This is a genomic window from Mesorhizobium sp. ES1-6, assembly GCF_020164775.1.
In the GTDB taxonomy this organism is placed as follows: Bacteria; Pseudomonadota; Alphaproteobacteria; order Rhizobiales; family Rhizobiaceae; genus Mesorhizobium.
Genome location: NZ_JAIUGU010000002.1, coordinates 1 through 115,343, shown reverse-complemented (window position 1 = coordinate 115,343; position 115,343 = coordinate 1). Strand labels below are relative to the sequence as shown.

The 115,343-nt window shown below is 60.4% G+C and carries 92 protein-coding genes and 1 pseudogene (1 of these 93 running past the window's edge); 73 read left to right on the top strand and 20 right to left on the bottom strand.

The features are described 5' to 3' along the window. The 3 genes from LB564_RS05320 to LB564_RS05310 all read left to right on the top strand — a co-directional run. Positions 1 to 631: the 3' portion of an ABC transporter permease gene (locus tag LB564_RS05320; RefSeq protein ID WP_224535624.1), read on the top strand. It extends 152 nt beyond the left edge of the window; the window shows 631 of its 783 coding nt (coding positions 153-783); its start codon lies beyond the left edge, outside the window; the stop codon is at positions 629 to 631. Positions 632 to 658: 27 nt separating this feature from the next. Continuing rightward, positions 659 to 2,161: a PLP-dependent aminotransferase family protein gene (locus LB564_RS05315; RefSeq protein ID WP_224535622.1), complete on the top strand. Its 1,503-nt coding sequence runs from the start codon at positions 659 to 661 to the stop codon at positions 2,159 to 2,161. Between the two features lie 156 nt (positions 2,162 to 2,317). Beyond that, positions 2,318 to 3,211 (top strand): alpha/beta hydrolase family protein, encoded by an 894-nt coding sequence (locus LB564_RS05310; RefSeq protein WP_224535620.1) that lies wholly within the window; start codon positions 2,318 to 2,320, stop codon positions 3,209 to 3,211. A 113-nt stretch (positions 3,212 to 3,324) separates the two neighbouring features. Here the strand turns inward: LB564_RS05310 and LB564_RS05305 are convergent, their stop codons facing one another. Beyond that, a complete protein-coding gene (locus LB564_RS05305) occupies positions 3,325 to 3,507 on the bottom strand; it encodes a hypothetical protein (RefSeq protein ID WP_224535619.1) in 183 nt (60 codons plus the stop codon). Positions 3,508 to 3,510: 3 nt separating this feature from the next. Between LB564_RS05305 and LB564_RS05300 the strand changes: the two genes are divergently transcribed. The 8 genes from LB564_RS05300 (at position 3,511) to LB564_RS05265 (ending at position 13,084) form a co-directional block, all read left to right on the top strand. After that, the gene (locus LB564_RS05300; protein WP_224535617.1) at positions 3,511 to 4,821 is read left to right on the top strand and encodes an ABC transporter substrate-binding protein; all 1,311 of its coding nucleotides are present in this window, start codon (positions 3,511 to 3,513) and stop codon (positions 4,819 to 4,821) included. 68 nt (positions 4,822 to 4,889) lie between these two features. Beyond that, a complete protein-coding gene (locus LB564_RS05295) occupies positions 4,890 to 5,756 on the top strand; it encodes a carbohydrate ABC transporter permease (RefSeq protein ID WP_224535615.1) in 867 nt (288 codons plus the stop codon). 13 nt (positions 5,757 to 5,769) lie between these two features. Further along, positions 5,770 to 6,651 (top strand): carbohydrate ABC transporter permease, encoded by an 882-nt coding sequence (locus LB564_RS05290; protein WP_224535613.1) that lies wholly within the window; start codon positions 5,770 to 5,772, stop codon positions 6,649 to 6,651. A 62-nt stretch (positions 6,652 to 6,713) separates the two neighbouring features. Then, positions 6,714 to 7,796 carry an ABC transporter ATP-binding protein gene (locus LB564_RS05285; RefSeq protein ID WP_224535611.1) on the top strand — a complete coding sequence of 361 codons (1,083 nt, stop codon included), beginning with the start codon at positions 6,714 to 6,716 and terminating at the stop codon, positions 7,794 to 7,796. Between the two features lie 67 nt (positions 7,797 to 7,863). Beyond that, entirely contained in the window at positions 7,864 to 9,225 is a 1,362-nt protein-coding gene (locus LB564_RS05280) for a hypothetical protein (protein WP_224535609.1), read from the top strand. A 33-nt stretch (positions 9,226 to 9,258) separates the two neighbouring features. Beyond that, positions 9,259 to 10,596, top strand: coding sequence for a DegT/DnrJ/EryC1/StrS family aminotransferase (locus LB564_RS05275; RefSeq protein ID WP_224535607.1), 1,338 nt, complete (start codon positions 9,259 to 9,261; stop codon positions 10,594 to 10,596). Positions 10,597 to 11,067: 471 nt separating this feature from the next. After that, positions 11,068 to 11,949, top strand: a complete 882-nt coding sequence (locus LB564_RS05270) for an SDR family oxidoreductase (protein WP_224535605.1) — start codon at positions 11,068 to 11,070, stop codon at positions 11,947 to 11,949. A gap of 103 nt (positions 11,950 to 12,052) precedes the next feature. Continuing rightward, positions 12,053 to 13,084, top strand: coding sequence for a Gfo/Idh/MocA family protein (locus LB564_RS05265; RefSeq protein ID WP_224535604.1), 1,032 nt, complete (start codon positions 12,053 to 12,055; stop codon positions 13,082 to 13,084). A gap of 80 nt (positions 13,085 to 13,164) precedes the next feature. Here the strand turns inward: LB564_RS05265 and LB564_RS05260 are convergent, their stop codons facing one another. Continuing rightward, positions 13,165 to 14,196: a LacI family DNA-binding transcriptional regulator gene (locus tag LB564_RS05260; RefSeq protein WP_224535602.1), complete on the bottom strand. Its 1,032-nt coding sequence runs from the start codon at positions 14,194 to 14,196 to the stop codon at positions 13,165 to 13,167. Between the two features lie 182 nt (positions 14,197 to 14,378). Here LB564_RS05260 and LB564_RS05255 point away from each other — a divergent pair, with 182 nt between their 5' ends. The 14 genes from LB564_RS05255 to LB564_RS05190 all read left to right on the top strand — a co-directional run bounded on the left by LB564_RS05255 (position 14,379) and on the right by LB564_RS05190 (position 29,455). After that, positions 14,379 to 15,599, top strand: a complete 1,221-nt coding sequence (locus LB564_RS05255; protein WP_224535601.1) for a CaiB/BaiF CoA transferase family protein — start codon at positions 14,379 to 14,381, stop codon at positions 15,597 to 15,599. Then, positions 15,599 to 16,429 carry a 3-ketoacyl-ACP reductase gene (locus LB564_RS05250; protein WP_224536654.1) on the top strand — a complete coding sequence of 277 codons (831 nt, stop codon included), beginning with the start codon at positions 15,599 to 15,601 and terminating at the stop codon, positions 16,427 to 16,429. The genes LB564_RS05255 and LB564_RS05250 overlap by 1 nt, the downstream gene beginning before the upstream one ends. Before the next feature lie 48 nt (positions 16,430 to 16,477). Next, positions 16,478 to 17,968, top strand: coding sequence for a sugar ABC transporter ATP-binding protein (locus LB564_RS05245; RefSeq protein WP_224535599.1), 1,491 nt, complete (start codon positions 16,478 to 16,480; stop codon positions 17,966 to 17,968). Positions 17,969 to 17,978: 10 nt separating this feature from the next. Further along, positions 17,979 to 19,448, top strand: coding sequence for an aldehyde dehydrogenase family protein (locus LB564_RS05240; RefSeq protein ID WP_224535597.1), 1,470 nt, complete (start codon positions 17,979 to 17,981; stop codon positions 19,446 to 19,448). A 9-nt stretch (positions 19,449 to 19,457) separates the two neighbouring features. After that, complete coding sequence (locus LB564_RS05235; protein ID WP_224535595.1) at positions 19,458 to 20,279, top strand: HAD family hydrolase; 822 nt, start codon at positions 19,458 to 19,460, stop codon at positions 20,277 to 20,279. 16 nt (positions 20,280 to 20,295) lie between these two features. Next, positions 20,296 to 21,288: an ABC transporter permease gene (locus tag LB564_RS05230; protein WP_224535593.1), complete on the top strand. Its 993-nt coding sequence runs from the start codon at positions 20,296 to 20,298 to the stop codon at positions 21,286 to 21,288. A gap of 69 nt (positions 21,289 to 21,357) precedes the next feature. Next, a complete protein-coding gene (locus LB564_RS05225; protein WP_224535591.1) occupies positions 21,358 to 22,311 on the top strand; it encodes a substrate-binding domain-containing protein in 954 nt (317 codons plus the stop codon). A gap of 61 nt (positions 22,312 to 22,372) precedes the next feature. After that, positions 22,373 to 23,335: a dihydrodipicolinate synthase family protein gene (locus tag LB564_RS05220; protein ID WP_224535589.1), complete on the top strand. Its 963-nt coding sequence runs from the start codon at positions 22,373 to 22,375 to the stop codon at positions 23,333 to 23,335. Beyond that, on the top strand, positions 23,332 to 23,769 hold the full coding sequence (locus LB564_RS05215) for a MaoC family dehydratase (protein WP_224535587.1): 438 nt from the start codon (positions 23,332 to 23,334) through the stop codon (positions 23,767 to 23,769). The genes LB564_RS05220 and LB564_RS05215 overlap by 4 nt, the downstream gene beginning before the upstream one ends. Further along, the gene (locus LB564_RS05210; protein ID WP_224535585.1) at positions 23,766 to 25,415 is read left to right on the top strand and encodes a GMC family oxidoreductase; all 1,650 of its coding nucleotides are present in this window, start codon (positions 23,766 to 23,768) and stop codon (positions 25,413 to 25,415) included. Before LB564_RS05215 ends, LB564_RS05210 begins: the two co-directional genes overlap by 4 nt. Continuing rightward, a complete protein-coding gene (locus tag LB564_RS05205) occupies positions 25,402 to 26,184 on the top strand; it encodes an enoyl-CoA hydratase/isomerase family protein (protein ID WP_224535583.1) in 783 nt (260 codons plus the stop codon). Before LB564_RS05210 ends, LB564_RS05205 begins: the two co-directional genes overlap by 14 nt. A gap of 95 nt (positions 26,185 to 26,279) precedes the next feature. Further along, complete coding sequence (locus LB564_RS05200; protein WP_224535580.1) at positions 26,280 to 27,896, top strand: GMC family oxidoreductase; 1,617 nt, start codon at positions 26,280 to 26,282, stop codon at positions 27,894 to 27,896. A gap of 108 nt (positions 27,897 to 28,004) precedes the next feature. Then, a complete protein-coding gene (locus LB564_RS05195) occupies positions 28,005 to 28,793 on the top strand; it encodes a helix-turn-helix transcriptional regulator (protein WP_224535578.1) in 789 nt (262 codons plus the stop codon). Between the two features lie 80 nt (positions 28,794 to 28,873). Then, positions 28,874 to 29,455, top strand: coding sequence for an acyl-homoserine-lactone synthase (locus tag LB564_RS05190; RefSeq protein WP_224535576.1), 582 nt, complete (start codon positions 28,874 to 28,876; stop codon positions 29,453 to 29,455). A gap of 65 nt (positions 29,456 to 29,520) precedes the next feature. On the opposite strand, the gene LB564_RS05185 is transcribed toward LB564_RS05190, so the two are convergent. Then, positions 29,521 to 30,525, bottom strand: coding sequence for a LacI family DNA-binding transcriptional regulator (locus LB564_RS05185; protein ID WP_224535575.1), 1,005 nt, complete (start codon positions 30,523 to 30,525; stop codon positions 29,521 to 29,523). A 162-nt stretch (positions 30,526 to 30,687) separates the two neighbouring features. Here LB564_RS05185 and LB564_RS05180 point away from each other — a divergent pair, with 162 nt between their 5' ends. The 7 genes from LB564_RS05180 (at position 30,688) to iolG (LB564_RS05150) (ending at position 38,461) form a co-directional block, all read left to right on the top strand. Then, the gene (locus tag LB564_RS05180) at positions 30,688 to 31,527 is read left to right on the top strand and encodes an SDR family oxidoreductase (protein WP_224535572.1); all 840 of its coding nucleotides are present in this window, start codon (positions 30,688 to 30,690) and stop codon (positions 31,525 to 31,527) included. Further along, entirely contained in the window at positions 31,502 to 33,028 is a 1,527-nt protein-coding gene (locus tag LB564_RS05175) for a sugar ABC transporter ATP-binding protein (protein ID WP_224535570.1), read from the top strand. Before LB564_RS05180 ends, LB564_RS05175 begins: the two co-directional genes overlap by 26 nt. After that, positions 33,018 to 34,034, top strand: a complete 1,017-nt coding sequence (locus LB564_RS05170) for an ABC transporter permease (protein ID WP_224535568.1) — start codon at positions 33,018 to 33,020, stop codon at positions 34,032 to 34,034. Before LB564_RS05175 ends, LB564_RS05170 begins: the two co-directional genes overlap by 11 nt. Next, positions 34,031 to 35,002 (top strand): ABC transporter permease, encoded by a 972-nt coding sequence (locus tag LB564_RS05165; protein WP_224535566.1) that lies wholly within the window; start codon positions 34,031 to 34,033, stop codon positions 35,000 to 35,002. The genes LB564_RS05170 and LB564_RS05165 overlap by 4 nt, the downstream gene beginning before the upstream one ends. 169 nt (positions 35,003 to 35,171) lie before the next feature. Then, positions 35,172 to 36,203, top strand: a complete 1,032-nt coding sequence (locus tag LB564_RS05160) for a substrate-binding domain-containing protein (protein ID WP_224535564.1) — start codon at positions 35,172 to 35,174, stop codon at positions 36,201 to 36,203. 71 nt (positions 36,204 to 36,274) lie between these two features. Continuing rightward, a complete protein-coding gene (locus LB564_RS05155) occupies positions 36,275 to 37,447 on the top strand; it encodes a Gfo/Idh/MocA family protein (protein ID WP_224536652.1) in 1,173 nt (390 codons plus the stop codon). Between the two features lie 15 nt (positions 37,448 to 37,462). Beyond that, positions 37,463 to 38,461 (top strand): inositol 2-dehydrogenase, encoded by a 999-nt coding sequence (gene iolG / locus LB564_RS05150; protein WP_224535562.1) that lies wholly within the window; start codon positions 37,463 to 37,465, stop codon positions 38,459 to 38,461. Positions 38,462 to 38,610: 149 nt separating this feature from the next. Here the strand turns inward: iolG (LB564_RS05150) and LB564_RS05145 are convergent, their stop codons facing one another. After that, positions 38,611 to 39,408 carry an IclR family transcriptional regulator C-terminal domain-containing protein gene (locus LB564_RS05145; RefSeq protein WP_224535560.1) on the bottom strand — a complete coding sequence of 266 codons (798 nt, stop codon included), beginning with the start codon at positions 39,406 to 39,408 and terminating at the stop codon, positions 38,611 to 38,613. A gap of 191 nt (positions 39,409 to 39,599) precedes the next feature. On the opposite strand from LB564_RS05145, the gene iolD reads away from it, so the two are divergent. The 13 genes from iolD to LB564_RS05080 all read left to right on the top strand — a co-directional run bounded on the left by iolD (position 39,600) and on the right by LB564_RS05080 (position 53,807). Continuing rightward, a complete protein-coding gene (iolD, locus tag LB564_RS05140; protein ID WP_318012767.1) occupies positions 39,600 to 41,447 on the top strand; it encodes a 3D-(3,5/4)-trihydroxycyclohexane-1,2-dione acylhydrolase (decyclizing) in 1,848 nt (615 codons plus the stop codon). Continuing rightward, entirely contained in the window at positions 41,447 to 42,283 is an 837-nt protein-coding gene (locus LB564_RS05135; RefSeq protein ID WP_224535556.1) for an NAD-dependent epimerase/dehydratase family protein, read from the top strand. The genes iolD and LB564_RS05135 overlap by 1 nt, the downstream gene beginning before the upstream one ends. A gap of 11 nt (positions 42,284 to 42,294) precedes the next feature. Then, entirely contained in the window at positions 42,295 to 43,272 is a 978-nt protein-coding gene (locus LB564_RS05130; RefSeq protein WP_224535554.1) for a hydroxyacid dehydrogenase, read from the top strand. After that, positions 43,262 to 44,032 carry an HpcH/HpaI aldolase family protein gene (locus LB564_RS05125; protein ID WP_224535553.1) on the top strand — a complete coding sequence of 257 codons (771 nt, stop codon included), beginning with the start codon at positions 43,262 to 43,264 and terminating at the stop codon, positions 44,030 to 44,032. Before LB564_RS05130 ends, LB564_RS05125 begins: the two co-directional genes overlap by 11 nt. Positions 44,033 to 44,063: 31 nt before the next feature. Next, on the top strand, positions 44,064 to 45,227 hold the full coding sequence (locus LB564_RS05120) for a Gfo/Idh/MocA family protein (RefSeq protein ID WP_224535551.1): 1,164 nt from the start codon (positions 44,064 to 44,066) through the stop codon (positions 45,225 to 45,227). Beyond that, the gene (locus tag LB564_RS05115) at positions 45,224 to 46,144 is read left to right on the top strand and encodes a TIM barrel protein (protein ID WP_224535549.1); all 921 of its coding nucleotides are present in this window, start codon (positions 45,224 to 45,226) and stop codon (positions 46,142 to 46,144) included. Before LB564_RS05120 ends, LB564_RS05115 begins: the two co-directional genes overlap by 4 nt. After that, entirely contained in the window at positions 46,141 to 47,010 is an 870-nt protein-coding gene (locus LB564_RS05110) for an SMP-30/gluconolactonase/LRE family protein (RefSeq protein ID WP_224535547.1), read from the top strand. Before LB564_RS05115 ends, LB564_RS05110 begins: the two co-directional genes overlap by 4 nt. 78 nt (positions 47,011 to 47,088) lie before the next feature. After that, entirely contained in the window at positions 47,089 to 48,399 is a 1,311-nt protein-coding gene (gene hisD / locus LB564_RS05105) for a histidinol dehydrogenase (RefSeq protein WP_224535545.1), read from the top strand. A 40-nt stretch (positions 48,400 to 48,439) separates the two neighbouring features. Then, on the top strand, positions 48,440 to 49,204 hold the full coding sequence (locus tag LB564_RS05100; RefSeq protein WP_224536650.1) for an SDR family NAD(P)-dependent oxidoreductase: 765 nt from the start codon (positions 48,440 to 48,442) through the stop codon (positions 49,202 to 49,204). A 78-nt stretch (positions 49,205 to 49,282) separates the two neighbouring features. Continuing rightward, the gene (iolG, locus tag LB564_RS05095; protein ID WP_224535544.1) at positions 49,283 to 50,278 is read left to right on the top strand and encodes an inositol 2-dehydrogenase; all 996 of its coding nucleotides are present in this window, start codon (positions 49,283 to 49,285) and stop codon (positions 50,276 to 50,278) included. Between the two features lie 583 nt (positions 50,279 to 50,861). Then, entirely contained in the window at positions 50,862 to 51,806 is a 945-nt protein-coding gene (locus LB564_RS05090; protein ID WP_224535542.1) for a substrate-binding domain-containing protein, read from the top strand. 90 nt (positions 51,807 to 51,896) lie between these two features. Continuing rightward, positions 51,897 to 52,970, top strand: coding sequence for an ABC transporter permease (locus tag LB564_RS05085; RefSeq protein ID WP_224535540.1), 1,074 nt, complete (start codon positions 51,897 to 51,899; stop codon positions 52,968 to 52,970). Positions 52,971 to 52,979: 9 nt separating this feature from the next. Beyond that, positions 52,980 to 53,807, top strand: a complete 828-nt coding sequence (locus LB564_RS05080; protein WP_224535538.1) for an ATP-binding cassette domain-containing protein — start codon at positions 52,980 to 52,982, stop codon at positions 53,805 to 53,807. Positions 53,808 to 53,925: 118 nt separating this feature from the next. Here the strand turns inward: LB564_RS05080 and LB564_RS05075 are convergent, their stop codons facing one another. From LB564_RS05075 to LB564_RS05055, 5 genes are all read right to left on the bottom strand, one after another. Beyond that, the gene (locus LB564_RS05075) at positions 53,926 to 54,432 is read right to left on the bottom strand and encodes a Mov34/MPN/PAD-1 family protein (protein ID WP_224535535.1); all 507 of its coding nucleotides are present in this window, start codon (positions 54,430 to 54,432) and stop codon (positions 53,926 to 53,928) included. Then, positions 54,413 to 56,200, bottom strand: a complete 1,788-nt coding sequence (locus LB564_RS05070) for a ThiF family adenylyltransferase (protein ID WP_224535533.1) — start codon at positions 56,198 to 56,200, stop codon at positions 54,413 to 54,415. Before LB564_RS05070 ends, LB564_RS05075 begins: the two co-directional genes overlap by 20 nt. A 2-nt stretch (positions 56,201 to 56,202) precedes the next feature. Further along, positions 56,203 to 57,333 carry an SMODS domain-containing nucleotidyltransferase gene (locus LB564_RS05065; protein ID WP_224535532.1) on the bottom strand — a complete coding sequence of 377 codons (1,131 nt, stop codon included), beginning with the start codon at positions 57,331 to 57,333 and terminating at the stop codon, positions 56,203 to 56,205. Between the two features lie 8 nt (positions 57,334 to 57,341). Beyond that, on the bottom strand, positions 57,342 to 58,847 hold the full coding sequence (locus LB564_RS05060) for an SAVED domain-containing protein (RefSeq protein WP_224535529.1): 1,506 nt from the start codon (positions 58,845 to 58,847) through the stop codon (positions 57,342 to 57,344). 268 nt (positions 58,848 to 59,115) lie between these two features. Continuing rightward, complete coding sequence (locus tag LB564_RS05055) at positions 59,116 to 59,820, bottom strand: hypothetical protein (protein ID WP_224535527.1); 705 nt, start codon at positions 59,818 to 59,820, stop codon at positions 59,116 to 59,118. Between the two features lie 421 nt (positions 59,821 to 60,241). Here LB564_RS05055 and LB564_RS05050 point away from each other — a divergent pair, with 421 nt between their 5' ends. The 3 genes from LB564_RS05050 to LB564_RS05040 are packed head-to-tail and all read left to right on the top strand — an operon-like array spanning position 60,242 to position 64,421. Next, entirely contained in the window at positions 60,242 to 62,176 is a 1,935-nt protein-coding gene (locus LB564_RS05050) for a serine protease (protein ID WP_224535525.1), read from the top strand. Then, complete coding sequence (locus LB564_RS05045; protein WP_224535523.1) at positions 62,158 to 63,501, top strand: ComEC/Rec2 family competence protein; 1,344 nt, start codon at positions 62,158 to 62,160, stop codon at positions 63,499 to 63,501. The genes LB564_RS05050 and LB564_RS05045 overlap by 19 nt, the downstream gene beginning before the upstream one ends. A gap of 44 nt (positions 63,502 to 63,545) precedes the next feature. Beyond that, a complete protein-coding gene (locus LB564_RS05040) occupies positions 63,546 to 64,421 on the top strand; it encodes an SMODS domain-containing nucleotidyltransferase (protein ID WP_224535521.1) in 876 nt (291 codons plus the stop codon). A gap of 329 nt (positions 64,422 to 64,750) precedes the next feature. Here the strand turns inward: LB564_RS05040 and LB564_RS05035 are convergent, their stop codons facing one another. The 4 genes and pseudogenes from LB564_RS05035 to LB564_RS05020 form a co-directional block, all read right to left on the bottom strand. Beyond that, positions 64,751 to 67,240, bottom strand: a complete 2,490-nt coding sequence (locus LB564_RS05035) for a caspase family protein (RefSeq protein ID WP_224535519.1) — start codon at positions 67,238 to 67,240, stop codon at positions 64,751 to 64,753. 1,168 nt (positions 67,241 to 68,408) lie between these two features. Next, positions 68,409 to 68,969 (bottom strand): annotated as a pseudogene (gene rplI, locus LB564_RS05030) (50S ribosomal protein L9); the annotation flags it as partial. A gap of 237 nt (positions 68,970 to 69,206) precedes the next feature. Next, positions 69,207 to 70,292: a CHAT domain-containing protein gene (locus LB564_RS05025; RefSeq protein WP_224535517.1), complete on the bottom strand. Its 1,086-nt coding sequence runs from the start codon at positions 70,290 to 70,292 to the stop codon at positions 69,207 to 69,209. A gap of 89 nt (positions 70,293 to 70,381) precedes the next feature. After that, a complete protein-coding gene (locus tag LB564_RS05020) occupies positions 70,382 to 71,683 on the bottom strand; it encodes a hypothetical protein (RefSeq protein WP_224535515.1) in 1,302 nt (433 codons plus the stop codon). Between the two features lie 185 nt (positions 71,684 to 71,868). Here LB564_RS05020 and LB564_RS05015 point away from each other — a divergent pair, with 185 nt between their 5' ends. From LB564_RS05015 to LB564_RS05000, 4 genes are all read left to right on the top strand, one after another. After that, entirely contained in the window at positions 71,869 to 72,990 is a 1,122-nt protein-coding gene (locus LB564_RS05015; RefSeq protein WP_224535513.1) for a patatin-like phospholipase family protein, read from the top strand. Positions 72,991 to 73,326: 336 nt separating this feature from the next. Next, the gene (locus tag LB564_RS05010; RefSeq protein WP_224535511.1) at positions 73,327 to 75,870 is read left to right on the top strand and encodes a caspase family protein; all 2,544 of its coding nucleotides are present in this window, start codon (positions 73,327 to 73,329) and stop codon (positions 75,868 to 75,870) included. Then, positions 75,870 to 76,970 (top strand): hypothetical protein, encoded by a 1,101-nt coding sequence (locus LB564_RS05005; RefSeq protein WP_224535509.1) that lies wholly within the window; start codon positions 75,870 to 75,872, stop codon positions 76,968 to 76,970. The genes LB564_RS05010 and LB564_RS05005 overlap by 1 nt, the downstream gene beginning before the upstream one ends. 19 nt (positions 76,971 to 76,989) lie before the next feature. Then, a complete protein-coding gene (locus LB564_RS05000) occupies positions 76,990 to 82,353 on the top strand; it encodes a caspase family protein (RefSeq protein WP_224535507.1) in 5,364 nt (1,787 codons plus the stop codon). 608 nt (positions 82,354 to 82,961) lie between these two features. Here LB564_RS05000 and LB564_RS04995 read toward each other — a convergent pair. Next, positions 82,962 to 85,322, bottom strand: coding sequence for a hypothetical protein (locus LB564_RS04995; protein WP_224535505.1), 2,361 nt, complete (start codon positions 85,320 to 85,322; stop codon positions 82,962 to 82,964). A gap of 477 nt (positions 85,323 to 85,799) precedes the next feature. Between LB564_RS04995 and LB564_RS04990 the strand changes: the two genes are divergently transcribed. The 6 genes from LB564_RS04990 (at position 85,800) to LB564_RS04965 (ending at position 92,131) form a co-directional block, all read left to right on the top strand. Continuing rightward, complete coding sequence (locus LB564_RS04990) at positions 85,800 to 86,765, top strand: hypothetical protein (protein WP_224535503.1); 966 nt, start codon at positions 85,800 to 85,802, stop codon at positions 86,763 to 86,765. A 16-nt stretch (positions 86,766 to 86,781) separates the two neighbouring features. Next, positions 86,782 to 87,144, top strand: coding sequence for a hypothetical protein (locus tag LB564_RS04985; RefSeq protein ID WP_224535501.1), 363 nt, complete (start codon positions 86,782 to 86,784; stop codon positions 87,142 to 87,144). A 776-nt stretch (positions 87,145 to 87,920) separates the two neighbouring features. Next, positions 87,921 to 89,210, top strand: coding sequence for a hypothetical protein (locus LB564_RS04980; RefSeq protein ID WP_224535499.1), 1,290 nt, complete (start codon positions 87,921 to 87,923; stop codon positions 89,208 to 89,210). A 115-nt stretch (positions 89,211 to 89,325) separates the two neighbouring features. After that, a complete protein-coding gene (locus LB564_RS04975; RefSeq protein ID WP_224535497.1) occupies positions 89,326 to 90,378 on the top strand; it encodes a hypothetical protein in 1,053 nt (350 codons plus the stop codon). Next, positions 90,344 to 91,345 (top strand): peptidoglycan-binding domain-containing protein, encoded by a 1,002-nt coding sequence (locus LB564_RS04970; RefSeq protein ID WP_224535496.1) that lies wholly within the window; start codon positions 90,344 to 90,346, stop codon positions 91,343 to 91,345. Before LB564_RS04975 ends, LB564_RS04970 begins: the two co-directional genes overlap by 35 nt. 9 nt (positions 91,346 to 91,354) lie before the next feature. After that, positions 91,355 to 92,131, top strand: coding sequence for a hypothetical protein (locus tag LB564_RS04965; protein ID WP_224535494.1), 777 nt, complete (start codon positions 91,355 to 91,357; stop codon positions 92,129 to 92,131). Between the two features lie 218 nt (positions 92,132 to 92,349). Here the strand turns inward: LB564_RS04965 and LB564_RS04960 are convergent, their stop codons facing one another. The 5 genes from LB564_RS04960 to LB564_RS04940 are packed head-to-tail and all read right to left on the bottom strand — an operon-like array spanning position 92,350 to position 97,950. After that, positions 92,350 to 93,582, bottom strand: a complete 1,233-nt coding sequence (locus LB564_RS04960; RefSeq protein WP_224535492.1) for a hypothetical protein — start codon at positions 93,580 to 93,582, stop codon at positions 92,350 to 92,352. Between the two features lie 9 nt (positions 93,583 to 93,591). After that, entirely contained in the window at positions 93,592 to 94,317 is a 726-nt protein-coding gene (locus tag LB564_RS04955) for a TfuA-like protein (protein ID WP_224535490.1), read from the bottom strand. Further along, positions 94,314 to 95,561 (bottom strand): YcaO-like family protein, encoded by a 1,248-nt coding sequence (locus LB564_RS04950; RefSeq protein ID WP_224535488.1) that lies wholly within the window; start codon positions 95,559 to 95,561, stop codon positions 94,314 to 94,316. The genes LB564_RS04955 and LB564_RS04950 overlap by 4 nt, the downstream gene beginning before the upstream one ends. 6 nt (positions 95,562 to 95,567) lie before the next feature. Next, positions 95,568 to 95,996, bottom strand: a complete 429-nt coding sequence (locus tag LB564_RS04945) for a hypothetical protein (protein WP_224535486.1) — start codon at positions 95,994 to 95,996, stop codon at positions 95,568 to 95,570. 22 nt (positions 95,997 to 96,018) lie between these two features. Continuing rightward, complete coding sequence (locus LB564_RS04940; protein WP_224535484.1) at positions 96,019 to 97,950, bottom strand: BTAD domain-containing putative transcriptional regulator; 1,932 nt, start codon at positions 97,948 to 97,950, stop codon at positions 96,019 to 96,021. Positions 97,951 to 98,283: 333 nt separating this feature from the next. Between LB564_RS04940 and LB564_RS04935 the strand changes: the two genes are divergently transcribed. Then, positions 98,284 to 98,907, top strand: coding sequence for a helix-turn-helix transcriptional regulator (locus tag LB564_RS04935; protein WP_224535483.1), 624 nt, complete (start codon positions 98,284 to 98,286; stop codon positions 98,905 to 98,907). A gap of 661 nt (positions 98,908 to 99,568) precedes the next feature. Here the strand turns inward: LB564_RS04935 and LB564_RS04930 are convergent. Then, a complete protein-coding gene (locus LB564_RS04930; protein ID WP_224535480.1) occupies positions 99,569 to 100,747 on the bottom strand; it encodes an acetyl-CoA C-acetyltransferase in 1,179 nt (392 codons plus the stop codon). Positions 100,748 to 100,879: 132 nt separating this feature from the next. Between LB564_RS04930 and LB564_RS04925 the strand changes: the two genes are divergently transcribed. The 14 genes from LB564_RS04925 (at position 100,880) to LB564_RS04860 (ending at position 115,092) form a co-directional block, all read left to right on the top strand. Continuing rightward, on the top strand, positions 100,880 to 102,826 hold the full coding sequence (locus LB564_RS04925; protein WP_224535478.1) for an acetoacetate--CoA ligase: 1,947 nt from the start codon (positions 100,880 to 100,882) through the stop codon (positions 102,824 to 102,826). Next, positions 102,823 to 103,974 carry a thiolase family protein gene (locus LB564_RS04920; RefSeq protein WP_224535477.1) on the top strand — a complete coding sequence of 384 codons (1,152 nt, stop codon included), beginning with the start codon at positions 102,823 to 102,825 and terminating at the stop codon, positions 103,972 to 103,974. The genes LB564_RS04925 and LB564_RS04920 overlap by 4 nt, the downstream gene beginning before the upstream one ends. Further along, a complete protein-coding gene (locus tag LB564_RS04915; protein WP_224535475.1) occupies positions 103,974 to 104,414 on the top strand; it encodes a Zn-ribbon domain-containing OB-fold protein in 441 nt (146 codons plus the stop codon). Before LB564_RS04920 ends, LB564_RS04915 begins: the two co-directional genes overlap by 1 nt. Further along, on the top strand, positions 104,411 to 104,863 hold the full coding sequence (locus tag LB564_RS04910; RefSeq protein ID WP_224535473.1) for a MaoC family dehydratase: 453 nt from the start codon (positions 104,411 to 104,413) through the stop codon (positions 104,861 to 104,863). Before LB564_RS04915 ends, LB564_RS04910 begins: the two co-directional genes overlap by 4 nt. Beyond that, a complete protein-coding gene (locus LB564_RS04905) occupies positions 104,860 to 106,104 on the top strand; it encodes an MFS transporter (RefSeq protein WP_224535471.1) in 1,245 nt (414 codons plus the stop codon). Before LB564_RS04910 ends, LB564_RS04905 begins: the two co-directional genes overlap by 4 nt. A 70-nt stretch (positions 106,105 to 106,174) precedes the next feature. Continuing rightward, positions 106,175 to 107,011: a GntR family transcriptional regulator gene (locus tag LB564_RS04900; RefSeq protein ID WP_224535469.1), complete on the top strand. Its 837-nt coding sequence runs from the start codon at positions 106,175 to 106,177 to the stop codon at positions 107,009 to 107,011. Between the two features lie 200 nt (positions 107,012 to 107,211). After that, positions 107,212 to 107,988: an SDR family NAD(P)-dependent oxidoreductase gene (locus tag LB564_RS04895; RefSeq protein WP_224535467.1), complete on the top strand. Its 777-nt coding sequence runs from the start codon at positions 107,212 to 107,214 to the stop codon at positions 107,986 to 107,988. Between the two features lie 27 nt (positions 107,989 to 108,015). Next, on the top strand, positions 108,016 to 108,675 hold the full coding sequence (locus LB564_RS04890) for an L-fuculose-phosphate aldolase (protein WP_224535465.1): 660 nt from the start codon (positions 108,016 to 108,018) through the stop codon (positions 108,673 to 108,675). Between the two features lie 63 nt (positions 108,676 to 108,738). Then, a complete protein-coding gene (locus LB564_RS04885) occupies positions 108,739 to 109,740 on the top strand; it encodes a sugar ABC transporter substrate-binding protein (protein WP_224535463.1) in 1,002 nt (333 codons plus the stop codon). Positions 109,741 to 109,840: 100 nt separating this feature from the next. After that, a complete protein-coding gene (locus tag LB564_RS04880) occupies positions 109,841 to 111,334 on the top strand; it encodes a sugar ABC transporter ATP-binding protein (RefSeq protein WP_224535461.1) in 1,494 nt (497 codons plus the stop codon). Beyond that, positions 111,331 to 112,362, top strand: coding sequence for an ABC transporter permease (locus LB564_RS04875; RefSeq protein ID WP_224535459.1), 1,032 nt, complete (start codon positions 111,331 to 111,333; stop codon positions 112,360 to 112,362). Before LB564_RS04880 ends, LB564_RS04875 begins: the two co-directional genes overlap by 4 nt. Next, positions 112,359 to 113,342 (top strand): ABC transporter permease, encoded by a 984-nt coding sequence (locus LB564_RS04870; RefSeq protein WP_224535457.1) that lies wholly within the window; start codon positions 112,359 to 112,361, stop codon positions 113,340 to 113,342. The genes LB564_RS04875 and LB564_RS04870 overlap by 4 nt, the downstream gene beginning before the upstream one ends. A 20-nt stretch (positions 113,343 to 113,362) precedes the next feature. Beyond that, positions 113,363 to 114,328: a carbohydrate kinase family protein gene (locus tag LB564_RS04865; protein WP_224535456.1), complete on the top strand. Its 966-nt coding sequence runs from the start codon at positions 113,363 to 113,365 to the stop codon at positions 114,326 to 114,328. Then, positions 114,325 to 115,092, top strand: coding sequence for an SDR family NAD(P)-dependent oxidoreductase (locus tag LB564_RS04860; RefSeq protein WP_224535454.1), 768 nt, complete (start codon positions 114,325 to 114,327; stop codon positions 115,090 to 115,092). Before LB564_RS04865 ends, LB564_RS04860 begins: the two co-directional genes overlap by 4 nt. The last annotated feature ends 251 nt before the right edge of the window (positions 115,093 to 115,343 follow it).

Genomic DNA, 115,343 nt, shown 5'->3' with positions numbered 1-115,343 from the left:
GCAGAACCAGTCCATTGTTGACGCGATCACGACCACGCTGATCGTGGCTCTGATCTCGGTAGCGGCCGCATCACTGCTGGCCATCATTCTCGCCCTCTATGTCGAATGGGAAGGTGCAGTTGCGGGACGCTGGCTCGAACTGGTCGTCTATCTGCCGTTCGTGCTGCCGCCGATCGTTACGGGGCTGTCCCTGCTGATCTTCTTTGCCGACCTCGGAATAGCCCGCGGAATGGTCACCGTCGCCGTCGGACATACCATTTTCGTACTCGCGGTTGTCTACCGCCTTGTCCAGAGCCGGCTCCGCGCCCTGCCAAGGTCACTGGTCGAGGCCTCATCGGATCTGGGAGCCACAGGCTGGCAGACGTTCCGGCATGTGCTCTGGCCGCAGATGGCATCGTCGGTGGCCACCGGAGCCATCCTCGCCTTCACGCTCTCCTTTGACGAGACGCTGATCACGTCGTTCCTTGCTGGTGACACCATGACGCTTCCGCTCCGGCTCTGGGCGATGATGCGCGTTGGCTTCACCCCGGAAATCAATGCGCTGGTTACACTGGTGCTGCTGCTGTCCATCCTGCTTACGGTCGTGGTTGGCCTGCGCATGCAGCCTCCCATGCAGATGGACGAGGACTAGGGCCGGGCCAATGAGGTGCATCCTGCAATGACCCTGCAGCTTCTCGACGCACTGGCATTTGATCTTGAAGGCGGTCCGCAGGGGCCACTCTACAGAAAACTGCACACACGTCTCGTCACCGAGATCAGTTCCGGGGGCATCCGGCCAGGCACGCGCCTGCCGTCCACACGGTCACTGGCGCGCACGCTCGGTGTATCGCGTGCGACGGTCATTCTTGCGTTCGAGGAGCTTGTCTCCGAGGGATATCTGCAGGGTCAGCCCGGTTCGGGTACCTACGTGGCAGAGCGGCTGCCACAGAGGCCGGCCTCTGTTCCTTCAGGGCCTGGCGTGCGCTCTGTCCCGCCCAGCAGGCCTGACCGGCCGAGGGGAGCCGGCTGCTTCAGCGGAGTGCCCGAAAGGCTCTATGTGCCAAGACGGCCTGTGCCGTTCCGGCCGAATTTTCCGTCCCTGGATGATTTTCCCATCGAGCTGTGGGCCAGACTGACCGCCGGAATCTACCGCCGCCATGCCAGGACAAAGAACCTGCTTCTGGGTGAGGGAGATGCCCAGGGTTACCTGCCACTGCGCAGCGCGATTGCCGAGCATGTACGCCTGTCCCGCGGCGTGCGGTGCACCGGAGACAACGTGATCATCTTTGCAGGAGCCCAGCAGGCCCTTGATGTTGCATCACGCCTGTTTCTTGCTCCTGGCGACCGGGCGTGGTGCGAGGATCCCGGATATGAAGGTGCCTACGCGGCGATCATCGCGTCAGGAGCGGTTCCGGTTCCAGTGCCTGTTGACGATGAGGGCATCAGTGTCGACGAGGGCAGAAGGCGCTGCGAGAACGCCCGTCTCGCGTTCGTATGCCCGTCCAAGCAGTTTCCGCTCGGAATGGAGATGACCCTGGGCCGCCGGCTGCAGCTGCTTGAATGGGCGGCGAAGGCCGGCGCCTGGATCATCGAGGACGACTACGACAATGAATTCCGCTTCTCCGGCAGGGCCATACCTGCGCTCCATGCGATTGATGAGGGAGAACGGGTCATCTATCTCGGGACCTTCAGCAAGGTCCTGTTTCCATCACTGCGGCTGGGATTTGCCATCATACCGGACGGGCTCGTCGATGCGTTCGTCGCCGCCCGCGGCGTCGTCGGGCGATATTCGCCGCTGCTGGAGCAGATGGTGGTCGCCGAGTTCATGCGCGAAGGGCATTTCGCCAGCCATCTCCTGAGGATGCGGAAACTTTACTCCGAGCGCCACGAGGCCATGCTGGACTGCGCCAGCCGGTATCTCTCCGATTTCATAAAACCATTGCCGTCCGAGACCGGCATGCAGATGATAGCGACGGTCGCGGACGAGTTTGACCCGGATGAAGTTGCAAGAACTGCGGCTGCTGAAGGGCTGGAAATTACCCCCGTGTCGTGGTTTGCAGTCGAAAACCACACGCCTGCAGCGTTGATGCTCGGCTTCAGCGCATTTTCTCCGGCTACGATAGAATACGGCATGAAACGCCTCAGGACATGTTTCGAGGTGCAGCACCGGCATAGCAGGTAGGCCGCTCGCCGTCGGCCCATACCGGCAGCGCCGGCACCGGACGAAACTGGTCCGGCCCTTCACCTGCCGATTGGCTATTTTGTCTTTCTCACTGCGGGATGAACTGGGCCGTCCGGGACGTCGGTGTCGCCGGTCGCACCTTTCGTGGAGGGAATAATGTCGATGACAGGCAAGGCTTCGGTAGCACTCGGTCTGGCGTTGTGGCTGCTTCATGCATCAGCCGGGCTGGCAGCGGAAAAGACTGTCAGATTCGCCGTCGACGGCCAGCAGGTCGTCGGAACCCTGTCGCTTCCTGACGGCATTGTCAGGCCGCCGGTCGTTCTCCTCCTGCATGGCTTTGAAAGCACCCGCGACGAACTGGAGATACCGTCTGTCAGGGAAGGCGTCTTCAGACGTGCCGCACGGCTGTGGTCAGACAGGGGACTTGCCAGCCTGCGCATTGATTTCCGCGGCGGCGGCGACAGTGACGGCAGGTTCGAGGATACCACCTACAGCGGACAGATCCGCGACGCGCTGGCAGCGATCGATTTCCTGGCAGCCAGTGACGAAATCGACCATGACAGGATCTCGGTGGTAGGCTGGAGCATGGGCGGAGCCGTGGCACGCGCCGCCGCCGGGCGCACGGATCATAAGCTGGTTTCGGTGTCACTGTGGGCCCCGGCCACCAACATTGCCAGTGCAATGACATTCATCTTCGGGCCTGACGTGATGAGGAAAGGTCTGTCGGGTGGTGACAAGGCCGTGACAGCGAAACTATCGTGGGGTGACCAGGTCACGCTCGGGACCGCCTTCTTCCAGGATCTCTTCACCGTGGACCCCATCGCCGAGATTGCCAGCTACAGAGGACCCCTGCTGGTGGCGGTGGGTACCAATGACGACATCGTCTTTCCCCAGCCCGCCTCGGGCAAGCTCGTTCTCGACTATCACAAGGGACCTGGTGAACTCTGGGTCCAGCCGATGGATCATATATTCAATACGCAGCAGGATGCCGCGATGGTCGACAGGCTGATCGCAAAGACCAGCGATTTCATCCAGGCCTCCCTGAAATAGAATTAGCCGAAGCGGCTCACCCCCGGCTCCCTTACTCCATCGCACCTGTCACACCTTGCGTGCTGGCGGAACCCGTGCAGCGAGGTCCTCCTCCCCGGGGGGACCTGTCACTGTCATTCACCTTGATTGAAGTGGTCCGGTTCCAGCCGGGCGGATTGGTCATTCCATTCAGGCTCGATCAGCACCTGAATGGCAGCCGACAGAACGCCGGCCAACAGGCGGGAAATCAGGAACAGACTGCCGCCTGTGATGGCGGTCAGCCTGAACGGGAACAAATTCTCAAAAGGAGGATCCATCAGATGCCATCTCCGCGAAATGGCCTGTCGAAACTGGCAGTGTTCGCTGGCGCAGTTCTGCTAGCGCTTCAAACGTCGGCGGGTTTCGCCCAGCCGATAACCGTGAAGCTGTGGTTTCACGAACACCCGCCGCGCAATGCAGTCGACGAAAAGGCGATTGCCGCTTTTGAGTCGGAAAATCCGGACATTCACATAGAGCGTACCCTGATCCCGTATTCCGAATTCGGAACCAAACTGCTGACGGCCTTTGCCACGGGAGCAGCGCCCGACCTCTTCAATCAGGTGACCCTGGAGCTCGGGCAGTATCATGCGGCGGGCCTGCTCGCACCGATAGACATGAAGGCCGCCGGTTTCGCGGATCAGGCAGCGCTGGATGCGCAGTTCAAGCAGGGTGCGATGGCGGGCATCACCTTCGCCGGCAAGGTCTACGGCCTGCCGACCGAGGTAAGCGACTACTACTGCTATGCGAACAACAGGCTATGGGCCGAGAAGGGTCTGGATCCAGCAAAAGACTTTCCGAAGACCTGGGAAGAGATGGTCGATGTTGCCGGCAAGCTGACCGTCCGGGATTCGTCCGGCGTCCCCACAAGGCGCGGCTTCGACTTCAACTGGTCCGGCTCTGTCTACATGTGGCTGCAGTTCAACCCGATGGTCAGCCAGCTTGGCGGCCATATGGTGGACGAAACGGCTTATACTGCGGACCTGAACACCCCCCAGGTTGCAAAGACTTTCCAGTACTGGGCCGACTGGGTGAACAGATATCGGCTTGGCGGTCCCCAGTATCCGGAGAGCCGCCCGGCATTCCTCGCCGGCGAAATCGCCACGGACTGCTCCATGGGAATATGGGGTGTTCCGCTGATCGAAAAGGCCGGCATCGAGTACACGCCGTTTCCAGTGCCGCGCTGGAGCGGTGCGGTCAGGGACAACGGTTTCGACAACTACGCCTATTACCTGATGGTCAATTCGAAATCTTCGCCCGAGGTTCAGGCAGCTGCCTGGAAGTTTGCGCGCTTCTATACGAATTATGCGCCCGAACTCTTCAGTGCGGCTGGCCTGTTTGTTCCCACACCCGAGCTGCTTGCGTCGAAAGAGGCCATGTCGGGTCGTGGCATGGACGTCTATCTGTCGGAACTGTCGAAGTCGAACTTTTCCCCGCGCATTGCCGGGTTCAACGCGGTGGGCGATGCGCTGCTGCGGGCGCGTGACAGGATCGTCCAGGGGAATGAGCCGGTCGCAGATACGCTCCCCGGTCTCAACGACGAGGTGAACCGTATCCTCGTCCGCGAAAAGGCGAAGGCAGAAGCAGCGCGCTGAACCATGCCGCGCGGCCTCCGCCTGCTGCGGGCGCCGCGCCACGGGGCTGCGGTCAATGGATTGATATCATGTCGGACAGGAATGGATTCTGGGGCTTTCTCTTTGTAACGCCCGCCGTCGCGTTTTTCGCCGTGTTCAGCATCTTTCCGATCTTCTTCGGACTGTACCTGAGCATGACGAGCTATGACATGCTGTCGCCGCCGCTGTGGGTGGGACTGGGCAACTACGCCGCACTGCCGGATGACGGACTGTTCAGAAAGTCGCTCTGGAACACAGCAGTCTTCGTAGCCGGCAGCACCTTTCCGGTCTGGGCAGGGTCACTCGGGCTGGCGCTGCTTTTCGACCGGAGCTTTCCCGGGCGCAACCTGCTGAAGGTCATCGCGTTTTCGCCGGTCCTGCCGCCACTGGTAGTCGTCGGCATTGTGTGGAAGGTCCTGCTTCACCCCAACGGTGTGATCACCGCTCTGGCGGGGTGGTTTACAGGACAGTCCGAGATCGAGTGGACGACGGGCGCCGGCCTTGCTCCATGGTCAATGATCCTGATCAATGACTGGGCGACAATCCCCTTCTTCATGGTCATCTGGCTGGCGGGCCTTGCCGGGATTCCCCGGGATCTGAAGGAAGCCGCGCAGATCGACGGAGCGGGACCGCTGACATCGTTCTGGCGCATCGAACTGCCCCTGCTTCGGTCAACAGCCGTGCTTGTTGCCTGCCTTTCGACGATCAATGCATGTCAGGGTTTCATCATCCAGTATGTTGTCAGTCCCGACAAGGGCGGCCCTGCCGACTCGACTCTCACGCTCGGCCTGCTGATCTGGAAGTATGGCTTCCAGTACTTCCGCATGGGTGATGCAGCCGCAGTGTCGGTCGTCCTCTTTGCAATCATCCTGGCAATCACCGCCATCCAGCTCCGGCTTGGCCGCCGCAGGTACTGACGTGGAGTCCCCGATGTCCAGTCTGGCCGTTTCCGGTCTTCCCGCCCAAGAGAGCCGCAGGGTCATGGGTATTTCTGCCGGGAGGCTGGGCTATGTGGCGCTTGCAGCCCTTGTGGCACTGCTTTTCGCGTTCCCGGTGCTGTTCATGATCACCTCGAGCTTCAAGGCGGAATGGGAAGTCCAGGCCATTCCGGTTCACTGGCTGCCGCACGACTTCCAGGGCCTGGGCCGGTATGTCCATGCAGCGGAACTCGCTCCGCTGTGGCGCTATTTCTTCAACAGCGCGATCATGTCCGTAACGAATGTCGTGGTTACATGCTTCTTCAGTGCGCTGGCCGGCTATGGCTTTGCCAAGTTCAGGTTTCCCGGCAGGACTTTCCTGTTCTATTTCATCATTGCGACGATGATGATCCCGCTGCAGATCCTTGTCGTTCCGCTTTTTGTCGAGATACGCGCGTTCGGGTGGCAGGACACCTATGCCGGGCTGATCGTGCCAGGCATCATGAATGCGTTCGGCGTGTTCATGATGCGCCAGTATGCGGGCGAGCTTCCGACTGAACTCATAGAGGCGGGCAGGATGGATGGCGCAGGTGAATGGGTCCTCTTCCTCAGGATCGTCCTGCCCCTTCTGGTGCCGGCCCTGACGAGTCTCGGGATCATCATCTTCATCTGGAGCTGGGGCAACTTCCTGTGGCCTCTGGTGGCAGTCCAGGATCGCGATCTGACGGTCCTGGCAGTCGGTCTCACGAACTACACCCAGCCGTACAACAGCGGCATGCAGTGGGCAGCAGCAATGGCTGCCTCGACAGTGGCAACACTCCCGATCGCCGCGATCTTTCTCTTTCTCCAGCGCTATTTCATCAAGGGTCTGACAGCGGGGGCCGTCAAGGGTTGAGGCACCAGCGCCGGCGGCGGCTGAAGCTGTCGGGAACATGAACCGGAAGGACGGACACGACGATGGGTGAAGTCGAACTCAGGGGCGTCGGCAAACGATATGGTACTGTCGAGGCCATCAGGTCAGTTGATCTCAGGGTTGCGGACGGAGAGTTCTGCGCCCTGCTTGGACCATCGGGATGTGGCAAGTCGACCCTGCTGCGCATGATCGCCGGTCTCGAGGTGACCAGCAGCGGCAGGGTTTTCGTGGATGGGGTCGATGTCACCGCCGTGAAGCCGGCGAAGCGCCGCATCGCCATGGTTTTCCAGTCCTACGCGCTCTATCCGCACATGACTGTCCGGCAGAACATCGCCTTCTCCCTGAGTGTCGCAAAGATGCCGAAAAACCTGATTGGCCAGCGCACGGACGAAGTGGCGCGCATCCTTCATCTCCATGACCTGCTTGACCGCCGGCCAGCCGAGCTTTCGGGAGGGCAGCGGCAGCGTGTGGCGATCGGGCGCGCTCTGGTCCGCGAGCCGGAGGTATTCCTGTTCGACGAACCGCTTTCCAATCTTGATGCCATGCTGCGTGTCCAGATGAGAATCGAACTTGCGAAGCTCCACCAGACGCTTTCGGCAACCATGATTTACGTCACCCACGACCAGGTCGAGGCGATGACCCTGGCTGACAGGATTGTCGTTCTCGATCGGGGGCGTATCTCGCAGGTCGGCACTCCGATGGAACTGTACAGCCGGCCGGCAAACAGGTTTGTCGCCTCCTTCATCGGCGCTCCGACGATGAATTTCATACCGGCCGAGCCACGGGCGCTTGCAGGCCGGGAGGCGGTTGTCGGCCTGCGCGGTGGCGGAGAGATAAGGATCGCCACGCGCACCGGCGTCGCGAACGGTTCTGCCGGCTTCGAGGTAGGCATAAGACCGGAGCACCTGCGGCTTGGCGATGGCAGCGATGCTCGCTCGACCCTTGGCGGCACAGTCGAGATACTCGAGCGGCTCGGCAATGCAACCGTAGTCTATCTCGACACGCCTGCGGGACCGATTGTCGTGCAGGACGACGGCGAAGTCAGGCTCAAGGCTGGTGACCAAGTCGGCGTGATCATTGACCCGGAACGCGTCCATCTTTTTTCGGCCGACAGTTCCGTCGTCTGAGCTGCAGATTGCCACGTCCGCCGCGGCCGGCCTGACAGGCGCTGCATTCTTGAAACGGAGTATTTCGATGGTGGTCAGTGTTTCGGACGCCGGAGCGCGATTGCTGGCAGGGTTCGGCAAGGTGGAAATTTCTGCCAGCGCCAAAGGGGCGGAGCTCGTGGGCTATCCCTATCGCGGGGGCGGGGCTCTTTCTGTCCGTGATCCCCTTTTTGCCCGGGCGCTCGTCATGCAGTACGGAACCGGGCAGGTGGCGATCTGCTCGCTTGATGTGCTGTATGTGAACGAGGACATTGTCGAGGCAGCAAGAACGCAGATCGCCAATGATACAGGCATCAGGCCAGAACGCGTTTTTGTCTCGGCATCCCACACACACAGCGGTCCATTCGATGACGACCCGGCCTGCTGGCCGGAAGGCCTTCACGCGAAAATCTCCGAGTCCGTAGCTGAAGCGCAACGCCGGCTCGAGCCAGCCCGGATTGGCGCAGGGTTCGGCATGCTCTACGGGCACTCGCTAAACCGCCGCCGGCTCGAGGATCCTGTCGATCCGGCGGTGTTCGTCATGCGCATCGATGACATGCGGGGCAGGGCCCTCGGCGCATACTACGGTTTCGGGTGTCATCCTGTGGTTCTTGGGCCTGACATCCGGCATGTATCGGGAGACTGGGTTTCGAGCGCGGCCCGGACCATCGAGAGCGCTCTTGGCGGGGAGGCGGTTGCGGTGTTTGGCCAGGGCGCGTCAGGCGACGTAAACCCGCTGACTGGCGGCGTCAGGAAGCGGTTTGCCGAATCGAGAACTGTCCAGGCACGAATTCACGAGCTGCCTCTTGCTGGAGAAAGCCATTACTATGGCAATCCTGACGGTACAGTGGACCAGTTCGACATTGGCGACCGTACCGGCGGAAGCTTTGCGGAAGCCGGGCGGCTCGGGAAGGCGGTTGCAGCAGAGGTCCTGCGGGTTCACCGTGGCATATCGTTCAGCGATGTCACCGGTCTGTGGACCGCCCGGATAACGGCAGGAGGATCCCCGTCTGCCGCTGCGGGGCCGGCAGCTGAAGATCCCTGGCAGGGCCGTGGCGACCGCGTCCGGCCGCGCGTCGGGCCCGGACGGCCGCTTGAAGTGATGGTTCTGGCCATAGAAGGACCGGACATCATGCTGGTTGGGCAGCCTGGAGAAGTCTTCAGCGAAACCGGGATCGGCCTGCGGCGGGAACTGCGTCAGGCAGGGATCAGGCATCCGTTCGTTGTGGGTTATGCGAACGGATGGCGGGCCTACCTTCCTCCCGCGCGCGCCTTCCCGGAAGGAGGCTACGAGGTCCTGTGGGCCCTCGAAATGGGTACGCCCGAATCCCTGCAGGAGGAGATCCGCGCAGGCGTCCTCAAGATTCTGGATGACCGCCGGCAGGCGGAGACGGAACGCCAGGGTGCCTGACGGCCAGGCGGGCGGTCCCGTACCCCGGTAAAAGTGGTCGGACCCGCCCTGGGGGATTGGTCCTTTCAACTTCCGGCTTCCGGACCCAGTATCGCGATCATCAAGTCACGGAGACGTCAAATGTACATTGCCGGTGAAGCCGAGATCGAGGCGATAGCACGCGTCATCAGATCAGGTGCCCTGTTTCGATATCGGGAAGACAGCGAGTGCGAGAAGTTTGAAACGCGCTATGCCGCGTATCTCGGAGCGAAGGAGTTCATGCTTTCGGTAAGCGGAACGTTCGGCCTTTATGCCGGACTCATCGGGCTGGGTATCGGACCTGGCGACGAGGTGCTTGTTCCTGCGCACACCTATATGGCAACCGCAACCGCGGTGCTGTCCGTCGGCGCGATCCCGGTCATCGTTGACATCGACGAGAGCCTGACCATCGATCCGGCAGCCCTTCGCGACGCCATCGGTCCCCGGACCCGTGCGGTCATTCCTGTCCATATGTGGGGCGCTGCCTGCAACATGAACGAAATCATGGAGATTGCTGCAAAGCGCAGGCTCCTGGTGCTCGAGGACGCCTGCCAGGCAATTGGCGGGGCCTACGAAGGACGCAGGCTTGGCGGCATCGGCGATGCCGGCGCCTTCAGCTTCAACTACTTCAAGAACATCACGGCCGGAGAGGCCGGTGGTCTCGCCACAAGCGATCCGAAGGTCGCCGAACGCGCCAGGGCGGCAATTGATCCGTGCAATTTCTACTGGCAGGGCCGGACCGACAGCATCAGGCCGTTTGCCGGCGTCGGCGCGCGTGCCTCGGAGATCACGGGAGCGATGCTCAACGTCCAGCTGGATCGTCTCGACCCCATGATAGAGGCGATGCGCCACGAGAAGAAGCGCATCCTTGCAGGTACCAGTCAGGTGGGAAACATCGGGCTTGCCGCATCGCCGATGAACAGCCCGGACGAGGACTGTGCCACGCAGGTCATGTACCTGCTGCCGACAGAGGACGCGGCGCAGAAGTTCGTCAAGACCACTCCCGCAGTGATTGCCGGCAAGACCGGACGCCACAATTTCACGCAGTGGGATCAGGTTCTCACCCATGAGGGAGCGCACCATCCCGCACTCAATCCATATCGCCTTCCCGAGAACCGCGGCTGCCGGACCGAATACCCCGAGGGCCTTGGAAAGCGGTCGCTTGATATCGTCAACCGGACGGTGATGATTGCTACCCATCCGCTGCACGGTGATGGAGAAATCGCCGACACGATCCACAACATCAACGCCGCGGCCCGCGTGGTCCTGGAAAATGCCTCGCTTGACGATGTCTCGCTGAGGTCGGTCGCCCCGGTTGACCTGGGCAAATATGACGGAGCGCGCACAGCGTAGCCTGTACCAGTCAAAGCGTCGGTGATTCCCAAGCCGCTGGCGCAGCCCTTGCCTGTTGCGGTTCGATCGCGGCCTGGGGCAAGGGCAACCCATCCATGGCGGGACGGCTCGTGCCCGGTAATCCTCCCCACGAGCAATGCCCGCAGCATTGCGGGCGTTGACAGATCATGAAAGACCTGAAAGAAATCGTTTTCTCATCCGTCTCCTTTAATAGCACGGCCTTTAGGGTGTGTTACCGGGCAAAGACGAAAACGATTTCAGTGGCGGCAGATCTGCGGGGAGCTGGTGCGGTTGGCAAAAGTCGAACAGGAGTGCCTCGAAAGCGCTATGTTCCTGGCATCCCGGATCACCAGCGAGAAAAGGGGACCGCTTTTACTTTCCGGATTCGCCGTACTGGTCGACAGTGCCGCTCGTCCGGCGTTCGGTGGATGGCGTCAGGGCTGTCAGCAACTCATAGTGGATGCGTGAATCATGTCGGTGGATACAGGAAATGCAGCCGGCCAGACCGGCAACAGTTTCAGCCGGTTCGACGGCAAGGTCGCGATCGTGACAGGATCAACCCAGGGGCTGGGAGAGGCCATATGCGAGCTGATGGTGGCCAGAGGCCTGTCCGGCCTTGTCATTACCGGCAGGAACAGGGAGCGCGGCGAGGCCGTAGCCGGCCGCTTGCGGGCGGCAGGATGCCGGACGGTCTTCGTCCCTGCGGACCTGTCCAGACATGGGGAAGTCCTCGGGATCGTCGAGGCCTGCGACAGGGAATTCGGCCGTGTGGACATTCTGGTGAATGCTGCCGGCAACACGGACCGGGGGACCATCCTCGACACGGAGGAAGCCCTCTATGACCAGATTTTTGCCACCAATGTGAAGGCGCCATTCTACCTGATGCAGAAGGCTCTCGGGATCATGGTCCGGGAAAACATCAGAGGTTCGGTAGTCAACATCATCTCGATGAGCGCCCATGGCGGCCAGTCCTTCCTGTCTGCCTACTGCGCGGCGAAAGGTGCCCTCGTCACCCTTACCAGGAACACCGGTTTCTCGATGATGCGTCACGGGTGCCGGGTGAACGGCCTCTGCATCGGATGGATGTACACACCGGGCGAGGAACAGACGATGCGCAGATGGCACAATGCGCAGGACGGCTGGCGGGAAGAGGCTGAGGCAAAGCTGCCGATCGGCCGCATGCTGGAAACCGGTGAGGTCGCGCGGGCTGTGGCATTTCTCTGCGCGGCGGAGTCCGGGATGATGACCGGTTCGGTTGTCGATTACGACCAGTCCATCCCGGGATGTTTCGATGCTGTACCCCAGCCGCCTGACATCCCCCTGGGCATCCAGGCAAAGCCGCCAGTAGGCTGACTAGCCTCCAGGTCAGACGCTGTCATCACCCCGCCGGCATGACCTCAGCGTAGCTGGCGTAACGGCAGGCGCGCGTGCTGCGCCCTGCGTTACGCCGGCACTGTTGCCGATCGTCGGACAGAGGCCGCTTGACGGGCATCCACAGGAGAATGGCATGTTGAGGATTGGAATACTCGGAGCCGCGCGCGTCGCCCCGATGGCCATACTGGAGCCCGGCGCCAGGCGAAAGGATGTGGAGGTTGTAGCGGTAGCGGCCGAACGCCCCGGAAGTGCAGCAGCATTTGCCAGCCAGCATGGCATCCGCAAGGCCTACAGCCGCTATGAAGACCTGATCGCCGACGCCGGGATCGACCTGATCTACAATGCCCTGCCACCACACCGCCATGCCGCGCTTTCGATCATGGCTCTCGAAAGCGGAAAGCATGTCCTCTGCGAGAAGCCCTTCGCCATGAATGCTGCCGAGGCAAGGCAGATGGCCGAGACCGGCGAGCGCGTGGGGCGAAGGGTCATCGAGGCATTTCACGACCGCCATCACCCGGTGTTTCTCCATCTTCTGGATCTGGCTGCTTCGGGGCGGCTTGGCCGCATCAGGTTTCTGAAAGGCGTTTTCAATCACACCATTCAGAATGCTGCGGGCGAGTTCCGCCACAGTCCGGCGCAGGGGGGCGGCGCGCTGATGGACCTTGGCTGCTACCCGCTGCACTGGTGCCGCTCGCTTGTGAACGAGGAACCCGAGATCATTTCGGCTGCGGCCGTCGTCACTGCTTCAGGTGTCGACGAGGAAATCACCGCCCGGCTTGCATTTCCGTGCGGCGTGGAGGCCGAAATAGAGGCGCGCATGTCACCGGGGTGGCACATGCATGCCCGCTTCGAGATTGAGGCCGAGCGCGGATCGGTCGTGCTCGTCAACAGCCTGCTGCCGCACAGGGGGCATTCGGTGATCGAGCGCCTTGATGGCCGGCTGAAGGAGCATACCGTGGCCGGCGGCACCACATTTGACTACCAGCTAGACATGGTTGTCAGGGCCATTACGGAGGGTGGTCCGGTTCCGACAGAGGGATCCGGTCCTGTCGGAAACATGACGGCCATCGATGCAGTCTACGCGGCGGCAGGCATGTCGCCGCGAGGGACATGAGAAGGACGCCCGCGGGCTGCTCTGGGGAAAGCGACCGCCTGGTCAGGCCGGCCAGGCGCGGAGCGCCCTGCCTGCGACATTTATTCGGCCAGTGTCCTGCTGGCCGGTCCGGTACTGCCGCGGACAATGAGACGGATCGAAAGGTCCCGCTGGCGCATGTGCCTTCTCTGCGTGGCCGAGGCAAGTATGTAGTCGGCAGCGAGCCGGCCCATGTCGCGTGCCGGCACCTCAAGCGTCGTCAGCTCCGGAGTTGTCAGTTCCGCAATCTCCAGATTGTCAAAACCCATGATGGAGATTTCTCCCGGCACCGCTATGCCGGCCTCGTGACAGTACTTTACGGCGCCGGCAGCCAGTATGTCGCTGCCACAGAAAATGGCAGTCGGGCGTGGTGAGCCTGCCATCAGCGTCTTCATCAGCGCCCGACCGTTCCCGACCCGGTAGGCGCCTTCCGCAACGGGGACGGAGGCTGGATCAATACCTGCCTTTTCGAGTTCGAGAAGAAAGCCGTCAACCCGGCCTTTTGCCCGGTCATTGTCCTGAGTAATGCCAGCGATCATGGCGAGCCGGGTGTGACCGAGATCCAGAAGATAGCGCGCCGCGGTCCGTCCTGCCTCCTCATTGCTGAAGCCGATGGCGGCTCCCGCCTCGGTTGGAGTAGAGGTATAGGTGAAGACGTAGGCCACCCGCTTCTGCTCCAGCATGGCGAGCGTCTGTGGCCGGTGCCTTGCGCCAACCAGAACGATTGATTCTGCGCCCCGTTCCACCAGCAGCTTTGCCTGCTCGTACTCGAGGTCTATGTCGTAGGTCGAAGTATTGAGGATCAGGGAGACTTCCTTTTCCGCAAGCCGCGCCTGCAGCCCGTCGACCATCGTTGCATAGATGGCATGATCAAGCGTCGGGATGATTGCGCCGACCAGCCGGGTGCGGGTGGAGCGCAGCGCGCGTGCGGATCCGTTGGGAACGTAGCGCAGGTCCGCAGCAGCCCGCAGGACCCGTTCGCGAACGCCTGTGTTCACGGTCGGATTGCCGTTGAGAACCCGTGAGACCGTGGCAGGCGAGCAGTCAGCCAGTCTGGCGACGTCAATGAGCTTGGCGCCTGCATCATCATCCATTCGGGGCAGTTCTCCAGTCGTCCGGTTCAAGAAACCGATTTCATAAACGGCATAGCTCACTTTCGCGGTGACTGCATCAATTTTCTGCCAAAGTCAGCAAGACCGCTTGACAGGCAGCGACAATTCCAAGAAAACGATTTCTCAAGGCGGCCAGGTCGAGCTGCCAGGTCAGGGAGTCAAGCATGCTGCTCAACGGCATCAGGGTCGTCAGTTTCTGCCATTTTCTGCAGGGTCCGGCAGGCGCGCAGTACCTTGCGGATATGGGCGCCGATGTGATCAAGGTCGAACCCGTCGATGGTGCGCATGAGCGCCACTGGTCCGGAGCCGATGTCTTCGTGGAGGGAATAAGCGGTTTCTATCTGTGTGCGAACCGCAACAAGCGTTCGATCGGCCTCGACCTCAAGAGCGACGCGGGCAGGGAAGTCGCCCGCCGCCTGATTGCCGGTGCTGATGTCGTGATGGAGAATTTCCGGCCGGGCGTGTTCGACCGGCTCGGCTTCAGCGAGGCCGAGCTGCGAAAGCTCAACCCTGAAGTGATCTTTGCATCTGCCAGCGGATTTGGCTCGACCGGGCCAATGGCCCAGAACCCGGGTCAGGATCTTCTTGCCCAGGCACGCTCCGGGCTGCTCAGCGTGACCGGAACGCCCGAGCGCGGACCGACGCCAGTCGGCGCGGCGATCGTTGACCAGCATGGAGGTGCCCTGCTGGCGCTGGGCATACTGGGTGCGCTTGTCCGCAGGCTGCGTGAGGGAAAAGGCACCCGCGTCGAGGCAAGCCTCATCAATTCGGCGATCGATCTGCAGGGAGAAGCGCTGGTGAACTTCTTCGCCGGCGGGATGACGCGCGAGGTGCTCGATCGCGAGAAGAATCTTGCAACCTGGTTTCATGCAGCCCCCTACGGCGTCTACCCGGCCCGGGATGGCAGCCTCGTCGTGTCGCTGTGTGATGCGGGCGTGCTTGCCGACGCGCTCGACAGTGAAGAACTGCGGGAAGTCGTGTCTTCCGACCGGTACCGCGAACGGGACGAATATGCCCGGCGGCTTGCCGGCGCCACCTCATCCTGGACGGTTGCCGAACTGGCCGCACGTTTTGATCGCCACGGCATCTGGTGGGCGCCGATAAACTACTATGACGACCTGCTGGCCGATCCTCAGCTGACCCACGCCCGGGTGTTCCGGGAGGTAAAGGTGCGCGGCCGCACCATCCATCTGGTCAACCATCCCAACCGCTATGACGGGGAAGTCCCTTCGCTGCGCGTCCTGGCGCTGGAGATCGGCGAGCATACAAGGGAGATCCTGGCCGAGCTCGGCTATTCCGGCGACGATGTGGCCGCTCTCCTGCAGAAGAAAGCCGTGGTCGCATCGCGCGACCTGGACGAAACCGCTGAAAGAAAGGCTTCGTGATGCTGGTCGAACAGCCCGATAGTATCGCGGAGCCGGTGCCGGTGCAGGGTGAACGCCTGCGCAGGGGGCTGGCCATCGTCACAGGCGGACGCCGCGGCATTGGCCGTGCGATCTGCTGCGAGCTTGCGGCAGCCGGCTTTGACGTTGCCGTGGTCGATGTGGTCGATGATGCGAGCGCCCATGACACAGTCGAAATCGTCCGCTCGGCGGGACGGAATGCCGGCTTTTACCGGCGTGACATTTCCGATACCGCAGACAATCCCGAATTTGTCGCGCGGATCGAAAACGACTTCGGCGCCGTGACCTGCCTGGTCAACAATGCCGGTATCCAGGTTGCCGTGCGGGGCGATCTTCTCGACGTGACCGTGGAGAGCTTCGACCGGCTGGTGGGCGTAAATCTGCGCGGTACCTTCTTCTTCACCCAGGCGGTTGCGCGCGCCATGCTGGCGCGACCCGAGCCTGGCTCCCGGGAGCGGTCGATCATAACGATCACGTCGGCCAATGCCGGACTGGTATCGCCCGAAAAGGGCCCCTACTGCATCTCCAAGGCGGGTCTTTCGATGGCCTCGCAGCAGTTTGCCGTCAGGCTTGCAGACGGGGGAATCCGGGTACACGAGATCCGCCCTGGCCTGATCCAGACCGACATGACTGCCGACGTCTTCGAAAAGTATTCCGCCCAGGTAGCGTCCGGCCAGCTCTCCGCCATACGACGCTGGGGTCAGCCCGGCGACATTGCCCGCGGCGTATCGGCGCTTGCCACCGGCGCCATCCCGTTCAGCACCGGCGATATCTACCACATTGGCGGTGGCATGCAGCTGCACCGCCTCTGATCCTTTTTTGAGTGTCCGAGAAAACGATTTCTTGAGCGAAGACCGATGATGACACCGATCCTTGAGATGAGGGGCATTCACAAGCGGTTCCCGGGCGTTCACGCCCTTAGGAACGTCAGCTTCGCGGTGAAAAAGGGAAGCGTTCACGGGGTGATCGGCGAAAATGGCGCCGGCAAATCGACGCTGATGCGGGTTCTGGCAGGCGCATTTCCGGCCAGCGAAGGTGACGTCCTCATTGACGGTTCGGTCGTGGCAGCACCTTCGCCGGAGCGCATGCTGCAGCTTGGCATCGCGGTGATCTACCAGGAGCTTGCCCAGACGCCACACCTGACGGTTGCGGAGAACATCCTGCTCGGAAGGTTGCCCCGCAGCCGGTTTGGGACGGTGGACTGGGGCCGGGTCACGCTGGAAGCCAGACAGTCTCTGGACCGGCTGGGGTTCAGGGTGGATCCGTCGGCGCGCCTTGACACCATCAGCGTTGCCCAGCGGCAGATGGTCGAAATTGCCAGGGCGATCGCGCGCAACGCCCGCATTGTCGTGCTCGACGAGCCTTCGGCCGTGCTTGGGGATGCCGAGCTTGAGCACCTGTTCACAACGATCCGCCGCCTCAGCCAGGAGCACGGGGTTTCCTTCATCTACATCACGCACCGGCTCAGGGAGCTTTACGAGATCTGCGACGATGTGACGGTGATGCGCGACGGGCAGGTTGTCGCGTCCATGCCGATCGCGGGTACGACCACAGCCGGCCTCATCCGCCAGATGGTCGGACGCGAGCTGAAGGACGTTTTTCCGCAACGCCGGGAGCCGGAAGACCAGGTCCGGCTGGAAGTCCGTAATCTTTCGCGCGAAGGTGTGCTCAGGGATATTTCCCTGACCGTCAGGCGTGGCGAGATTGTCGGTATCTGCGGACTTGCCGGTTCCGGCCGGACAGAGGTGCTGCGCGCCATAGCCGGTGCTGACCGCATCGATGGCGGCGAGATCAGGATCGATGACGTTCCGGTCGTCATAGACGGGCCGAGAAAGGGCCTGGCTCAGGGCGTTGGCCTGCTGCCTGAAGACCGCAAGACCGAGGGCCTCTTCCTCGACCAGTCGGTCGCATTCAACATTACCATTGCCGGTCTTGGCGGGATCACCGGTGGCGGCTTCATCAGGAAGGCCCGCGAGAACCGGCTTGTCTCGCAACTGGTAAAGTCGCTCCGGATCAAGACACCCGACAGCGCGACCAGGGTACGCAACCTCTCGGGCGGCAACCAGCAGAAATGCGTTCTTGCCAGACAGCTGCACGCCGGAACGAAAATCCTCCTCGTTGACGAGCCGACCAGAGGCGTCGATGTCGCGGCGAAACGCGAGATCTACGACCTGCTGGCTGATCTGACAGCCAGCCATGGCGCCAGTGTGCTGATGGTCTCGTCCGAGCTGCCTGAAATCCTCGGTCTCTGTCACCGCATCATCGTCATGCGCGAGGGCGCAATTGCCGCAGTGCTCGACGGCGCTGACGCAACCGAGGAGGCGATCATGGCTCACGCGGTCTGGAACTAGGAAAAAAACGATGCCGGTACGGACATACACTCAGTTCATAGGCGGGCAGCCGGTCGACGGCCCTGGCCGGGGCACGATCGAAAGGCGGTCTCCCTCCAGCGGTCTGCCAGTGGCCCGCTACTGCGAAGGAACCACTGACGACGTCGACCTTGCCGTCGATGCCGCAAGAGCAGCGTTCGAGGAAGGTCCGTGGCCGCGGCTCAGCGGGATGGAACGCGCCGTCATCCTGAACCGGCTTGCCGGTCTCATCCACGACAACAGGGACCGGCTGGTCCAGATTGAAGTCGAGGAAGCCGGCAAGCCGATACGTTTTGCCCGTGGCGACCTGGACGGCGCCGTCGGCCTGACGCGCTACGCCGCATCGCTTGCGATGCAGATGTCGGGGTCGACCTATACAAACCTCGGTCCCGACAGGACCGCCCTGCTGACGCGCGAGCCCATCGGGGTGGTCGCACTGGTGACTCCGTGGAACTTTCCGGCGCTGATCGTCGCGCAGAAGATGCCGTTTGCACTCGCGGCCGGCTGCACCGTGGTGCTGAAGCCTTCCGAGTTTACCTCCGGAACCGCGTTCGAGATAGCCGAACTGGCCACGCAGGCCGGAATTCCGGCCGGTGTGTTCAACGTCGTCAGCGGTTATGGGGCGACGGTCGGCGATCACCTGACTTCCCATCCAGGCGTGGACTTCGTTTCCTTCACCGGGTCGACACGGACGGGCCGGCAGGTGGTCGGAAATACTGCCCGCAACCTTGTGAAGTCGTCGGTCGAGCTTGGCGGAAAGTCGGCCAGTATCGTCTTCAGCGATGCTGATCTCGACGCGGCGGTCGATGGCGCACTGACGGGCGTCTTCTTCAACAATGGCGAATGCTGCATCTCGGGCTCCCGCCTGTTTGTCCAGTCATCCATCGCGGACGAGTTCGTGGCAAGGGTCGTCGACCGCTCCCGCAGGATCGTGGTGGGCGATCCTTTCGACGAGGCAACGGATATCGGCGCACTGATCGACGAGCGCCATCTCGACAGGGTCATGGGCTTTGTCAGGTCAGGCGTTGATGAAGGCGCGCAGCTGCTTCTTGGCGGCAGGCTTGCAGCAGGAACTGCCGGCCATTTCCTCGAAGCCACCATCTTTGACCGCGTCGATCCGAAGATGACGATCTTCCGGGAAGAGATTTTCGGACCGGTGCTCAGCATCACCCGTTTCGACACCGTCGAGGACGCGGTCCGACTGGCAAACGACACCACCTATGGCCTGTCAAACTACGTCTGGTCGAAGAACATAGACACGGTCCTGACCGTAAGCAGGCGGCTGAAAAGTGGCTGGGTGCAGGCCAATACTGCCATCGATGGAGCCCCGCAGCTTCCGCTCACCGGCGTGAAGGGCTCGGGCTTCGGCTACGAGATGGGGCAGGCCGGGTTTGAGGAATTTACCCAGCTGAAGACCCTGCTCATCCACACGGGACCCCGCGTCCCCGTCTTCCGGAACTGAGGCGGGAAGATGCCAGACCTTCGCCTCTTCGTCACCGATGTTGACCGGACGCTGCTTACGCATGATCACGCGCTTCCCTCGCGGGTCGCCGGCGCCCTGTCTGCGATGCAGGACGCCGGCGTGCGGGTGATCCTTGCAACGGCCCGCTCGCCGGCTGGCCTGCGGCCCTATGCAGAGCGCCTTCGCGCGTCAGACCTTGCCATCTGCTTCAACGGTGGCTGGATCGGGGACGTTTCGACCTCCACAGCGCTTTCCCGGCAGCCGATCGAAAGACGGATTGCACTGGAGGTGATGCAGGTGGCACAGGCGGCGGGCGCAAACCCGATGTGGTTCGGCAGTTCAGGCATTCATGTTCTTGACGATAGCGAACCGGTGGCCCGGGAAGCACGCATAACCAGCGAGTCGCTGGTTGTCGTATCGCATGTCGATGAACTGCCGGGCGAACCCGGCAAGATCATGTGCGTTGCCCTGGCTCCGTCGGCCGGTCGCGCTTTCGATCTCCTGCGGGAGCAGTTCGGTCCGCGCCTGTCGGTGTCGGCTTCTCACGCCCGGCTTCTCGAAATCGGACCGCCGGGTGTCTCGAAGCTTACCGCCGTGGAAGCTGTCGCCAGCTGGCTTGGCATCGCTCGCGAAGACTGTGCCGCAGCAGGTGATGCCGAAAACGACCTTGGAATGCTCGGCTGGGCCGGCACTGCAGTGACCGTGGAGAATGCCCTGCCTGAGGTCAGGAAGCTTGCCAGCTTCGTTGGCTCCTCCTGCGACAGCGGAGGTGTGGCGGACGGCATTGCATGGCTGATGAGCCGGCAGACGGCACAGGCGGAAGCATTCTGATGGGGAGGAACAGTATATGGAGATGATTGCCGGAAACGCGGCTGCTGGCCCGCCCGCGGGACCTGGTGCCAAGCTGCGCGGCTGGGCGCAGAGCCTGGGACTCCTGTGGGTCCTTCTGATCCTGTGCGCGGTCGCGGTCTATCTCTCGCCGAGCTTTGTCCAGACGGGCAATCTGCTCAATGTCGGCCGTCAGGTCGCGCTGTTCGGGATCGTGAGCGTCGGAATGACGTTTGTGATCCTCACGCGCGGGATCGACCTGTCGGTCGGATCAATTGTCGGCGTTGTCTCGGTAACGAGCGCGATGATGCTTGCCAGCGGAGTGCCGATACCGCTGGCCGTGGCCGCCGCCCTTGCCATGGGCGCGCTGTTCGGCGCGGTGAACGGGGCGGGCGTGGTGCTGCTGGGCATGCCGCCGTTCATCATGACACTTGGAACGCTGGTCATGGGCCGGGGCATCGCCATGACCATTGCCACAGGAGAGCCCCAGTCGCTCGGCGAGGCCGCCGACCGTTTCTACTTTCTGGGTGGCGGCTTCCTGCTCGGGATTCCGGTTCCCATCTGGATCTTTGTCGCCATTGCCGCCGCGGCATTCGTGGTCCTTCGCCACACCGCATTTGGCAGACAGATCTATGCCGTGGGGTCAAACGCGGAGGCTGCACGTCTTGCCGGCATCAACGTGCCGGGGGTCCTGCTTTCGGTCTACGTCATCTCGGGGGTGCTGTCGGCGCTGACGGCGCTGATATTCGTGTCGCGGCTCACCGTCGGTGAACCGACCGCCGGCACCAATCTCGAACTTGAGGCCATCTCGATTGTCGTGATCGGCGGCACGAGCCTCTTTGGCGGCGAGGGCGGGGTGATCGGAACCGTCATCGGGGCCGCAATCATCGCGCTGATGGCCAACATTCTCAACCTGCTCGGCATCTCGCCCTTCACCCAGCAGATCGTGAAGGGAGCGATCATCCTGGCTGCCGTCGGGTTCGAGGTCATGCGCCATCGCAGGGGCAGATAGAAATGCCCGCGGTGCGGATCTGGTCAATGGTGGCGAGAGCGCAGACGCAGGGAAGACCGGGAGGAAAACATGGAACTGACACGACGCAGGGCACTGACACTCATGGCTGGTACTGCTGCGATACCGATAGTGGGGAAGGTGGCCATTACCGGGGCTGCTGCTGACGGGAAGATCAGGATCGGGTTCAGCCAGTGCACGCTGAACCATCCCTGGCGGGTGGCGCAGACCAACGTCAACAAGGCCTATGCGGATACGAACCTCAAGGACGTCGAACTGGCCATCACCGACGGCAACAACGATTCAGGCAAACAGGTTTCCGACATCGAGAACCTGATCGCACAGGGCCCGAAGGTCCTGATCGTGTCGCCTCTGACCGCAGACGCGCTGACCCCGATTGTCAGGCAGGCGATGGAAGCAGGCATTCCCGTTGTGACGCTCGACCGCAAGGTCAACACGAAAGTGACGTGCCACATCGGTGCCCTCAATCTGCCGATCGGCGCTGCAGCAGCGGCCCTGCTGGCGAAGAAACTGGGCAGCAAGGGCGCGATCATCGAGCTGCAGGGCACGGCCGGCGCGTCGGCCACGACCGACCGCAACAAGGGCTTTGTCGACGAGCTCGGCAAGACGCCGGACCTGAAGATCGTCGCCACCCAGAACTGCGACTACACGCGCGACAAGGCGGTCAAGTTCATGGAGGACATGGTGCAGCGCTTTGGCGAAGGCCAGATCCAGGCCGTCTATGCGCATAATGATGAAATGGCGCTCGGCGCGATCCAGGTTCTCGAAGGTGCGGGACGCCTGAAGGATGTCCTCGTCGTCGGAATTGATGGCCAGAACAACGCCATCGAGGCAGTCGCTGCCGGCAGGCTCACGGCAACGTTCGTCTATCCGTTCTGCGCTCCCGAGGGCATCGAATATGCCTACAGGATTGCGAAGGGCGAGAAGGTGCCGGAGGTGGTGCTTCTGGAGTCGCTCGCCGTCACCTCCGAAAATGCCAAAGACATGATTGGCAAGGGTATCTGAACTTCCAGCATTCCCGGCCGCGACCCTGCGTGTGCGGCCGGGCTTCCAAGAGGAGAAAAGAATGAGCATGCCTGCATTCGACCCCAAGGGTGTCATCCCCGCCTGCCTGATGCCCTTTGACGAGGACCACGCAGTTGACGAGCAGGCATACCGCCGGCATCTGAACGATATCGCCAGCGTTGATGGCGTAGCGGCCATTGCGATCAACGGCCACGCCGCCGAGGTCCACGCACTGACCCTGGACGAGCAGCACCGTGCGATCGCGGTGACACTCGAGGAGCTGGAAAAATACAGCGTGCCCGCAGTCGTGGGCATCTACACCAATTCAAGCCTGGAGGCAGGGCGTATGGCGGAGCGGGCCCAGCAGGAGGGTGCGCACGGACTTCTGGTTTTCCCACCCGACTTCATGTCGCTGGGAGGACACCTGCGACCCGAGATGGCGACAGAGCATCTCAGGCACATAACCGGCGCATCCGATCTTCCGGTCATCCTTTTCCAGTATCCCCTCGTTTCCGGTCTCTCCTACCCTCTTTCGACACTCATTGACCTGTGTGTCCGCTTCCCTTCCATACGGGGCGTGAAAGACCAGATCGGCGACGGAAACCTGCACGAGCGGCAGATCCGCGAGCTGAGGAATCTGGACAGGCCGGTCCGGACACTGACCACGCACAGCGCCTGGCTGCTTGGCTCGCTGGCGCTGGGCTGCGACGGGCTCCTTTCAGGTGCCGGCAGTGTCATACCCGACCTCCAGGTGGCACTCTTCCGTGCTGTCCAGGCCGGCGACCTGAAAAAGGCACAGGCGATCAATGACAGGATCTATCCGATGGTTCGGGCCTTCTACGACGCGCCACTTCTCGACATGCACAACAGGATGAAAGAAACTCTTGTGCTGCTCGGCCGGCTTGATCGCGCCGTCGTGCGGCCACCACTGATGAAGCCACGAAACGAGGAGATCGCGAAGATCAGGAAGTTGCTGGTCGACGCAGGGATCACGGCAAACAGCGTCTATGGGTATGCTGCATGACACAGACGGACTTCTATCTCGGACCAGGCGATGAGGTGGTTCTCGAAAGGGACGTGACGGAAGCAGCCGTCGCCGCATTCGCAGACGTCAGCGGCGATCACTCGCCCAATCATGTAGACGGCGGCCAGATGTCGGGTTCGGCCTATGGCGGCCGGATTGCCCATGGAGCGCTGCTGGTCGCTTACATGTCAGCCTGTTCGACCGAAATCGTCGAGCGCGTGCCCGGCGTGCGCGCGACCGAGACGCCGGTCTCGCTTGGCTATGACCGCATACGGTTCCTCCTGCCGGTCTACATTGGCGACAGGGTGACGCTCCGGTACACGGTGCGCGATGTGGATACACAGCGCCGGCGGGCCCGGTCCGACATCACGGTCACCAACCAGAATGGCGATACCGTCTGTGTAGGCGAGCATATCCTGAAGTGGGTCCCGTGACAGACAGAGACAGCACATACGACTACATCGTGGTTGGCGGAGGCTCCGCCGGATGCACACTGGCTGCGCGTCTCTCAGAAGATCCCGCCTGCAGGGTCCTGCTGCTGGAAGCCGGGGCCCGCGACTGGAATCCGTATATTCACCTGCCGGTCTGCTACTACAAGACCACCAAGGGATCCCTCACCTGGGAGTTCGATCTTTCGCCCCAGTCACATCAGGGTGGCATCACGCCGGGCTTCACCCAGGCGCGAGTGCTCGGCGGAGGCAGTTCCATCAATGCGCAGGTCTACATCCGCGGCGTTGCCGCGGACTATGACGGCTGGGAAAAGACAGGGTGTACGGGATGGTCGTACCGGGACGTGCTTCCCTATTTCCGGAGCGCCGAGTCTAATGAAAGATTTTCCGGCCAGTATCATGGCACCGATGGGCCGCTCGCAGTCTCGGACCAGCGGCACACGCATCCGCTTTCGAAGGCCTTTGTCCAGGCCTGCCAGGAGTACGGCATGCCGTACAATCCCGACTTCAACGGGGAGCAGCAGCGGGGAGCCGGCCTTTATCAGGTGACCAACCGCAACGGACGCCGCTGCAGCGCGGCGGTGGCCTATCTCAGTGCCGCGCGCAAGCGGCCCAATCTTGTCATCCGCACCGGCGCTGCTGCGCGGCGCATCGTGGTGGAGAACGGGCGCGCAACCGGGGTCGAATACAGCGTGGGCAGCAGACCGGTCGTCGCCCGGGCCGATCGTGAGGTCGTTCTTGCTTCTGGCGCCATCGGCTCGCCGAAGCTGCTGATGCTCTCGGGGATCGGACCGGCCGGCCACCTTGCCAGTCACGGCATCAGGTCACTCGCAGACCTGCCAGGCGTCGGACAGAACCTGCACGATCATCTCGACATCTTCATGATGTACAATGTGAAGGGGCTGGAGACCTATGACGTCTACAAGAGCGTCTACCGCCAGATCTGGCCGGCCCTCCAGTACGCGCTTTTCCGCAACGGCCCGATCAGCGCGACTGTAGTGGAAGGTGGTGCGTTCTGGCCTGCGGATGAAAATGTCGACTCGACAGAAATCCAGTTCCATTTCCTCGCCGGCACCGGAATTGAAGCGGTCACTGACAGCAGTTCGACCGGGAACGGCTGTACACTGAACGCTTACCTGCTGCGGCCGCAGTCGCGTGGAGCGGTGACCCTGAAGAGCGCCGATCCCGGTGTGGCACCAGCGATTGATCCCAACTTTCTCGCCGAGAAATCCGATCTCGACTATACGGTCGAGTCCGTTCGGATCGGTCAGGAAATCATGGCACAGCCGGCCATTGCCAGATTCCTGTCCAGTGAATTCATGCCGGGTCCGCAGGTTAATACGCGCGCCGCTTACGAAGACTATGTGCGGCGGGAAAGCCGGTCCGGATACCATCCTGCCGGAACATGCAGGATGGGCCAGGACGATATGGCGGTGGTGGACCCGCAGCTGCGCGTTCGCGGCATCGATGGCCTTCGGGTGGCGGATGCCTCGGTGATGCCGCAGCTCGTTTCCGGCAACACCAACGCGCCAACGATCATGATCAGCGAAAAGGCCGCCGATATGCTGCGCGGCAACAGGGTCGCCCCGGCAGCCCCGGCCGGAGAGAGGTCCGGACATGCCGGGCGCTGAGGCGGATCTCGTCATCACCGAACGCCACGGTGGCGTTCTGCTTGTCACCCTGAACCGGCCCGGCAAGCTCAATGCCCTGTCGAAGGCGCTGCTGAAAGAGCTCGCAACCTGCCTGCGGGGTGCCGAACAGGATCCCAGCGTTGGCTGCGTGGTTCTTACCGGTGCAGGGCGCGCGTTCTCGGCAGGAGCCGACATATCGGACATGCTCGCCAGAGGCCTTGCTTCCTATGCGGATCCCGAACGTCTGGACAGCTGGCGTGCGGTCGAACAATTCCCGAAGCCGCTGATTGGCGCCGTCAACGGCTTTGCCATGGGCGGCGGGCTGGAGCTTGTTCTCCTGTGTGACGTCGTCCTTGCGGCGGAAACGGCGAAGTTTTCATGCCCCGAAATCAGGATCGGTTCATTTCCGGGCGACGGAGCCACGCAGCGGCTGCCCAGGGCAGTGGGCAAGTCCTTCGCCATGCAGATGATCCTGACCGGAGAGATGGTCGATGCGGGCCTTGCAGAGCGCAAGGGCCTGGTCAGCGAAGTGGTTCCGGACGACGGACTGCTCGAGCGGGCCCTGCAGCTGGGTAGCTCGATTGCCAGCAACTCGGTTGCGATCACTCCTTTCGCCAAACGTGCGGTCCAGGCCGCGGAACGGACGCCGCTCGACGAGGGCCTGCGTATCGAGCACGCGCTCGCGGTAGAGGCGTTTGCGATGGAGGACCGGACTGAAGGACTTCGGGCATTTGCCGAGAAACGGCATCCCGTTTTCCGCGGGCGATAGCGGCCCTTGGCCCGGGACGCCGGATGAAGGTTCCGGTGGGATGCCAGGCTCGGTCCGGGCGGCTACTGGCGGAGCAGTAGTGCAGGAGGAAACGAATGTGGGATTACATCATAGTGGGGGCAGGCTCGGCAGGCTGCGTGCTTGCCAGCAGGCTTAGCGAGGATCCGGATGTAAAGGTGCTGCTTCTCGAGGCCGGCAGCCGCGACTGGAATCCTATGATCCACATTCCCGGGGGCATAGGCAAACTGTTCGGTCCCGGGGTCAACTGGCGCTTCCACACCGTGCCGCAGGAACATCTGGACAACCGTTCGATCTGGTATCCGCAGGGCAAGACGCTTGGCGGCTCCAGCTCGATCAACGCGATGATCTACATCCGCTGCCAGAAAGAGGACTATGACAACTGGGCGGCGCTGGGGAACGGGGGCTGGGGCTATGAGGACGTCCTGCCCTATTTCCGCAGGTCTGAAGACAATGACAGGCTGGCGAACCGCTATCATGGTCTGGGTGGACCTCTTGCGGTATCTGACCAGGTAAGTCCGCATCCGCTGACCCGGGCGTTTGTACGCGCGGTCCAGCAGTACGGGCTGCCCTACAATCCCGACTTCAACGGCGAGACGATGTATGGCGCCGGATTCTATCAGGTCACCTGCCGCGACGGCCGCAGGCGTTCGGCGGCTGTTTCCTACCTTCATCCGGTGGCGGACCGCGCCAACCTGACAGTGAAGACCCATGCCAGGGTGACCCGCATCGTCGTCGAGAATGGAAAGGCAACGGGTGTCGAACTGGCAGATGGCCAGCGCTGCATGACATTGAAGGCGGAACGCGAGGTCATAGTCTCCGGCGGCGCAATCAATTCACCGCGCCTGCTGCTGCTGTCGGGCATTGGCCCCGCCGGTGAGCTGGAAGCACTGGGCATCCGGCCCGTTGCCGATCTTCCCGGAGTTGGCCGCAACCTTCAGGACCATCTGTGCACCAACGTGCATCTGACACTCAGGCAGCCTATCAGCTATGACGGACATGACCGTTACCCCAGGGCACTCCTGCATGGCATCCGCTGGCTGCTCTACCGCAATGGACCTGCAGCCTCGGTAATTGTCGAGGGCGGCGGTTTCTTCCAGACAGAGGGCGCCTCACGTCCGGATCTGCAGATTCACCTTGCACCGGCAACTGTCGTTCGAGGCGGGCAGACAGTTCTGCCAGACGCGCGCGGCTTTACGGTCAATTCGACTTTCCTGCGCCCGAGGAGCGTCGGGTCCGTCAGGCTGAAGTCAGCCGATCCCTCCGACGAGCCACTGGTCGACCCCAGGTACCTCAGTGATCCTCTTGACCGGGAGATGGCGCTTAAGTCGATCCGCATCATCCGAGAGGTCCTGGCCCAGAGCGAGATTGCAAGGTACATCGAGACCGAGCGTCTGCCGGGACCATCTGCCCGGACGGATGAGGAACTCATGTCCTATGTCCGCCAGTATGCCTGCTGTGACTATCATCCGGTTGGCACGTGCAGGATGGGCACGGATGAAATGGCTGTCGTGGATCCCGGACTGCGCGTGCGGGGGATTGCCGGACTGCGGGTCATAGATTCATCGATCATGCCGGTCCTGATCAGTGGCAATACCAACGGGCCGGTCATGATGATTGGCGAAAAGGGTGCAGACCTCGTCAGGAACAGAAAAACCGCCGAAGCCGTCCGGCCGGAGGCTGCAGTCGCCTGAGCAGGACGGCATCGGGAAGGGGCCAGGGGAACCGGCGTCAACAGATCCGGTCCGGACCGGAACACCCTGGCGGCCTGGCCGGGTGAAGCCCGCAGGTCAGACAGGACTATGGCTCGCAGACCGGAACGGCCCAACGCAGTTTTGACCACCGGAAACACCCGCAACTGGAGGCGACGGCTCGATGACACCTGCAGCGTTCTCGAGGGGATCCGCCGGAGCGGTTCGCCCGATGAGATCTGCAGGTCTCTGCTGGCATTTGCAGGCCGGTTCGGAGCAACAAACCTGCTGGCCGGTCAGATCCCTCAACCGGGCTCGTCAAGGAACGAGCAGCTCTCGCATGTACTCCTGGATGCCTGGCCGAAGGAGTGGTCGGTCCGGTATTTTTCGAACGGCTATCTCTACCATGATCCGACGATAGGACTTGTCTGTCGCGACAGTCCGCCGTTCCTGTGGAGAGATGCCTGCAGGCTTTCCGGCACGGGCGCGACGGGTGCCCGGATCATGGCGGAGGCGACCGAGTTTCGGCTCCGGGACGGAATGACAGTCGCTCTGAGAACAGTCGAAGGGATGCCGGTCGGCTTCTCTGTAGCCGGAGAGAGCCTCGACATCCCGGCAGACTATGGTCTGGTTCTCCAGCTGATAGCTGCCTTTGCGCTGGGCCATGCAATCTCGCTCGTCGATGGCAAACCGCCAGACCGTCCTGTCCGCCTGTCGACCAGGCAGAAAGACGTGCTGCGATGGGCGGCAGAGGGCCTTACCATCGAGGGCATTGCAGAGCGTCTGACAATAAGCAGGAACACCGTTGACACCCATCTGCGCGTCGTGCGCGAGCGGCTGGGAGTGGGCACCACCATCCACGCCGTTGCAGAGGCGCTCAGGCTTTCCCTGATAGATTGAAAAGCCTCACGGGATCACGTGATGCCCGAGTGCCGGCGGTTCCACCATATTCGGCCGATCTCAATCCTGGAGGACGGCCAATGCTCCATATCGTCACATCCGAAAACGCCGAAACCTATCGCCTCGAAATGGAACAGGCTTTCCGGCTTCGCCACAGGGTCTTTGTTGACGAGAAAGGATGGTCGGCGCTGCGCAGCGATGACGGCAGGGAAACTGACCGCTTTGATGACGCGCACGCAGTTCACATGCTCTACGTCGAGCAGGGCCAGGTGATCGGCTACCAGCGCATGCTCCCCTCGGTGCGACCGCATCTTCTTTCGGAGGTGCTTCCGCAGCTCTGTGAGGGAGATCGTCCCTCCGGTCCGAACATCTGGGAGTGGACCCGTTACTGTGTCGAGCCGGGCCGGCGCGAGCGCGGCCGCATGCTCAGCCCGGTCGCCAATGCCCTGCTTTCTGGGATCGTTGAATGGGGAATGGCCCGTGGTATCGACACGATCATCATCGAGATGAATCCGCTCTGGCTGCTGCGGCTGGTCCAGCTGCATTTTCGTGTTGTGCCGCTGGGACGCCCTCAGGTGATCGAGGGAGAAGAAACGCTGGCCGTAACCGCGGCCTTCGACACGGGAACCCTGGCCAGGCTGTTGCAGGCTCGCATGCCCTAAAATCGTGGGTGCGAACACTTCCGAAATTCTGGACACCCCCAGGCATCTTCTCTTGGGACAGGGGATCAGCCTTTTCTCCGCGTCGAACCGCGCGATACCAGTGTGCCCCGGAACCCGGTTGACTGGTCCCTGCCTGTTTCCCGTCCCATCAACAGGGCAATCAGTTCGTCTGCCATTGCCTCAAGCGGTTGCACGATGGTGGTCAGGTCATACTGCGCGGTCCGTGCCATCCAGATGTCGTCGACGCCGATAACGCCAAGGTCTTCGGGTACTGACATACCGAACGACCTTGCAGCGTCGATCACGCCAACTGCGACCTGGTCGTTGACGCAGAAGACAGAATCCGGCCGCACCGGGCCTTTCAGCATGGCCCTGGCCGCTGCGAGCCCCCGGTCATAGGTATTGTCGCCGGCATATTCTACCGACACCACCCGCAGACCATCCTCCGCAAGACGGTCCCGGAAGCCGGCGTGCCTGTCCAGTGATACCGAGACGCCTGGAAAGCCGCCCACGAAGGCTGGTGCGCGATATCCCTGGGCCAGAAGGTGCTGTGCCGCCATCTGCCCGGCATGCAATTCGTCAAGCGACACACTGAGCGTGTTCTGGATCCTCCTGTCGCTGCGTGCAAAAGCAACAACAGGGATGTTCATCTGTGCGCACTCGTATTCGATCTTCAGGGGCATGTCGGACGAGACGATCAGACCGTCGATCCGGTACTGCATGACGAGTTCCATGGCCTCGGAAAGGCTGTGATCCTTCGAGGCGTTGACCGTTATGGCGTGCAGGCCATGTTCCTGAAGCTTTGCGGTGATCAGTTCGAGGATCCGCAGGAAAATCGGATTTGTGAACTCCTCGAGGAGAATGCCCACCAGGTTCGAGCGGGTCGTTCGCAGGCTCCGGGCCATGGCATTGGGACGGTATCCCAGCTGCCTCGCGGCCTCGATGATCCGCTGCTTCTTGAGGGCATTGATGCTGCTGTGTTCGGTAAAGGCGCGGGAGACCGTCGACTTTGAGACCCCGGCCAGTCTCGCCACATCGACGGCGTTGGGCCTCCGGTTTGTCTGTTTCATCTGATCCCCTGAGTCTGCAGCTCGAAAGCTCTAGCACCATGTCGCGAGATTGTCGTGCCCTTGACGGATCAAAGAGAAATTGGTATCGATCCCAAAAATAGCGACATCCCATTGTGATTTATAATATAAATCTATTGGGAATAATCTCAAGGGTGAGGAAGCATGCAGTCGTTCCGCGGCAAGGCCGTCGTCGTTACCGGAGGCACCCAGGGCGTCGGGCTGGCCACCGCCCGTCTGCTGGTCCAGCGGGGGGCCTCGTCTGTAACGATCTGTGGCCGCAACACGGTCAATGGCAAGGCGGCAGAAGACGAGCTGCGGGGGCTTGGCGCTAGCGCGCTGTTCGTGCAGGCGGATCTTTCCCGGGCCGAAGACTGCTTCAGCGTGATCGATCAGTCCCAAGCGAAGTTCGGCCGGCTTGATACTCTCATCAACTGTTGCGGCGCCACGACCCGGGGCACGCTGGAGTCGACCACGCCCGATCTGTGGGACTATCTGTTCGCGGTAAACGTGAGGGCCCCCTTCCTGCTCATACAGCGCAGTGTTCCGGTAATGCGCAGCGGCGGCAGAGGCGGCACCATCGCCAACATTGGCTCGATCGCAGCCTATGGCGGCCAGCCCTACATAACAGCATACAGTGCCGCCAAGGCTGCGCTGCTCATCCTGACCAAGAACCTCGCCAATTCGCTGCGCTGGGACCGTATCCGGGTCAACGCTCTCAACATCGGCTGGACCGCAACGCCCACCGAACATGAGCTGCAGGCGAATTTCCACGGGCTCGGGCAGGACTGGCTGGAACGTGTCTCGGCCGCGCAGCCATTTGGCCGGCTGCTTTCACCCGAGGATGTCGCGAAGGCTCTTGCTTTCCTGGCCTCCGACGAGTCGGGCCTGATGACAGGTTCCATAGTCGACTTCGACCAGAGGGTAATCGGGGCCGCCGACGACAACCCGATCGGTGCAGACCGTCCGGAGCATGGCAATGATGTCGCCAGCACACATGCATAGTCCGGCCTACGCCCTCAGGGGCATCGGCAAGAGCTTCGGGGGAGTATTCGCCTGTCGCGATGTTGACCTCGAGGTGAACCCTGGCGAGGTGATCGCTATCGCCGGCGAGAATGGCGCGGGCAAGAGCACGACGGTCAAGTGTCTCTATGGCCTCTACGCGCCGGATGAAGGTTCTGTGGAGGTCGCGGGCCAGCGGGTGCGGATGGGCAGCCCCCGCGATGGCGAGGCCCACGGCATCTCGATGATACCGCAGGAACTCGACCTTTTTCCAGAACTGTCGATCGTGGAAAACCTGTTTGTTGGCCGTGACCGACCGCGCACGTTCTGGGGCGGCTTTGACTGGGCCGTAATGCGAAGACGTGCGCGGGAGATTCTCGCCAGCCTGGGCGTCAGTTTCGATGTGACCCTTCCGGTCAGGGCGCTTTCGGCTGCCAGCAGCAAGCTGGTCGAGATCGCGCGGGCGCTTAACCGTGAGGCACGCCTCATCATCATGGACGAGCCGACAGCCGCACTGACGGAGCGCGAAGCAGAACGACTGTTTTCCGTGGTTAGAGGACTGACCGCAAAAGGCGTCTCCATCATCTACATCACGCATCGGCTAGATGAGATCTTCCAGATCAGTGACCGTATCGTCGTGCTGCGCGACGGCGGGATGGTCACCTGTGGCCCGACCCGGGATTTCACCGTCGCAAGCCTGGTCCAGGCCATGGTCGGCCGCGCGCTCGATCAACTGTATGCGCGCCGGCATCACCTCATCGGTGCCGATATACTTTCGGTAGAGGCACTTTGCCGGACGGGCAGCTTTCGCGATATTTCCTTCACCCTGCGCGCGGGCGAGATCCTTGGTATTTCCGGCCTTATCGGCGCCGGACGCAGCGAAGTGGCCCAGGCGATCTATGGATTTGATCCAGCAGATTCGGGCACTATCGTCATTGACGGCAGACCGGTGAAAATCCGCTCGGTCAAAGCAGCTCTTGCTCACGGGATCGCCTATCTGCCTGAAGAGCGCAGATCGCAAGGATTGATCCTGCCGGAGTCGATTGCAGGGAACATCAGCTTTGCAATTCTCGATCGACTTTCGACCATGGGATTTGTTGCCAGACGCCGTGAGCGCGCATTCGCCCGGGAATCCTCAAGGCGCTTCAGAATTGTTGGCGCCGGACTGGAGGCGCCGGTCGAGGTCCTTTCTGGCGGCAACCAGCAGAAGGTCCTGCTGGCCAAGACCCTGGCATCGGATCCGCGCATCATCATCCTGGATGAACCCACGCGCGGCGTCGACATAGGTGCAAAGGCCGAGATCTATTCGTTGATCGAAGGCCTGGCGCAGGCAGGCAAGGCCGTAATCCTGATTTCCTCCGAGATGAACGAGGTGATCTCGCTTTCGGATCGGATCCTGGTGATGCACGAAGGATCCATCACCGGCGTATTCGACCGTGACGGATTTTCCGCCGAAGCCATCGGGGCCGCTGCCGCGGGTCAGGAATACTCCCATGTCGCATAGTGCGCTGTCCCATGCTGCAGGCATCACCACACGTATCCGTCATTTCGTGGCCAGCGCGTGGCAGTCTGCCCTGCACAGGCCTGAAGCGCCATCGGCAGCCTTTCTTGTCCTGCTGGTCGTGGTGCTTTCGGTTGCGACGCCGGGCTTTCTTTCGGCCGCAAACCTGCGCGGCATCGTCGAGCAGGTGGCAGTCGTTTCCATTGTCGCACTCGCCGTCAACCAGGTCATCCTGGCTGGCGAGATAGATGTTTCAACGGGGTCGGTGGTGGCTGTCTGCGCCTTCGTCTACGGCAATATCGCGGATCTGTCCGGCGGATCGCTGGTGCCTTTACTTGGTGCACTGGCAACCGGGCTTCTCCTCGGGCTCATCAACGGCGCTGTCTCCACCTACGGAAGGGTACCGTCGATCATCACCACCCTCGGTGCTCTCTTTGTCTATCGTGGACTGGTATTGCTGCTTGCGGGCGCACAGGTTCTCAACCTTGCAGCCGGCTCCCGCGATTTTGGTCAGGGAAGCCTGCTTGCGATCCCGGTCGCGATCCTGGTTCTGATCGGGCTTTGCCTGGCAATGGACATTCTGGCACGCCACACGACCCTGGGGCGGAATGTCTACGCCGTCGGTGGCAATCCGCGCGCCGCAAGAATGATCGGCCTGCCTGTCAATCTTGTGCGCACGTCTACCTTTGCGCTCACCGGTCTCTGCTGTGGTCTGGCAGCATCCGTGATGATCGGCCAGATCGGCCAGCTGCAGGCGACTGCGGCGACGGGCCTTGAACTGAAGGTCGTAGCTGCCGTGGTTCTTGGCGGAACAAGCATTGCAGGTGGCAAGGGCTCGACATTCGCGCCCGTGGTCGGAGCCCTCCTTGTTGGCGTCATCCTCAACGCGATGACGCTCAATCGCGTGCCCGGCACGTTCGAACTGCTCGTGCTTGGAGCACTCATCCTGCTTGCCGTCAGCGTGGAGGGCATCCGTTTGCGCTTCCAGGGCAGGAGACCGGTCGAATGACAACTGTCACCCCGGCGAACCCTGCGCGCGTGACACGGTGGCAGATCAACCGTGCTGCCGGCCTGTTTCTCTTCTTTGTTGCCCAGATTGCCATAACCAGTGCGCTTTCCCCCGGATACTTCAGCATCGACGGGATGCTGGATGTGACGCGCCAGTTTAGCGAGTCCGGCATCGTCGCGCTTGGCGTGACGCTTGTGATCATCACCGGTGGCATCGACATCTCCGTCGGCGCCCTGCTTTCGCTGGTCTCGGTCACCATTGGCTTCAGCTATCAGGCAGGCTTCCCGCTCTGGGCAGCGATCGCGTCGGGCATCGCCGTCGGCACACTTGGCGGGTTTTTCAACGGCCTGCTGGTTACGGCGCTACGCCTGCATCCGCTTGTCGTCACGCTTGGCACTTTTGCACTTTTCCGCGGCATTGCCTTCGCGGTCTCCAACGCCCGTGCCGTGTCGAGCTTCCCGTCCTGGTTCGCCATGTTCGGGCAAAGCTGGATCTCCGGCATCGTCCCTGTCCAGCTGATCGTGTTTATCGTGCTGATATGCGTGGTCGGCATCGTGCTGGCGAGGAGCACCTTTGGCCGCTACGTCTATGCAGTGGGCAACAACGAGCTTGCTGCCCGGTTCTCGGGCGTGAATGTCAGCGCCGTCAAGATTGCCGTCTATACCCTGGCCGGGTTCCTGGTCGGGATTGCCGGTCTCATCCAGACGTCACGGCTTTCGACGGCGCGCGGCAACGCCGGATACGGGCTGGAATTGATTGTCATTGCGATGGTTGTCCTCGGCGGCACCAGGATCACTGGCGGCTCGGGAACCATCGCCGGCACGGTCATGGGTGTCCTTATCCTGTCCTATCTGCAGGACGGCCTGGTTTTCGCAGGCATCAGAAGCGATGCCGGTCTGATCGTCATCGGCCTGTGTCTGGTGACAGGCGTGTTCCTCAACGAGTTCTTCAGAAAAGACCGGGTGTGAGCCAGGGCTCGCGTGAAGGGAGGAGGCGCCAGGGACAGACAGGGAAATGGGGAGGCAGGCCGGACGTTCCGGCACTTTCGATCGACGTTGCGGCCGGCACACCGTGTGAAAGCCTGCCAGCCGCGCCACGTCGTATGCATAGCCTATCAACGCAATGGGAGGTTTAACCGTGAATCGTTCTCCAGTTCAAACAGTTTCGCTCGCACGTCGCAAAGTGCTTCTCGGCCTGGGCGCCGCCTGCGCTGCCATGCTGCTTTCGTTCGCCGGCGCGGGATCCGCATCGGCCGACGATATCGTCATCGCCATGATGCCGAAATTTACCAGCGATCCCTACTTCGTGGCAGCCAACAAGGGGGCGCAGGAGGCAGCTGCCGAGCTTGGCGTCAAGGTGGAGTTCAATGGCCCGGTCGACGCCAATGTCGCCGCGCAGTCGGACCTCATCGACAGCTGGATCCGGCGCAAGGTCTCTGCGATTGCCGTCTCGGCCAATGACCCCGATGCTCTTGTCCCGGCGATGAAACGCGCCCGGGACGCAGGCATCAGGACGATGACCTGGGATGCCGATGTCGGCGCAGAGGGCCGCAGTGTCTTTCTCAACCAGGCGACATTCCCGGATATGGGCCGCACCATGGTCGAAATGATGGTCCGCGATGCGGGGACGTCCGACGGCGACTTCCTGGTCATCACGGCGGTGCTGACGTCACCGAACCAGAACCGCTGGATCGAGGAGATGAAGAAGTACGCGGCTGAAAAGTACCCAGGCATGAAGTTCGCGGCGGTTCTTCCCGGCGATGAGGATCTGGAAAAAAGCAAGAATGTCGCGCTCAGCTACCTGCAGGCCAACCCTGGCACGAAGGGCGTGTTCTGCGTTACCGGCATCGCCACGCCAGGCGTGCTGGAAGCGGTCAAGCAGCTTGGTCTTGTGGGCAAGGTGACCGTGACCGGGCTCGGCGTTCCGAGCCTCATCAAGCCTTATCTGAAGGATGGCTCGCTGAAGGAAGCGGCGCTCTGGAACCCCATCGATATCGGCTATGGAGCCATCTACATCACCAAAGCGCTGCTGGACGGCAAGCTGGATCCGGCTTCTGGCGTGGTCGAGGCAGGCCGGCTGGGCAAGCTGAAGTTCATTTCAAAGGACACGGTGCTCCTCGGCGACCCTTACATCTTCACCAAAGACAATGTGGACAAGTTTGATTTCTGAGGTGCGGCGGCGGCCTCCCGCGCAGGCGGGAGGCCATTTTTTTGGCAAAGGGTTTTGGATAGAAGGCTGAGCTGCTCGAGCAATTTGGTCGCCGGCTTCGCATAGGGCTGGTCGGCGGTGGCATGGACTCGGTCATCGGCAGGACCCACCTGGTTGCCATGCGCGTCGACGGATTCTATGAACTGGTTGCGGGAGCGATGTCGGTCGATCCCGCGATCGCCCGCCGATCGGGCGCGGCCGCTCTTCTGGATGCCGGGCGTATCTACACCGACTACCGGCAGATGGCCGATGCGGAATCGCGAAGGCCCGATGGCATCGATGTCGTGGCGATCGCGACACCGCCACAACTTCATTTCGATGTGGCGAAGACATTCCTCGAAAGAGGCATCGACGTCATCTGCGAAAAGCCGGTGACGGCAAGCCTGGCGCAGGCGATCGACCTGGCGGCCGTGGTGCGCGAGCATGACCGGCTTTTCTGCCTGACCCATTGTTACACCGGCTATCCGATGGTCAGACAGGCAAGAGCGATGGTCGCTGCCGGCGAGCTCGGTCGCCTTCGTCTTGTCGAGGCGGAGCTCTGCGCTGGTGATCCAGGCGTCAGTGTCGAGCCGGCAGACCCGGCCCAGAGACACTGGCGGTTCAGGGCGGATTCGATGGGAAAAGGCGCGATCCTGGGGGAGGTCGCTTCCCACGCCCACAATATCGCGACATTCGTCACCGGCCTGAGCATTACGGAAGTGGCTGCCGAGATGTCGACCTTTGTCGAGTGCCGGGAGGTGTTTGACAATTCATATGTCACTGCCCGTTTCAGCAACGGCGCACGCGGCCGTATCTGGGGCAGCTATGTCGCTGCCGGCAATGACCATGGACTGTCTTTCCGGGTCTTCGGCGAGAAAGGAGGGCTGACCTGGGTACAGGAAGATCCTGAAGTCCTCTGGTTCAAGCCAATAGGCAGGCCCGCCGTAAGGCTCGCGCGGGGATATGACAGCCTGTCCAGGGAGGCCGAAGAGGCAACGCGGTTCCGGCCGGGCCATCCCGAGGGATATGCGCTGGCCTTTGCAAACCTCTATTCCGACTTTGCCCGCGCCATAATTGCAAGGCGTCTTGGCCATCCGCATCAGCACTACGTTTCGACCCTCCCGGGCATCGATGACGGAATTGAAGTCATGGCGCTGATCGAGGCGGCGATGGCTTCCCAGCAGGACGGCGGCACCTGGAAGCCGGTCGCCTGCTCCACACCATGATCAGACGAGGAAATCATGAAATTCTGTGTCTTTGGCGCCGGCCGCATGGGCGAACGCCACATCGCAAATCTCGCTGCCAGCAGCCGGGCCGAGCTTTCTTACGTCGTCGATCCCGATCTCGATCGCGCCACCGCGCTTGCAGCAAAGTTCGGCGCCAGGGCCTCAACCACTCCTGACGGCCCGCTCAGCGACCCGGCCGTCGATGCGGTCATCATCTCGTCGGCGACGAACACGCATGTCGACCTGATCATCGCCTCGGCGAAAGCGGGCAAGGCGGTTCTGTGCGAGAAGCCGATCGACCTCGACATGGCGCGTGTGGATCAATGCGCCAGGGCGATCGAGGGGTGCGATGTTCCGGTCATGATCGGCTTCCAGCGTCGTTTCGATCCCACCCATCGCGCCGTTCATGCGGCTGTCGCGGGCGGTGAGGTTGGCAAGGTCGAGGTGATCTCGATCATCAGCCGGGATCCGGGACCGCCGCCCTATTCCTACATCGCCGTTTCGGGTGGCCAGTTTCATGACCAGATGATCCATGATTTCGATCTTGCGCTCTGGCTCTCCGGCGCATCCGGTCAGGTGGAGGTCTTTGCCATGGGCTCCAATCTGGTCGACGCGGAAATTGCCCGGCATGGCGATACCGACACGGCGCAGGTACTGATGCGGTTTGAAAACGGCGCCTTCTGCAAGATCGACTGCAGTCGAAGAGCTGCCTATGGCTATGACCAGCGGGTCGAAGTGTTCGGGTCTCTCGGGATGATTTCATCGGGTAACCTCCATCGCACCGCGATCGAGCGGACCACTGCTGCAGGTGTGAACGCCAAGGACCTGCTGGCGCCGGATTTCCTGGCCCGCTATCTGCCGACCTATGCACTGGAACTCGACGCATTCATCGACGCCGTCCAGAACAGGACCAGGCCACAGCCGGACTTTGCGGCCGGACGCAGGGCGCTGGCGCTTGCCGATGCGGCGCGTCAATCCCATCGGGAAGGTCGCGCCGTTACGGCCTCAGTCTGACCGTTCCTGGCGCAGGCGAGGCGGGCTCAGATCACGCACAGCTGCTGACCCTCCTGGCGTTGACTCTCTGGCTTCGCACCGACCGCCCGACATCTCGAGAAGCTCGCCTCGAGCAGGCAAGGTCAGGAGGCTTCGGCAAGGAACGAGGTTCACAGGGATGCCCATCCTCTTTCCTGGAAGTCGCGAAAGACTCCTTCGACTTCACGGGCGGCTTCGCGAAGTCGGGGCAGGACATTGCTGGTCAGATCCTCGGGTGACAGTCTGTCTCTGTGTGATGCGACGCTCATTGCGGCGACGACGCGACCGCTCCTTTCGCGCAGAGGTACGGCGATCGAAATCGTGCCGTTCTCCATTTCGTCGATCGCCCTTGCAAAGTCCGCCTGCCGGGTTTCGTCCAGTCTCGTCTTCAGGTCACCGACATCCGTCACTGACGCCGGGCCCTGCTTTTCCAGCACGATCCCCTCGAGGCGCCTGTCGAGCTCGGCGACAGGAAGGGAGGCAAGGAGCATCTTGCCGCTGGCGGAACAATAGGCGGGCAACCGGTCGCCGACACCAAGGCGCGACGTGTAGACGCGTCGGGTCGAGTCCCGGCTGACAAACATGATGTCCAGTCCTTCGAGAACCGAGATCGAGCACGGCTCATTGACCCGGTCCGCCAGCGCCACCACGATGGACGCTGCGGCATTCCAGACGCTCGTTCGTCCCAGGACGCCGCGTCCGAGGGAGAGCACCTTCGGCGTACCCCCATAAACCCCGCGCTCCTCCCTGACGTAGCCGAGACTCTCAAGGGTAAGCAGGACTCTCCGGGCCGCAGCCCGGCTGACGTCCATTGCATGCGCGACCTGGGTGCACGTCAACGGGGTATCGGCCTCGGCAAGGCGTTCGAGGCAGGCAAGCCCCCGCGCAAGGGTCTGGGCAAAGTCACGCTTCTGAATGTCGGTGTCCATGAGGGCGATAAATCTCACAAAAGGCCCGACCCGTCAATGTGCGTTTATCGCACATCTGCGCGACATGTTGACAGCGCGAGTGGAATATGGGAAATGGATCTCGCCAGACGGCAAACATGCGCACGCGATCGATTCACGAACGCAACGCCGCCGTTGCGAGCGGTTGTCCAGGAGTATCCGCGGAGGAAATGATGAGTGTGGTTCGGCTGACGCTTGCGCAGGCCATCGTGCGGTTTCTGATCGCGCAGAAGATCGAGGACGAGGGGGAGGTTCTTCCGCTTTTTTCGGGCGTGCACGCCATCTTCGGTCATGGCAACGTCACGTGCCTGGGCTCGGCGCTGGAAGAGGTCCAGGACCGGCTTCCGACCTATCGCGGGCAAAACGAACAGTCGATGGCGCTTGCCGCGGTCGCCTATGCCCGCGCCCGCCGTCGCAAGCAGATCCACGTCTGCTCGGCCTCGGTCGGCCCGGGGTCGTCGAACATGGTCACGGCCGCTGGCGTGGCTATGTCCGACCGCCTTCCTGTGCTCTTCCTGTGCGGCGACACCTTCGCTTCGCGCCTTCCCGACCCTGTCCTGCAGCAGGTCGAGCATTTCCACGACATGTCGCTGACTGCGAACGACGCCTTTCGAGCCGTGTCATCGTTCTTCGATCGTATCACCCGCCCGGAGCAGATCCTCACCTCGCTGCCGCAGGCCGTGGCACTGATGCTCGATCCGGCGGCTTGTGGTCCCGCGACCATCTCGCTGGCGCAGGATGTACAGGGTGAAGCATTCGACTACCCGGAAGCCTTCTTCGTCGAGCGCCTTCACCGCATTCCGCGATACCCCGCGGCCGAAGATCAGATCGAGGCGGCAATCCGCATGATCCGCGCGTCGAAGCGACCACTCATAATAGCCGGCGGGGGCGTCCACTACTCGGGTGCCACGGGAGAGCTGGCTGAGTTCAGCGACCGCTTCGCGATCCCGGTCGCTGAAACCATCATGGGGCGTTCGGCCCTGTTGCACGAACACCGGCTCAACCTCGCTTCGATTGGTGTCATGGGCGGCACCGCGGCCAACGCCATCGCCGGCAAGGCCGACCTGGTTATTTCGATCGGCACGCGGATGGCCGACATGATCACTGGCTCATGGAGCGTGTTTCGCGATCCGGATGTGAAGTTCGTCGCGCTCAACGCCAACCGCTTCGACGCCAACAAGCACATGGCCCAGCCGGTGATCGGCGACGCGAAGCTCTCGCTCGCGGCGGTCGCGGCGGGTCTGGGCGACTGGTCAGCCCCTGCCGCCTGGGCCGAGGAGGCGGTCCTGGAGAAAGCGCTCTGGGACGAGGTAATCGATAAACGCACGGGACCCACGAACCAGGACGTGCCCAACTACCCGCAGGTGATCGGAGCGCTGCAGCGCAACGCCAGGACTGACGATGTCATCGTTACCGCGGGCGGCGGCCTGCCCGGCGAGCTCTACTGCACCTGGAAGTCAATTGGAATCGGCACTTTCGAGTCCGAATACGGGTTCTCCTGCATGGGTTATGAAATAGCCGGTGCGTATGGCCAGAAGATCGCCAGCCCGGGCCGGGAAATCTTCGCCCTGCTGGGCGATGGCTCCTACATGATGCTGAACTCGGACATCTATTCCTCCGTTCTCACCGGGAACAAGATCATCTGCATCGTCTGCGACAATGGCGGCTTCGCGGTCATCAACCGGCTGCAGGTCGGCAAGGGAGGCGCGGAGTTCAACAACCTGTTCGCCTCCTCAAAGCGCAGCGGAGAGGTTCCCCGCATCGACTTCGCGATGCATGCCCGCTCGATGGGTGCCGGGTCCGAAACGGTTGCTACAATCGAGGAGCTCGAGGCTGCGATAGGCCGCGCGCGTGCCAGCGACCGGACCTACGTCATCGCCATGCGCACTCATCCCTACGAGTGGATGGACGGAGGTTCGTGGTGGGACGTGGGCATGCCCGAAGTAACTGAACGTGCAACGATCGCAACTGCGCGGGACGCGCAGGAGGATCAGCGCAGGTTCCAGCGCATGGGCGTGTGATGGGCGCTCTCCTCCCGCGCCGGCACGTCCTCCTGACGGGCGCCACCGGCAACCTCGGCCAGAAGGCAGCGGCGGCGCTTCAGGCGGTCAATGGCCTGGAACTGACCCGCATCGGCCGCAACGGCGCCAGTGACCCGGCGGTCGTGACCGCCGACCTGGAAACGTATGACGACCGTTGGGCGCGGCATTTCGAAGGTATCGACACCGTGCTCCATCTTGCCGCGGATCCCCGCGCGGCCGGCGGCTGGGAAACGGTCTCACGCCTCAACATCGACCTCGCGCTCAATGTCATAAGGGCTGCCCGGCATGGCGGCGTAAAACGCTTCGTGTTCGCCAGCTCCAACTGGGTTCTCGGAGGGTATCGCTTCGGAGGCGAGACGCTGACGGAGGCCCTGCCACCGTGGCCTGTCAACCCCTACGGGGCGTCCAAGCTCTTTGTCGAGCGGTACGGAAGAATGGTCAGTGACGATACCGGCATGGCGTTCCTCTCGCTGCGGATAGGCTACTGCCAGCCGGGCGATAACATGCCCGGTCCGCACATGGCCTTCGGGCTCTGGGGCCAGCAGATGTGGCTTGGCAACGAAGACTGGGCCCAGGCCGTTACGAAGTCCGCGACCGCAGAGTTTTCCGGCTTCCATGCAATCAACGTGGTCTCGGCAAACGACGGCATGCGGTGGAGTCTGGCCGAGGGGCGGGACGCCGTCGCTTACGCGCCCGTGCAGAGGCATCAGCCGACCATGACGCTGCCGGTCCGGGTCAGGGACGCGGCCGCGCGCTTCCGTGAAAGCTTCTTTCCGTCCGGCGCCGCGACGCCGGTCTTCGGCAGCCGCTGGTGAGATCGAAAGCCATGAAGAAAATCCTTGTCATCCAGCCGCTGCGCGCCGAAGCACTCGCGCTCTTCGAGGAGCGGAGCGACGTCTCCTACGAGGTCGTGACAGATTTCTCGAAGGAGAACCTGATCGCCCGCGTTGCAGACGCGGTCGCGATAACAGTTCGAGACGCGCCGTTGCCCATGGAGGTTCTGGCCGCGGCTCCGAACCTTCGGATCGTGTCGCGTCACGGAGTCGGTTACGACAACATCCCGGTAGACTACTGCACCGGACGGGGCGTGCCGGTTACGGTCGTGGGCGACGTCAACGCAATCTCTGTCGCCGAACAGACGATGTTCCTGATGCTGGCCGCGGCACGGGGCGGCATCCGGCTGGATGCGGCCATCCGGGCCGGAGACTTCGGCGCCCGGTCGCGGCTTATCGGTGTCGAGCTCCGGGGCCGCACGCTGCTCATCGTCGGCTTCGGCCGGATCGGTCGCGAAGTCGCCAGGCGAGCGACTGCCTTCGGAATGCATATCCTGGTGCATGACCCCTTCGCCTCGCGTGCCGATCACGCCGGCGCGCGCTTTGTCGAGCGGCTTGAGGATGGCCTCGCCGCCGCAGATATTCTGACCCTTCATGTCCCCCTGTCGGAAGCCACCCACCACCTGATCGACGCGGCGGCCCTGAAGGCGCTGAGACCCGGCGCGATCGTCATCAATGCCGCGCGCGGCGGCATCATCGACGAGGCGGCCCTGGTCGAGGCGCTGGAAACTGGCCATGTCCGTTCGGCAGGGCTGGACACGTTTGAGGTTGAACCGCTCCCGACCGTCCACCCCTTGGTCGATGACCGGCGCGTCGTCCTCAGCCCGCACTCCGCGGCCCTCACGGAAGAATCCCTTCTGGCGATGGGGATTGTGACCGCCCGTAATGCGCTGGCGGGCATTGATGGGGTTCTCGATCCGACCCTCGTCGTCAACCCCTCCGTCCTGAAGGTCGCGACTGATGCGCAGTAACAACATCCGCGACGTATGGGCCAGCGGCGGGGCGGCGGTCTGCGCGTGGCTATCGATCGGCAACAGCTACACGGCGGAGATCGCCGGATGGGCTGGCTACGACTGCGTCCTGGTGGATCTCCAGCACGGGATGACGGGGGTAGAGACCATGATCTCGATGCTGCAGGCGATTTCAGCGACCCCGGCCACCCCGATCGTGCGTGTCCCCTCCTGCGACCCCGCCCTGATCATGAAGGCGCTCGACGCCGGTGCGTTTGGCATCATCTGCCCGATGATCGACAGTGCCCGCGATGCCCGGACCTTCGTGGCGGCAACGCGTTATCCGCCGCTTGGGAACCGGAGCTTCGGCCCTGCACGCGGCCTGCTCTACGGCGGCGCGTCCTACCCTACCTATGCCGACGCCTCGATCGTGCGGCTTGGCATGATCGAGACCCTCAAGGGGCTGGAGGCCGTTGACGAGATCTGCGCGGTAGAAGGTCTGGACGGGATTTTCGTGGGTCCCAACGACGTTGGGCTCGCGATGGGCAAGGGCACACTGGGGGACCCGACGGACGAGGCGGTAAGGGCAGCAATCCTGCTTTGCCTCTCCTCGGCCAGGGCACACGGCAAGCATGCAGGGATCTTCTGCCCGTCCAGCGCGGTTGCTGCCCGGCGCAGCGGTGAGGGTTTTGATTTCGTCGTTCCCAACAGTGAAGCAAACCTTCTGAAGTCGGCGTTGGCCGCGGAAGCACGCGCGGCCCGGCAAACTGTCCGCAATTAACAACGGGAAAACCCATGGCGCGCATCGCACCATGTGCCTCCCTCCTGGAGAAGCCAAAGTGACTGTAATCAAAGTAGGCCTTATCGGCGCAGGATGGATGGGACGGGCCCATGCGGCCGCCTTCGAAGGTGTGACCCGGATTTTCGGTACCGGTCCCGCGACGCTGAAGATCGTGGCGGTGGCCGACGTAAGCGAAGAGGCGGCGAAGGATTTCGCGCAGCGCTTCGGCGTCGGGTCCTTCACTACCAGCTGGCGCGACATCATCAACGATCCCGACATCGACGTGGTCGACATCACGACGCCTAATGACGTCCACTCCGAGATTGCGCTTGCAGCGATAGCCGCCGGCAAGCATGTCTACTGCGAAAAACCGATGGCCAACACGGCGCGCGAAGCGCGGGCAATGCACGAGGCCGCGCGAGACGCCGGTGTCGTGACACTGGTGGGCTTCAACTACCTCTGCAGTCCGATCCAGGCCTATGCCCGGCAGCTCATCGAGACCGGTGAACTCGGCGAGATCTTCCACTTCCGTGGAACCTTTGACAATGACTACATGGTCGAGGAGAGCTTCCCGTTCACCTGGCGAACTGACGCGCAGGCCGCTGGCAGGGCAGGCGCGCTCGGCGACATGGCGAGCCACGTGCTCAGCCTCGCGCACTATCTGGTCGGCGAGGTCACCGAAGTCTGTGGCGCGCGGCAGATCCTGCATGCCAGGCGCAGGGACGCGAAGGGAAACGAGCGGACTGTCGAGAATGACGACCTCGCCCACTTCCTGTGCCGTTTCAGAAACGGGGCATCGGGATACCTCGAGGCGAGCCGCATCGGCACCGGACGCAAGCTCTATCTGTCTTACGAAATACAGGGCACCAAAGGCGCCCTGCTGTTCGATCAGGAGCGGATGAACGAGCTCAATCTCTACCGGGTATCCGACAAACCGGCCGAGCGTGGCTACAAACGCATTCTCGCTGCGCCACAGCACCCGGACTATGCGGCCTTCTTCGGGCTTCAGGGCAATCCGCTTGGCTACAACGACCTGAAGATCATCGAGGCACGCCGGCTGATCGAGGCCGTCGCCTCGGGCAAACCCTGGGTCGCCGACTTCGAGTTTGGCTATGTGGTGGACCGCGTTGTCGAGGCGGTTCTGGTGTCCGCAGAGGAACACCGTTGGGTCACGACTGAGGAGATTGCCCGATGACGGCTTCCTATCGACTGGCAAATGCCCCCTGCTCCTGGGGCGTCGATTTCGCCGACCGGCCGGAGAACCCTGCCTGGATACGGGTTCTGGACGAGGCGGCAGCCGCGGGCTTCGCGGCGATCGACCTCGGGCCAGTGGGCTTCTTCCCGACCGATACCGCGCGCCTCGCCGACGAACTGGCGAGCCGAAACCTGAGCCTTTCCGCGGGCGGGCTCTTCGACCCTCTGACGGATCCAGGCGCCTTCGCCGATGTAGTCGACAAAACCCGGCGCACCTGCACCATACTCAGGGAACTGGCGGCGCCGCGGCTCATCATCATCGACTGCGTGTCCGACAGACGTGGCATGTTCGCCGGTCGTCCGGAGCAGGCGCCGCGCCTTGGCGCCGGGGACTGGAAGGCGATGATGAGCCGCATCGTCGAACTGGCGAAGATCGCGCGCGACGGTTACGGCGTTACATCCTACCTGCACGCGCATGCCGGCTGCTACATCGAATACGAGGACGAGCTGGACCGCGCCATGGCCGACCTGCCTGATGATCTGGTCGGGCTCTGTGTCGATACGGGCCACTCGGCTTACGCGGGCATCGACCCGATCAGCCTGATCAGGCGCTATGAGGGCCGGGTAGGCCACATGCACCTGAAGAACATTGACAAAGGGGTGCACGCAGCCTGTGTCGCCGAAGGCATCGGCTTCTTCGACGCGATCGCCAGAGGCATCTTCTGCCCCTTGGGCAAGGGCGTCGTTGATTTCGTTGCAGTCCGCGACGCGCTCACGGACATCGGGTACGGCGGCGTGGCTGTGGTCGAGCAGGACGTGGACCCGACGGGCGATGCCTCGCCGCTCGACAACGCGCGGGAAAGCTTCACCTATCTCGCCTCGATCGGGATGGCTGCAGGGGCAGGGGCAGGGGCGTGACCGCGACCTGCGTTGTCGACTGCAGAAACACCCTCGGCGAAGGCTGCGTCTGGGACCCCCGGGATGGCCGGCTGTACTGGACCGACATCGCCGAGAGCCGGATCTACCGTCTGGATGCTAACGGGGCCGTGACCGTGTTTCCCCTGCCCGAACGCGCGGGGTTCGTTCTTCCGCGCAGTCGACCGGGCTTCGTCATAGGCCTGGCGAGCCGCATCGCGATCTGCGACCCGGCTTTCCAGGTCTTCGAGACGGTCGCCCTGATCGAAGAGGGCCTGCCGCAGACACGGGTCAACGACGCTGCCGTCGATCCCTTCGGCGGGGTCGTCTTCGGGACTTTCGACGAGCGCGGTCGCAAGCCCGTGGCGGCGCTTTACCGCTGCTCGCCCGAAGGCGACATCAGCCAGCTGCTGTCCGGCGTCACGATCAGTAACGGCATCGCCTTCTCGCCGGGCGGAGATATGATGTACTTCGCCGACACGCATGAGGGAACGATCCGGCGGTTTCACATCAGCTCCCTGTCATGGGAAAACGTGACCGAGGTGGCCCCGCTGGCCGGTCCGGAGGTTGCCGCCGGGCGGCCGGACGGTGCGGTTGTCGACGCCGAAGGTGGTTACTGGAACGCCCGGGTCTGGGGAGGCTGCCTCGTTCGCATTGCCCCGGACGGAACCGTCTCCGAAACCATTGCGCTTCCCACCAAGGGACCAACCTGCGTGATGCTTGGCGGCAGAGACGGCCGGACGCTCTACGCCACCACATTGCGGGTCATGCATACTGACGACGAGCTGCGGGCGGCGCCCTTCGCGGGAGGACTCTTTGCCGCCCCGGTAAAGGTGCCGGGAGTACCCCAGCGCCTCGCCGCGCTCTGATCGAGAAGCAAGGTGAGGCCAAAGCATGTTCAGTTGCGAGTGAGCCAGTCTTAACGACCCACAGGAGGAACCCGATCCATGACCATCCGCCATCTCAAGACCGGGAAGCCTGCTGCCGACCGGGCAGAAGACGACGCCAGGGTGCGCGCCGTCGTCGAGGCTACCCTGAAGGACATCGAGGCCCGGGGCGACGCCGCCGTGCGCGAGCTGTCCGAGAGGTTCGACAGGTTCTCGCCACCATCCTTTCTCCTGTCGCAGTCGGAAATCGAGGCCGCACTCGCGAAAGTGTCGGCGCGTGACATGGCCGACATCGAATTCGCACAGACGCAGATCCGCACTTTCGCCCAGATCCAGCGCGCGTCGATGAAGGATGTCGAGGTCGAGACCTACCCCGGTGTCATCCTCGGCCATCGCAACATTCCGGTGCAGTCGGTCGGCTGCTATGTGCCAGGAGGCAAGTTCCCCATGGTGGCTTCCGCACACATGTCGGTGCTGACCGCCTCGGTGGCCGGCGTTCCGCGTATCGTCGCAGCCGCGCCGGCGCAGAAGGGCGAGCCGCACCCGGCCATCGTTGCCGCGATGCACAAGGGCGGTGCGCACGAGATCTATGTCCTTGGCGGCATGCAGGCGATCGGCGCGATGGCGCTCGGAACCGAGACGATCAGGCCCGTCGACATGCTGGTAGGCCCGGGAAACGCCTTCGTCGCCGAAGCGAAGCGGCAGCTTTACGGACGGGTTGGCATCGACCTGTTCGCCGGCCCGACGGAAACGATGGTGGTTGCAGACGATACCGTGGATTCCGAACTCGTAGCCACCGACCTGTTGGGGCAGGCGGAGCACGGTTACAACTCGCCCGCCATCCTTGTCACGAACTCGGAGATGCTCGCCCGCGACACCCTCGCTGAGGTCGACCGCCTGCTGAAGATATTGCCGACGGTAGAAACCGCGAGTGCTTCGTGGCGCGACTACGGAGAGGTCATCGTCTGCGACAGCTATGAGGAAATGCTCGAGGTCGCAAACGAGATCGCCTCGGAGCACGTCCAGATCATGACGGACCGCGACGACTGGTTTCTGGAGAAAATGCACTCCTATGGCGCCCTGTTCCTCGGCTCACGTACCAATGTTGCAAACGGCGACAAGGTCATTGGCACCAATCATACGCTGCCGACGAAGAAGGCCGGCCGCTACACTGGCGGCCTGTGGGTGGGCAAGTTCCTTAAGACGCATTCCTACCAGAAGATCGTCACAGACCAGGCGGCCGCGGAGATCGGAGAATACTGCTCGCGCCTGTGCATGCTCGAAGGTTTCGTCGGCCACGCGGAACAGGCAAACGTTCGCGTGCGGCGCTACGGTGGCCGCAACATCGCCTATGGGACTGCGGCCGAATGAAGGTGACCGACCAGACGGTCGCAAGGAGGTCAGTTTGAGCATGTCGCTTCCCAGAACTCCGTCGTTCCGGCTGGATGGGCGAAAAGCCCTAGTGGTCGGTGCGTCCTCCGGGATCGGGCTCGCCGCGGCCATGGCCCTTGCCGAAGCCGGCGCTGCCGTTTCGCTGGCGGCTCGTCCTTCGGCGCGGCTGGACGAGGCGGCGAAGGCTATTGCCGCCGAAGGGCTGGTCGCTCAGGCCCTCGGCCTCGACGTGCAGGACGTCGAGGGGATGAGGGGGACCGTTGCAGAGAGCGGCCCCTTCGACGTTCTGGTCAACAGCGCAGGCATTGCCCGACACGGGCCCGCTCTCGACACGACCGCCGAAGATTTCGACGCCGCATTTGCCGTCAACGTCAAGGGTGCATTCTTCGTGGCACAGGCCGTCGCCAGGGGCCTGATCGCGGCCGCCAGGCCAGGCTCGATCATCACAATCTCGTCGCAGATGGCGCATGTCGGTGGAATTGATCGTGCCGCCTACTGTGCGACGAAACATGCGGTGGAGGGGTTCACCAAGTCCATGGCAATCGAGTGGGGAAGTTCCGGCATCAGGGTCAACACAATCTGCCCCACTTTCATTCGGACCGGTCTGACCGAGAAGACGTTCGCGAGCCCGGAGCGGATGAAATGGATCACGGAAAAAATCAGGCTGGGTCGCATCGGCAGGGTCGAAGACATCATGGCTGCGGTGACCTACCTTGCTTCGGACGCTGCTGCCCTGGTGACGGGTACGTCCCTCATGGTTGATGGCGGCTGGACTGCTGGCTGAGCCGGCGATTCAGGCACCGCAGCCAGTACAGGGCGGAGTCCGCCATGCGGGTCGGCGATTAGGCAGAGGTGTACCAGGATGACGATAGGCTTCGGGATTGTAGGCGCCGGGCGTATGGGCCAGGTGCACACCGGCAATGTGCGGATGCGCACCGATGCGACTGTGCGTGCGGTTTTCGATGAAAGGCGAGAGGCTGCGGAGCGGCTCTCGGGCGATGCGGCAGTGATGCGGTCCGTGGAGGAACTCGTCAGCCGCAAGGACGTCGACGTCGTTGTCGTTGCGACACCGGCGGAAACGCACGCGGCTGTCGTCGACATGGCAATCGAGGCCGGCAAGGCGATCCTCTGCGAGAAACCGTTCGAGCGTGATCTCGTCGCTGCTCGACAAAGCGCGGAACGTGTCCGGAAAAAATCGATTGCCTGCATGCTCGCGTTTAACAGGCGGTTCGATGCGAGCTTCTCGGCCCTCCACAGGCAGCTGCAACAGGGTGAGATTGGAGCACCGGAGCTTGTCTTTCTGACCAGCCGCGATCCCGCAGTTCCGCCACTTGACTATGTTGCCCGGTCGGGCGGGCTGTTTCGCGACATGATGGTGCATGATTTCGATGTGGCCAGATGGCTCGTCGGCGAGGAGTTTGAGGAGGTCTATGCAACGGGTGCCTGCTATGCCGAGCCGGAAATCGCGGCGCTTGGTTTCGTTGATACAGCACTCGTCGTCCTGAAGTCGGTTTCGGGCGTGACCGTGACCATCAACAATGCGATGCGAGCAACCTACGGATACGACCAGCGCGTCGAGGTGCACTGCGCCGCTGGCAAACTGGAACTGGGAAACCGATTCGATACCTCGGTTTCCAGGGCAGATGGCGACGGGATCCGCCGCGAGCCGCCCCAGGGCTTCTTCATTGAGCGCTATCGCGAAGCCTATGTCGCCGAACTCGCCTATTTCATCCAGTGCCTTGTGAAGGGAGAGCTGCCTGCTCCTGGTGCCGACGACGGGGTTCAGGCCTTGCGGTTGGGAGAGGCTGCGCAGGAGTCGTACGAAACGGGTCTGCCGGTGAAGGTTTCCCGCATCTGAGGCGAAGCTGAATGAGCAGCACCGCGCTGGCTTCCGCTGGTGCGGTTCGGCCCTGCGTGTTTCCAGATTGGTACAATGACAGTTGGGAGCGATCCTCCGTCGGGCGGGCAGTGTCGGGCTACAAGACGGCCCGGCGTATTGTGACCAGTGTCTGGACGGCATCGGCTTCATTGTCACGGCTGATTGCTGCCGCCGCGCGATAGCTCTGTCTGGCGGCGGCAGCACCGGGTGGCCCGCGCGCGCTGGCGACCGCTCACGCTGCCTGGCTTCGCATGACGGAGGAGAGGTCCAAGGATCACCGATTTTCACAGCGGCTGGACGATGACCGGCGTCGACTACGGCAATTCGAGGCTCAATGCTTTCGTCGCTAGTGCCAGTGCCCGGGGTATCTTGGAATTGTGCGATTATCGCACATTAGTGCGGTATGTTGACAGGTGCGGCGATTCCGGATAGAGACGGACCTGGGAGGGAACCAGCTTGCGGGCGCATCAAACATGCATCCCGCACGCGATGGATCGCCATCCAGTCGTGCCTTGACTGAACGTGGACGCGCCCCTGGAGGGCGTTTGGAGGAGAACAAAAAATGAGAAAGCTTCTGGCATCGGCCGCACTCATCATCTCGATGGCAAGTGCGGCATCTGCCGAGACCATCGCCGTATCGATGGCGCGGTTTGACGACAACTTCGGGACAGTCATCAGGAACGCAATGGTGGCCTATGCAAAGTCCATCAACGGCGTGACAATTCAGGTTGAAGACGCGCAGGGCGATGTTGCCAAGCAGCTGGACCAGATCAAGAACTTCGCGGCCAACAAGGTCGACGCAATCATCGTCCAGCCGCAGGATACCTCGGCCACCCAGGCGATGACGGATGCTGCTGCTGCGGCCGGCGTTCCGCTGGTCTATCTCAACCGCGAGCCGATCAACATCGATACCCTTCCCGCCAACCAGGCGCTGGTCGCCTCCAACGAACGGGATTCCGGCACGCTTGAGACAAAGGAAGTCTGCCGGCTGTTCAAGAAGGCAGGCAAGACCGAGGCAAGCGTCTACGTCATCATGGGCGAGCTCTCGAACCAGGCCGCTGTCCAGCGAACCCAGGACATTCTTGACGTGATCGGCGGCCCCGACTGTGGCGTCAAGATCAATATCATCGACAGGCAGACCTCGAACTGGCAGCGGGAGCAGGCGCAGAACCTGATGACCAACTGGCTCTCGACCGGCACCCCGTTCGACGGCGTGATCGCCAACAATGATGAAAGCGCCATCGGTGCAATCCAGGGCATCCGGGCCTCGGGAGCCGATGTAAAGCCCTATCTCATCGCAGGGATCGACGCCAGCCAGGACGGTATGCAGGCCATGCAGGCAGGCGATCTGGACGTGACCGTCTTCCAGGATGCCGCCGGCCAGGGAAAAGGCGCTGTAGACGCGGCGCTGGCCCTGGCCCACGGCAAGAAGGTCGAACGAAAGGTCTTCGTCCCGTTCCAGCTGGTGACACCTGACAACCTCGGTGAGTACCTGAACAAGAACTGAGTCGTCGCAATCCGGGCCTCCGGATAACCGGTGGCCCGGATCCCGTGGTGTGTCGTGCGGGACTGAAAGGGCGCCGCAGTGGGAATTACAATGGCGAACAATGTCCAGGGCGTTGGCGAGCGCAACGCCAATGCGTCAAAGCGGCAACGGCCGCCAGAGTTTAATGTTCTCATTGCCCTTGTCCTGATAGTGGTCGTGTTCGAGGCGCTAGGCTGGCTCATCTACAGAGACTCGTTCCTGTTCAATACGCGGCCCAACGCCAGCTCGATTTTCAACACCGCCCGCCTGAGTGTCATCATCCTGCAGGTCTCCATCGTCGGCATCATCGCCATCGGTGTGACCCAGGTCATCCTTGTCGGCGGCATAGACCTCAGCTCGGGTTCTGTCGTCGGGGCGACCTCGATGATCGCCGTGAGCTTTGCACAGGTCCTTATGGTGAACGGCCAGCTGAACCCCAAGCTGTACCTGCCTGTCGGCTTTCAGGAGTTTCCGGTAATCGTGCCCATTGTCGTGGGCCTTTCGTGTGGCCTGATCGCCGGGCTGATCAACGGCGCGCTGATCGCCTACACCAGGATTCCACCCTTCATCGCCACCCTTGGCATGATGGTAACCGCTCGCGGGCTCGCGAAATGGTGGTCCAGAGGTGAACCGATCAGTTTTCCGACCGAGAGCTACGCAGCCATCGGCAAAGGGATGATGCCGGTTTTTATTTATGCCGCGCTGGCAATCCTGTTCCACCTGGTACTGCGATACACCCTCTACGGCAAACACACATATGCCATCGGCTCCAACGAAGCAGCCGCACGGATGTCGGGCGTCAAGGTCGACCGCCACAAGGTGGTTGTCTATACGCTGTCCGCCATCCTCGCTTCGGTTGCGGCAATCGTGGTCTCGTCCAAAAACCTGACTGCCCAGGCCAGCATGGGACTGGGATATGAACTTGACGCCATCGCCATGGCCGTCATCGGTGGCGTCAGCCTGTCGGGCGGGCGTGGATCGATCATAGGTACTGTGCTCGGCTCGCTGATCTTTGGCGTGATCATCTCGGGTTTCACATTCCTGAGGCTCGACGCTTACTACCAGGAGATGGTCAAGGGCGCGATCATCGTCGGAGCCGTCATTCTCGATCAGTGGCGCCAGCGCCGCGCATCGGCCCGGCTGTAGGGGGATTTGATGAGCAACGTCCAGACAGGTCATTCCGGCACGAACGCTCCACATTCAGAGGCGGCGCCCGGCGAGGTGATCCTCAGGACGGAGGGGCTGACCAAGCACTATGGCGGTGTGCACGCGCTGGTCGACTGCAACTTCGAGATCCGCAAGGGCGAACACGTCGCGATCATGGGTGATAATGGCGCCGGGAAATCCACCTTTGTGCGCCAGATCACGGCGGTCGAGCAGCGAACCTCCGGCAGGGTCTGGTTCTGCGGCAAGGAGGTGGATTTCCAGGGTCCGCTTGAGGCGCGCGAGGCAGGCATCGAGACCGTTTTTCAGAGTCTCGCCCTTGCTGACCATCTAGATGTTCCTGACAACATTTTTCTCGGACGCGAAATGATCCGCTTCAATCTGGGACTATTCTCGATCCTGGACTACAACGGGATGCGTGAGGCGACGGTCGCTGCTTTGAAGAAGACGGGCGTGAAGATTCCGAACATCGCGCACTCGATCCAGAACATGTCCGGCGGCCAGCGCCAGTGTGTGGCAATCGCCCGGACTGCCACGTTCCATTCCAGGCTTACTATCATGGACGAACCCACAGCTGCGCTCGGCGTACAGGAGACCAAGCAGGTCGAGAATATTATCCGCACCCTTAAGGAGGCGGGCGAACCCCTGATCCTGATCAGCCACAATATGCGCCAGGTGATGGACCTTTGCGACCGCATCGTCATCTGGCGGCGCGGCCGCATCTGTGCCAACCTGAAAAAGGAGGAAACTGACGGCCAGGACGTAGTCGCCTATATCACCGGCGCCAAGACCCATCCCGAATACGCGAGCGCTGCGTGATCTTGGTTGCCCGCGATGTTGCACGGCAGCCGCGTGGGGCGAGGTTGACTTCGAAGGTGCGGTCTGGACGCTCCCGAAAGAGCGCATGAAGCGGTCGAAGGCCCACAATGCGCGTCGCTCAGCCGACAGGTTTGCCCTCCAAGCTAATGTCATGGCCGTCGCGGAAAAGCGTCGCCGAGATCGACCAGCGCGTCTTTGGCTGTCCGCCGAGAATGACCAGAATCGGTGATGGGCACCGGTAGACCTCGTCGCTCGCTATACGACGCATTGCTCGAATGTCAGGGCCGCTCGGGGTAGGCGCCCCGCCTGGGTGGAAGTGCCATTCGCCCAGATAATGGAACCCCAAACGCCACCGATCTTCGAGAAGGCTGGCCAGTCCGTGTTTGGACCGCTGGAACCAGAACCATCCTGATAGCGAGCCCCTCGGCCTTGGAGTGGCCTCCACAATATCGGCATTCCACCTGTCTGCGCCGTAGCACCCGATGAGGATCCCGCCGGTCTCGCAGCGGCCGGCCTTCACTGCCGCTTCAACCATGCCTGCAATGGCCCGGGAGGACAGCCAGATTGACGCCCCAGCGGGTCCGCCCTCGGTGAACTCCATCGGGTCAGGCGTCCAGTCGATCAATGCTACCGTCCTCTTTCTGTAGGTACAGCGAAGCAGTCTTTTTCCGCTCCAGTATCGCGCGCCGGACGAACTTCGAGCCGATAGCTGCCCATAAATTGACGTCGTCAGCGGTGGCCGGGAAAACAGGATGCCAACAGCCTATACCTTCCATCGCCCCAACGACCGCGGTATCAGGAGTTGGGGATGCCGCCGCGAATCGTTCCATTGCGTCAATGGCGGGAAAACCAGTTTCTGATGCGGTGTAGGCAAACAGGCCCTTCGCGAGCCAAGTCATCGCCAGGCTTACGAAGGTGCGTTCGGTCTTCCAGGAAAACGCTGCCATGTCTCGCAACACCGCATCGGAAGCGGTGCAATCCACGATGACATCCCACTCGGTCAATCGTCCGGCGTCGGCCGGCTTGGCTGGCGGAAAGCTGAATGGAAGGGCGACTACGGCAGAGTCGGGCGCTGCCATATTCAGCCGCTTGGCCAGACGGACGACCTTACTGTGTCCGGCGTCTGTCATAGTGAGAACGTGGCGACTCAGGTTCTCGACATGCACCGTGTCATAGTCGAGCAGGCCCATTCGCGTGACCCCCATCCGAAGGAGGTTCTCGGCGACAGAAGCGCCGAGCGTCCCGCAGCCGAGGATTAGTACCGACTTTGTGCGCACTTCATCCTCGGCTTCGCCGCGCTTACGGAGCTGGTCCGGAGCCCAGTTCGCGGTGCGCTGCCATTCCAGAGCACGGTGAGATTTAGCGAGCTCGACATCCCATGCGCGTCGCGCGGCAGCGGTGCCGGAAAAACCTCGCCGCACGTCGTTGCGGGTACACAGATGCATATTTCGAACACAGACCCAGTGAAAGCGCTGCGACGGGCCGCCGAACGTCTCCTCGAGTGGAAAGCCTATAAGTAGGAGGACGGGCGATGCATGCTTACGGCGCTGGATACGGCGTAGGCGAGATCCAGCGTTGGAAAGGATTGCGGGGAGATCGACCGAGGCATCAGCACATAGCGCCGTCAGTTCTTCCCAAGTTGCCGCCGTGCGCCAGGGCTCGAACACGGTAAGAGCGGGAAGGACAAGCCACACGGCGTCCGCCCGGTTGGCATGGGTCGGGATGGCTGTACTCCAGGGTATTCTCCTGATGCTGCGTAGCTGCGGATCCATGAAGTCGGACACGACCGCACTGGCGCGAGCGCCCGGGATTTCTGAGATCGTGGCGAAGCCCCAGTCCTGGCCGGAGCCTACAAACCAGTTGAGGTCTTCCGCTGTCTCGCGAAAGCCCAAGATGCTTGAGATATCGACGATCGGATACATCGGCAGCTCGAGCGGATCCCCATCGATCATGAGCTGGCTCTGCGCCGCTGCATCAATCCAAACAAGGAGCCGACTGATGTGCCATACCAAGCGCTCAGTGATATCGTGCGGTTCACCTGCCCAGCCGTCGCGTTGGAAAACTGATGCAGGCCGCTCCAAGCAAGGTTTACCCGTCCGCCAAGGTCGACCCTCGACACGATCGCCGTTAAAATCCTGATGAGGGAAGGTAGCGACAATTCCGTCACCTGCATCTGGATAGATGCGGATGTCACGATCGATCGGATCGCCGCTGACGACCAGGTGCCACCCGCTCCAATACGGCATGTACTCGCTGGGCTTTACCGACAGACGTGCCCGGAACCGGAACGACCAGAGGCCTTCCGATCGGTCGACCCAACTCCCAATTAGATCGAGGCGGGAATCCGGCGGGAGCGATGTGATGGCCGCCGCCAGATCATGCGGTGTCCTCATCCCTAGGCGAAGCGGTCCGACTGTCGCGGAATTGCCGGTGCGACCGGCTTGCTGAAGCCGCGATCGCCGCCGCCGGGGCCTGGAAGCGGGAAGCACTTGCCAAGCAGGTCCTGCCACAGTGCACCGCTCACGTCCTTGTCGTCTTCGTCGAGTGCGCGGCGTGCGAGACCTGCCGCTTTCGACGCCTCGGTATGGAAGGCGATGAAATCGGCTGCGGTGAGACGCTTCAGAACGTTGTGGCTCGGCACGCCGTGATCTGGGAGGTTTGGGACGATGCCTGCTGCCGCATAGGACGCGAACACGTCGCGGATGCCTTCGAGCGCCTTGACCACCCCTTCCGCCACGCATGAAATGTTGTCGGGCAACACGTATCCTATCATGTGCTCGAGCGGATAACCTTTGGGGTATTTTGGCAACTCTTCGGTATGTTCGTGCCGCCACCACTTTATGGCGCGGACAACGTTCACGAAATGGCCGTTGCACCGCCGATTTTTGTTGGCTGCCCACTGGATCTGCGCCAACGGATGGGTAGGACCCCATTCCTTGATCGGGCGGTCGGGGAGCATGAGTGGGTCTTCGCGCCATCCAGACGCGGTATCTTCAGTCAACATCGTCGCCGTTTCTAAGTATCGCGTCGGATCCCAACTCTTGTTGACGACCCAGTCGTTGGCTTCTTCTATCGATTCGTCGGTCTCGACGGCCTGGCTGCGATAGAGAGCGGATAGTTCAGCTCGCGCATCCGGCTCTGCGGGAAGGCTTGTCACCACAAGATCGAGATCAACATATGACATCTCGATACCAAACGAGCGATCCTGCTGGACCCACTTGCCCTCGTAGTGTCGGTTCAGAAATGGTTCGAACCGCTTCATCGCGACCGACGGCGTCTCGACGTTATGGTCTATGGTCGTGACAATCACCACGTCGACGTCCGAGCGCTTGCCGCCCGTAGGTCGTACTGCTGTCGAACGCCTGACGCTTCCCTGTAGGAACGTCGAGGTGATGAGCGGCGACAGGTCCAGATCGGCTCGAAGGCGCGCACGCAGGGTATTCGAACCTCGCTTCCACTCCTCTTTATTCCGCTCGCTGGGGCGGATGTCGCGTAAAAAGGCATCGAATTGCGGGCGAAGCTCCATGTGATTCCTTAAATGCTGAAGGTGGGTTGGTAGCTGCCGTTGACGTGGCTACTGAAGTCGAACTCGTAGGGGATGCAGCGCCCCATCGACTCCGCCTGCTGTCCCAGCAGGAATGAGAAGGCGTTCGGCCCAGATACGAAGATGTGGATAGTCGCGCCGGGCTTGCGGATAGCAGAAATGGCCGCGGCAATGGCCGTCGCGATCGTCGCCGCGTGGGTGCCGCCCTTAATGGCGTCTTGGCCGACGCCGCCGTCGGGAACGACGTGCATGATCGATCCTACCTCGGGAAGCCCACCCGCAACATATTCGCGAACTTGCTGAATAGGATCTCGCGCAAGGCCTATCGATACCGCTACGTCCTTGCTGTCTCCAACGGGCCCAATGTGAATCTGTGGCTTAGGACCGTCCATCCCATCTTTGGCGTTCCAGACCTGGCCGGGATTGTTCATGCCCTTCTGCACGATCTCAACATCCGCGCCCGTCTTGAAACCGAGCGTTGCGCCGGCCAGGAAGGCCACGGAGGCATGCGCGTCCAGGAAGAGACGCATATCGGGCCGATCTCCCAGCATTCGCTTGAGAAAGTCGGTAATCGGCTGCTTGAGGTCGGCCCACGCCACGCCATCGCGAAGATGACGCCCGTGGAAGTTGTCGGTAAGGGTCATCGTGCAATCTGGCAGGGCCTGCAGCATGTCGGCAGGAGTGGCTCCAGGGTCAAACGTGCGGATCGCGACGCTGCGGCGCGAGGCAGGCTTCTTCGAGAGAAACCAGTTCTCCTTCCGACACCAGTCCTCAAAGCCGGCACGGTCGAATCGGTTGAGGTTTTTGATCTTCAACTGCTTCGCCGCTTCATCATACTGAAAGGCAGTCGTATCCTCTGCACCGACAAGGCCGACCAGGCGGAAGTTCAGGCTAACCAGCTTTCGCAGATACTCCAGATCGTGATGGTTGTCCTTGATGTGAAGGCCATCGATGACGGCGAAGAGTTCCTCGTCGCTGCCAAGGCGCAGATGCTCGCGCCAATGTCTGCGGACGTTGCCCATCCGGCTCCGATCTGTCTTGCCCTCCTTGAGAACCTGCAGCCGCAGCGATCCGTCAATGGGTGAAACGAGGTCGTTCAGAGGGTCGGTGTCCTTCAGCTTATCGGTGGTAATGAGATGGAATGCAGCCCCCTTCGGCGCCTTGTCCTTGGCCTGCTTCAGTCGTTCCAGAATCGACGTCGTCTCGGCACCGATAAACTTCGGAAGCGCAAGATCCTCGAAGCCAAAGCGACCGCTCCGGTCCACGTGCCATTTGATCTGGTGATAGTCGACGGTGATGCGGCCCGGTCCCGTTGCGCTCGGCCGGCCGGGCTCGTAGCGAACGACAACGTCATCGAAGGCTTTGGGACCATCGGCTTCGAACGTGACCTCGACGATCTCAGGACGTTCGGCGTCCAAAAGAGATGCGGCGTGGATCCAGAAAAAGCGTGACTGGTAGTTGTCCCCGTGCCAGCGCGGCTCGACAGCATTCGACATTAGAGAGCGTCCCGTTATCAGTGACCGGCATCCCTACGCCAGCCGTCGCCAGAATATGGTTACTGCGCCGATGCTTTAAAAGAGCATCATTATTTTTCTTGATGCGGGCGAGTTGATGCGCAAAGGAGTACTATCGCGTGCTGATGAGCGTTCGCTCAATACAGTGGATAGGCCAACGTGAAGCGTTCGCGGGTGTCCGGCGAGCACGCGATCTCCGCTGGAGCAAATACGCTAGCTAACGCAGGAGCTCGTCGCTGCGCATGTCAGATTATTTCAGCAGACCAATCACATCGTCGACCACGTTCCACATCTTCTGGCGCTGAAGAAACCCGGGGTGATAGGTCCTGAATGACCGTTCCGGGAGTTGGGGGTGTGAGAGTCGCGCAAGAGTTCTAACGGGGTGGCCGGTGGATTCGATTGCGGCCAGCCGCACGCCAGGAAATACCGTTTCGAGGATCCAGTCATAGACCGGGCCGGTGAAGAAAATGGCAGCTTGAGGCGCTAGATTCTTGAACTCTGCTTTGACCACCGGCGCCTGCCACTCTATGACCTTGGAGCGGTACGGCTCCGGCACGTTATGTATCCCGCCACCCACTCCATTCAGCGACTGTACTTCGACAAGGTTTGTCCACATCACCTTGCGATATACCCCGTCCTCAAGTTCGCTCGCCAAGAGCCGATGGGCTCGCCAGAATGGGCTATTCCGCACCGACGTATTCTCGGCGAAGTCGAAGGTCTCATAGCTTTCAACGACGTCCGCAATCCCGTCTGTGGCGTCAATCATCCACTGCAGCGTTCGGGTCTCGCCGCCGGTCTCCTGGCCAATCATCAATATTCGGCGTGTCCCCGTCCACCATTCGTCCGGCACACGAACCGAGTTGATCGCACTAATTGAGGAAGTCAGCTCTCCAAACTCATGTGCCGTTGCCAGTGCGGTCCGAATTGCGTCCTCAGCAGGAATTACGTTCGACATCTATATTCATTCCTCAAATGCTCTCGCCACCAAAGAGTGCGAAACCCGATGTGCTGCCCTGCTCGTGCCGGCAATAAGGGCGGTTTTTTCTCAATTCCCGTACAGCAAACCCGCGAGAGTTTGAATCTCATGTGATATCGATGGGCTGTGCGGCTTTCGGGAGCGTCGTCGAATTCAAACCCGTTCGATGACGGACAGCAAGGCCAGAAAATCATTCAAGAAAGACAGGTATCTATCGACGTGGCGGTGGACGCAAAACTCTTGTGCTTTTATTGCTGAATATGCCCGTTGCAAGACTTGAGTTTTTCCTTTCCCTGCGCAATGCTGGCAACGGGGAATACAAAACTGGGCGCTTGTGACGCGCGACTTGCTTTGGCGATCACCGTATAGCTGAGCTTCGTGCGTAAAAGTGGGGTGGACGTTGGCGAAGAAGACTGTTCCCGCCAGAAAAAGAAAAGCTGTCGTGGCGGCGAGCCTTTCTGCCGACGAGACCCAGAATGTGTATTCGTCTCGCCGGTTCCTGGACGTCGCGACACAGAAGAAGCTCGGTCTAAGGATACGCTTCGATACGTACTACAAAGATCCTCTGATCGCCAAGAACAATCCGGGCGTGGAGATTGATGGCGACTTCTATGTACCTTGGGAGCCACGGATCGGGGCCGGGCCGACAAGCGCAAGATTCGCGGTTGTCGACTATGACAGCACGACAAACAGGCTGGAAAAGCCGGCAGAATGGAGCCGCAAGGAGAAGGCCTTTCTGGACCCTGACGGCCGGAAGATAGACCGGACACAGAAGGAGACAGCCCATTTCCGTCAGGTGAGTACATGGGCAATTTTGCAGAACACGCTGGATTTCTTTGAAAGCCCAAGCGGGCTTGGCCGGCGCGTCTCATGGGCATTTGAAGGCAGTCGGCTCCTGGTGACGCCAAATGCCGGATACGGCGCGAACGCCTACTACGACCGCGAAAGCAAGTCGTTGCAATTCTACTATTTTGACGACGAGGATGGCCATCGAATCCACACTTGCCTGTCGAGCGATATCGTCAATCACGAGTTCGGGCATGCGCTGCTGGACGCAATCCGACCCTACTATCTGGAAGCGGTTTCGCCGCAGACCGGCGCATTCCATGAGTTTCTGGGCGACCTGACCGCGATTTTGATGACGTTGCGCAACAGTTCATTCCGCGGAGAACTCGCAGCAAGGACAGACGGCGACCTGAGGACGAAATCGGGCGAGGATCTGCTCGCAGCCGTGGCGGCCGAATTCGGCAATGCCGTGTCGCGGCAACCCTACCTTCGGAGCGCGGCCAACCGGTACCGGCTTGGCAAATTCAAGAATGAGATCGAACCACACACGCTCTCGCAAGTGATGACGGGTGCGATGTTCGACATCTTCGTAGCGCTCACCGAGCAATATCTCAAGCGCGAGCGAAGCAATGGAAAGACTCACAGCCCGTTGCAGTCCCTGCAATATGCCGCCGCGAGGATGCAGGTAATTGCAATCCAGGCACTTGATCTTCTGCCTCCCGTGGAGGTGAGTTTCAATGACTATGCGCGCGCCGTTTTGCGCAATCTCGCTATCGCGGATCCGACCGATCCCAAACAGTATCGCGCGATGATCGCGGGGATATTCGGCGATCGCGAGATCATGACTGCGCAGGAGAGCACTGAACTGCTGACGCCTGCTCCCTTGTATGATCGCATGCCAGGCACAATTTCGCACGACCCTGAGTTGATAGGAAGCTCGCGCGCCGAGGCATACCGATATCTGGACGACAACCGCGACAAGCTGTTCATCCCGGATCATGTCGATCTCATAGTGGATGAGGTTTTCACTTCGGAGAAAATGGTCGGCAGTGGCCTCTTCCAGCCCAAGCAGATCATTCTTCAGTATCTATGGCGCGAAGAACTGGTTCTTCGCGGCAGCCGCTTCGGCGCTTTCAATGGAAAGATCACCAGTCTGCTGTGTGGCGGGACGATGGTCTTGGACGTAAATGGCAGCCTGCTTTACTGGGTTCGAAAGCCGGGCAGCGGACCGTCAGCCACCGCGGTCCTAGCTAAGGACAAGCGAGCCAGAGGCAAGACACTGTTCGGTACGGAGGAGCAGGCTTTGGCCGAAGTCGAGAGGGGCAAAGAGCGAAAACGCGATTACCTCGAAGCGCTTGCCCGGCGCATCGAGGAAGGCATGGTCGGGGAGGAACTGGCCGGTCCTGACGGCATCGCCGGCAACCTGACGCCGCCTCTGATCGCTCGCCAAGGTGGCGGCTCAGTTACCTTTGAGCTTTCGCCGCACTTTCACATTCATGACCATGATGAAACCAGTCTGGGAGGACTCAGATGGCAAATGAGCTCCTGATCCGGCTTTACGATGTCGGTCTTGGCGATTGTATCTACGTGCGAATACCTGGCCAGACGGATAGGCACGAAGACGCTTTCCATATGCTGATCGACTGCGGGACCTGGAGTGAAGAAAAGTTGCTGTCAGCGGCGATGGTGCACTTGGCCACACAGTTGCCGACATCGGCCAGTGGCAAGAAGCGGCTCGATCTCGTCGTTGTCACGCATGAGCACAAGGACCACATAGCCGGCTTCGACCCGAAGTTGTTCGAGGCCATCGAAGTTGGCGCCGTCTGGATGAATTGCGCAATGGACCCCAGGCACCCGCAGGCGGGGAAGGCACGCAAGCTGAGAGGCGTAGCCGAAAAAGCAGTTAGAAGACTGGCATCCCTTGGACCGAACCTCAGCCCCCGCCTCAGTGAGCTACTGTCCGTTTTCCAGATCAACAATGCGGGCGCTATGCGGACCCTGCGCAAGACGTTGCTCAAGGGAAAGGCGCCAACCTATGTGCATGCTGGTCAAACCAACGAAACGCACGGCATCAAACTCTTCAAGACAAAGCTTCACATTCTTGGGCCGGAAGCTGACTTCGACCATTTCTATCTGGGTGCGGATGCTCAGCGGGCCTTGAGGGGTGTGATTGGTGCAACCGCTTTTAATGCTGATAAACCAGGTGCCGGAAAGACGTCCAGGAAGCCCGAAAGTTTACCCTATCCACAGAACATAAGTCCGGCGGCTTTCCGTGCACTCCGCGGGCGCATGCAGTCCGCAGCATTGGCCTTCGCCGAGCTGGACGGCAAGCTGAAGAACAATTCAAGCGTGGTGTTGCTGATCGAGTGGAACAAGAAGCGCCTGCTCTTCGTCGGTGACGCCGAATGGCACGGTGATTTCAAGTCTGGCAAGATGAATGGCTCGTGGAACGTGATGTGGAATGAGCGCAAGAAGCTCCTCGCCAAGCCTGTCGACTTTCTCAAGATCGGCCATCACGGCAGTGAAAACAGCACCCCATGGGACATGGGAAAAGGCAAGCAAACTGAAGCAAGCGACATACTCAACGCGATCCTTCCGGTCCCACCCGATGGAGAACAGCCCAGTGCGATGGCCGTGGTGTCGACCGAGCGCGGAAAGTATCCGACAATCCCTCGCGCACTGTTGCTGACCGAGATCGCGCGTCGAGTTGGCGGTACCAGAAACTACAAGAACGATCTCAAGCGTTTCAGGCCGCGAGCCCCCGCTGACTTCGAGACCTATGAACGCAACTGGTTCGGCGATGCGCAACCGCTGCGCACCGATTTCGAGCGGATCAGGGAGGGCAAGGGATTTGTCGATGTGATCTTTGAATAAGCACTGACTGCCTGGTGCGGGGCGAATGAAAGTGGGGATGCAATATGTTGGCGAACATCCGTTTTGAGGAGTTTCTGCGTGACATAGAGCCTAATCAAAGAGTTATACGGTCGGCTTCCGAGGCGCACTATTCGATACGAAATCATCTCAGGGCTCATCCCGATTTTTCCAAGCGCCTGAACCGCGACTTCCTTGCCGGGAGCTATTCGCGACACACGGCAATCCGCCCGAGCTCTGTGGGAGGCGATCAGTTCCGACCAGATGTCGATGTATACGTCGAGCTTGCCTATGGATTTAGCGCCGATCCCCGCGACATTTTGAAAAAACTAAGGCGAGTTCTTCAAGACGACTATAACGTGGAGCGAATGAATAGGCGGTCGGTACGCATCCGAATGCCACTCATAGATGTCGACGTCGTTCCCCTTATTCATTCTGGACACGGATTTAAAATACCGGATCGTAGAGACGAGGAATGGTGGCAGACAGATCCGCTCTTTCACAATGAATGGAGCGCGGCGATGAATGCAGAATTCCAAGGCAGATTTAAGCCCCTTGTGAAGCTCATTAAATGGTGGCGGCGCGTGAACTTTGGTTCAAGGCGCCCCAAGGGCTTCGCGCTGGAGATCTTGACCGCGGAGCACGCTCCTTTTGACGAGTATCATTATGGTGAAGCGTTCGCCCAATTTCTCGCGAGCGTAGCGAAGGCGTATGGCGGCAGGCCATATCAAAGGCCAAAGCTGGCTGATCCGGCGGTGCGTGGCGCCGACATACTGTCCAAGGTGTCTCGTGCTGACTGGAACGACTTTATGGACTTGGTGACCAAGCACGCACGCACGGCACGCGAAGCGCAGGAGAATGACGACGAAGGTCTTGCCATGCAGCTTTGGCGCCAAGTACTAGGCCCAAGGTTGCGTTGGTGATCCTCCGCCTAGACAGCATCGGCGCGAGATTGCGTGCCGGGTTGTCGCCGCAATCTTGTTCTTCACCAGTCTGACGGCGCAGGAAAACTGAGAGCCGAGAGCCACCGGATGACATCGCCCCGTGCAACCAGTTCGTTGTGTGCCGATGCAGCGATAGGATAGCCCCGGAACGAAACCGCAGTTCGTCCGACAGCTCATCGGGTTGGACACGGCCCTGCTGTGGATGATCGTCTGTAAGGTTATAACGTATGGGTGGATACAGCGTGATTTGAGCCGCCGCGATGCACTCAATTCATGCAAAGGCTCGGGCGGGCCGGACTATTTCCTCCTCAGTCCAACCGTACCACCGTGAATGCTTGCCTCGGGTCGACCCGGTTGGCTAACGCACGCGCTGCCTTTGCTTGTTCACCTAACGCAGCGTTTTCGACGGCGAGTCTTTCCAGTCCGCGGGCCAGATATTCGACGGAAAGGGAATATGCAGGCACACCGCGGGCTAGTCCCTCTAGAAAATATGGCAAGGCCGCCATCCGACCTTCCCTGTTGCGCGCTGTCGAGAGAACGCGCCACCCAAATACGATAGGTCCATCGGCGATTGATGGGAACCAGTCGGCGAGATTACGCAACCAGTCGCCGCTCGCACGGCTGCGAAGCCGCAATGGAGCGTCTCCGCCCATGGCAACAAGCACCAGCGCCCCGGCGACTGCGGCAAAAGGATTGGTCCCCTTCATTCGCACGGAGTCGACAGCAGTGTCACCAAGCTGGCCGTGTCCGGAACCAAGGATGAGGCCTGCGGATTCGAAATCTCTGACCGCCAAAAAACCGAGGAGCCCCGACCAGTCTGACGCATCGATGCCGAGAACGTCATTCTGGCCGATTGTGACGGACGAGAAGAACGCATCGCGTGGCGCCGCGAGGTTGATCACGACATGTGGAAACCAAGGTTTTGCCTGCATGAGGGCAGCTTCGCCGAGACTGGGAACAGCCGCCGCCTCACGCCGCCCATTGGTCTCCAGAGCTAGAAAGACCATGCGGGGAGGGGCTTGAATGCCGTCATTCCAGACAACTTCTCGCAGGTCCGTGAGGCTCACGCGACGGATACGCTCATGCTGCGGCGGTGATATCTCTATGCCTAACCCAATCCGCATCGGCGCCGATATATATCCGGCTCGATTGCCGACTGAGACGTCCAGAGTGACAGTCTCTACCGATATAGGGGCGTCTCTCCGCCAACTCTGAGCGGTGCCGGATTCGCGCGGTCGCTCATTGAGCCGATCATGAGATGTCGGCGGGATTTCGAAAACCAGGTGCTTGACTTCACGAGGCTCAATCCGTTCGATGCGGGTCAAAGTGACACCGACTGGTGTGCGGACCTCGATGCGAAATGCACCGTGAAATGGCACCTTAATTCTCGGCGGCTGCTCGGCGCCCTGTTTCCTCAAAATATCAACGCTTATCGAAGTTTGCCAACCCTCAATGTCGAGCGCGGATACTGTGACGATTGCACCGCTCTTGACACTCCCAGATCCAACGACCGACACCGCGAAGGCAGCTACCGGTGAACCATCGCGTCCGGAGGTGCCTCGATGTTGACCCATGGGTTTTAGGTTCTGCGCAGGCAAAGCCGGCTCATCTAGCGCGAGGAAAAAGGCTGGCGGGTAAATGTCGGCCTGGGCTTCGCCGTTTTGCCTTCCGTCCCGCCGAGATGATGCAGTGAGGCTCGCACCCCTGGGTATCCTAACCTCAGCAAACAATGGTTGCTCCTTGCCGGTCAGGCGCTTCCTCCAATCATTTCCCGCCAACATGCTTATCCGCGATCGAGGCCATTCACTTGGATCATTGAATGAGACGAAGACCGGCACGTCGGCGGTTTTGCGCGGATAGTGTATGGCGAAATTACGGACGATCTTTGATTCCGCCAGCTGCAACTCCTCGTTGGGAAGTCGATGGAGTATGAGCATTCGCTCTAAGCCGCTATAGAGGGTGCTGGGTCGCACAGGCCAGTCCGTCGTCGTCGGGTCGCTGCCAACTCCATTCAGTGAACGAAGCAGTCCATCGATAAAGATACTGGTTTTGCCCGGCCGCCCCAATGCCACGGCGCCGAGTGCGGTGGACCTAAGAATGAACTGCTGGCGGGTCTTTCCGTGGTCGTTTTGTAGCGGCCTCGGCTGGATGAACTTTTCTCCATAACCAATGTCCCACGGAAGGTCGCCGTCGGCTTCTGTCCGACAGCAATCAAAGATCAACAGCTGATCCAATGGGCGTGCAACTTGGAGAGCGCTCACCAGTTGCTCGACCTCGGACATGCCGAATGTCCGGTTGCGAACCTTCGAGCCATAGTCTTCCAGAATAAAGGCGGTGCGCGGCCCATTGCTCTTACCGTGGGAACAGACGAGCAGCACGGCGAGGTTTTCCTCGTGACTGTTGAGGCGAACGACCCATTCCCAGACGGCCTGCGATGCATTTTCGAAGGTCGCTCGAGGCACCGATCCGCCTGCATAGGTCGAGCAGGCCGGTCGCGGAATATCCCTTTCGGATAAAACGACTGCTAGGCTGCCTAGTGGGCGATACGAATTTCTGAACGCTGGCCGAGCTGATGATTGTGCCAATGGGCCTAGGAACCAGTCAGCCACAGCGCGCGCGGACGCCGTTGTAGACGACAATGTCTGCATTTCGTCAGTGTCGGGAAAATCGCCAACACCGATAATAAGCGTGTGTGTCGCCGCAATGTCCGTGAGGCCGGGGTCTATGTAGACGAGCCCTTGCTCCCGCCTACGCGTGTCACTGTTGTGCAAGATGACACCGTTGCCAGTCAGGCTCATTTGGCAAACCCCGATTGCCGTCCACAACTCTCAAGAGGACTAGTACTGCTGCCCCGCGAGGGAGGATATAGATGCGTGAACAATGGTGAAGTCAACGCATACGATCGTAATGCATATGAGCCTCTGGATGCATCGCCCCGGCGAACTGAACTGCCAAGGCATTGCCAGGTAGCTGGCAATGCCTTGGCGGGTATGCCGATGAAACTCGGGACGCCATCACCTTTGATGCAAGGAAGTGTTCGGCCGGGCCTTCCGATCGGCCCCGCGCTCTGAGCTATCTGACAATCGGCACGTCGATCGTCTCGACAGCATGATTGAAAAACACGGTAACGGGAATGTCGGTCTTATTTCGAAGCCTGTCATGCGCGATGATGATATCGGCTTCGCCTTCTACGATTGTGCCCGGATCCGACCGATCTGTGGATGGAACTATCTTGGTTGGTCCACCAGGGTCTTCCGCCAGAGGGCTTGAAATGTAGAGGCTGCCCTGGGGCTCGTTCTCGGCGTCTTTCAGCAGAAGATCACGACCGTCGATATTGAAAGGCAATTTTCTGCTGACCTTCACCAGGACGCGAAACTTTCTTTTTCCGAGCCCCGCGGGTGCTGTATCCTCGGCATCGACATACGATACATATCGGAGCCCGATGTCAGAAAGAAGCTGAAGGAGACGCGATCGAAAATCATCCGCTTCGCTCGAATTCAGCCGATCTGGTGATATGCCAGGATCGAGAGCGCCTCGATACCCCGGGGCACTCACAACGAGAGCATAGGCCGCCGCCCGCGCTTCATCGGGATCGGTCGCGAACAGTTTTTCGTAAAGTCGCTCGGGAATTGTTGACGTCTCGAACCAGTCGACTTCAGCTAGCCCATGCGCCTTGCCTGTTTCCATCGAAACTCTTTCCTCCAAGGAAAGAAGAAACTTGGTGGCCTCCCGAATGCCATCAACGCGGTCACTGACCGTACTCGATCTCAACCGTTTTACAATGCTAGCAGGGGTTGATTGCTGGTTTGCTAATTCCTCATTCCTGAGGTCGGCAGGACGAGAAGAGCGCTTTGCCTCCAGGGACTTCCCAACAGGGAATTCCCTTTCGTCAGGCGCTGCAGGCTGGGTGCGGTAGGAGGAACGCGATTTCTGCATTGCCAAATCTGCCACTACCTCGGCGTAACCGAACTCGACATCCGGGTCGAAAAAGGACTCCGGCCGGGCGTTGTCGTTGATGTCGTCGCCATAGATGGCTTCGGCGGTGGTCAGCGTCTCGCCCTTGGCCTGGCGCTCGGCTTCGTCGGCCGTGCGGGCGATGTTGAGGCTGACGGTGACCTCGACTTCCGGATGCAGCGCGATCGCCACGTTGGTGACGCCAATGGTCTTGATAGGCTGGTTGAGCAGGATCTGGTTGCGGTTGATAGAGAAGCCTTCCGCCGTCAGCAGGTCGGCGATGTCGCGTGTCGACACCGAACCGTAGAGCTGGCCGGTCTCGCCTGCCGAACGCACGGCGATGAAGCTCTCGCCGTCGAGCTTTTCGGCGACCTGGGTGGCTTCCGACTTGCGCTTGAGGTTGCGGGCTTCGAGCTCTGCTCGCTGACCCTCGAACTTCTTCTTGTTGGCTTCGTTGGCGCGCAGCGCCTTGCCCTGCGGCAGCAGGAAGTTACGGGCAAAGCCGTCCTTGACCTTGACGGTATCACCCATCTGGCCGAGGCGGGAAACGCGTTCGAGAAGAATGATTTCCATAACTCGGTTTCCTGAGGGTTGCTGCTACGCCAAACTTTTCCAGCAACGCTAGTTCGGCACTCACTGTCGCGCGGGCGCTTACTCTCGTGCTTCTGGAAACGCCACCCAAGGTTGGCGTTCATATCTCACTTGCGGGCACAATATTGATATTTATCAGGCGAAGTCAGGGCGATGCTCCGGAAAATCAGACAATAGATTTTTAAATATTGTGATGAAGCCGTGCCCACCCTGCCGAAATTACGCCAGCGCGTATGCGTCGCGGCCGATATAGGTATACAGCAGCGCCATTGGATGACCGCTGGTGGCTGTGAGGTTGCGCCGCGTTTCCTGGAATGCGGCGGACATGTTCAACTTGCCAACCTTCAAGTGTTTATAAAGCTCACGTGCGAAAACCGTGGCAAAAGCATCGTCTACTGGCCCCGTCGTGCATGCAACGCATGGGGATTTCTGCCGCCGGAAGAAATGGGCAAGCGACGACCGGTAACTGTGGTTGCCAAAGGCAGATGCGCACGCATTCAGGAATACGAAGCAACCGGTAAAGTCAAATTCGTCAGGGCCACTCATTTCCGATGCACTAATGAAGGCATTAGCGCGCACCCGCAGATGGGGAGGGCCAGGGTTGCCGTCAAGATCCTCTGGTGTGGCGATGCGGCAGTTGAAATGAAGCACACTATGACGCTCGGTCAGCCAGTTCAGCAGCTCTTCTCGATCTGCATCCATCAAACTATGATCTAGTGGGGCCAGAACCGATAGCGAATTGATATCGCCCGCTAGCTCGCCAATGACATAGATTTCCTCGATATCCGGTCGCGACGGTGTTTTGTGCAACTTGCACGAACTGTCTAGCATGGCATCTTCGGCGTAGCCGATTTTATGATGCGCAACTGGGGGGCGCCCCCTAGGATACATACTATTCAATAGCTCGGTGCTGCTGGTGGTCACGCGAGGCACGCAAAGATAACGCTCGCCTAAAAAGAATTCACCGTCATCGTCGCGCATGACACATAGGTCAATGAGCCGCTGAAGCTTACCACCGGGCTGAATTAGTTGAGTGATAGCGGATATTCCCAGCAGCCTGATTTCGGCCAGGAACTCGTCTTCTCGCCCGTCGAACAAGGCTTTCGTAAGGGCGCGACCTCTCTTATTCAAAACGTCCAGACATTCGCTCCGCTCTCCCAGAGTGTGTCCATTCCAATCCGCAGCGACAATGCAGAAGTCGTCAAGTTGGAGGCTAAGTGCAAGGCAAGCAGCTTCGACCATGTCGTCTTCGGCGCTCAAAAATTCTGAAGATCCACCGTGGCTGTCTGGAGTTATCGTCCACATCCATCGTTGTCCCGATCTTTGGAATGTAACGTGCGAGCCACCTATCCCTGCACTCTGTAGACCACCGGCTGTCATAAACCCTCAGGAATCTATATTCGGTTGTTTGGGATTTTATATCGAAAGGAAATATTCGTTGGGGCTGCATTAGGAGTCAAGACAAATAGATTAATTTGGTGAGATCTGCGAGACCCGCCCAGCACGGTGAAGCGCGCCGGCCTTCCGAGTGTCGTTCGAACCGCTGCGGGCTCGACCCGGCATGTTTCGCTGGCTGGCGCCAGGTCAAAATAGTCCCCATCGTCAAGCGCAGGGTGAGGGCTTGTTCCAGCAAACCCACTTCTCGTCGAAAGTTCGGTATCGACGACGAATTCCACGAGATGGCGATCGTTCGTGATGCCTGCAGGGCGGTCGGTCACGGGAAGCATCGACACCATTCTCGAATCGGATTCCAATCCGGCCAACCATCGGATCATCAAGTCATTGGGAAGGGGAAAACTGGCAACATGCACATGCCTTAGAAGGCCTGGTTCATGTCGCCCGGTCACCCAACTTCCCGCAACGCTGAGCCGCATGCCTGTGAAGCGGCGAACATGAAAACCTGACGAAGGCGATCGATCGATGTGCCGCGGGGGCATATTGTTGAAAAGCTCAAGCTGAGGCCCCGAATACGCTGTTGCCAGTTGCATTCGGCGTCGGTCACTCATGACAGATTGCCTCACCGCGCCGGTCTGCAGGAAAGCGCGACTAACATCTTCGTAGATTGCTAGCGCTGAACGCCAATCGGCGCTGAGTGGCGTCCCCATCGCCAGTGCATCAGCCTGCACACGCTGGACAACCGCTCTCAACGGAGAGTTCAATGCAAGGTCGGGGTCATCGAGAAAGTCAGCACAGATCCTGCTGGCCAGAAGCGGGTTTTCCAGAATCTTGCGGCAGTGGAGACTATCCAGTGTTTCTTCTATCGCGCTGCGCGACCATCCGCGTCGGCGATTTCGCTTTCTATTACCGAAAAAGCGCAGAAGGCCGAGACTGAGCGAACGCTTCTCGTGTGAAATGCAGGGCTCCGACGAAAAAATCTCGGCTGTCCGATCGATGATCTCGCGCGAGCCGATCGCGCGTAACAAGCCGACTGGAGCAATCAGCTCGGCCAATTCGCGATCCTCGGTTTTCAACAAGATGAGGTCGTCAGGGAAAACCGCGGGCGCACCCGTATCGAGATCGACGAACAAAAAAGACTTGCTGGGAGAGCTCTCCCCACTGCTTAGCCAACGCCTCAACGCCGTTGCATCTTCGCTCGAGGCCGATATGAGCCATATCGACGGGCGCCGATCGAGAGCACCCAGCGCTGTAGGCAAATCCAGTTGTAACTGACCGAGCCCGTCGACGAGAGTTTCCAAGCACCTTCTCCAAGCCTCGATCATGTCTATCGCGATTCGGCCGGTGCATGCAGTCCATCAAAGTAATTTGCGCGGAGATCACCGACTTCTCTTGGAAAGTAGGTGTCCAGCAGGTAGTGAATGGTCGCGCCAATCTTGATAAAACAAAATGACCGAGGTTGGCTCGGCGATGGGGGGGCACGAACTTGGCGAAAATCGCGAAACCTTTTGCAGAGACCGTGGACCGGAACACACCGGCGCTTGCCCTTTCGGGCGGTGGATTCAGAGCTACGCTCTATCACTGTGGTGCTTTCATGCGGCTCAACGAACTTGGTTTTCTGACAAAGTTCAGCCGGATATCAAGCGTCTCCGGTGGCGCCATCGCTGGCGGCATGCTGGCCGCCGCATGGCCGCGACTGACGATGAAGAAGGATGTCATCACCAATCTCGATAAGGAGGTAATCCGGCCGTTGCGCGAGTTTTGTCGGCGGTCGGTCGACACTGCAGCGGTCGGCTGGGGGGCGATACTTCCTGGAAAATCCATCGGTGACGTGCTGACCGAGACTTACGACGATCTTTTTAAAGGCGTCACACTGCAAGATCTTCCGGACAGCCCGCAATTCATCTTCAACGCCACAAATCTGCAAACCGGGCGGGTGGTCAGATTGCAGAAGGTTCGCCTTGCGGACTATACGCTTGGTGAAATCGCCAAGCCCAATGTTCGCCTTGCCGTGGCAGTGGCTGCCTCCAGCGCGTTTCCGCCGGTCCTCTCCCCTGTGCTGGTCACGGTCGATCCGAAGAGTTGGGTCAAGCGACCCGGAGCGATCCACTATGGCGATCCCGCCTATAATCGCACGCTTTCGCTGACGGATGGAGGTACCTACGATAATCTCGGCCTTGAGACGGTCGACGACTTCAATCCGGTCGTTGTAAGTGATGCTGGCGCGCCATTCGGCATGGAGGAGACCGCGAGCGCGCTGTGGCCGAAGCAGGCGATGCGCGCGCTCGATATCGCGACGGATCAGGCGCGGGCTTTGCGCAAGCGGTACCTGTTCGCCCAATGCATCGCTGAAGGTCGCGTGCCCGTGTACAGCGGCATCGATGGTAACCCCGATACCTATCCGGCCCAACAGCTGATTAAGGTTGCGCCGGCCACAATCCGGCGATTGGCGCGCCTGCGCACGCGTCTTGCCCCTTTTTCCGAAGAGGAGCAGTCGCGCTTGATAAATTGGGGCTGGCTCATGACGGACGTGGCGATGCGTAGTTATGTGGCAAATGCGGTGCCGCCGCCTTCGGCCTTGCCCATTCCGGCTTACCCGCTCGTATGACCGCCTTTTTGTTGCGGAGCCGGGACGCCAGCCCGCATAGAGAGCAATCCCACCTTTGGAAGTGAACATCGTGAGCTACGGAGCGAGCGCGTCGAAAAAATGCTCCAACGAGATTACAAGATATTCCAAAGAGTAGCGTTACGGTAGTACAGTCATCGGAGGGGGAGTTCCGATGAATGTATTTTATGAGCGCTACGAGGCGGTAGTAGACGATGATTGTGCGCCTCTGCGTCAAGGCGTTATTCGAATCGGCCTTCACCCAAAAGGGGCTTCGAGGGCGCGAGACCGTGGCTGCGCGACCCCAGCCCACTTCGCGGATGCATTCTGGCCAGTGCTATGACCGCAAAAACACTAAGCACCGACCCTGAAGACCACGCAGCCGGCGTCGTCTTTCATGATCCGGCAGACGGCCCGCACACCCACGTCCTGATACTTGGTGTGGGGTCCTATCCCTGGAGCGATTTCGCAGAACTGACCTCTCCTCCAGCGTCGGCTCGCGCTGTGGCGGACTGGTTTCTTGGTTTTGGTCAAACAGAGTTCATCAATCCGCAAAGGCCGCTCGGCAGCGTCGCTGTCCTGCTGTCCGAACCAGTGACAGGCGGTAAAGCCAAGGCCGACCGCAGCTCAGCTCGAATTGGCGCTTCTTATCGAGGGATCGAGACGCTGCGACCAAATTATGCCAATGCGCGGATTGCAACTGAGGCTTGGCGAAATCGTCTCAAGGCGAACAGCCAGAACATGGCCGTCGTGTATCTTTGTGGTCACGGACTATCCGAGAACGGGGTTACGGCCTTCGTTCTCGAAGACCACGGGTTCGACAAGGACAAACCATTCTCTTCCTTGGTCGATCTAAACGACTTGACGAAAGCAGCTGCCTCGTTGGCTGTGCCTGCCCAGTTGCTGTTTTTCGACTGCTGCCGAAGCGACGCCAGTCTTGGACTTCAGTCGGGGCTCGTCGGTGACCGGTTGCTCGACCACGCTGGCCCGCGGCGGGCAGATGTCGGGCAGGTCGCGCAATATGCCACGCTGTTGGCGAAGGAGGCTGGAGGGCGCACAGGGCAGACCAGCTTGTTTGCCGCGAGCCTCATCAATGCGCTTGACCTTGCGGGATCGAAGGAAACCGGCCGATGGGTCGTGCGCGCAGGCCGATTTCGCGACGTACTCGGAGATTGCCTCGCACTTTACGGGCGGTCGATTGATGAGATCCAGGACCTTGATGGGGCGATTTCCGGCAAACGGATCGATCTCAATTTTCCAAGATATTCTGATGAAGTTCGGACCTTCGTCTCGCTCGCTGATCCCGAACGCTGGAACAAGGCAAGGATCACGCTGACGCGCGTGGACAGTGAGGGCAAGAAGACCGAATTTAGGACCATCGAGGCTGCCGGTTTGGCCGAGCCATTCTATGACTGTCCTCTGCCGGCTGGAGCTCTGTTCGGTTTTTCGGCAGCGATCGACACCGAGGAACTCGCAGTCGAGCCGTTTGAAATCGAGGCGCCGGCCATCTTCGTCAGGCTCGGAGACGGGTTCGGATCGACCGTTAGTGTCGTCGACACGCCTGTTCAGCCTGACGGGCGCAACGTCTCTTTGCAGCGTTGGGAACCGAGCACCACGTTTTCCAAGTCACTCGCGGGCAAAGATGACTCTCGCGAGCCGCATGGCGCTGTACGGATCGATATCGAAATCCATGCGCCCATGTTTGCACAGGGAGCGGTTGCGACAATCGATCCATTGGGAGAAATGTCACCGCCAGCATCGGAAAACCTGGTGATCGCACTTGGTGGCCGGTCTAGCGCCATCTTGCCGATGCCGGGCCGGTATCGCGTTACCCTTGCCCTACCTGACGGTCGCCGAACCGAGCGCATCGTCACATCAAAGTGGGGCGAACGTCAAAAGATCGTCTTCGATATCGGCAACTCGCCTCGCGAATTTCTGTACCCCGCCTTCTTGGCTGGCATCGTTCGACCGAAGGGGACACAAGGCGGCTTGGGGATCAAGGCGGCGGATGGCCCACTCACCATTCGCGCCGTGCGGCCGCCTTCGTTTTCTTCTCGGAAACTTGATCAAGTTTCAGAGAAGGCTCGACCAAAAATCCATGTGCGGCAGGATGAATTGGGGCAGATCCGATATGGGCTCGTTGAGTTCGAGGATCCTCTCGCGCCTCGTTTCAGGCGAGAGCCGGCGTCTTTGATTGGCGCGCCGCTCGACCACGCTGGCGGGTCTCCCTTGTGGGTAGAAGTCAGGGTCGGAGGCCTGACTGAGGTGTGTGTGGTTCCATCACTCGGCGGTATTGCAAAATATGGTGGCCGCAATTGGCGGGCGCAGGTGGTGATCGACCGCGCCCCTGGCCGTGATCGCCTGCACATGTCGTCGGTCGTGGACTCCCCAGAATGGTCCGGGCTTCTGGCTTTTCTTGGCAGGAGGGACTTCGACCGCGCGTCGCAGGTGCTGCAACATATGAGGCAGTCGCCTTTCGGAGAATTCCTTGGCGACGCCCATAATCCGTTTCTTCAAATAGGCGCCGCGCTGATTTTCGCCGCTACGGGCCCCGTTACCCATCATCCCCTTGACATGGCGGTTGAGAAGCTGGCGGTCGATTATCCCAGCCTGCCGGACGGGCCCATCATACTTGCGCGCCGGCGCTGGGCGCGCGCGCAGTCCGCAGGCGACCGGACCGACGCACTTGCACTATTTCGCGAAGGTTTCAGGCGCGGTGTGCCTATGTTCACGCTGGCACTCGACTGGCTGGGCCAGGGACTTTCCGAATCTGAGGACTGCGAAGGTGCGGCCGCCGCCGCGGCCGCCAAGGAACTTGCGTGGCGAGTTGACTTGACCCGCTGCTTTACGTGCTTTCGCCTCGACACCCAAGGAGAAGCTTGATGTCGCTTAAAATGACCATGAATCCGGGCGCCGAAGGCGACTTTATCACGCTCGACTGGGGGCCAGCCACGGATGTGCGACGGATGCTGATAGACCTTGGCCGGACAAAGTCCTATCGCGCGATGAGCTCTGCCCTTGCGGCGATGAAACGGTTTGAATTGTTCGTCATCACACATATCGATGCCGACCACATCGAGGGAGCGATGCCCTTCGTCAAACCGGCCGTGCCCGCCTTCGATACGGCGGAGGTCTGGTTCAATGGCTATGATCACCTGATCGCTGCGAAGGCACGTCTTTCGCATCTTCGTGAGCCTTTCGCTCCGGGCCAAGGCGAGAAACTAACAGACGGAATCCGCAAATTCGGCTGGGAAAAGCGCTGGAATGCTGCCTTTGGCAGCGGGCCTGTTTCGGTCGACAGCCCAGAGGCCGCGCATCCCATCGAGCTCGCCGGTGGGCTGACGCTGAGGTTGTTGTCCCCCTCGGATCGAGAGCTCGCAGCACTGGAGCCGACCTGGCGTAAGGTGATCGAGAATGTTGGCTTGGCACCTGGTCAACCAGATCTCGTCGAACCCGATGTGCCCGGCCGTGAACGGTTCGGGATCCTAGATGTCGAGTCCTTGGCGCGTGACCGCTTCGAAGAGGACACCTCCACGCCGAACGGTACAAGCATTGCATTCCTCGCAGAGTTTGCAGGCAAGAGGCTGCTCCTCACCGGCGATGCGCATCCGGGTCGCCTTGAATCGTCACTCAGGTTGCTGGGAGCCAGCGAAGACAATCGCATGAAAATCGACTGTTTCAAGGTCTCCCACCACGGTAGCAAGGCCAATACCTCGCCAAGCCTACTCAAGATCATCGATTGTACCCGCTTCGCATTCTCGACCGACGGCACCAAACACGATCATCCGAACCCGCAGACGATCGCGCGCATACTCAAGGCCGATCAGGACCGGCCAAAGCAGTTGATTTTCAACTTTCGCCAGCCCAACACGACAATCTGGGACAACGAACGTCTCAAACGCGATTATGCGTACACCTGTGTCTTCCCGCCTGATGGGAAGGAAGGTGTCGCCGTGGATTGTAGCGTTACGAGCGCAACCTAGGACGGCAAATGGAGGAAAAGTGCCGATAACCATTCAGCCAAGGAAGCGCGTCGCACTTGTCGTCGGAAATCAGGAATACGCTCAAGCCAAACGGCTGCGGAATCCGGTGGGTGATGCGATCGCGATGATGGAGGCGTTGACGCGGGTTGGTTTTGCGTGTGGGGAGCCGATCTTAGACGCCGACTGGAACACGTTTGACAAGGCAAGGTCTGGTTTTCTCAGAGCGAGCGTCGAGGCGGACGTTGCGTTGCTATTCTACGCCGGGCACAGCATCCAGGTTGACGGCTCGAACTACCTGCTTCCTGTGGATTCGAATATTCAAGGCAGAAACTCTCTCAAGAGACACGCATTCAAACTTGAGGAAATTCTTACACCCATCAAGAACAAGGCAAAAACTTCCATCATTCTTCTCGACGGTTGCCGGGACGATCCCTTCGGGACAGCTTTCCTCGCTGACGAGGATGAGGAAAGCCGGGCCGAGATGTTGCAGGCGCGGGGACCCGTAACTGTCGCCCTGGGTCCGCATGGCGATGTTGGCGTGTTTTTCGCAACTTCTGAGGGGCAGATAGCTTCGGACTGGTTTCAAAGCATCGACGGAAAAAGCGACCACAGCCCCTTCTGCCAGGCAATCCTCCAACACATCGAGGCGCCGGGGCTCACATTCCAGCGACTGACAACGCTTGTCACGCAATCTGTAAAATCGCTAACTGGCGACGCCCAGCGGCCATGGCTCGTAGCGTCAATCTCAGACGACATCGCGATCGATCCGAGCAGCCCGACGGCCGCTTCAATGGATCCGCTCGGCGACCATTTCGTCCACTCCAGCGGTTCCGATGACGTTCACATCGCGCAAACCGTCCATCAGCTCAACAAACCTTCTCCTTACCTCGGCAACGACCATGCGGTCTCCACAAGGCAGTTTTTCCGCGAACACCAGGATTCTCCCTTTGTTGGACGATCGGATTATCTCGGAGCGCTTGACGATTGGCTCAACGCGTCAGACGTTTCTCCTAACCTGCTGCTTTGCGGCCCCGGTGGGCGCGGAAAATCGGCGCTCCTCGTTCAGTGGATCGAAAAGCTAAAGCTTAGCCCTGAACACGCGCCAAATATTTTGTTTGTCCCAATAAACCGCCGCCAGTCACTGGCCAAGGAGTTTGACTTCTTCCCGGCCCTGGCTGAGGGTTTGTCCTCGTTTCTTCCATCCAACATGCCGCTCCCCACTGAAGTCGAGAAAATGCGCGCCTTCGCCCATAGGGCTCTCGAGGCCTTGGTTGAGAGCAAGACACCTTTGTTGGTCATTGTAGATGGCCTTGATGAGGCAGACGGCTGGTCAATCGGCCCTGGATTTCTGCCCGCGCGCAATGGTGGCCACCCACTCCGGGTGGTGGTTAGCGCCAGAACGGAGGCCGATGACCCATCAAGCGAAGAATGGCATCGCCGTCTGGGTTGGGAGGAGAATGCCTTAACAGTGCATCTGGGGGGGCTGAGCTCAGACGAAGTGACGACCCTGCTCACCAGCGCAACGACCAATATCCCGCAGCCTGGCGAACTCACCTCCACCGTCAAGCATTGCGATGGTGATCCACTGGTCACGCGCATCGTTGCCCAGCAGATCAGGTTGCACGGTTTCGAGGACGCAGCACGTGTTTCCAAGGGGGCAGAGGGTCTCTTAAATCGCGTGCTGAAGGAATGGTATGAACGGGCGCTCGGTGACGTCGCTGAGGTTACAAAGCCGGTCCTGCACGGCCTGGTAGGCGCGCTTGTCAGGGCGAAGGGCCCCATCACGCGTGCCGACCTCATCACTGTCCTGGACGTTTCTGCTGCACAGGTCGGTGAAGCGTTACGAGCCGTGCGAACGCTTCTCGCCGGAGATGCGAAGGCAGGCTACAGCTTCGCTCATCCAAAAATGGCGGACGCGCTGTCCCAGGTTCTAGCGCTGGATGATCGGCAGTTGGAACAGGGGTTTCTCAGGCTGATCACGGTCGCACTCGTTGATGCCGACACAAGCCCAATTGACGTTGCGCTTTATCCGCTTCGGCATGCGGCCGCACACCTCTCCGGCGCGCCAGATGCGAACTCACTCATGAGCGCACTGCTTTGCTTTGACTGGCTCAAGGCGCACCAGACCCGATTCGGGCATGTGCGCGATTTCTTGGAACTGGTCGATACCATCGCGAAACATGCTCGAAACGCGAACGCCCGGGCAGCTTCTGGCGGACACTTGCTGCCGCACTCTACCTTGGAGTTTGCCGCAGCCCTGTGGTGGCCTGTGGCCGAAGAATACACACGCTTGGAACGGGCAAAACTGGCGGATCATAATGATCCAGATCTTGTGATGCAGGCTGTGCGAGATGAACTGGATGCCGACCTTCCGGCAGTCTACGCTCCAACCGGAGCCTTAAACCTTTTGCGTCAGATAAGAGATCAGCTTCATCCGGATTCTGTAGTCGAGTGGCAGGTCTTGGTCAAAAGAGCTGCCGACGAAGTCCGCAACCGCCTGTTCACATACGCAGTTAGAAATACCGACGAGGCACTGGACCTGCTGACCTGGGCAGATTCCGATTTCAATGTCACTGACTATATCGGATCGCTGTCGGACCTGCAGACGGAACTCGACGCTAGACATTATCTGCTTGAAAGCCGGTGGCCGCACGATCGAAGCGAGCAGCTCGGGCGCATCCACCAGATTGCGGCTTCCACAAGCTCTCATGGATTGAAAGCCGAAGCCGCGGTTGTGTTGGCCGGTATGCAGGCACAGGGCTTTGACGAGGCGTTTGAAACAGTCCTTGCCTTCGCCGCGACAGACCATGAGGCAGCGAAATCGGCGGCGCTGATGGTGGAGCAACTCATCGACGAGGCCCGGTCCAAGAAAACGGACCTTGTCGATCTGGAAGGCATCCTCGAGCGGTTTCGCTCAGCCGTTCATGATGCGGGCGTAGAGGCTCCGATACTGGGAGCGCTGTTGCGTCATTGCGATCGAAACGCACGACGTTCGTTGTGGCCTAACATAATGGACCTGCCGTCCTGGAATGACATCGGCAGGGTAATTGAGCATGGTCCCCGTGACTGGGAGGCAGACGAGGTCAATTCCTTCACGCGAATGATGGGCGGATTTGTCCAGCCGCCCAGAGAGTCCGATCGCGTTAGCGCCCCTCCCGAAGGCGGCGCCCATCCGGCGTGGCGACGCGCCGTCAATATCGCCGATATGCTGGGACGGATAATACACAAGACGGATGACGAAGCGCGCCGCGTTGCGACGGACCGGCTCCTCGATAATCTGGAGTCCACTCCTAGCTACGAATGGTGGCACGAACCGGCCAAAGTCCTGGATGATCACTTGATGTTCATCCTGCACGACGAGACGGCGACAGACACCGCCAGAGCTCGCGCGACAATTCTCGCCAACAAGTTTGAAATCGAAAAGGGCGAGCCGCTTGCGAGGTCAGGATTGCCAAGCGGGATCCATTCGCTCCAGCCGAACGTGGCAGCGGGCGTCGTTATCGAATTTATCAACAGATGGGGTGGCGAGGGGCTGAAACGAGCGGCGCGACAGATCGAGCTCAGTTCAGTTGACGTCGCGGCTTCTTTGATAGGAGCTTTGGATAAACTCTCTAATTTGGAACTGCGCAGCGCCACGGCGCTGATATTGTCACGCAACTTGAATTTGGCGCCGGCCAGCCGCGTCGTAGCCAGATCAGCAGCAGGCCTGCCCGAAGCCAATGATGAGCTCCGCACACGCCGGCGCGAGAATATCGAGGAATTTTGTGAGCTCATGAATGTGCTCTCTGTCCCGGGGCTGGATACGACTTCCATGACCTTGCGGTGGTTGATAAATTCAGGCTCCGACGCGCAGGCACTTCTGTGGAAGGTCAATATACCGTCGGGTTGGCTTGTACCGCCGGACCTGCACCGCCGCCTTGCTTCCATGCTAAACCATTGGAAAGATATCCCGGGTTCCTACTTCCCGTCCGCAATTGCCGCACGCATGCCGCTGCCGCAACTACTCGACACTATGGATCACCATCTCGCTGAGAAGACAGCGTATATAATTACTGGGATTTTTAGCTATATTGAAGAAATAGATGTATCTTCTGGAGTTGAACTGAAATATATTTCTGAAATAGCAGATATGAATTTGAGCTTTAACAGCGCATATCTGCTTACGACGTTGGAAAGCAATTCATTTCCTGTTATTCAACATCCGGATGAGTGGACCACGTGCCGCGTAGCACAGTTGCAGCGCGATGGTAGTGCAAGCAGGGCAGTGGCGCAGATGGCTCACGAGACCCGCAAAATACGGCACGAAAACCTCCGTCAAAGCTTCGCCCGTTGGATCCTGAATCATTTGAAAGTGATCGACGATCCCACACAGCGTGCAGCGATCCGGTATAAGTTGGGAGACGCTCCAAAGCAGGATGAGGTAGAGGCGTGCCGGACATTGCTCGCCAAAAGCCTTGCAGGCGAAGAAAGCGTTGGCGACGTGCGTTCCGTTCTGCCGCTCCTGAGTACAACGGATCAAGATGGCCGGTGGCAGCAAATGGTGGATGAGTTGGTTTCGAGGGTCGGCAGCGATGACTTCGACCGATGCATCGAAGCCTTGGGCGATGCCGTGACTCTCAACAATATTCGGGCAACGCTGCCGTCAGCCCTGCATGTTGTGACCTATACAGGGAGAATTTGGTCTGCGGAGGAATATTTCAAACGCTTATCCGAGCCCGAACGGGGCGACGTTTTTCGTGCATGGTTAAGCGAGCTGAAGCTGAGAGGCGTTGTTGAAGATGAACGTCGATTTGTCAATGTCATCGCGAATGTAGCGCCTTCGGCCTTTGCTCTAGAATTGCTCCGCACCCTATTGGGTCCGGAGACGGACCAATCTTATTGGGCCAAGGCCATCGTCGTGTTGTTCGCGCGACTGACCACAGAGGATGCCGCGGAGTTGGTGAATACGGTTCTGAAACTTGCGGGCGGGCGCCACGAAGTCGAGTTTGTCGAAGCTCTTATCTCTCGCCTGAAGCCGCGCGATCAAGCAGCGTTGTACTCATCTGCGAGAGCAGCTCGGAATACGAAGGATAGCCGCTCTCTCATATGGGCCATGACTATGCGGTTCCCTGGCTTGTTGGACGGCAATGCTATCGACGAAGCGTTGATTGCGGCCGAGGCCGATTCCGGCCGAAACATCGGGCTGAACTTTATCGCCGACGCCCCCGCCGCGACGATAGTGCAACATGATCGGGCTTGGTCCATTCTTATGAAGCGCGGACGGCTAGCCAGCCTGGGAAAGGCTGTCGCAATTCTCTCGCAAGCGCTGGAATTGCGGCATGCATTGGGTCGCAGTGACGAGGGCGTATCCGACATCGTTATGTCTGCCGCATCAACGTTTTGAGAGCGACCGACTTCGAACTGAACAATACCAAGCTTGCTGTATCGGCTCGGGGTAAGAACGCGGTGAGATGGAGGCACTTCTGGCTGTCTGTTAGGGCTGACGTTCTGCCCTGTGTCCGATAATCGACGGTCGCGCAAACGCCTGCGGCCATTGGTTTGATCGTTAGCGAACAAAGCGTGCAAGCCTTTCCCATATGACGTTCGGTTGAACTAGCGGTATCGGACGGCATCTCTCTCGAGAGAGAGATGATGACGGCTCTGAAATCTTTGTTTTCTGGAATGTTTCTAGCTTGCGTCGCACGCTGATACCTCTTCGACCGCGATCTCGCCGAGTGCCGGCGATGCGCTTGGACATGCCTAGGACGCCGCCAGGCGACATTGAACCAATGCCGCTAAATCAAGCAACCTCCCTGGCTCTGGGCCGCCTCGCAAGTTAAGGCGGTCCCCTTTCTTCAAATCCTCCATTAATGGCCGAAGCTAAGTCCGGATGGATCGCGAGGAACCGGGGTCCAGATCGATCGCGCGCTGCCGCCACCGGGCCTTATGCAGTGTCAGTTGGGGACCCACGCTAAACGAACATTGCGCCGGTAGCCCCAAAGCGGCTAACCTCTATCTTTTTTGCAATGTGGAGAACATTTTCTTCAGACTTGCGTCCGAGAAATCTTCGGGCCTGCGTTCGGGCCAGGTTGGACTTGAAGGCCCGTTGCGATAGTCACTGTTGCGTGAATTGCGCTCCATCTGAAAAATACTCACATATGCCAAAAGCTCGTCCTTCTTCGCATCAACAATTATTTGAAAATCAACTTGTAGTGAAGAAATATTATCAAGCCAATTTATGACCGTTTGTTCATCATCAGAATCGGCCTCAGGCAAAACCAAATTGTTGATGGCGTAGGTTGCCGCCTCTGCAAAGATCTCGTCAAATTCTCGTGAATAACGAACATTGGATTCCTTCAGATTTTCGGCCAACTGTGCGAGGTCTTCCAAAGGGGGGCCGCGCTTGACAAACCGAACGACCTCCTGCGAGAGGTATCTTGCATACGTTTGCGCAAGAGGCAGGTTCCCATATGTTCCTCTCAATTTGTCTATGAATGCCGGCAGATCGACCTCGTTTTTTGAGAACCGGCCGTAGAGCCCATTCCTTCGAAGAAACCCTACAAAACCCACGTCACGTTTCGTTGAAAGCAGATCGCAGATGAACTCGCCAAGTGCGTCGAACGACAGGTGCCCCGACAGTGAGCCCGCTTTGATGGATGCAAGTATGGACGAGGCGAATACTGCCTTCCAATTCGGAGGAAGATCGCAAGCGATGTCCCAAATACGCATTGTCGCATAAAAGGATGTGGATGCGGCCAGTAGCGCCTGCAAAATTTTGACGTCCCGCACCTGCCGAGCTAAAAAATCTTGGACAGAGGGATTGATAAAGTCGACCTGGCCACCGTCCACGGTCACGAATGAAGAACTTATTTCACGGAGCGTTTCCTCGAGAACGGTGTCACCCAAGTGGTGCCTGTTATCCACCTGAAACTGATCCAAGGCCCCGATGAAGAACGGTTTTAGGCCGCCGATAGATACGCCTGATCGAAACGCTATCCGACTGTAGGAGAGAAACATGCAATACAGGAGAACTTGCGCGTTGGTGCTGATATGGGAATTGAAAACCTTGTCCCAGATCGCGCGCGGGTTGTTCAGTGTCTCCATGAACCGAGAAGGGTAGTCTTCAGTTGGTATATGTTGAAATTGCAGATGATCTGTCATCCATTCAATGATGCGGGGCATATAGTTGGCATGATCTATGATTTTTCCAGCGGTGTTATTTTTCAGCAATAAGTGGATCGCTGCGTCATCAATCCTAGAGTGATATAGATGGTTGTACAGTATAAGTGCGCGATCTCTTCGTTGGTAAGTACCTAAAGACAATGTTAGTTCACTCAGATTGAACGATGCATCGTCAAAAAACTCGGACTTTTCTCTTGCAGCCTCAAGGATGTAGGACCGGCTGGTTAGGACCAGGCGTTTGGTGTCGCTTCTCGAAATAGATCTAAAGAGCTTGATGAGCCTTTCGTTCTCTCTATCCATTTGGCTGGCTTGCAAGCCGATTTTTCCGAGAAAGTCGTCATACAAGAAGACCTGATTATTCTCGGAGTCGAACGCCTTCCAGCCATCCTCAGCGCGTCCCATGTCAATAAGCTCCCAGCCGAGCTGGATGAATCCAGCAGCAAGAACGTGCGACAATGTTGTTTTCCCTACGCCGGGGGGGCCGGATATGACCAAACAGTGTCGGCGATCCAGTATTTCTTGTGCCGTTCCTACACTTTCGTTTGGAACGTAGATTTTAAGTACGCGCTCGATGTCCTGAATCGTCGCTTGGGATACATTGGCAATGTCGTTGTTGAGCATACGTCGGAGGACGGTGGTGCCCGAAATCCAGAGCTTGGGATGACGCCTCTCGACGGCGCCGTGCTTGCGAAGAAGGGCGTTCAGTTCGGATTGCCCCCATATGTCTCCCGAAGAAACGGAGGGGTGATCCAAAAGAGCCTGTAGCTCATCTTTCCGGTGCGGCGTCAGAGGATAGGACGTGATGTAGAGATATCGATGGGGTTGGAGCTCTTTCAGCTTTTCGGCTTCGCCTTTTGTCGTTGTTCTAACGTCAGACCACTTGCTATTTTTCAGGTGTTTCACCTGGACGATGGTAAGCTCGTTCCCATCCTGATAGCGACCGTCAATTCCCCGGTCCGCACCATCCGTAAAAGTCTCAAACCGCAATCCCAATTCGGTTGCAGCCAGGTCGACGCCTAAGGCTTCGAACTCAGGGGGAGTCAGATTTCCGAAATCGTAAGGGGGAGCCACGCCGAACTCCGTTTCGCAAACGCTAAAGAAACTGTCACCGGCCACGCGATTAGTCAAATGCCGGCCCGCCAACGAAAATCGCCAGACGATATCGGCGATCGTCCGTTCTGTCTCGGACATTTCGGACATCTGTCACTGGGTGTATCTCGCCTGTTTGCCTCGTGACGAGTTCTCCTGCAAGGAGCGTTCGCCGGCATGGCCACGGACAGGGGCAAGGTCGCAATACCGATAGGGTTGCAAAAGGACAAGGCGATGAGCGTCTTCACCGGCTTAGCCCACAATGTAATCTGTGTTCAACGGAATAAAGCGTTTGCGCCAGCAGCGACGTGGACGCGCGGCAACAAGACCTGCCTGGTGGTCTGGTTGCATGCGGTTCGCCCGGACATTGGACACGTGTTACTATCTCTCTAAAGGAGAGGCGGGTTGAATTTAAACGAGTAAGAACAGAAAATATGTTGCTAAGACAGAAGAAAAGAAATTTAATAGTTCTGTCGTCCATCCGGGGGGGGTCAATTGCGAAAACACGGTCGACTTTCGAGTCTTGCGTTGCGAATGCCGTCATGTTTCGGGCAACGCAGCAGAAGACGGGTCTGCACCATGGTTGCTCTTTCCGTCTCTTTGACTGCCTGTGCAATCCATCCGCTGCCCGATGACGTGACGGGGCTCTCGACTTATAACATCGTACGCCAGATTCGGTGTGAGACCCGTCAGGCTGTGATCGGCTCCCTGTTTACCTATCTGACCAGTGACGCAAACCACGATGGCGGAAAAGTTGATGATCGCTCACGGCAGATTGGACTGTCCTTTCAGAAACTCTACAGGACTGACCCCAAGTCTATAAGGCGATTTAAGCCTGCCGCCTTGTCCGGGTTTTCCCAGACTGTTGTCGGACTGCTTTGGAGCACGGGGATCGCTTATAATTTCGATTTGAACATGGTGGTCGTCAACAATGTTGAGCCATCACTGAAATTGCTTCGCACATTGCCGCACTCCGGATTTTCACTGGGCTTGCAAGGGAATTTTGACAGGCAGCGTGGAAATGAGCGATCGTTTACGATTACCGACAATTTCGGTAGCCTCATAAGTAATATGGACGCGAGGTACTGCAAGGACAAGTTGGTCGAGGCCAACGTCGTCTACCCAATAGCTGGGAAGGTGGGGATGGAACGTGTTGTTGATGACTTCCTTGTTCTTGCGCTTTTTGGCAACCTCAGTGGAGGCGACAGTAAAGACGTCACTTCCGTTAAGGGGCCGCCGACGATGGTCGATCAGTTGGAATTCAAGACAACGATCAGCGGCACGGTTAGTCCATCGGTTACGTTCTCGCCGGTCGGTGACGCCTTTCATATCTCCGAAGCCGCGGCGGGTGTGACGAACTCGAGGACCGATACCCATAAGCTGACGGTTGGCCTCTATCTCAATCCTGCCGGATTAAAGCAAATTGAGAAGGTGCGTCCAGACATCTTCTTGGGCCTCATCACGGCTGCAGGCGGCCCAGCGGAGCAGGGAGCAGCCGCAGCTGTAGATCAGTTCTTGAAACAGAAAATCTTCCAAGATCGCTGAGGAAGTGGAGATCGATATGGCAAAGGTATCCAAGGACACGCGCACGGCAACCGGATCCAAGCGACAAGAGGAAGCAGAAGCCGGTGGCACAAGTGGGCGTAGCGGCCGGAAGGCGCCAGTACGAATGGGATTGCACGGGCTAGGACGCCTGTTGAAAGAGATCGACGCACGCGGTGAGGACGTTCAAGGCCGCTTTCACGATATGCTTGGCACCCAGGACGTGACAGTTGTCTTGTCTCCCACCCTTGCGGGTAAGATCAAAAATTTCGCGCAAGAGAATGGGATCGCACCGCGGAGGAAAGCGGTTAGTCTGAAGGTGGCAAAGAAAAATCAGGACAATTGCGATCCGCGCACAGATCCATGGTGCATTGATATTTAGCGGCCGTATTGGCGGTCATTTGAGAAGTAGTTACGGTTTATAATCGTCTAAGCATAGTCAGAAACTGACGCCGAGATCTTGTAATATGTAAATATCAATATGTTTCACTATAACAATGGCAACGCTGGTGTTAAGCTCGGGCCTGGCTCTTGCTGCGGAATGCGGCGGGCCGTCAGGTGAGGTTCAGCTCTACCCCTCATCGACCTATGGCACGGTTCCCTTCATGTATCGAGGCGACAAAGGCGACAGCCTGCAATACATGGGAAAGCCCGTGCCGGTTTTGGGGATCGTTATACGAAAACGGTCACCTCCAAAGGGTCGGCAGACCTCTGGAAAAGGGTAAAGACTGTCTTGATGCGGCCTTATACGTACCCTGGCGTCAACCCCCATCCGCACAAGTGCTGGGTGATAGAGTTTTTTGCCCACTGCGATTGAATTACGATCAACCACGAATTGCACCGGGCGATGGATGTGAAGCACCATCGGCGTTGCATAGGCAACGGCGTGGAACGGCGTGCAAATCGGCGTGGCCGCCGAGCGCCGGCAACTGCGCTCGGCCTGACATCTGTGGCCGAATCTCAACCCAAGTAATTCATCGCCTGTGATCAAGAGCTCTCCAACAGGCTTGTGTGGGGCTCCGGTGAGGCGCCCTGAGATATCGCCAGCCGAAGGCCATGTCACGGCTGTGTCACGGCGGCTGCGGATGTCTAGGCCGACCAAACGGTCAGCCGGCATGCAGCTGGCTCTGGCTTCAGTCTCACTCAAGGGGGTCTCTCATGAGCCGCAATCACCCTACTCACATTCGCGGACGTCGCCGGTCTCGCGGCGGAATGTTCGGATGTCTTACAACCCTTCTTTCGACAGCGGCGATCACTGCGTGCTGCAATATTTTGGCAGTGCCGGGGGCCAACGCCTATCCAATCCTCGACGCGGTCCAGGGTCTGCCTTACCCCGAATTGGTCACCGTCTATCCCGACGAGGTCAACAAAAACCTCTATTATTTCGTGCCGACGACTATCGAGCTGGTGACCAATAGTGACGGAAGCGTCGCCCTTGGTGTCTCGTACTGGGGATTGACCGGCAAGGACGAAGATGGCGCCGGCGCCAATCTGACGTTTTCGGTCAGGCCAGCTGTCGACAAAGAGAAGCTGACGCGCATCGCCGACGAGGTGAAGAAGGTAAATCCGGCCGCACAGTTCGCCTTTCCACCGCTGGTGAGCAGCTCGGTGGACGCAATCCTGTCTGGTGCGTTTCACGACAAGAACCAGGATACCACTCAACCCACATCAGTTGCAGGAGGGACTGTGGACGCGACGCAGGCCTTCTCCGTTTCCCTGACACGCATCGGCGGCCGGGCCTTCGCCAATGGAACGTCTAATGAGCTGAACGTCCTAGCAGCTCGGTACACCTACAAGATCTTGGGCATCGAGAAACGTCTGCATGCGCGCATAACGGTGAACCAGAGACGAATCTACGATCATTTCAAGGTCTCCGGCGGTGGCAGCGCTTGGTTCGGTATGGTGTCAAGCTACTGGTCAGCCGACTGGCAAAAGCTGACCGAGGATGGGTCCATCAAGATCGACATCCTTGAAGGCGGCGAGCAGGACAGCGATGCCTACATGCTGGAAGTCTTCAAGGCGCTGGTGAACGCGAAAGTGTCCGGCGAGGGCATGTTCAAGCCGGAACTGAAGCCTGGTGATATCGGCGGAGGCTCGGGACAAAGTTCCGGCATGGGTTGGGGCTTCAGTGTCAGTTCTGCATGGCAGCATCTGGATGAAAACAAGAACTTCACATTCGAGATCAACAAGCAGAAGCTCGGCGAGCGCGAATTCCAGGTCGGAATGAGTTTCGCAGCAGTGTGCGCGAGGTATCCAAACAATTTTCAAGATCTAACGACTGGAGATAAGTGTATAGACTACAAAAAGTACAGTGCGTGGCAGAAAGCAAATGAGGCCTGCCTAGCGCCAAAACTTGATGAATTGGACAAGAAGTTGGAATTGAAGCAGGTCGACGCGGAGACATACGGCACGCTCAAGGAGTCCCTTCTGGAGCGTTCCTGCCTCTAGCCATCCCTATAGGCCGCGACGGGGTTCTACTTGTTGGCCACCGATCCCATAAAGGGATCATTGTCTGAACGATCGCCTGCCGGGCAGATCACCACAAAATGTAAAGGTGAAGACGATGAAAAGGTTGCTGCTGACGGCAATGATCCTTTCGACGCTCGCAAGACCAGCTGCGGCTGCCAGCTTTTCCGATGTGCTGGAATATCTCTGGAGCGTCGTTGGCGGTTCAGAACCGGATGTGAGCGAACTTGGTCCTTGGCCTCATGCCGCCGAGTATCGGGTCTTCGTCAATACCGAAGACCCCTCCATCCTCGTTCTGCTGCCGCTGGCGTTTGAGATCGTAACCGCCGATGGCTCCGCTAAATACGGGGTTCAACATATCGGCTTCTCTGAAGGCGACTCTACGGGTTCCGACAAGTTCGCCTCGCTGAGCATGACCATTCGTTATAGGGCCAATCCTGATTTCGTGTCGGATATCCAGCAATGGTACGCGTCCAAGACGGGGATTGCTGAACCGAAGGTCAGCCTGCTGCCCAGTTCAAATCTTAGAATTCGATTGGTCCTTGCAGCCGACGGCAAGATCAAACTTGATCGGGAGCTGGAGAAGTTCGATGCCACCAACGATGCAACCTATTCGATCCAGCTGGATCTGTCCGGGCAGGATGCGGTCGAATTATTCAAGGCCATGAAGGCGTCCAACGGCAAGGTGATTGTCGGGGTGCTCAACAAGCCTCTTTTCAACCTGGCGCTCGGCACAACACTGCGAATCGACGCCAAGCAGCTTCGATCCCTGTTCGACGAACTCGGCTTCGTCGACGTCAATCAGGGCGTCTGGACAATCTCCAATTCAATTGAGAGCAAAGTCATCAAACAGCGGCTTGGCCTGGCCGAGAGGGCCGGCCTTCAGGGCTGGCTCACCGATCGGCTCGGCATGCCCAAAGTAGAACTCGATGACCGCGGCGACCTCAGGATGGGCTGGGATCTCAAGCAGACCAAGGTCGATGCTGGCGACGCTTCGTCATTGCGAATTCCGATATTCGGTCGCGACGTACCGACGACCGACAGCTTTTCGACGCTCGATCTGAGCGATGCGTGCAACCAGTACGGCAAACAAATAGTCAACTTGGAGACAGGCGATGTTGGATGCGATGGTATTAAGTTGGAGCAATAAGGTCAGGCAAGTCCGGCTTTCGGCAATAGTCGCCGGGCTTTTGCTGGTGCCGGCAGGCGCTGGCGTGTCATTGGCGCAGAACGATCCTATCGTCTCGCCCATTCCGGTATCTTCGGCTTTGATCGATTTCGACGCGGTGGTAGCGCTTGGAATCCCGACGACGGTTACAGTTTTCAAAGGGTATGGCGCGCAGAGCAACATCTACATCCTCGTGCCTAACGCGCTACGCATCGACCGCGACGCCAACGGACGTCCAAACGCTTCGCTGGTCCATGACTCGCCAAACGAGCGTTTGGGATTGCGCGGTATTGGCGCCGGCTATCTGACGATTGGAGTCCTGCCATTCATCTCCGGTGAGGACGTGGCCGTTGTCATGAAGCGCATTCGCGATGAAAATCCGAACGCTTCGTTCGCTTTCCCTGCGCCGGCTTCATCCGAATTTTCGGTTGCGGTGCCGTTTGCCCCCCAGGAAGTCATTCAGACCGGCGTGGCGGGAAACCCGCTTCAAACCGAGACATCGCTGGAGGTCAAGCTCAATCCGCTGGCAACCAAAGCCTTGCTTCATCCCCGGTCCGGGAGCGTTTCTTCCATCGTGGTCAGGCATATGTATACCCTGCGTGGCATCCAGCGCGATGCCGCCAGCCAGATTCAGATTGTGGAGCGGCAGTTCAGAAACTCCGACTCTCTGACTGGGTTTTGCTTCAAGTATCCGTCCCAGGTCATAAACCTTGCCAGCGGCAAAGAAGGTTGTGTCTCGCCAGTCGTCGCCGGCGACCAGATTCTTGTCGCGCAAAAACTTCTGAAGCTACTCGGCTATGACGTTGGCCACTTGGATGGGGTTTTGGGGGAGCGTACCCGCTCAGCGATCGTCGCCTTCCAGCGCGACCACCAGATAGGACTGGATGGAGTGCCCAGTGCCGAGCTTATCCTGGCGCTGCAAGAGGAACACTGGCGCAAGCCGAGCTAGGTGACCGTCATGTCGATGTTTCTCGTTAGAGTCGTGCCCGCTATGGCCGTGGTTATCGCGACAAGCCTTTACCTCATGCCAGTCTCTGCTGCCGAGCCCACGGCCGCATGCCCGACTGACGACATCATAATTCGTCGCTTGGAATTTGAGGGCATGGTCAAGCCACTCGCAGACGAAGACGCGCCAACCCTTTTCCGAGCAAAAGGATTTCCTTTTTGTCTTTCGGCGATGCCTGTGCCGGTCCAGTGCGAGGGAGGAAAATACACATTTGCCCAATATGTCCTGCCAAACGAGTCGGACCCGCCGGCGGAAGGCCTATCCGGGATCCTCACCTTGCCAGTCTGCCTTGATTCCGGCGTCGGCGGAAAATGGAAGGCAAAGCTCGAAGCCGCAGGATTTCAACTGTTGAACATGGTACCGGAAAAACTCTCATTCGAAGTGCTTTTGTCGCCGATGTTCGGCATGCCAGTGGCCCGCACAAACTCGACGGAAATGATTGTGGAAACCAATGACGCGAAAGAACTGCGAGCCACCTTCGTATTCGATCTCAAAACGATCGGGGTCCGTGCGATGCTGATGGCCGGAAAGGCTCCGTTCATGGTCATGCGCATCGTGCTGAAAGTCAGAGGTCTCGCGGGTCAGTATACTGCTGGCACGTCATTCAGCACGCCTGACTGCGACGCCTACCCCAACAGATATTTCGATGTAAGGAACGGCCAAAGCGGCTGCAAAAATGCTGAGAGGCGCATTCTTTACGCGATACAGTCCCGGAAAACGGCAAACTAAACCTCTGGACATGAAGCCTGCTATGGGCCCCATCGTACAAACGCCTTTCTTGAATCGGATACCCAGGTTACCGACACTATTGGAAACGTGGCATTCTGCAATGGCTCGGCAGTCTGCCGAAAAGTGTTGAGCGGCGGCCTTGCACCTTGGCTGAAGGTGTCGTGCATTGGCGCATCATAGAAGGGATAACCGGACTCTCCTGGCCGGGGCTCCAGAACTTAGTCAGATTTCTGAGTTGCCGCCCCTCGAACCAACGTCTTTGTTGCGCAGCGAATTGCGCCGTCCGAGAGAAGAAAGGCACACCACCCCGGCACAGGAATGACCTTGAACCCAAGCTGGCGCCAGATTTCGACATTTGCAGCGTCCGCATCGGCGAAAGTTCCGTCGGCTAAAGCAAACTGCGGCAACCAGACGATGTCAGGGTCGTTCGAGACGATAACATTGTTGTAGGGGAAGAGTCGCCTCGCGTCCCCTTTCGGGCCTGAAAATGGTGCTGGGTTGCGGCGAACGCAGTATCCGATTTCCTTGAGATAGACTTCAAGTGCGTCGAGTGGGTCATTCTGCGTGTGCGCTGCGCCGTCAACTGGGCACGACGGAGCAAGCGTCGGGTTCGCAACCAGGACAATCGGCTTGCCGGTTGTCTCGTCCTTGATACCAGTGAGCGCTAAAACGAGATCAATATGGGCCCATGGCTGAAGAAGTTCTTCAGGGTGCCGAAGAATATAAATCATTTCAAGTATAATTCGAATGTAGGGGGAAATAATATTGGTGTCTGTCCAAGCCTGAAGAGGTTGAACCGCCAGGTACTTTTTCGCGCGCTTTCTCGCTTCGACCAGTATCCAATAGAGCCGGGATTTCAGGTCGCGGGCACGATATCCTGCAATATGCAATCGACGGCGATCGATTTTCGAGATTGCCATGCATGCGTCAAGATAGGTGATTTTGTTGATGCGTACTGTCTCATGGACGGCTTGTACCCCCGCTAGCCAGTAGTCCTGGCCGACAAGACAGTCGCCGCCATCCAGAACGACTTTGAGGCTTGCAATTGTGGACCCATCCACCGCAGCCAGCCAATCTGCTTGTCTCGCTTCTTGCGGATGTGAGCCGGTCTTGACGTAAGTTCTATGGTTGCCGCGCTCTTTGCAGAGGAATGGATCCCGAATCCATATCGCGTTGAGCTTTTCATCAGTCGCCGGGATCATCGCAAATCTGCCTTTTGGAGCAACTCGTGTCACCCAGTCTTGGGCCAGCTTTGGATTGTCTCGATCGGCCAGCACGTCAATGTCCGTAACAGTGGCAAGGCATTTCACAAGTTCTTCACAGGCTCCCAAGGCGCCTTCCTTCCACTTTCCCTCAAGCAAGGCCCGGGGAAGCTGAATGGCGACAAGCGTCAGTGGGGAGCCCACGTCCGGAACGAGATCGCTTTGTGGTTCCCCGTCGACGATGTTCATCGGATGCTCCTAGTTGACCCGTGAGCTCAGCCGGTCTTCCAGCGCGTCGAGAAAAACCGTATGGCTGAGGTCCTGCCGTGTGAAGCCGTGGGTGATTGTGGCTGCCATTGGGTCGGCGATCCGAGCGAGCAGTTCTTCGGCGTCCATGCGCTTCTGCCTGACGGCAAAGTGCTGTATGGCGTCAAGCACCGCCGCCTGTCTTGCCGTAGACAGGCAACAGCAGATCCTTTGCCAGGTTCTCTCCTTGAAATGAAGTTGGACGGCTTGCGATGAAAGTATGCCAACCTCTTTCGCATGGATGATACCACGGCTGGAAAGACCGGTAATAGTCGCCTGCGCGTCGACCAATGCTATTGTCAGGGGAAGATAGCCGAGCTCCGCCGGCGCATGTAGTACAGCCACATCCGAGTCGGCTGTTCTCAAGCCGGACTTGTATGCCTCGAATATCCTGCCGACCCCCTCCATGCCGAAGTCATGGCATTCCGCAGCCCGCAACGCTCCCATGCTTGCGGCGCCCAATATCCGGACACCTTGGGTCAGTGCCAAAAGAATTTCCTTGTGCCACACGGATGCCTGACCTTCGAACACCCCATCGATAAGGCCTATTCTGGTCGCTCCTTCCCGTGCTGCGCGAAGCAGGTCGCCGCATGCAGCTGGTGGCCGTACCTCAATATCGGGGACATGGTCAAGCCGGCTGCCATGGATGCTTGGGCCGGCGAAGACCACCGCGCTCATTGCGATAGTCTCGCCTTGGCCAATAGCCCATGGAAAAGATGCATGCCCAACCGCGTCGCCCCTTCTCCCGCATGGGCCTGGAGGCTCGGGGACAGGGCTCGTATGACGCTAATCCCGAGGTCTTCGCCACCAAGGGAGACAAAGAAAACATCGCTGATTCCGGCCTTAAGGATAGTCTCGATCACGCGACGAAGCTTTTCACCAGCCGTCAAGGACGTGTCGGCAGCCGGATGTCTCGGAATGCAATCGAGAGATACGGCGTCGCCCCGCATCTGAGACAACAGCCTTTCGGCCGGCACATATTGTCCGGGCACAATGTCGTCTCGCGCGCCGGATATCTGTGTCAACCGGGACTGCACAGCTTCGAGAAGCGCGGCGAAAGCAGCCTCCTCAGGTGAAAAGCGGCAGGCAAATCCTGCAAAGACCCGGCCGCCCAGCATATCCGGAGAAGCCACGTCAGGTCTTACGAAAGCACCTATGACCGGCATTTGAGCCCGGCTGGTCACGCTGACGAAAAAGCACTTCAGTCCGGCCTTCTCGACCATTGTTACAGCGTCGTCGAGACCTGCGTGCAGTCCGGTGCAATAGGTGAGCGGACGAGCGAACCCCGGGCGCAAGCCAAAGAGATCGACCGGTGCGGTTGCGTCATATTCGATCAATTCGAGAAGTGCGTGCAAGGCAGCTTCGGCTGGCGAGAACGCAGCCGCGAGCCCGATCGAGCACATTTTGAAATTTCGCGTGTCCCAGCCGACGTTTGTGCGAAAATCGAGACCCGCCAGTTCGTATGGGACGAGAATTTCGTTGCCCGTCACGGCCGAAAATCCTTTTACCCATGCAAGCTGTCGGCCGTCGTCGGCGAAAGCCGAATTGCCCCGATACATCGAGTTGATATCGAGACACTGCAGCGCTCGGCTTTTCATCTCCGCTGTGGTCCCCCTTGTAACCACGAGGCTGTCGCATCGCTCAGCGAGCGCCTGTTCGGCGCACTCCATGATGGCTCCAAGCCTGGCCAGTTCCGGCCGCAACGCCTTGCCTTGGCAAACAGAAAGCGAGCGCGAATTTGGGCGACATGCGAAAAAAACCGGGATGCCGATCACGTCGAGCCCGGTCAAATCACCCACTCGAGTAATTCCCAAGGAGGTAAGATGGGGCGCAATCGCCGCGAGTGCCTGATCCGGCGAGAGCGCTTCTGTTGCCGCAAAGAGGGCGGCGATCAACGGGGGGCGTCGTCCCACCTCGATCATTGATCGTTAAGCATCCTCAAGGCGCGCCATCAGCACCTGTCCATCTGGCGATCCATCCAGGCCGCCCAAAATATTGACCGCCTCGCGGATAGGAATGCAATTTCGTCTAAATGTATCCCAGTCAGCGGTGGCCACATCGCCAATGAAGCAGAATTCCGCTTGTGACATTGTCATGCCTTTCTCGACAGCGTCGCCAAAGGCTTCGGCGTTGGTCAACAAATCAGCGGGGCGATCATCCAAATCTGAGTGTATGATCAGATACATTGCGGCTTTCGCCACTTGCCCCATGATTTCCTCGAGTTTGTAATTTGTTGTTTTGGCGTAGTTGTCAATTTCCTGCTTCGAGATAAAAGCAACCCGCAACGGGTCGAGCATGAGAAGAACGATCCCTTTTTCTCTGTCGCCGATGATGTAAACTCTGGATTGTGTTGACATTATTATTGCTCCTTTGTGAATATTATTCAACGCCTGCAAGGCGAAGTCCCTCGATCTGCCTTTGCCGATCCCGATCGAGCCGATCAGGTGCGACTTTTTCCCGGTCTGCCATGGCGGACCCCGCAAAGAGTTCCTTGATCCTGCTGCCGTAAGCGCGTGCGGTCGCTAGGTCGCCCAGAAATGCGTGGCTGGCGCTAAGCATGCCCAGCACTGAATCTTCATTCGCGAGCTTTCGACAGAGGTCGATCGTCTTCCGATAGTCCTCTTGGGCAAACGCGATGCTCGCCCCCGCCCACCAGTAGTGCTCGGGTGGTGTGGGATTGAGATCGATCGCACGTTCGAATTGCTGCCAGCCGGCATCGGCGTAGCCGAGATGGGCCTTGGCGTCGGCCATCTGGACTAAGAGGTCAGCAGAATTCGGACAGAGCGCTTCCGCTTCGGCGAGCTTGTCCTCGCAGCGATCGAATTCACGCCGATAGAGCGCGACAGTACCGCTGACCCAGTGGCCGAGGGCATCGTTCGGGTCCATTTCGATAGCGATCTCGGCCTGCTCTCGTGCAATGTTCAAAAGTTGAGGATCGTTGCCGCCGAGCTGAATCCACTCAAGATAAAGTGTTTGCGCGATACGTGCTCGGGGTGGAGCGAAACGAGGGCTGATATCAAGCGACCGCTTGAAGGACTTGCGGCAACGCCGCAGCTGCGCCAGATCGCAGTTTGCCAATAGCCGTTGGCCGTCGAGATAGTGCAAATATGCGTCGCTCTCGCTTTCCCTGTGAAAGGCCGTAAGCCTGTCGCGCTCGATCGCTGATCCAACACTGGTTGCGATCCGCACCGCGAGCGTATTGAAGGATCGAAACAATTCGACCGGATCGAAGGGAAATTCTCCAGACCAGACGATCTCACTGCTCTGGCAGTTCACCATTCTGAGTGCAAGCACCGAGCGACCGGCAGTTGGCTTCACGAAACCACTGATGGTGTAGTCGGCGCGTAAGACCGAGTTATCGACAGGCATGCCGGAATCATGGTCAATTTGAAACGAACTATGAGGCGCGAGCGACAAAAAGCTTCGGAACCTGGCCAGTTCGTTTGCAACGTCCTCAATGAATACCTTCAGCAGGCCACTCGCATTCGTTGTTGCCGGAAACACCGGGGCGAGAAAGGCAATTCTGGGTTGTGTGATGGGCGTTGCATCTTGCGAGACTTGCAAACTCGCCGCGCCACGGGTTGAAAATACGCGACGCACCACTGCAGCTGTCTCAGGCGCGGGCGACACACCGTGCTCCCGGCCAAGCATCTCGCGAAGCAACTGGTAAACACGCGCCGCCTCATCGAACATTCCGTTTCGACCATAGGCTTCTACCAGCGTTCGATAGCTGGCTTCTCGTTCGGGATCGAGCGCCAGCATTTTTGCCGCAACGAAATCCAGGTTGGCTCTCGATGCCCGGCCGAAACGCGTTAGTTCGATCAGGACTTTCGACGCCGCTGCCATAAAATCTTCGCGCAAAGCGGCACGCTCACGAGCCAGCCAGTGCGAAAACTCATCTGTTGTATTGTCAGCGCCTTCGAGCAATTCGCCGCGAAACAGGCGCAGCGCATCTGTCGCGACATTTACATCGTCTGCCTGCGATCGCACCTCGAAACGGCATAAATCCACCGCAAGTCTGTCGTCTCCAAGAGCGATAGTCTGCGGACCGACAGCCAACACCCCGTTGTGCCCCGACAGCCCTCGTTTCATCCGCGAAATCAACTGACGCAGATTGATAAGCGCTGCAGCATCGCTTTGGCTGTCCCACAAAAAGGAAGCAGCTTCCTTTCGCGTCAATCTGCCTGACTTTGCTCGCGCCAGTAAAGCAAGAAGCTGAAAACCCTTTGTTGGGAAGATAGCTTGCTCTGATTCATTCGAGATTTCTGGGACACCCAGAAGGCAGATGATGTTTCTGCTTTCAAGAGACATTTGCCTTCAATGCCACCGTAGGTTTTCCGAATATTATTTGCCCAAAAAGTCTAGCGACACAAGGTATTTGTCTGAAATATCGATGGCAAGTTACGGAATGTGGTTTTGGAAGTCGGCTTTCATGCGGCCTCCATGATTGCCCATCTGGAAGTAGGAGACGCGTCACGCCTATGTCACAGGGCCTCCGAGATGCTTGTCGTGAGGCCGATCGGCAGGCGGGAAAGAACACATCGGCGGAGCCTGCTCCGTGAACGCCGTCATGCGTGGTCTCCACACCCGTCGGAGACTTCAAAGGAAGGCGCTACGAATCTTCATCCGAATGAGTTCGATTCGATGAGCAAAGAGATACTGGCCTTGGTTTGTCCGGACTGGCGCACCGTGGCGCTGGTACTCGAAGGCATCGAGGGACATGTTGCCTACGCCAATTGGCATTGTCTGGAGATGATTGAAAAAGGCGAACTGTTGCATCTCGCAGGCGGACGGCTGGCATTCACCTCAGCCGACCTCAACCGACGTTTCTACTTCGCACTTACCCGTGTGGCCGCGACCGGATCTGAAACCGCCGTTGTCATTGGCCGCGAGGCAGCCCGGGGAACCTGGGTATCAATCGTCATAAGAAACACGCAAGGATTTTTTCGTGATGCCCTCGAACGGAACATGGGGTCGCTCAATACCGGATCGCGCATGGTGGTCATCGAGATAACAAACAGTGATGCAGCACTGGATGGCATTGCGCTTGAGGCGTTTGCTGAGGCGATGTCGCTCACAAAAGCCGAACAGGAGCTTGTCACATCATTGGTATCTGGTCAGTCGCTCAGATCGATAGCGGGAACCCGGGGCAAATCCGTTTCAAATATCCGACGGCGCATGAAGAGCGTGTTGAAGAAGACGGGATGTCGCCGACAGGCCGAGCTAGTTCGCATTGTGATGTCTCTGTGCCCGTCCCGTCCGCACTGAGTCCGTAAAGAATGCATATACGAGGTGATGCGTGAGGAAGTCCGCCCCGCAGCGGGACCGCCACCTTGAGCGGTGCGGCTGACGGTACTTTTCTCCCTGCCGCGAACACGGGATCTGTGCCAGTCCGTGAAAAAAATCGACCAGTCCTATCGATAGTCTGCGAAAGGAGAGCATTCCGGAACAGCGAAAATTCATCAATGAAATCAGAAGCCCAGATTTTTGACGGCATGCTCGACGGTATCTGTGTCGGAGAAAAATAAATTGCCTTTTAGAATCAGCTAGTTATGATGGGTTGAAACAATCGAGTGGGAGTAGCGGGAAAACGGCGGCAGTAGCGTAATTTCGGCGGCGATTTTCGCTGCACTATCAATTGCCTTCATGTCCTTATCCGACTCCTACTCCACTGAGAATCTCCGTCTCCGATCTGGCAGACGCGATCTGCGCCCACATCCCGGATCAAGTAAAGTGCTTTCGAACAGCGGGAGCGCTCTGGCGTAGGATGGCGTGCGTAAAGGCGTGTCTGCTTCGCGCCTCATGTCGGTCGTAGAGTTCAGCCTTGCCGTTTACCAAAGCTGCCGTTGCTCGGATCATGAAATTAGTAGGCGGCGTGGCCAAGACCATGCCCAGTTCTTCTCAGGCTAAACTGCACAGAGGTTCAGCCTCATCGTTCGAGGCAGATCGCCACGCCCTGGCCGCCGCCTATGCAGAGCGAGGCCAGGCCCTTGCGGGCGTTGCGCCTCGCCATCTCGTGAAGCAGCGTCACCACGATGCGGCAGCCGGATCCGGCCAGCGGATGGCCGAGCGCGATCGCGCCGCCGCTGATGTTGATGATCTCCTCGTTCCAGCCCATCTCGCGATTGACCGCCATGGCCTGCGCGGCAAAGGCTTCGTTGATCTCCATGACCTCGAGGTCGAACGGCGGCCAGCCGGCCTTTTCAAGCGCAAGGCGTGAGGCAGCGACAGGCCCCAGCCCCATGTCCATCGGCTCGACCCCCGCCGAAGCATAGGACGCGATGCGGGCGAGGGGCTTTAGCCCGAGCTCGTTCATCCGCGCCTCCGATATCACAAGTACCGCCGCCGCGCCGTCATTGAGACCGGAAGAGTTGCCGGCTGTGATTGTCCCCGCCGGATCGAACACTGGCTTCAGCCGGGCTAGTCCTTCGAGGGTGGTCGCGGGGTTTGGATGCTCGTCACGCTCGATGACGACATCGCCTTGCCTGGTCTTGATCGAGACGGATAGAACCTCGTCGTCGAACCTTGCTGAGCGGATGGCGGCATCGGCTTTCTCCTGCGAGCGAAGCGCGAAACGGTCTTGCTCGTCGCGTGTGATCTGGTAGCGCTGCGCCAGGGCTTCGACCGTGACGCCCATATGGACCTGATGGAAAGCGTCCCACAGCCCGTCGGTGACCATCGAATCCCGGACGGTCCGGTTGCCCATGCGCACGCCGCTGCGAATGCCGGAGATGAAATGCGGCGCCGACGTCATCGAGTCCTGCCCGCCGGCAATCACGCAATCGGCGTCACCGCAGCGTATGGCCTGCGCGGCAAGATGGATCGACTTCTGGCCGGCGCCGCATACCTTGTTGACAGTCATCGCAGGCACGCTGACCGGCAGGCCTCCCCTTAGCGATGCCTGCCTTGCCGGGTTCTGCCCGGCGCCACCGGTCAGCACCTGGCCCATAATCACCTCGCTGACGGCATCGGGCGCAAGCCCGGTTTCGGCGAGCATCGCTTGAATGAGCTGCCCGCCCAACTCTGCTGCCGAGAGACTGGCGAGCGCGCCGTTGAGCTTGCCGATCGGCGTGCGTTTGGCCGCGACGATATACACCGCATCCTGCAATTTCCCGTCCTCCACCTTCGCGGCACACGGGCTGTGTTCGCCGCTTGACATTCTGGTTATAACCAATAATCTAAAAGTAACATGCAGACAAGATGACGGCTTCGTGCCGGCCTGCGTTCCGGGAGGAAATTCATGTCATCCGTGCTTTGGGCGCCGGCGCCGGCCGCGTTCGAATCGTCCAACCTCGCACGCTTTTGTCTCGCCAACGGCTTCGACCCACGCGACTACGAAACGCTGCATCGCTGGTCGGTCAGTGACCTCGGCGCGTTCTGGCGGGCGGTGTGGGATTTTGGCCGCGTGATCGGCGATCCCGGCGCGCGATCTTTCCTGCGCGACGATCAGGCGCCGATGACGCGGAGCCGGTTCTTCCCCGACGCATCGCTCAATGTCGCGGAAAACCTGCTGCGGGGCGACGACGATCGGACCGCGGTCCTCGAGACCGACGAGAGTGGCCATTTCCGCACCTTCACCCTTGGCGATTTGCGACGGCGCGTCGCCAGGACGGCACGAGGCCTGCGCGCGGCCGGCGTGGCCAGCGGCGACAGCGTCGGCGGCATCCTGCCCAACCGTGTCGAAGGTCTCGTGGCGCTGCTGGCGACGCTGTCGATCGGCGCCGTCTGGTCGTCCTGCTCTCCGGATTTCGGCGCCGCGGCGATCGTCGACCGCCTCGGCCAGATCGGCGTCAAAGTGCTGTTTGCCGCGCCGCGCTATCATTACGCGGGCAAGCGACACGACATCTCCGAGCGGTTGGCCGAGATCGCCGCCGCGATGCCGACGGTGGCCACGCTCGTGTTGACCGGCGAGCCGGGCGCAAAGCCGGACTGCGCGGCGGCCTGTATCGCCTTCGACGATTTCGGCAGCGACGGCACGCTCGCCTTCGAACGCGTGCCCTTCGATCATCCGGCCTATGTGCTCTACACCTCGGGCACCACAGGCGCGCCGAAGGCGATCGTCCACCGCGCCGGCGGCGTGCTGCTCCAGCATCTCAAGGAGCATCTGCTGCATGGCGACGTTCGGCCCGGCGACGTGATGAGCTGGTACACCAACACAGCCTGGATGATGTATCATTGGCTGAGCTCGGGCCTCGCCTGCGGCGCGACCGTGGTGCTCTATGACGGCGCGCCGATCCTGAAGACCGCCGAGGGACTCGACCCCAGTCCGCTGTGGACAATGGCGGAGCGTGCACGCGTCACCCATTTCGGCACCAGCCCGAAATATCTGGCGACGCTGGCCGCCGAAGGTTACGCGCCGGGGCGGTTGCACGACCTGTCTTCGCTGCGCTCCCTGCTCTCGGCCGGCGCGCCGGTCTCTCCCAGCCAGTTCGACTGGGTCTACGCGCAGGTGAAGCGGGAAATGATCTTTGCCTCGATCTCGGGCGGTACCGAGATCATCGGCTGTTTCCTACTCGGGTCGCCGATCCACGCCATTCGCCGCGGCGAGCTGACCGTCAAAGGGCTGGGCCTCGCGGTGGCTGTCATGGACGAGCGCAACGCGCCGGTCATCGGACGGCAAGGCGATCTGGTCTGCACCGAACCATTCCCATCCATGCCGCTGACCTTCTGGGGCGAGGACGGTGACGCGCGTTACCACGCCACCTATTTCGCCGCACGCCGGGAAATCTGGACGCATGGCGATGTCGCGGAGATGACGGCGCACGGCTCGGGGATCATCCATGGCCGATCGGACACGACGCTGAAGCCCGGCGGCGTGCGCATCGGCACGGCCGAAATCTACGCGGCCTGCGAGACCTTCGCCGAGATCGAGGATTGCCTGGTCTTTGGCGCACCGGTCGAAGGCGACGAAGAGATCGTGCTTTGTGTCAAGCTGAACGCTGGTTTTGGCCTCACATCAGAGCTTGCCGCACGGATCCGCCGCGCCATCCGCCACGGCGCTTCGCCGCGTCACGTGCCGCATCGCATCCATGCGGTGCAGGCCGTGCCTTACACGCTCAACGGCAAACGGGTGGAAGGTGCGGCGCGAACCACGCTTGAAGGCAAGCCGGTGAAAAACATAGCTTCGCTCGCCAATCCCGCATGCCTCCAGGAATACCGTGCGCTCGACAGGAGCAAGGCGGCATGAGCCGGGCCAAGGGAGCGATCGTCGGTATCGGCGAGTTGAAGCCGCAGCGCCTGACCAGCGGCGTGACGACGCTGGAGATGATGGCCGAGGTCTCGCGCCTGGCAGTGCTTGATGCCGGGCTGGAGCCAGCTGATATCGACGGGCTGCTGGTCGGACCGCAGGTCGGCGAGACGCCCCAGCATGTTCCGGCGACGATCGCCGAATTTCTCGGTCTGGCGCCGACCATGGCCAATGTCGTCGACCTCGGTGGCGCTTCGGGGGCAGGGATGGTCTGGCGCGCGGCGGCGGCGATCGAGGCCGGCATGTGCGAGACGGTGCTGTGCGTGCTCGCCAACAACCGCGAGGCGGCGGCACCCCGCTCGCCCAACCGCAATCCGATCCGCGAGTTCGACGTGCCGTTCGGCGCTTCGGGCGCCAACATCTCGTACGCGTTGCTGATGCAGGCGCATATGGCACAGCATGGCTCGACCGCCAGGGATTTCGCGCTGATCGCCGCTGCGGCGCGCGCCAATGCGCAGCTCAACCCCGACGCCATCTTTTTCGGCAAGCCAGCGGATGTGGACGCCGTGCTGGCTTCTCCGATGATCGCCTCGCCATTGCATCTCTACGAAATCGTCATGCCAGTCGCCGGCGGTGAGGCGGTGATTATCACCTCGGCCGAACGTGCACGTTCGCAGCCCAGAAGACCCGTGCATCTGCTCGGCGCCGGCGAGAGGGTCACGCATCGCGCGGTCAGCCAGGCGCCCAGCCTCACCTCGGGTCCGCTGAAGAGCGCCATGGCCCGGGCCTTCGCGCAGTCCGGAACCGACGCCAAGGAGATGGATCTCCTTACACTCTACGACTGCTACACGATCATGGTCGCCACGACGATCGAGGATGCCGGTCTGTGCGCACCCGGCCAGTTCGGCGCGTGGCTGCGCGACCACGATCTCTCTCACCGGGGCGACAAGCCGCTCAACACCCATGGCGGCCAGCTCGGCTTCGGCCAGCCGGATCTTGCGGGCGGCATGACGCATGTCGTCGAGGCGGTGCGTCAACTCCGCGGCGAGGCGGCCGAACGCCAGATCGGCAAGGCCGAGCTGGCGCTGGTCACCGGCAATGGCGCGACGATGAGCGAGGCGACGGCGCTCGTGCTGGGAGCCGCCTGATGTCCGTCGATCTCAACACATTGAAAACCCCCGCTCCGACGATCACCGCGTTGACCCAGCCATTCTGGAACGCGGCGGCGCAAGGGCGGCTGAAAATCCAACACTGCGAGGACTGCGGCAAGGCCGTATTCTACCCGCGCTCGATGTGCCCGCATTGCTGGAGCAAGCGACTCGTGTGGAAGGAGGCGTCGGGCAGGGGCCATCTGAAATCCTTTTCACAAGTGCACAAGCCGGGTCATCCCGGCTGGCTGCCGGCGGCACCTTACGTGGTTGGGCTGGTTGAACTGGCCGAAGGGCCGACCATGCTGAGCTTCATATTGCCGGGCACGAGATCGCCTGGGGTAGGGGATGCGCTGTTGCTCGCGCCGACAGCCATAGGCGGCCGTGTCCTGCCGGCCTTCAAACCCGTCGAAACCGCAATAGAGGAGAAGCCGAAATGAGCACCGAGACGAAAGACGGCTGGGCAGGCGTTGTGAAGGGCCGTCCGCAGGTCGGCGCCTTTGCCGAACGCACGCGCCGCACGCGCATCAGCGACATCGAAGCCTTCACCGACATCACCGGCGACCGCAATCCGCTGCACTATGACCGCGCGCTGGCCGAGAAATCGGTGTTCGGCAAGCTGATCGTCCAGGGCGGCGTCACCTCGGGCGTCCTCAATGCGCTGGTCGCCGAGGATCTGCCGGGACCCGGCACCGTCTTCCTCGAGGTCGCCTGGAAGTTCGTCAAGGCGGTTGGCGTCGACGAGGAGATCACCGGACGCGTCGAGGTCAAGGAGGTGCGTCCCGACAAGCCGATCTGCAAGATCGAGACCAGCGTCCGCAACGGCCAGGGCGAGCTTTGTCTCACCGGCACGGCGACGGTATTCACCGTTCCGCTGCAAGGCGTGTGAACACAGTGGGCGACAGCCGGCTTGGGGTGGCGGGCGACCGCGAACGCTGGCGCGTTCTGTCGCTGCTTTGCCTGGCGGTCGTCCTGTCGCTGACCACTTGGTTTTCGGCGACCGCCATCCTACCCGAGCTGAAGCAGGAGCTTGCGCTCGGCCCTGGCGCCGAGGCCTGGCTGATCAATGGCGTTCAAGTCGGCTTCGTGATCGGCGCGCTGGCGGCGAGCCTGGTCAACCTTCCCGACCTGGTGCGGCTCAGCCGTCTCATGGCGGCGGCGGCATTGGTTGCCGCGCTCGCCAATGTCAGCCTGCTGTTCCACCCCGATCCGGGCGGCGCCATTGCCGCGCGCATCGTCACTGGCGCGGCACTCGCCGGCGTCTATCCCCCTGCCCTGAAGCTGGTCGCGACCTGGTTCACGCGCGACAGGGGGCTGGCGCTCGGCGCGGTCATTGGCGCGCTGACCATCGGCTCGGCGCTGCCGCATCTCTTCCGCGCCGCCTCCAGCGCGCTCGACTGGCGGCCGGTGGTCGCCGCCGCCAGCCTGGCGACGGCCATCGGCGCGCTGCTGTTCCTGCTGTTTGCCAAGGAGGGGCCCTATCCCTTCGGCAAGGCGGTGTTCGAGCCGGCGCGCATCGGCCAGGTGTTTCGTGAAAAGCCGCTGCTGCTGGCCAATCTCGGCTATCTCGGCCATATGTGGGAACTCTACGCCATGTGGGCGTGGCTGCTTGCCTATACGCGCGCGGCTTTCGAAGCGCAGGCGATAGGAACAGCCGCCGCCGCTTCGCTGTCGACCTTCTTCGTCGTCGCCTCCGGCATCCTCGGTTGCCTGCTCGGAGGCTATCTGTCGGACCGCATCGGCCGAACGGCGACCACAGCCGGCATGATGATCGTCTCGGGAAGCTGCGCCCTGCTGATGGGCTTTCTGTTCACCGGGCCGCTCTGGCTGTTCATGCTGGTGGCCGTCGTCTGGGGCATTTCGGTGATCGGCGATTCAGCGCAGTTCTCCGCCGCCATCACCGAGCTTGCCGACCGCCGCTTTGTCGGCACGGCGCTCTCGGTGCAACTCGGCGCCGGTTTCGCGCTTACGGTGCTCGCCATCTGGCTGACACCGCACTTTGCCGACCTCATCGGCGGCTGGCGCTGGGCCTTCCTGCTGCTGGTTCCCGGCCCGCTTCTCGGAGCCGTAGCCATGCTGTGGTTGCGAAACTTGCCGGAGAGCGTGAATATGGCTGGCGGCCTCCGTTAGGGAGGACGCTGCCGCCCTTGAGTCGCGGCAAATGATTTTGCGGCGGGGCCGAATGGAACAAACGACCAGAATGCGTGGGCGTCCTCGCTACGACCAGGAAGATGCAGGAGCCGCCGAGGCGTTCCGCTCGATCGGCTCCAAGGTCGAGCTCAATCGCGACGAGGCGGCACCGCTGTGGGTGCAATTGCGCAACCAGGTCGAGGAAGCCATCAACACCGGCCGGCTGGCGGCCAATTCGCGCATCCCTTCCGAGCAGGCGCTGTGCGACTTCTTCGGCGTCTCGCGTCCGGTCGTGCGTGCCGCGATCGGCTCGCTGTCCAGCGAAGGCCGCATCATCAAGATGCCGCGCAAGGGCATGTTCGTCGCCGCACCGCGCGAGCATGTCGACTTCATGACCGCCAATCTCGGCGTGTTCGACGACCTGACGGCGAAGGGCCACAAGGTCTCGACGCGTACACTCGAAATCTACCGCTGTCCGCCGAACGAGAAGGAATCCAGCGTCTTCGGCATTCCCGCCAATGGCAGCGTGGTCCGCATCAGCCGCGTCTACATGACCGACGGCGCGCCGATCACCATGACGCGCATCAGCCTGCCGGGGCACCGGGTGCCCGGTCTCGAAAACATCCTGTCGGAAAACCAGTCGATTTTCGGCACCATCCGCGCGGTGTTCGGCCTGACGGTGAAGCGCGCCGACCGCTGGCTGCGCGCGGCATTGCCCACAAAGGAAGAGGCCGAGCAGATGGGCGTTGCCGCCAACACGCCGCTGATCGAGATCGAGTCGATCGCCTATGACGCGGACGGCGCGGCGCTCGAATATTACGAGGCCTTCTACAACTCCTCCGTCGCCCGCATCCACATGGCGGTCGAGCAACCGTCGGCGATGGTGAACGGTGTCGATCGCACTTGAGTCCTTAGCTGTCAAAAAGATTCCTTTTTCTGGTTATAACCAGATTGACGGACTTGGGAAGCTTCTGTAACGTCCTCGTCATGGGGTCGGGAGGAGCCTGACCCGGAGGCATTATCAGGACCGGTTGGTTTGCGGCGTCGCTTCGGCGGCGAGGGCGGAGTTTTGCCCGCGCTCAGGCTGGGTCCCGATGGAGGATTTGCGTGGATTACCGATCGCAATTCGACCTGACGGGCGAGGTTGCCGTCATCACCGGCGGCGCCAGCGGCATCGGTTTGGAGGCCGCCAGGGCGCTCGGCACTTGCGGCGCGCGCGTCGTCCTTCTCGACATGAATGCGGATGGACTGAAAGCCGGCGCCGAGGCGCTCGAAGCGGCCGGTGTGGCAAGCGTCGAAGGCCGCGTCCTCGACGTCACCGACCCGCAAGCCGTCGAGGCGACGGCCGCCCGGATCGTCGCCGATCTCGGCCACGCCGACATCCTGGTCAACAGCGCCGGCATCGCGCGTCTCAACACCGCGCTCGACACATCGGACGCCGAGTGGCGCCTGGTGATGGATGTCAACGTCAACGGTACCTATTGGGCCTCGCGCGCCTTCGGCCGTTCCATGGTCGCCCGCAACAAGGGCTCGATCGTAAATCTGGGATCGATGTCGGGCCTGATCATCAACCGCCCGCAGACCGCGCCCTCCTACATGGTGAGCAAGGGCGCCGTGCACATGATGACCAAGGCGCTGGCTGTCGAATGGGCGAAATCGGGCGTCCGCGTCAATGCGCTCGCGCCGGGCTATGTCGGCACCGAGATGACGCTCAAGATGCGCGAGCGTCCCGAACTCTTCGATACCTGGATCGACATGACGCCGATGGGCCGGCTAGGCACGCCGGAGGAGATCGCATCGGCGATCCTGTTCCTGGCGTCGCCGGCGTCGAGCTACGTCACCGGCGCGATCCTGTCGATCGATGGCGGCTACACGGCCTGGTAATTGGCCTTGCAAGGATTGGAATTTCGCATGACCCATTCGGACCTAGAGGCACGCCAGGCAATCATAGATGCCTGCCTCAAAATGAACGCGCTGGGCATCAACCAGGGCACCTCAGGCAATGTCAGCCGGCGCCATGGCGGAGGCATGCTGATCTCGCCGACCAGCACGCCTTACGACACGCTGGTGCCCGAGGACATCGTGTTCATGGCCTGGGACGGCGGCGTCGACGGGCGCCTGCCGCCGTCGAGCGAATGGCGTTTCCATCTCGACATCATGAAGGCGCGGCCCGAGGTCAACGCGGTCGTCCACGCGCATCCAACCTATTGCACGACCATCGCCATCATGGGCAGGAAGATACCAGCGATCCACTACATGGTGGCAGTCGCCGGCGGCAGCGACATTCGCTGCGCCCCTTACGCCACCTTCGGCACGGCGGAACTTTCGGCGCATGCGGTGGAGGCGCTGCGCGACCGCAAGGCCTGCCTGCTCGCACAGCACGGCATGATCGCGGTCGGTTCCAGCCTCAGCCAGGCGATGTGGCTGGCGGTCGAGGTTGAAACGCTGGCGCGGCAGTATCACGGCGCCCTGCAGATCGGCGAGCCGCCGATCCTGTCCGAGGAGGAGATCGAAAACGTCATCAAGCGCATGGCCAGCTACGGCCTGCGCGACAAGGAGGCTGCTGCCTGAGCGGCGGCCATCTGGCACAATCCTCCGGGAAGGCCCGGAGCGATCAACAAGGGAGGAAATGAAATGACCGGATCAATGAAAGGCCTCGTCAAGGCGCTCGCTTTGGGGTTGGCGGCGGCTTGCTGCCTGGCCGCCATCTCGGGCGCGAGTGCCGAGGAACTGTCGCTCAAGGGCAAGCGCATTGGCGTCTCCGCCATCGGCACTGATCACTATTGGGACCTGATGGCATTCCGCGGCATCCAGGACCGCGTCAAGGAGCTCGGCGGCGAAGTCATCGCACTCGACGCCGGCCGCAAGGACCAGCAGCAGATCGCACAGCTGCAGACGCTGATCGCCCAGAAGCCCGATGCCATCATCGAGCAGCTCGGCAACCTCGAAGTGCTAAACCCGTGGCTGCAGAAGATTCGCGACGCCGGCATCCCGCTGTTTACGGTCGACACCGCGACACCGCATGCCATCAACAACACCACCTCCAACAACTACAATATCGGCGCCGAGATCGCCCTGCAGATGGTCGCTGACATGGGCGGCAAGGGCAATGTACTGGTCTTCAACGGCTTCTACAGCGTGCCGGTGTGCAAGATCCGCTATGACCAGCTGAAATACGTGCTGACCTCGTTCCCCGATGTGAAGGTCGTCGAGCCGGAACTGCGCGACGTCATCCCGAACACCGTGCAGAGTGCATATTCCAACGTCACCGACATGCTGACCAAGTCGCCTGAGAAGGGCTCAATCGGCGCGGTCTGGGCCTGCTGGGACGTGCCGCAGATCGGCGCCACCCAAGCGGTCGAGGCTGCTGGTCGCAACGAGGTCAAGACCTACGGCATCGACGGCAGCCCGGAAGTCGTCAAGATGGTGATGGATCCGAAGTCGTCCGCGGGTGCTGTGGCAGCGCAGCAGCCCTATGAGATCGGCAAGACCTCGGTCGACAACGCAGCCAAGTATCTGGCCGGCCAGAAGGTGCCGCCCTTCACTTTCGTTCCGGCAGTGCTGATCAACAAGGAAAACGCCGCCGAAAAGGGAAAACCGTTCCTCGACGCGGCCGAGAAGGCTGGCGTTAAATAGGCTGAGCGAAACGGCGGGCAACCACGCCTTTGCGGCTGCCCGCCACCATCAACCAGGATTGACGGCCATGCAGGCAGCAAAGCGTGAAATTGCTGTATCAATGAGCGATGTATCGAAGCGGTTCGGTCCGGTGCGTGCACTGGAGAACGCGAACCTTGAGATTGAGCGCGGCTCCATCCTCGGCCTCGTCGGCCAGAACGGCGCCGGCAAGTCGACGATCATCAAGGTGCTGGCCGGGATCATCCGACCTGACACCGGCAGCATCGTCATCAATGGCGAGGCCGTTCACTCGCTTTCGCCGGCATCGGTCGAAAAGCTCGGCGTGCATTTCATCCATCAGGACAGGCTGTTGGTCCCGACGGCAACCGTCGGGGAGGCGGTGTTCCTCGGACACGAGATCGGATTCGGGCCGTTCGTCAGCCGCCGCGCCATGGAGCACAAGGCAGCCGATTTGCTGCAGCGGTTCTTCGGTATGCAATTGCCGGCGGGAACTTTGGTCAAGGACCTGACGACGGCACAGCAGAAAGTCGTGCAGATCACGCGGGCGTTGGCGCAGAAAGCATCGGTGCTGGTGCTGGACGAACCGACGGCGGCCTTGGTCAAACGCGAGGTGGACAGCCTGTTCGACGTGCTGCGCCGGCTGCGCGACGACGGCATCGCCGTGGTCTTCATTTCCCATTACATGCAGGAGATCGAGAAGCTCTGCGACCGCGTCACCGTGATGCGCAATGGCACCGACGTCGGCACGGTCGATCCGCGCGTAACCCCGATCGACGAGATCATCTCGATGATGATCGCCCGCGATGTCGGCGAGATGTTTCCGAAGCGCGCGGTCGAGCTTGGCGCGCCGGTGCTTGAGGTTTCCAATCTCCGCCTCGGCGGCAGTTTCGAAAACATCGGCTTCAATGTGCGCGCCGGCGAGATCGTCGGCCTCACCGGCCTGCTTGGCTCCGGCGCCAAGGAAATCGTCCAGTGCCTGTTTGGCCTCAAGACCGCCGAGGGCGGCCAGATCAAGGTCGAGGGCAGGGAGCTGTCGCTGTCGACGCCGGTTAAGGCGGTGCGCGACGGCATTGCCATGCTGCCGGAAGACCGCCGCGCCCACGGCGTGGCGCTCGGCCTGTCGGTGCGCGAGAACATTTCCTTGGCCAGCCTGCGTCGCTATTCGCGGACTGGCATAGTCAGCCGGAGCAGTGAGAACCAGGCGGTCGACGGACTGATCAAGGAACTGTCGATCAAGACGCCGCATCGCGACGCGCTGGTGCGCGAGCTCTCCGGCGGCAACCAGCAGAAGGTGGCTATCGCCAAATGGCTGAGCTGCCAGTCGCGCGTCTATGTGCTGGACGAGCCGACGGTCGCCGTCGATGTCGGTGCCAAGGTCGAGATCTACAACCTCCTGAACCGCCTGGCGGGCGAGGGCGCGGCGATCCTGCTTCTGTCCTCCGACCTGCTGGAGCTGGTCGGGGTCTGCGACCGCGTGCTGGTCGTCTATCGCGGTCGGCTTGCCGGCAGCTTCTCCGGTCCTGCGATGAACAGCGACGCGCTGCTGGCGGCTTCGTCCGGCGCGCGCTCGAACGCCGATGGAGTGGCCGCATGAGCGCGACTGTCCTCCACACCGAAGCCGGCGTTTCCGACGAAAAACAAGCCGCCGCAAAGAGCGCTGGCCGGCGCTTCGGCGCGCTCGTCGTGCGGCTCGGCGCGATCGCAGCCTTCGCCGCGATCATGGCTTATTTCGTGATCTTCGCGCCGGGCTTCACCTCGACCTTCAACCTGATCAATGTCGTCGAGCAGTCGGCAATCCTGGGGGTGCTCGCCTATGGCATGACGGCAGTGATCATCGGCGGCGGCTCCGACGTCACCGAAGGCGGCATCGACCTGTCGATCGCCGCCACCATGGGGCTCTGCGCCGCGGTCTACGCCACGCTCCTGTCGATGGGCTATGGCGACATCCTCTCGGCGCTCGCGGCGATTGCCGTCGGCATGGCGGTCGGCGCGCTCAACGCCCTTGCCGTGGTCGGGCTCGGCATCCTGCCGCTGCTGGCCACGCTTGCCGTGCTCAATGTCGCCGCCGGCATGGAACTGACGCTGACACAGAATACGGTCGTCGGCGCATCTTCCCCGCTGCTCGGCTTCCTGGTTTCGGGCAGCTTTCTCGGCATCTCGACGCTTGCCTGGGCGCTGATCGTCTTCTCCGCGATCATGATCGTGATCATCCATGGCACCGCGTTCGGGCTCAGGCTCTACGCGGTCGGCGGCCATCCCGAGGCGGCGCGTGCGGCTGGCCTCAGCGTACCCTTCTACGTGTCCTTCACCTACGTCCTGAGCGGTTTCTGCGCGGCGGTGGCGAGCATCCTCACTGTATCGCGTCTGTCGGCCAGCACGCCCGGCTCCGGCGAGCTGCTTCTGTCGGTGCTGGCGGCAGCTTTGCTCGGCACCGTCTTTTCGCGCCGCTTCGTGCCGACCATGGGCGGCACGCTGCTCAGCGTGCTGTTCATCGGCCTTCTGGCCAACGGCTTCCAGCTGCTCAACGTCTCCAGCTACTGGGTCAACGGCGTCCAGGGCGCGCTGATCCTGCTGGTGGTGGCCATCACATCCTTTGCACGCGGCTCGGAGGGTTCACGATGAGCGTCTCGGCCAACGACACACCCAAGATGAGTGCGCGCGCCTTCCTCGCCAAATATAGCGTGCTGGTCGCCTTCGCCGCCATCGTGATCTTCTTCGCGGTGGCGAGCCCCACCTTCCTGACGCCGGCCAATCTCTTCAACGTACTGGTCAACAATGTCGTCATGCTGGCGATCGTCGCGCTGGGGCTTACCATCGTCATCTCGTCGGGCGGCATCGACCTCTCTGTCGGCGTGTCGGTCGACATGGCAAGCATGGTCTTCGTCATGCTTTTGGCCGCCGGCTATAGCGGTGTGGTCGGCGTTGCCGGCGGGCTGGGCGCGGCGCTCATCGTCGGCGTGCTGAACGCCATCCTCATCACAAGGCTCAACATCAGCCCGTTCCTGGCGACGCTCGGCGTGCTGTTCATCGGCCAGAGCACGCAGCAACTCGCCACCAGTGGCGGCCAGCCGATCTACCTCACAAGTGGTTACGCAGCTGACCAGTTCAACGCCATCGCCCGCACCGGCTTGTTCGGTATCCCGACGCCGGTCATCGTGCTGATCGTCCTGGCCGTCGCGGTTCACGTCCTGCTGCACCGCTCCGTCTTCGGTCGCTACGTTCAGGCGATGGGCGCGCAGCCGGGCGTTGCCTGGTATTCCGGCATCCGCGTGCCGCGCGAACTGTCGATGGTGCATGTGCTGTGCGCGCTGCTTGCCGGCGTCACCGGCATCCTCTTGTCGGCGACGGTCAAGTCTTACGTGCCGCTCTCCGGCAACGCCTTCCTGCTTGACGCAATCGGCGCCACCTTCATCGGCACGACGCTCAGCCGTGAGCGCAAGCCGACGGTGATCGGCACGTTGCTCGGTGTGTTCTTGCTCGCCATCGTCAAGAACGGCCTGCTGCTTGTCGGCTGGAATTTCTACTGGCAGCAGGTCGGCATCGGCGTGCTCGTCTTCCTGGTGCTGGCCGCAAGCTTCGGCCTGCGCCGCGCCGCGCATTGAGTTCGAAAGGTTAGCCAACCATGCCACAATTCGACGTCAGCTCGATCGGCTTCTACGTCCTCGATATCCTTGGACGCCCCGTGTCGCGCATCCCCGAAGGCGGCCGGGCCGACTTCATCGAGGAGATCCGCATGACCGTCGCCGGCACTGCCGGCGCCACAGGCATGGACTGCGCCATCCTCGGTCTGAAAACCAGGGCCGTCACCACGCTCGGCACCGACGATATGGGCGACTGGTTCCTGGCCAAGCTCAGGAAGTACGGGCTGGAGACGAGCCTCGTCGGCCGCGACGGCAGCGTCCAGACTTCGTCGACCATCCTGCCTGTGCGGCCGAATGGCGAGCGTCCCGCCTTGCATGTTCCGGGCACCGCAACCTTGTTCGAGGTCGCCGACGCCGATCTCGACGCCGCCCTTGATGCCGCAGTCGTCCATGTCGGCGGCACCGGGCTGTTGAAGCGCTTCGATGGCGCGCCGACGGTCAAGCTGCTGAAGCGCGCCAAGGAACTCGGCCGCACCACCACTTTCGATCTCATCCAGGCGACGCCGGAGACGTGGAAGCTGGTCGAGCCGTGCCTGCCTTACATCGATTATTTCGTGCCCAGCATCGACGAAGCCGGCGAGATGGCGCATGACCGCGATCCCGCCCGCGTTGCTGCTTTCTTCAAGGCAAGAGGCGTCAAGAACTGCATCCTCACCCTTGGCGCCGACGGCGTCCATGTCTCGCCTGAGCATGGCGAGAATTTCCATCTGCCGGCCTTCGAGGTCGAGGTCTTCGACACCACGGGCTGTGGCGATTCCTTCACCGCCGGCATCATCGTCGGCATCGTCCGTGGCTGGGACCTCAAGCAGTCGGCGCGCTTTGCCAGCGCCGTCGCCGCCAAGGTGGCGATGGGGCTCGGCTCCGACGGCAAACTCGTTTCATTCGACGACACGATCGCGGCGATGAACTCGCTCCCGGTCAAGACATCAAAGGTTCAAGCAGCATGACCATTCTTCCGGAAGCCCAAGGCAAGACGGCTCTCGTCACCGGCGCCAGCCGCGGTATCGGCAGGGCGCTCGCCAAGGGGCTGGCCGAGGCCGGCTTCGATGTCGCCATCACCGACCTGCCGTCGCAGGCAGCCGATCTGGCGGTGACTAAAGCCGAGATCGAGGCGGCCGGCCGCAAGGCCTATGTCTACACGATGGACGTCAGCAAGAAGCGCGAGATCGAGGCGACGGCGCAGGCGCTGCTGGCAGCGGCCGGCAGCATCGATGTGCTGGTCAACAATGCCGGCATACTCAAGCCAAGTCTGCTCCAGGATCTGGACGAGGCCAACTGGGACGCGCATTTCGATATCAATGCCAAGGGTGTGCTGATGATGTGCCAGGCCGTGCTACCGCATATGCGCGCCAAGCGATCGGGCCGGGTCATCAACATCGCGTCCATTGCCGGGCGGCAGGGCGTTCCGACACAGGGCCATTACGCGGCGACGAAATCGGTTGTGATCACGCTGACCCGCGTGCTGGCGCAGGAGGTCGGCATGGACGGCGTCACCGTCAATGCCATCTGCCCCGGCATCATCCTGACCGAGATGGGCAAGAACAATCTCGGCAGCGAAGCGGCGATCCACCATTGGGAAGATGTCGCGGCGCTGAAGCGCCTCGGCGCGCCGGAGGACGTCGTCGGGCCGGTGCTGTTCTTCGCCTCGGACCTGTCGGCTTTCGTCACCGGCCAGTCGCTCAACGTCGACGGCGGTATCTACTACCACTGACGATCCGCCGCGTGGCTTGCGCAGTCGCCCTGGCTTGAAGTTGCTGCTGAAATGCTGGAGGCATCCGTCCGCTTCCAGTTCCGGCCCCTCCACAAACGGACAGTCCGCTCACGCCCCCAATCGGTCGTCCGCCGTTGACCTAGATGTTTGATCCCAGGGTTTGATGGTGCATTATTTCCAAGCAATGGAAGGATGCGCTATGGGACAGGTTCTTCACGGCAGCGCCACAACGACTGAGGCGATCCGTCGAG

Coding starts and splice junctions, on each gene's coding strand:
- LB564_RS05315 (WP_224535622.1), top strand. CDS start 659: ATGACCCTGCAGCTTCTCGACGCACTGGCATTTGATCTTGAAGGCGGT.
- LB564_RS05310 (WP_224535620.1), top strand. CDS start 2,318: ATGTCGATGACAGGCAAGGCTTCGGTAGCACTCGGTCTGGCGTTGTGG.
- LB564_RS05305 (WP_224535619.1), bottom strand. CDS start 3,507: ATGGATCCTCCTTTTGAGAATTTGTTCCCGTTCAGGCTGACCGCCATC.
- LB564_RS05300 (WP_224535617.1), top strand. CDS start 3,511: ATGCCATCTCCGCGAAATGGCCTGTCGAAACTGGCAGTGTTCGCTGGC.
- LB564_RS05295 (WP_224535615.1), top strand. CDS start 4,890: ATGTCGGACAGGAATGGATTCTGGGGCTTTCTCTTTGTAACGCCCGCC.
- LB564_RS05290 (WP_224535613.1), top strand. CDS start 5,770: ATGTCCAGTCTGGCCGTTTCCGGTCTTCCCGCCCAAGAGAGCCGCAGG.
- LB564_RS05285 (WP_224535611.1), top strand. CDS start 6,714: ATGGGTGAAGTCGAACTCAGGGGCGTCGGCAAACGATATGGTACTGTC.
- LB564_RS05280 (WP_224535609.1), top strand. CDS start 7,864: ATGGTGGTCAGTGTTTCGGACGCCGGAGCGCGATTGCTGGCAGGGTTC.
- LB564_RS05270 (WP_224535605.1), top strand. CDS start 11,068: ATGTCGGTGGATACAGGAAATGCAGCCGGCCAGACCGGCAACAGTTTC.
- LB564_RS05260 (WP_224535602.1), bottom strand. CDS start 14,196: ATGGATGATGATGCAGGCGCCAAGCTCATTGACGTCGCCAGACTGGCT.
- LB564_RS05255 (WP_224535601.1), top strand. CDS start 14,379: ATGCTGCTCAACGGCATCAGGGTCGTCAGTTTCTGCCATTTTCTGCAG.
- LB564_RS05250 (WP_224536654.1), top strand. CDS start 15,599: ATGCTGGTCGAACAGCCCGATAGTATCGCGGAGCCGGTGCCGGTGCAG.
- LB564_RS05245 (WP_224535599.1), top strand. CDS start 16,478: ATGACACCGATCCTTGAGATGAGGGGCATTCACAAGCGGTTCCCGGGC.
- LB564_RS05240 (WP_224535597.1), top strand. CDS start 17,979: ATGCCGGTACGGACATACACTCAGTTCATAGGCGGGCAGCCGGTCGAC.
- LB564_RS05235 (WP_224535595.1), top strand. CDS start 19,458: ATGCCAGACCTTCGCCTCTTCGTCACCGATGTTGACCGGACGCTGCTT.
- LB564_RS05230 (WP_224535593.1), top strand. CDS start 20,296: ATGGAGATGATTGCCGGAAACGCGGCTGCTGGCCCGCCCGCGGGACCT.
- LB564_RS05225 (WP_224535591.1), top strand. CDS start 21,358: ATGGAACTGACACGACGCAGGGCACTGACACTCATGGCTGGTACTGCT.
- LB564_RS05220 (WP_224535589.1), top strand. CDS start 22,373: ATGAGCATGCCTGCATTCGACCCCAAGGGTGTCATCCCCGCCTGCCTG.
- LB564_RS05215 (WP_224535587.1), top strand. CDS start 23,332: ATGACACAGACGGACTTCTATCTCGGACCAGGCGATGAGGTGGTTCTC.
- LB564_RS05205 (WP_224535583.1), top strand. CDS start 25,402: ATGCCGGGCGCTGAGGCGGATCTCGTCATCACCGAACGCCACGGTGGC.
- LB564_RS05200 (WP_224535580.1), top strand. CDS start 26,280: ATGTGGGATTACATCATAGTGGGGGCAGGCTCGGCAGGCTGCGTGCTT.
- LB564_RS05195 (WP_224535578.1), top strand. CDS start 28,005: ATGGCTCGCAGACCGGAACGGCCCAACGCAGTTTTGACCACCGGAAAC.
- LB564_RS05190 (WP_224535576.1), top strand. CDS start 28,874: ATGCTCCATATCGTCACATCCGAAAACGCCGAAACCTATCGCCTCGAA.
- LB564_RS05185 (WP_224535575.1), bottom strand. CDS start 30,525: ATGAAACAGACAAACCGGAGGCCCAACGCCGTCGATGTGGCGAGACTG.
- LB564_RS05180 (WP_224535572.1), top strand. CDS start 30,688: ATGCAGTCGTTCCGCGGCAAGGCCGTCGTCGTTACCGGAGGCACCCAG.
- LB564_RS05175 (WP_224535570.1), top strand. CDS start 31,502: ATGATGTCGCCAGCACACATGCATAGTCCGGCCTACGCCCTCAGGGGC.
- LB564_RS05170 (WP_224535568.1), top strand. CDS start 33,018: ATGTCGCATAGTGCGCTGTCCCATGCTGCAGGCATCACCACACGTATC.
- LB564_RS05165 (WP_224535566.1), top strand. CDS start 34,031: ATGACAACTGTCACCCCGGCGAACCCTGCGCGCGTGACACGGTGGCAG.
- iolG (WP_224535562.1), top strand. CDS start 37,463: ATGAAATTCTGTGTCTTTGGCGCCGGCCGCATGGGCGAACGCCACATC.
- LB564_RS05145 (WP_224535560.1), bottom strand. CDS start 39,408: ATGGACACCGACATTCAGAAGCGTGACTTTGCCCAGACCCTTGCGCGG.
- iolD (WP_318012767.1), top strand. CDS start 39,600: ATGAGTGTGGTTCGGCTGACGCTTGCGCAGGCCATCGTGCGGTTTCTG.
- LB564_RS05135 (WP_224535556.1), top strand. CDS start 41,447: ATGGGCGCTCTCCTCCCGCGCCGGCACGTCCTCCTGACGGGCGCCACC.
- LB564_RS05130 (WP_224535554.1), top strand. CDS start 42,295: ATGAAGAAAATCCTTGTCATCCAGCCGCTGCGCGCCGAAGCACTCGCG.
- LB564_RS05125 (WP_224535553.1), top strand. CDS start 43,262: ATGCGCAGTAACAACATCCGCGACGTATGGGCCAGCGGCGGGGCGGCG.
- LB564_RS05120 (WP_224535551.1), top strand. CDS start 44,064: ATGTGCCTCCCTCCTGGAGAAGCCAAAGTGACTGTAATCAAAGTAGGC.
- LB564_RS05115 (WP_224535549.1), top strand. CDS start 45,224: ATGACGGCTTCCTATCGACTGGCAAATGCCCCCTGCTCCTGGGGCGTC.
- hisD (WP_224535545.1), top strand. CDS start 47,089: ATGACCATCCGCCATCTCAAGACCGGGAAGCCTGCTGCCGACCGGGCA.
- LB564_RS05100 (WP_224536650.1), top strand. CDS start 48,440: ATGTCGCTTCCCAGAACTCCGTCGTTCCGGCTGGATGGGCGAAAAGCC.
- iolG (WP_224535544.1), top strand. CDS start 49,283: ATGACGATAGGCTTCGGGATTGTAGGCGCCGGGCGTATGGGCCAGGTG.
- LB564_RS05090 (WP_224535542.1), top strand. CDS start 50,862: ATGAGAAAGCTTCTGGCATCGGCCGCACTCATCATCTCGATGGCAAGT.
- LB564_RS05085 (WP_224535540.1), top strand. CDS start 51,897: ATGGCGAACAATGTCCAGGGCGTTGGCGAGCGCAACGCCAATGCGTCA.
- LB564_RS05080 (WP_224535538.1), top strand. CDS start 52,980: ATGAGCAACGTCCAGACAGGTCATTCCGGCACGAACGCTCCACATTCA.
- LB564_RS05070 (WP_224535533.1), bottom strand. CDS start 56,200: ATGAGGACACCGCATGATCTGGCGGCGGCCATCACATCGCTCCCGCCG.
- LB564_RS05065 (WP_224535532.1), bottom strand. CDS start 57,333: ATGGAGCTTCGCCCGCAATTCGATGCCTTTTTACGCGACATCCGCCCC.
- LB564_RS05060 (WP_224535529.1), bottom strand. CDS start 58,847: ATGTCGAATGCTGTCGAGCCGCGCTGGCACGGGGACAACTACCAGTCA.
- LB564_RS05055 (WP_224535527.1), bottom strand. CDS start 59,820: ATGTCGAACGTAATTCCTGCTGAGGACGCAATTCGGACCGCACTGGCA.
- LB564_RS05045 (WP_224535523.1), top strand. CDS start 62,158: ATGGCAAATGAGCTCCTGATCCGGCTTTACGATGTCGGTCTTGGCGAT.
- LB564_RS05040 (WP_224535521.1), top strand. CDS start 63,546: ATGTTGGCGAACATCCGTTTTGAGGAGTTTCTGCGTGACATAGAGCCT.
- LB564_RS05035 (WP_224535519.1), bottom strand. CDS start 67,240: ATGAGCCTGACTGGCAACGGTGTCATCTTGCACAACAGTGACACGCGT.
- LB564_RS05025 (WP_224535517.1), bottom strand. CDS start 70,292: ATGTGGACGATAACTCCAGACAGCCACGGTGGATCTTCAGAATTTTTG.
- LB564_RS05010 (WP_224535511.1), top strand. CDS start 73,327: ATGACCGCAAAAACACTAAGCACCGACCCTGAAGACCACGCAGCCGGC.
- LB564_RS05005 (WP_224535509.1), top strand. CDS start 75,870: ATGTCGCTTAAAATGACCATGAATCCGGGCGCCGAAGGCGACTTTATC.
- LB564_RS04995 (WP_224535505.1), bottom strand. CDS start 85,322: ATGTCCGAGACAGAACGGACGATCGCCGATATCGTCTGGCGATTTTCG.
- LB564_RS04990 (WP_224535503.1), top strand. CDS start 85,800: ATGGTTGCTCTTTCCGTCTCTTTGACTGCCTGTGCAATCCATCCGCTG.
- LB564_RS04985 (WP_224535501.1), top strand. CDS start 86,782: ATGGCAAAGGTATCCAAGGACACGCGCACGGCAACCGGATCCAAGCGA.
- LB564_RS04980 (WP_224535499.1), top strand. CDS start 87,921: ATGAGCCGCAATCACCCTACTCACATTCGCGGACGTCGCCGGTCTCGC.
- LB564_RS04975 (WP_224535497.1), top strand. CDS start 89,326: ATGAAAAGGTTGCTGCTGACGGCAATGATCCTTTCGACGCTCGCAAGA.
- LB564_RS04970 (WP_224535496.1), top strand. CDS start 90,344: ATGTTGGATGCGATGGTATTAAGTTGGAGCAATAAGGTCAGGCAAGTC.
- LB564_RS04965 (WP_224535494.1), top strand. CDS start 91,355: ATGTCGATGTTTCTCGTTAGAGTCGTGCCCGCTATGGCCGTGGTTATC.
- LB564_RS04960 (WP_224535492.1), bottom strand. CDS start 93,582: ATGAACATCGTCGACGGGGAACCACAAAGCGATCTCGTTCCGGACGTG.
- LB564_RS04955 (WP_224535490.1), bottom strand. CDS start 94,317: ATGAGCGCGGTGGTCTTCGCCGGCCCAAGCATCCATGGCAGCCGGCTT.
- LB564_RS04950 (WP_224535488.1), bottom strand. CDS start 95,561: ATGATCGAGGTGGGACGACGCCCCCCGTTGATCGCCGCCCTCTTTGCG.
- LB564_RS04945 (WP_224535486.1), bottom strand. CDS start 95,996: ATGTCAACACAATCCAGAGTTTACATCATCGGCGACAGAGAAAAAGGG.
- LB564_RS04940 (WP_224535484.1), bottom strand. CDS start 97,950: ATGTCTCTTGAAAGCAGAAACATCATCTGCCTTCTGGGTGTCCCAGAA.
- LB564_RS04935 (WP_224535483.1), top strand. CDS start 98,284: ATGAGCAAAGAGATACTGGCCTTGGTTTGTCCGGACTGGCGCACCGTG.
- LB564_RS04925 (WP_224535478.1), top strand. CDS start 100,880: ATGTCATCCGTGCTTTGGGCGCCGGCGCCGGCCGCGTTCGAATCGTCC.
- LB564_RS04920 (WP_224535477.1), top strand. CDS start 102,823: ATGAGCCGGGCCAAGGGAGCGATCGTCGGTATCGGCGAGTTGAAGCCG.
- LB564_RS04915 (WP_224535475.1), top strand. CDS start 103,974: ATGTCCGTCGATCTCAACACATTGAAAACCCCCGCTCCGACGATCACC.
- LB564_RS04910 (WP_224535473.1), top strand. CDS start 104,411: ATGAGCACCGAGACGAAAGACGGCTGGGCAGGCGTTGTGAAGGGCCGT.
- LB564_RS04900 (WP_224535469.1), top strand. CDS start 106,175: ATGCGTGGGCGTCCTCGCTACGACCAGGAAGATGCAGGAGCCGCCGAG.
- LB564_RS04890 (WP_224535465.1), top strand. CDS start 108,016: ATGACCCATTCGGACCTAGAGGCACGCCAGGCAATCATAGATGCCTGC.
- LB564_RS04885 (WP_224535463.1), top strand. CDS start 108,739: ATGACCGGATCAATGAAAGGCCTCGTCAAGGCGCTCGCTTTGGGGTTG.
- LB564_RS04880 (WP_224535461.1), top strand. CDS start 109,841: ATGAGCGATGTATCGAAGCGGTTCGGTCCGGTGCGTGCACTGGAGAAC.
- LB564_RS04875 (WP_224535459.1), top strand. CDS start 111,331: ATGAGCGCGACTGTCCTCCACACCGAAGCCGGCGTTTCCGACGAAAAA.
- LB564_RS04870 (WP_224535457.1), top strand. CDS start 112,359: ATGAGCGTCTCGGCCAACGACACACCCAAGATGAGTGCGCGCGCCTTC.
- LB564_RS04865 (WP_224535456.1), top strand. CDS start 113,363: ATGCCACAATTCGACGTCAGCTCGATCGGCTTCTACGTCCTCGATATC.
- LB564_RS04860 (WP_224535454.1), top strand. CDS start 114,325: ATGACCATTCTTCCGGAAGCCCAAGGCAAGACGGCTCTCGTCACCGGC.